The following is a 108,758-nucleotide window of genomic DNA, read 5'->3' as shown; positions in this document are numbered from 1 at the left end:
GTGCAGTGCGGCGCGGGGCGCCGCGGGGTCGGGGTGGGGGTCGGTCGGGGTCAGGGCCAGGGTGAGGGGTGCCAGGAGGGCGAGGGGGAGGAGGCGGTGAGGGGGTCTCATGTCCTCTGGATAGGCCGAGGGGTGGCGGGGGGCGATTGGGGTGGGCCGTTTGGCCTGCCCCGGTCCCGCCCTTTCACCGTTTCTTCCGGGGCTGCGCCCCGGGACCCCCTTGTCGCGGCTGCGCCGCTCGTCCTCAAACGCCGGACGGGCTGAATAGCCCGTCCGGCGTTTGAGGACAACCGCGCGGAGCGCGGTTTCAGGGGGCGCGGGGCCCTCCCCACAAGAAACGGTGAAAGGGCGGGACCGGGGCAACCCCACCCCCCACCCCACGTTGCGTACACCCGTACACACCGTTGTGTACCCTCGTACACATGGTGTACCTGACCCTCGCGGGCGCGATCGCCTCCGAGATCGCCGCCACGACCTGCATGAAGTTCAGCGACGGCTTCAGCAGGCTCTGGCCCTCGCTCGGAACGGCGGTCGGCTACCTCGTCGCCTTCCTCCTCCTCGCGCGGACTCTCAAGGCCATGGACGTCGGCACGGCCTACGCCATCTGGTCCGGCGCGGGCACGGCGGTCGTCGCCGCGATCGGCATGCTCTTCCTGGGCGAGGCGGTCAACGCGGCGCGGATCGGGGGGATCCTGCTGGTGGTCGCGGGTGTCGTCGTCCTCAATCTCGGCGGGGCCTCCCACTGATGCCCCGCCGCTACGATCCCGACCGCCGCGACCGCATCGTCGAGGCCGCCGTCCGTGTCGTCGCCGCCCGCGGCCTCGGCGCGCTCAGCCACCGGGCGGTCGCCGCCGAGGCGGACGTGCCGCTGGGCTCGACGACGTACCACTTCGCCACCCTCGACGACCTGCTCGTCGAGGCGGTGCGCCGGACCACCCGGGAGTGGCTGGACGGCCTCGCCGCCTGGGAACGCGGCCTGCCCGCGGACGCGCCCCTCGCGGACGCCGTCGCAGACCTCGTCGCGGAGTCGCTGGCCGGGGACCGTGCGCGCCTGGAGCTGGAGTACGAGCTCTACGCCGCCGCCCTACGCCGTCCGGCCGTCCGTCCGGTCGCCGCCGAGTGCGTCGAGGAGATGGCCGCGGTCCTTGGCCGCCGTACGCCCGACGCCGCCGCGGCCCGCGCGCTCGCCGCGCTGCTCGACGGGGTGCTGCTCCAGTGCCTGGTGAGCGGGCGGCCCTTCGCGCGGGCGGAGGTACGGGAAGCGGTGGCGCGGCTGGTGGGGTGAGCCCCGGCTTCTCCGGGCCACCGGGGTGCGGGAGTCCGGTTCGCCTTGAGCGGGCCCCTCCGGTTAGGTTTTCGGACATGACCGATGCTGCTGTCCCCCTCACCACCGGTGCCGCCGCCGCCGGCCTCGCCACGATCGCCGCCGACGGCACCGTCCTCGACACCTGGTTCCCCGCCCCCGCGCTGGCCGACGCCCCCGGCCCGGCCGGCACCGAGCAGCTGACCGCCGAGCGTGCCGCCGAGCTGCTGGGCGAGGCCGCCCTGAAGGCCGTCGGCCCGGACCCCCGCCGCGGCGTCACCGTCGTCGCGGTCCGCACGGTCATCGCCTCGCTCGACGACAAGCCGCTCGACGCGCACGACGTCTACCTGCGGCTGCACCTGCTCTCGTCCCGGCTGATCCGGCCGCACGGCGCGAACCTGGACGGCATGTTCGGCCTGCTGGCCAACGTCGCCTGGACTTCGCTCGGCCCCGTCGCCGTCGACCGGATCGAGACCGTGCGCCTGAACGCCCGTGCCGAGGGCCTGCACCTCCAGGTGACCAGCATCGACAAGTTCCCGCGTATGACCGACTACGTCGTCCCGGCCGGCGTCCGCATCGGCGACGCCGACCGCGTCCGCCTCGGCGCCCACCTGGGCAAGGGCACGACCGTCATGCACGAGGGCTTCGTCAACTTCAACGCCGGGACGCTGGGTACCTCCATGGTGGAGGGGCGCATCAGCGCGGGTGTCGTGGTCGGTGACGGCAGCGACATCGGGGGCGGCGCGTCGACGATGGGGACGCTGTCCGGTGGCGGCAAGCAGATCATTTCCGTGGGGGCGAACTGTCTGCTCGGCGCGGAGTCGGGTATCGGGATCGCGCTCGGGGACGAGTGCGTCGTCGAGGCCGGGCTGTATGTGACCGCCGGTACTCGGGTCACTCTGCCGGACGGGGAGATCGTGAAGGCGCTGGAGCTTTCGGGTGCGAGCAACATTCTGTTCCGGCGGAACTCGACCACTGGGGCCGTGGAGGCTCGTCCGTACAAGAGCACGTGGGGCGGGCTGAACGAGGCGCTGCACAGCCACAACTAGGCGCCTGCGGCGGGCTGGTGCCCCGGTCCCTCCCCTTCGCCGATTCCTGGGGCTGCGCCCCAGACCCCGCTTATCGCGGCTTCGCCGCTCGTCCTCAAACTCCCCCAGAGGGGGCACCCCCAACGGGCTGAAATCAGCCCGTCCGGCGTTTGAGGACAATGGGGGTCTGGGGCGCAGCCCCAGGAAACGGAGAAAGGGCGGGACCGGGGCACCCTCAGCGCGTCAGCGCCCCCACCGCCTCCCCGTGCACCTCCAGCAACCGCTCCCCCCACTCCTCCGAAGCCGCCTGCAGCGGCGCCCGAACCGGCCCGCCCGGCAGCTCCAGTGCACCGAGCAGGGCCTTCGCCGTCACCGTGCCGGGCAGCCCGCCCGCCATCATCGCCTCGACGAGCGGCAGAGCGGCCGCGTGCAGCCGCCTCGCCTCCTCCACGGAACCGGAATCGAACGCGTCCAGGGAAGCCGCCAGCAGCGGCCCCGCGACGTTCGCCACCGTGCTGACGTACCCGACCGCCCCCACCGAGCGCAGCGGCAGGTTGAGTTCCTCGCTGCCCGAGTAGTACGCGAGCCCGGTGGCGGCGATGACCTTGGCGCTGCCGAGGAGGTCGTAGGCGCAGTCCTTGACGCCCTCGACGCGTGGGTGTTCGGCCAGCCGCAGCATCGTGTCCACCTCGATGCGGGTGCCCGTGCGGCCGGGGATGTCGTAGAGCATGACGGGGACGCCGACCGCGTCGGCCACCGTCCGGAAGTGTTCCTCGACGGCGTCCTGCGGGGGCCGGCTGTAGTACGGGGTGACGACGAGCACGGCGTCGGCGCCGGCCGCCTCCGCCGCGCGGGCGAGGGTGACGGTGTGGCGGGTGTCGTTGGTGCCGACGCCCGCCGTGATCCGGGCGCGGCCGGCGACCGCCTCGGTGACGGCCCGGACGAGGGCGGTCTTCTCCTCGTCGGTGGTGGTCGGCGATTCGCCGGTGGTGCCGCTGAGGACCAGTCCGTCGCAGCGGCCCGCGCCGACGAGGTGGTCGGCCAGGCGCTGGGCGCCGTCGAGGTCGAGTCGGCCGTCGGAGGTGAAGGGGGTCACCATCGCACAGACCGTACGGCCGAAGGGGCTGGTGGGCGGCATCGCGTCACACTCCGGAATCGGGGAACTCGCCCCGATTCTGGGCCCCTTCGACCATACGGTCCATGGACAGTTGCTATCGCTACGTTTCAGCAGCCCTTAAAGAAGGGGGCTAGCCTCGCGGCGTCCAGCGCAGCACCTGCGGGTCGTGGTCGCTCGCCTGGTCGGCGAACTCGGCGTTGATGTGGACGATGTCGTAGTCCGTCCGGGCGGTGCGCGGAGTCTTCCCGCTCATCGCCGGGCTGGTCAGGATGTGGTCCAGCACCTGGGAGTTGCCCTGGTAGACATAGCCGTACCGTTCCTTCGCGGGCAGCAGGCCCACCTGGTCGGTCAGCACCTTGCCGGAGGTGAGGGCGCGGAGCGCGGGGGAGAACTGGTAGTCGTTGAGGTCGCCCGCGACGATCACGTTGGCCTTGCGGTCCGCGGCGAGGATCCGCTTGACGAAGGCGTTGACGACCGCGGCCTGCTTGCCGCGCTGCACCTCGGAGGTGCGGGCGGGCGGCTGGAAGCGGCTGTCGACGCCCTGGTCGCCGCCCTTGGAGTTGAAGTGGTTGGCGATCACGAAGACCCGCTCGCCGCGGAAGGTGAACTGGCCGGCCAGCGGCTTGCGGCTGTTCTCCCACGCGGCGTTCGCCGGGTCGACGCGGCCGGGGGAGGCGGTGAGGGCGGCCCGGCCGTGGTCGCGGACGACGTCCACTGGGTTCGTGGAGCCGCCGCCCGCGATGTCCGTGAAGCTCACCCGGGCGGGGTTGAAGAGGAAGGCGGTGCGTATGTTGCCGCCGGGCTGGCCGCCGTCCTTGCCGTCCACGGGGTCGATCTGCCGCCACTCGTACCGCGGGCCGCCCGCCTTCGCGACGGCGTCGGTGAGCTTCTTCAGCGTCGCGCTCGCGTCGACGGTCCCGTCGTTGGTGGTGCCGTTGTCGTCCTGGACCTCCTCCAGGGCGACGATGTCGGGCGCGGCGAGGTTGGTCACCAGGGCGGAGGCGAGCCGGTCGAACTTCTCCTGCGGGTTCTTGGGGGAGAGGTTCTCGACGTTGTACGTGGCGACGGCGAGTTCGCCGTCCCGCTGCCGGCGCGTGGTCTCGCGCTTCAGCCCCCGGTCGGCGAGCGTGCCGAGCTCGGTGGCCTGGAGGGTGTAGCCGCCGTAGTTGTCGTAGTCCAGCGGGCCGGCGGTGGTGCCGGTCAGCTCGTCACCCACGTTCGCGACCGGGAACGGGCGCTGCGCGAACGGGATCAGCGAGGAGATCTTCACCCGGGCCGCGTTGGGGTCGGCGTACGAGCCGTAGAGGACGCCGCCGCGCGCGGTGCGGTGGTGGCGGGGGTCGGCGGTGACCCAGAGGTCCTTGTGGCTGCTGGTGGCGCCGGTGACCGGCGCGTTCTTGACCGAGACCCGCATGCCCTCCAGCGACTCGAAGCGGTCGAGCGCGTAGCGGTCCGGGTCCAGCCGCAGCTTCTCGATCGATCCGCCGCTGCCGTCGGGCGGCGTCGGCGCGTAACGGGCGGGCAGCGTACGGGCGTTGAGCTCGACGGCGGCGGGCAGGGCGTTGCCCGAGGAGGTGACGGTCCAGGTCGCCTTGGTGAGCTGGGTGACCGACTGCAGCCCGGCGGCCTCGCCGCCCGGGTAGTACTCGGCGACCGTGGCCGAGACCAGCACCGCGTCGCCGACCGCGACGGACGGGGTCGTCGCACCCGTGAAGACGAAAACGGCCTCGCTGGTGGCCGCGTCCCGGTCCGGGTGCGGGTCCTGGAACCAGAAGCCGCGGGCGGACCCGAAGGCACGGACCGCCGTGACCACGCCCGGCACCTCGGTCACCTGCTTCCCGGCCAGCGGGGAGACGCGCGTGGTGCCCTGGATGTCGTGGATCCGGGTCCCGCCCGTGGCGCCCGTCGCGCCCGCGGTGGGGGCGATGAGCAGGCCGGCCGCGAGGGCGGCGGTGACGAGAGTGCCGGTGGTGACGTACGCGCGGCTGATGCGACCGCTACGGCCGTTACGCCGGGTGTGGCTGGTGCGGTGCCGACTGCTGGGCACGAGAAGCCTCCGGAGGCTTGTGTGAGGGTGGGAGGAGGAGCCGATGGCCGCGGACGGAAGCGAATGTTCCGCTCGCCCCCCGCCGCACCGACTTCTACGCGCGTCAATTTCGGGCGTGAGCACGTCAGTTGTCAAGGTCATGTGGGTGTACGCACACCGGCGGGCAGGTGAACCGGGCGGCGGGCCCGGAAAGCCGTCTACGCTGGGGCGGTACGTGCGCCGTCGGTGATCCCCGCGCGCTCGCCGCCGCGGGCGGATGGCCGAGGCCATGCTGTTCCCGGTCATGGTCTCCGGTCATGACCTCCGTCACGCCCGCACCCCGGCACGCCCCCGTGCCGTCACCCCGAGGAGATGACCCCCCTGATGCCCGCAGACCGCCCGACCATGCCGCCGGTGCGGCTCCTCCCCGACGCGGAGCTCGCGCGCGACGCGCTCTCCGCGCCGCTGTTCGCCCGCGCCGCCCGACTGGCCCGCTGGGCCGGCGAGGGCATCCCGGTCGGCGCGGGCGGCGAACTGCTCGCGGACCAGCTGCGCACCGCCACCGGGCTGCTCGGGCTCGACGGCGACGAGGACGGTCCGGCGTACACGGCCGAGGCGTGGCAGCTCGCGCTGGACACGGGGCTGGTCGAGTTCAGTGAGCACGAGGAGGCGGACGGGGCGGAGGCCGAGCCGTCGTCCGACGAGCCCAGCGGCACCGCCGTCGCCGGCGAGGAACTGGCCACGCTCACCTCCGGCAGCCCGCAGGACATCCTCGACCTGTGGCTCGGCGGCCTGGAGACCGTCCTGGCCGACGCGGCGGCCCCGGACCTCGGCGACATCGTCGACCAGCTCGCCGACGACGGCGACCTCGACCTCGACGCCGTCGACTGGAACCCCGAGGAGGAGGCCGACTTCCTCGACGGCGTCCTCGGCAACCTCTACCTGCTGACCGCGCTGGACTCCGACGACGACGCCCGGCGGCCCGTCCCGCTCCCCGCGCTCGCCGCCTCCCTGATCGTCCCGGACGACATGGACGAGCCCACCGACGCCGTCCTCGAAGAGGTCTCCGACGCGATGATGCGCCTGGACGACCAGTTCCGGCTGCTCGCCCCGACCGGCCTCATCGCGTACCAGCCCGTCGACGAGGCGCTGATCGAGGAGGTCGACGGGGAGGGCCACATCCGCGAGTCCGTCGACGGCGTCACCTCCGACGCGCCCGAGGAGGAGGACGTCACCCGGTACGGCATGGTCGCCCTCACCCCGCTCGGCGTCTTCGCCGTCCGCACCCGGATGCTGGAGGCGGGCGTCGACGCCCCCGTCGTCGGCGACCTGGCCGAAAAGGACGCCGCCGCGCTCCTCGCCGCCCTCCCGCACCACCCCCGGCCGGCCGCCCGCGCCGAGACCGAACTCTGGCTCGCCCGCCGCGACCCGCTGACCGCCGCCCGCGAACTCCTCGCCGCCGCCCGCGGCGACGACGAGGACGCCCCGCTGCGCCGGCTCGCCTGCCAGCAGGCCCTGACCCTGGTGCCCCTCGACGCCGAGCCCGCGTTCCGCGAGGTGCTCGACGACCCGAGGCTCGGCGGCCTCGCCCGCGTCTGGCTCGCCGAACGCGGCGCCAAGGACATTCCCGAGCCCGGCGAGGCGATGGTCTTCTGGCTCACCATCGACACGATCGCCGCGCAGCTCGCCTCGGAGGGGGACTCCGAGGAACTGCGGGAGCTGGTGATCGGGCTGGTGGGGCAGCACGGGGGGTTCTTCGACTCGGCCTGGCGGGTCGAGCACCCCGCCACGGCGGATGTGCTGGAGGCGATGGGGCGGCTGCATCCGGAGAAGCGGGTCGCCAAGGCGGCGCGGAAGGCGGCGTTCAAGGCGCGGTCGCGGGGCTAGCGGGCGCCTGCCCGGCGGGGCGCCTGCGGCGGGCCGTGCCCCGGTCCCACCCCTTCGCCGATTCCTGGGGGCAAGCCCCCAGACCCCCTTTTCGCGGCTTCGCCGCTCGTCCTCAATCGCCGGACGGGCTGATTTCAGCCCGTCCGGGGGTGCGGGGGCACAGCCCCCGCAGGAAACGGTGAAAGGGCGGGACCGGGGCACCCCCCTCAAACCCCCCGCAGCGCCTCCGCGATCGAGTCCGCGACCGGCGTTGTCGGACGCCCAATCAGCCGGTGAAGGTCGCCGGAGACCGCGGCGAGCGCCCCACGGCTCGCCGCCTCCTCCCCGCCGACGATGGCGGTGACAACCGGCAGGGGCACGCCCGCCCCCAGCAGCACGGCCCGGTGCTCCGCGGGCGGGAGGTTCCGGTGTACCACCGGCCGTCCCGCCTGCCGCCCCACCTCCGCCGCGTACTCGTCGAGGCTCCAGGCCACGTCGCCGCTCAGCTCGTAAGCCCGCCCCACATGTCCCTCTTCGGTCAGAACGACCGCGGCCGCCGCCGCGAAGTCCGCGCGGGCGGCCGACGCGATCCGGCCGTCGCCCGTGTTCGAGAGGACCACGCCGTGCTCCAGAACGGGCGCCAGGGCCTCCGTGTAGTTCTCGGAGTACCAGCCGTTGCGCAGAAAGGTGTAGGGGACACCGGCGTCCTTGATGGCCCGTTCGGTGGCCGTGTGCTCGTCGGCGAGGGCGAAACCGGCGTCCGGGCCGCCGAGTATGCCGGTGTAGGCGAGCTGGGCGACGCCGGCCGCCGCGGCGGCCCGGACGACGGCCGTGTGCTGGGCCACCCGCTTCCCCATCTCGTTGCCGGAGATCAGCAGGACGCGGTCGCCGGCCCGGAAGGCCTCCTTCAGGTCTCCGGGGGCGTCGTAGTCGGCGGCGCGGACCGTGACGCCGCGCTCCGCGAGGTCCGCGGCCCTGGCGGGGTCCCGGACGGCGGCGACGATGTGGTCGGCCGGGACCCGGCCCAGCAGTTCGTCGATGACGAGCCGACCGAGGCGGCCGGTGGCAGCGGTGATGACGATGCTCATGCGTGCTCCTGAGGTGATGGGTTCCGACGCGGTGAGGCGCGACCTGACACTCACCCTAGGAGCTGTACTTACTCAGGGTGAGTACCCACTTTGAAGTAAGCTGCTGGCATGGACGTAAGGGAAGAAGGATGCCGGGAACGGCATCCGGGGCTCGCGGCCCCCGACGTCAACGCGGCGAACTGCCCCTCGCGGCAGCTCCTCGAACACATCACCAGTCGCTGGGGCATCCTGGCGCTCGCCGCCCTCCTGGACGGCAGCCACCGCTTCGGCGAACTGCGCCGCCGCATCGGCGGCGTCAGCGAGAAGATGCTCGCCCAGACCCTCCAGACCCTGGAACGCGACGGCTTCGTCCACCGGCACGCCCACCCCGTCATCCCGCCGCGCGTCGACTACACCCTGACCCCGCTCGGGGAGCGGGCGGCCCGGCAGGTGTGGTCGCTGGCCCGCTGGGTCGAGGGGCACGTCGGGGAGGTCGCGGCCGCGCAGGAGCGGTACGACGCGCGACGGGCGTGAGCCGGGTGAGCGCGGGTGCGGGCCGTCACCGTGCGCCATCCGCCGCACCACGTCGCGGGCGGGTGGCCGTTCGGAACGAGAGGGACCCCGTGTTCCTGTGCGATCCCGGTCGACATCCGGCCGCCGACGGACTTCCACGCCGCCGAACCGGCCGGGCTCGCCGAGGGGGTCCTGGGGAGACCGGGAAGTGGCCGGACTGCGACCTGTTCGCCTGCCCGTACCTGTGACCGCGGATGGCCCGCGGTCGAACGCCGCCGTGGTCAGGCGCCGAACGGGGCCGCGTACCGGATCCTGCCCGCCGGCAGCGGCCGGTCCGCGTCGAGGGCCAGCACCATCATCGCCTCGTCCGGCACCTCGAAGGCGGGCAGGATGCCGTGCGCGGAGGCCCGTTCGAAGCCGAAGCGCGGGTAGTAGTCCGGGTGTCCGAGCACCGTGACGGCGTGCTCGCCGCGCGCCCGCGCCGCGTCGAGGGCCGCCCGGACGGCCGCCGAACCGGCACCCGTCCGCTGGTGGGCGGGCAGTACGGCGACGGGGGCGAGGCAGAGCGCCGGCTCCTCCCCGATGTGACACCGCGTCAGCAGTGCGTGGGCGACGAGCTCGCCACCCGGCGCCTCGGCCACCAGCGACAGCCCGGGAATCCAGGCCGGATCGGCACGCAGCGCGTCGACCAGGTCCGCCTCCGCCGGGGTGGGGAACGCGGCGGCTTCGACGGCACGGACCGCGGCGATGTCGGCGGCGGTCTCGGGGCGGGTGGTCCAGGGAGCGGCGGGCGGGTTCACGGCGGTATCGGTCTTCCCTATGGAGGCGGAGGCGGAGGCGTAGGTGGTCAGAGGGGCTGGATCCGGCGGCGCAACAGGCAGAACCCGTTCCCTTCCGGGTCGGCCGGAACGTGCCGGCTCTCCCGGCCCGTCTGCCCGACGTCGGCGGGTCTGGCCCCGAGAGCGGGCAGCCGCTGCGACTCGGCTTCCTGGTCCCGGTCGGTGGGACTGACGTCGAGGTGCAGCCCGAGCTTCGCGGGCCGCGGATCCGTACTGGGGCTGATCACCGGAATCGGCTGCGGCCCCCCGCCCCCGACACCGGCCGGCCCGATCGCGATGCTCCCGTCGTCCTCCCGCTCGGTCTCGACGTAGCCGAGGACCTCACTCCGGAACCCGGCGAGCCGCTCGGCGTCGACGGCGTCGATGACCAGCTCACTGATGCGGGATGCCATGCCCACCAGTGTACGGAGCCCTCCGACGGGGAGTCTGGTGCCAGAGGGGGGCGGTGTCGGCCCGGACCGTGCGGGGCGGTGCTTTTACGGGGTATGCCGCCGGGCGCGCCCCTTGGGGAACCGCCCCTCGGGCGTGTCCCCTAGGGAATCGGGCGGTGGGGAATCATCCCTCGTGCCGACGACTCGTCATCTGTGACGGGAGAGGGTGGTGGGGACGCGCCGGGCGCCGGAAGGGGGCCTTTCACGCCGGGTGCGCTGTCCGTCGCCGCCTTCCGCGGCCTCGTCCGCCCGCACTTGGAGTCCGTACCCCATGTCCCGCCACCGCACCTCCCTCCTCGCTCTTTCCGGGGCCGCGCTGAGCGCCGCTCTGCTGGTGACGGGGTGTTCGATGACCGACGGTCCGACGAAGAAGGCGGAGCGTACGTACACCGTGCGGGGGAAGGTCACGGTGATCGACGCCCAGACGCTCGGCGGGGACATCAGTGTGCGTCCGCTCGCCGAGGGGGCGGACAAGGTGCAGGTGACCGAGCGGTACGAGTACAGCGGGCCGAAGCCGAGTCCCGAACACCGCCTGGACAACGGGCGGTTCGTGGTGGAGAAGGCGCACTGCGGCGGTTCCCACCGGTGTACGGTCCACCTCACCGTGCTCGCTCCGCCCTCCGTCGCCGTCGAGCTCAAGACGGCCGGCGGCGACATCACCGTCGCCGGGACGTCCGGCGGTGTCGACGCCGACACCAGCGGCGGGGACATCCACGTCAAGGACTCCGCGTCCCGGTCGGTCCGCGCGGTCACCCGGGGCGGGGACGTGACGGCCGCCTTCACGGCCGCGCCCGACGTGGTCGACGGCCGGACGCAGGGCGGCGACATCACCGTGCGGGTGCCGAAGGGGAGTTACACGGTGGACGCGACGACGTCGGGCGGCAACCGGAAGGTCACCGTTCCCTCGACCGCCGGCGCCCCGCACCGGATCAAGGTGCTCTCGCACGGCGGGAACGTCTCCGTCCTCTCGTAGGGGCCGCGCGCCCCTCGGTCGCCCGAGAGGCCGCCACCGTCAGGAATCCCACATCCCGGGACGGAAAGCGGTGACTTCTCGGTCAAGTCCGGTCAAGCCCGGCGCGTTCGAACGCGCCGGGCTCTTCGTTTCGCGGCCGAAAAGGCGTACTGGACAGCACCCCGGCCCGTCTGGCAGGCCCGCGCTCCCGGCGCGTTGAGCAGCCGGAGACCCCCGTCGGGCGGATCGGTCCTGCCAAACGAACGCCCGGTTGAGTAGCGCCTGTTCGGCCATTCGCCCGTTTCCTTACTGAACAACCAGTTCCGGTTGGTGTCGCGGCATATTGCCGTGTTGACTTCTTGAGTCGGCCGGTGACCGTGGGATACACAAGGGGCGTTTGCCGCCCGAGTGGCAAGAGAAAGGGAAGTGATGCCACAAAGCACCTTGCCGGAAACGCTGCCCGAGACCCATCGCGTGATCCGCAGCCGGACCGTCCTCCGGAACTACGCGCCGCAACCCATCGACGACGAGCTCATCGACGCGATGCTGGAGTGCATGCTCGCCGCACCCACCGCCTCCAACAAGCAGGCGTGGTCGTTCGTCGTGGTGCGCGAGCCCCGCAACGTCCGCCTCCTGCGCGCCTTTTCGCCCGGGATCATCGGTACCCCGGCGTTCGTCGTCGTCGCCTGCGTCGACCGGCGCCTGACCGCCGGCTTCACCGGCGAGGTCTCCCGCAAGATCTACGAGACCTCCAAGCTCTGCGTGGCCATGGCCGTGGAGAACCTGCTGCTCTCCGCGCACGCTCTCGGCTTCGGAGGCTGCCCGGTGAGCAGCTTCCGCGAGGAGATCCTGCGCGACCTCCTCCGCCTCCCGGAGGCGCTCGAACCCGTGCTGCTGGTGCCCGTCGGGCGCCCGGCGCACGAGCCCACGCCGTCCGACCGCCGCGACAAGAACGAGGTCATCAGCTATGAAGTCTGGGGGAACCGTGGCACCGCAGAACCGGTTGCATGAGGACATCGCGCTGCTCGCCGCCTACCTGCTGAGCAGCGGCCGGGGGCTCCTCAACGAGCCGGCCGACTACGGCGCGTTCCGCTGCGCCGACGCCGCCCGCCGCACCCTGGAGATCCTGGAGAACGCCGGCGGCAGCACACCCGGGCTCACGGAGGTGCGGCAGCGCCTGGACGACTACATGTTCGCGCCCATGGGCGGTGACACGGACATCGGCCGGGTGCTGGACGAACTCTGCTCGAAGATGGCCGAGACGCTGAAGGACGCCCCGGCGTCCTGACGTTCCGGCCTCCCCCCATTCGAGGCGGACACCCCCGAACCCCCCTCCGGAGGAGAACTGACATGTCGCCGCATGTGCTGACGGACGCTTCCCCGAGCGCTTCCCCGATCGCTCCCGCGATCGAGATGCACGGGGAGCCGCTCGGCGAGAACTGCCGGCGCATCCTGCCGCGCGGAGAGCACGCCCTCATCGGCGTGAGCGCCGGCAACAGCTATTTCAACCAGGACCGGCTCACGGCCCTGCTCGACTGGGCCGAGCGGTCCTTCGAGGACATCGATGTCGTGTACGTGGACACCGCGTTAGACGAGATGCTCCTCGCCGACGGCCGTACGCCCGAGAGCGCGGCCAAGTCCGTGAAGGCCACCGTCCGGGACGTCCGCAGGCGCATCAAGCGGGCCCGGGAACGGCTCGGCCCGCAGGGTGCCCGGATCCGCGTCCGCGCCCTGTCCGAGATCATGGAACTCCCCGGCTACCAAGCCGTCCGCTGGGAGACCGACCGCGCCTTCCGGGAGGACCCGGAGTTCGCCGCCACCTGCCGGGCACTGGTCCGGGACGTCGTCGAAGGCCGCTCCGGCACCGGCGCCGTCACCGAGGCGCACTTGCGGGCCGGCCTCGCCTACGTCCAGGCGGAGGCGCCGCTGTTCACCGACTGCCCGGCCATCTTCGGCGTCCCGACATCCGTGGTGCTCTACCACATGAAGACGCCCATATCCGAGTACCTCGCGGGATCCCCCGAGGGCTTCCGCGCCGCTCCCGGGCAGGGCTTCGCCATCGTCCGCCCCCGGGACTGGTCGCTCGCCCGGATCTGAGCCCGGCCGCCGGCGGAGCGAACGCCGCCCGGCCCGTCCGCCCGCCGCCGTCACCTCCCTTGACGGCGGCGGGCGGACCCGTTTCTCCTACGCGGACCCGTTCCTCTTACGCGGACGCCACCGTCACCGCTCCCGCGCCCGCCGGCCGGAACGTGCGGCGGACGACGGGGAACATCCGGCGCAGCCGGCCGCCGCCGTCGCGCCGGTGGGCGGTGGCCGAGCAGCCCGGCGGCGGCCAGCACGAAGGCGGCGGTGCGGATGCCCACGACGCGGGTGCCGGGCCGGATCGCGGCCGGCGCGGCGCGCAGCGCGCCCGGAAGCCGCCCGGAAGCCGCTCAGAAGCCGCCCAGGTCGGCGGAGATCCAGTGTTCCGGCCGCATGAAGACGAGGACGTGCCCGCCGAGCCGTGTCCGGTCGTACTCGACGAAGCCGTCGACCTTGTCGGCCGGGAGGTAGCGCGCGGCCATCTCCCGGGAGCGCTCGGGGCTGTCCTCCTCGATCCTGAGCACCGGGCCCTCGACGGACACGTAGCGGACCGTCGGATCCGTCCGCTGTGCCATCAGGCTGAACCGGCCCGCCGCCCGGATCGCCCGCGCCTTCCGGGAGTCGGGCCCGGTCCGCACCCACAGCTCGCCACCCGGCGTGTACTGGTACCAGATGGGGACGGTCAGCGGCGCGCGATCCGGCCGTTCGGCCACCGACAACGCACCGATGTGGGGCTCCGCCAGAAACAGTTCACGTTCCCGCATCGTCAGTGTCATACGTCCGACCCTAACGACGGCCGGCGGATCCGGCCTTTCGGGAGCAGATCCATCATCGCCGCGCACCGGCCCTTCCGTCACCGTCCCCGCGGCCGATCTCCGGGCGGATTCGTCCCCCTAGGGTGAGGGAAATCCCTTGCCGACCCGACCCTCGGGGGGGGGAGTGGAACGGTGACCGCCGCCATGACGGCCCTCGCCGCGGAGCTCGAAAGCATGGCCGCCGACGACCACCGGGCCGCCGCCCGCGCGCACGACGAGGACCCGGGCGGGCAGCCGGCCTGGCGGCGCCTGACCGCCCGGCACGGCGACCGGCTGAACGAGATCATGGACGCACACGGCCGGCCGGCCGCCGACCTGGTCGGCCCCGACGCGGCCCGGGCGGCCTGGCTGATCGCCCAGCAAGCGGACCGGCAGCTCGACGTCCAGCGGCGCGCCCTCCGCCTGCTGGAGCAGGCGGTCGCCGAGGGGCGTGCCGCACCCCGCGACTCGCCTTCCTCCGCGACCGCACCCTCGTCAACGAGGGCCGCGAGCAGATCTACGGCACCCAGATCGCCGGCGTACGGGACGGCGCGCCGGTTCCGTGGCCCTGCGAGGACCCCGAACGGGTGGACGAGCGCCGCGCGGAGGCCGGCATCGAGCCGTTCGCCGCGTACATCGCCCGGTTCCCGGCACCCTGAGCACGGGCCCTGAGCACGGGTGGTTCAGGCTCTCCGCGGGTGTATGGGCGGAGCGGGGAGGTGCCGGCGCGCGTCCCGGAGGCTGCTCGCGTCGACGTTCCACGGCAGTTTGCGCCCCCGGCGCACGGCAGGGGCTTTCCAGGGTCATCAGGCCGCGCACTCACGGAAATCACCCTCCCGCGATGACGAATGTCCTGCTGGGAAGGGGTGGTTCGGATCTGCCGGGGCCCGTGGGGCGCTCCCTAGGGTCGTCGGCATGACGCCATCAGTTCTCCCTCCCAGGACCCCGCGGCGGGCCGGGACCGCCGTCGACTTCGCTGCCGTGAAGAAGAGTTACGGCGACGTCCACGCCGTCCGGGGCCTCGACCTGGCCGTCGACCGCGGCGAGACGGTCGCCCTGCTCGGCCCCAACGGCGCCGGGAAGTCCACCACCATCGCCCTGCTGCTCGGGCTGCTGGCCCCCGACGACGGGCACATCGGCCTGCTGGGCCGCACACCGGAAGAGGCGGTGCGCGCCGGGCTGGTGGGTGCGATGCCGCAGGAAGGCGGGCTGATCCCGCGCGTCACCGTCAGGGAACTCCTCACGTTCGTCCGCGGCACCTACCCGTCCCCGATGCCGCTCGGTGAGGTCCTGGACGTCGCCCGGCTCACCGGGCTGGCCGACCGCCGCGTCGACAAACTGTCCGGCGGACAGGCCCAACGGGTGCGCTTCGCCCTGGCGTTGTGCGGCGATCCCGAACTGATCGTGCTGGACGAGCCGACCGCCGCCCTGGACGTCACCGCGCGCCGGGAACTGTGGCAGGCCATGGCCGCGTACGCCGCCCGCGGCAACACCCTCCTCTTCTCCACCCACTACCTGGAGGAGGCCGACGAGTACGCCCGGCGGATCGTCGTCATCTCCCGGGGCGCGGTCGTGGCCGACGGCAGCGGCGCCGAGCTGAAGCAGCGGGCCGGCGGCCGGCGGGTCAGCGTCGACCTCGACGGCCGGGAGCCGGGCGCCTTCGCGCGGGTGCCCGGCGTCACCGGCGTGGAGGTGCGCGGCGCGCGCGTCCACCTCGCCACCGACGACGCCGACCTGACCGTCACGGCCCTGGCCCAGGGCGGCGCCCTGCGTCACGTCGAGGTCACCGGCGGCGGCCTCGACGAGGCGTTCACCGCTCTGACCGGTGCCACCACCCGTTCCGAGAACGGTGACACCCACGTGGGGAGTGCTCGGTGATGCTGCTCGGCTATCTGCGCCTGGAACTGCGCCGCACCGTGCGCGACGGCGGTTTCCTGATCACCTCCCTCGCCGCTCCGGTGGTGATGTACCTGCTCTTCAGCCACATGGGCAGCGGTCACCCCACACACGCGGAGCAGGTGCGCACCCTGGCCGGGATGGCGGGGTTCGGTGCCCTCGGCGCGGTGATGACCACGTCCGGCGGCATCGCCGAGGACAAGAAGGCGGGCTGGCTGCGGCAGTTGCGGCTGACCCCGCTGCCCGCCGCCACGGTGGTCGTCGGGCGCGGGGTGAGCGCGATGTTCCTGGCGCTGCCCCCGGTGCTCGCGGTCGGTCTGCTGGCGGCGGTCGTCAACGGCGTCTCGCTGAGCGCCGGGGAGTGGGCGGGGCTGCTCGGTGTGCTGTGGCTGGGCATCGTGCCCGTCGCCATGCTGGCCCTGGGCTGCGGCTACCTGATCGAGGGCGCCAAGGCGCACTCCGTCGGACTGGCCTCCTACCTGCTGCTCGCCGTGGTCGGCGGCCTGCTGATCGACACCGGGGACCTGCCGCACTGGCTGTCCCGCGTCTCGGGCGCGACCCCCGTCAACCGCTACAAGGAGATCGCCTCCGACCTCGCCCTCGGCCACACCCCGACCCTGACGGCCCTGGCCGTCCTCCTCGCGTGGAGCGCCGGCCTCACGGCCTTCGCCGTCCTCGGTTACCGCAGGGGTGGCGCGACGGCCTGAGGCGGGGCCCCGGGCCGTCCGCGTCGGAGGCCAGAGCCGTCCGCGTCGGAGGTCCGGGGCGTTCTTGTCGGTGGCTCGGGCCGTCGGTGTCGGCGGCCCGGAGCCTTTCCGCCGACGACCCGGGCCGTCCGCGCCGACGGCCCGGGGTCTTCCCATCGGCGGCCGGGGGCGCTCCCGCCGATGGCCCGGAACGTTCCCGCCGGCGGCCCGGAGCGCTCCCGTCGCCCGGCTACGCGTGCGCGGCCAGGAAGGGCAGTACGACGTCCGCCATCTCGTCGGGTACCTCCTCGGCGAGGTCGTGCCCGGCGTCGAAGACGTGACCGGTGACGTCGTGGGCGAACAGCCGCATCTGGGACTCGTTGCGGTCACCGATGAAGGCCGAACCACCGAGGGCCAGCACCGGGATGTCCAGCTTGTTCCGGGCCGCCTGCCGGTTCTGCTCGGCGTCGACGAGCATCGCCCGGTAGATCGCCAGCATCGCGCGGATGCCGCCGGGCATGGAGTAGCAGCGTACGTACTCCTCGATCGCGTCGGGGGTGGCGGTGTCCGGGTGGCTGCGCTCGTTCTTGATCATGTAGGTGATCAGTTCGCGTTCGTGTCCCGCGATGAGCATCTCGGGCACGTCCGGCTGGAAGTAGAAGCCCAGGTGCCAGAAGTGCATGCCGGCCGAGACGTTCTCGTGCGTGAGCGCGGCGTGGTCCTCGAAGCCGAACCCGGGGAACAGGGCTTCGGCGAAGACCAGGGCGCGCGCGTGAGCGCGGTGCCGGGCGGCCAACTGGTAGCCGATCACGGCGCCCCAGTCCTCTCCGATCACGCTGTAGGTGCCGTGCCCGAGGCGGGCCATCAGCGCGGCGATGTCGTCGCTCATCGTCGCGGAGTCGTAGCCGTCCGCGGGACGGGCGGAGTCGCCGAGGCCGCGGAGGTCGGGCACGACGACGGTGTGGTGCGGCGTCAGTTTGGGGACGAGGTGCCGCCAGTGGTAGCCGGTCTTCGGTACGCCGTGCAGCAGCACGACCGCCGGGCCGGATCCGGCCGTCCGGTAGTGCAGGCTCGTCCCGTTGACGGCGGCACGGCCCGTTCGGACGGGAGCCTTGCGGTGGTCGAGGATCATTTTTCCGCCTTTCCGGTTGTCGGACCGGGGTGCCCGGCGTCGCCCGGCCGCGCCTGTGGGTCGTTCCGGTGACCCGCCGGGAGCATCCGAGGTCCTATCTGGATCGCCCGATACAGATTCGGGGCGTGAAAAAGTCAGTCGAGCGTGGTCAGCGCGACCTCCACGAGGGGTTCCAGGGCGCGGGCGTCCGGCGTGATCTTCGAGGAGACGAGAAGCCCGTTGAGGAACGTGACGAGGAAGGCGGCCAGGGTCTGCGCGTCGTGCCGCGGCGAGATCTCGCCGCGCTCCGCGGCCGCGCGCAGCAGGTCGGCGAGCGCGGTCTGGTTGGCGTCGAGCACGTCCCGCACGATGCGCCCGGTCGGCCGGTCCTCCGGCAGGCGCTCGGTGGCGGCGTTGACCAGCAGGCAGCCCCGGCCGCCGTGTCCGACGGCGATCCGGATCCGCTCGACCAGCAGCGCGCGGATCGCCGCGCGGGCGTCCGCGCCCTCTTGGAGGCCGCTCAGGGCCGCCGCCGCGAAGGTGGCCCGGTAGTGCTCCAGCGCGGCCCGGTACAGGCCGTCCTTGTCGCCGAACGCCGCGTACAGGGACCCCTGTCCGATCCCGAGGTGCCGGGTGAGGTCGCGCACCGAGGTCGCCTCGTACCCGCGCGTCCAGAACAGCTCCATCGCGCGGCTCACCACCGCCTCGGTGTCGAACTCCCGGGTTCTCGCCATGTGTTCATCGTAGCGTTTCTGGATCGATCGATCAAGAATGAAGTGGGAGCGCGGCAGGCGCGGCAGGCGCCGGCCGCACGTCCGAGTGTGGCGCTTTGTCCGTGGCCTCCTCCGCGCGCTTCCGCGTCGCCTCCCCCGGCCGCGTGGTGACGGCCACGTCGGCCTCCTCGACCGGCGCCGGGCGAGGAGGCCGACGAGAGCCGGGAGAACGGCCGGGAACGGGCGCGGCACACGCCGACCCGGTGCCTAGTTCAGCCCGGCCAGGAACTCGCTCAGCAGGCGGTTCGCCGTACCGGAAGCGAAGAGGCGGTCGAACTCCGCCCGGGCGACGCGGTGGCGGAACTCGCCTTGGTACGAGGCGTCGCCCGCGTTGTGGATCAGATCGGTCCACCACGTCGCGAACGCCTGGTAGTTCCACACATGGCGGAGGCACGTCGCTGAGTAGGCGTCGAGCAGGGACGTGTCACCGTCCTCGGTCTGGTGGCGGACGACGGCGTTCGCGAAGACCTCGGCGTCGTACAGGGCCAGGTTCATGCCCTTCGCGCTCAGGGGAGGGACGATGTGGGCGGCGTCGCCGAGCAGGTACAGCCGGCCGTGGCTCATCGGCTCGTGCACCACGCCGCGCAGCGGCACCAGTTGCGCGCTGCTGATCGGTCCCCGGGAGGCCATGGGTTCGCCGAAGCGGGTTTCGAGCTCGTCCCAGATCCGCTTCTCCGGCCAGTCCGGCAGCGTGCTGTCGGGCGGGCACTGGAGGTAGAACCGGCTCGCGTGCGGACCGCGGCCGAACTGCCCGGCGAACCCGCGCGGGTGCAGCGCCATCATGGTCTGGTGCCGGGCGGGAACCTCCGCGAGGACGGTCAGCCACGAGTAGCCGTACGCGTGGGCATGGCGGGTGAAAGTCCCGTCGGGTACGGCCGTCCTGCTCACGCCGCGGTCACCGTCGCACCCGGCCACGAACTCGCAGCGGATCGCTCTCGTCGAACCGGTGCCGTCCCGGTAGCGGACGAGGGGGGACGGCCCGTCGGCGATGTTCTCGAACGAGACGTCGGCGGCGCCGAAGCGGAGGTCTCCGCCGTCCGCGAGGAAGACGTCGATGAGGTTCCGGACGAGGACCTGCTGCGGGCAGAAGCGTCCGCCGCCGTCGTCATCGTCTTGTACGAGGGTGAGCGGGCGCGTCTCGCCGTCGATCCGGAAGTTCAGCACGGGTCGCAGGGGGACCCCGCCGATCACCCGGTCCGCGAGTCCCCACTCCCGGAACATGCGGGACGCCCTGGTGTCGAGGGCTCCGGCACGCTGCCTCCGCTCGACGTACGCGCGGTCGTGCTTCTCCAGGATGACGCAGTCGATTCCCTTGCGCAGCAGGAGGTTTCCGAGGGTGAGGCCGGCGACGCCCGCTCCCACGATCACCACGGTGGTCGTCTCGGTGTCCGTGTCGGTTGTCATGCCTCCATGCTCACGAGGCACGGCATCCGCGCGGAACCGGCATACGGACAAGGGATGCCGGAAACCCGCCGGTCACCCGTCCCGGCGCCGGAGCTCCATCCGGTAGCGCCCCGGCGTCTGGCCGACGATCGCCGTGAACGCCTCGATGAAACTGGTGGGGTTGGCCCAGCCCAGCCGGGTGGCCGTGTCGACGACCGCGTCCCCCTCGGCCAGTCCGACCAGCGCGTGCTGGACCCGCAGCAGGCTCCGCCACCGTTGGAAGCCCATCCCCAGCTCGGTCCTGAACAGCCGGCTCAGGGTCCGTTCGCTCGCCCCGACCGCCCGCCCGAGCTCCGCCAGGGTCGAAGGCGTCGCGGGATCGGCGTGGAGGAGGTCCGTGACCGCGCGGAGGCGGTCGTCGGCCGGCTCCGGAAGGTACAGGGCTTCATCGGGTACGTCGACGAGCTCGTCGACGACCACCTCCCGGAGCCGCGCCCGTGCCTCCGGCCGCAGTTCGCGGTCGCCGGTGAGGACCAGCAGAGCCTCGCGCAGCAGCGGCGACGTGGTGAAGACCATGGGCCGGTCCGGCAGCGAAGCGCACAGCGCGCCGGAGACATCCACCACCCGGACCTCCGTCCGTCCGTACGCACGGTGGCAGTGCTCGAAACCCGGTGGTGTCCACGTGACGCGGTTGGATGGAGTGACCCAGGTGCCGTGCTCCGTCGTGGTGGCGAGAACCCCCGTCGAGGGGTACAGCAACTGCCCGTCGGTGTGGCGGTGGGGTGCCACGCCGTCCCCGTGGGCCAGCAGTCCGCGCTTGTCCGGGGCCGGATCGGCGAGGTCGGACTTCCGGTGTACATGAGGCACGGTTCACGAGCCTACCGACCGGAGTTCCCGCCGCGGGGGCACGGTCAGCCGACGACCTTCTGGCCGTCGAAAATGCCGCCGACGCAGACTTTCAGGGTGGGCGAGATGACGCGGACCTCCCCGCCTCCGAGCATGCACTGGTTGGCCGTGACGGACGTGGGCGCGGCCACGGCCGTGCCCGCGAGTCCCGCCAGAGCGGCGGTGAGAAGAGCCGCGAGGACGGCGGCGGCGATACGGCGCATGTCGACTCCTTGTAGCCGGGGAGCGAAATGGACTCGGCTCCTGGATGGCCCGTGAGGCCGTTGTCCCTCTCTCACGCCTCTCCGTCCATAGCCGTTGACGGACCACCCTCGTGTGAGTGACCGCATTCGCTCGGTTGGGGGCTGCCGTCCGCACCCGTTCCGCATCGGCCCGGGGAGGTAAGCCCGTAGTCCAACGCGAGGTGACAGACGACCCGTCGGCGGGCTGATGCCGCCCGTCCGCCCTCGTGCCAGCATTCCGCGCATGGACACCACGCCGATCACACGCCGTACCGGGCCGACCCGCCGCCGCATGCTCGGCGCCGCCCTCGCCCTGGGCGCCGTCGCACCGCTGGGCCTTGCCCACACCGCCCCGGCCGCTCCCGCCTCCGCCGGCACGGTTCCCTCCCGCGGCACCGGTTCCCCCGCACGGCTCACCCTGCCCGCTCCCACCGGCCCCTTCCCGGTGGGCATGGTGCCGCTGCACCTGCGCGACGAGTCCAGACTCGACCCGAACGCCAGGCCCGGAAAGTTCCGCGAGCTGATGGCCACCGTCTGGTACCCGGCCCGGGCCGCGGACGCCGACGCGTACCCGCTCGCCCCCTGGATGACCGAGGGCGCCCTGAAGGCCTTCCTCGACGACGTCGGCTTCCCGCTCCCTCCCGCGCTCGCCCCGCTCACCGCCGGCCGGCAGAACGCGCCCGTCCACCGGACCGGCCGGCCGCTGCCCGTCGTCCTCTACTCCCACGGCGCGGGAAGCCACCGCGCCGACCACACCATCATGGTCCAGGAGTTGGCCAGTCACGGCTTCGCCGTCGTCACCGTCGACCATACCCACGACGGCACCACCGAGTTCCCGGACGGGACGGTCGTCACCCGGGACGCCGCCGCCCCGGGGCTGTACCCGAAGGACTACGCCGCCGACCTGCTCTTCCTGCTCGAACGCGTCGTCGACCTCGCCAACGGACGCAACCCCGACGCCGACGGCCGCGCCCTGCCCGCCGGTCTGCTCGGCGGCCTGGACGCGCGGAACGTCGGTGTCTCCGGCTGGTCCAAGGGCGGCACCGCCGCCGCCCTCGCCATGGTCGCCGACCGGCGCATCCGCGCCGGCCTCGCCATGGACGGCCCGATGGAGTCGAACCCCGCCCCCACCACCGACATCGACCGGCCCTTCATGATGATGACCGCGGCCTTCACCCGGGCCGCCAGCCCGTACGTCGAGACCTTCTGGCGCCACCTGCGCGGCCCGCGCCTCGACATCCAGGCCACCGGCGCCGTACACACCTCGTACGGCGACAACATGACGCTGGTCCCCCAGGCGGGCAGGCTGCTGGGCATGACCGAGCAGCGGATACAGGCCCAGGTCGGCACCCTCGACCCCGACCGCGGCGTCCTCATCCAACAGGCCTACCCGCGCGCCTTCTTCGACCGCCACCTGCGCGACCGGCACTGCGGCCACCTACTCGACGGACCGTCGAGGGCCTTCCCGGAGGTCGTGTTCCACCCGTAGGCCCGGCACGGCGGCGGGCCGCCACGCTCACGGGCGGCGGGCTGACCCACTGCGCACCGAACGGCCGTCGGCGCATGGGCGGCAGGCCCGGCGGCATTGTCAGTCCCCTTGGGTACGGTGGTGAACCTCCCGAACACGTCATGGAAGAGGTGGCCTTGAACAGCGCCAACGACCTGCGGCAGTGGGGCGTCCACGCCTACGACCAGTGGACTGCGATGTGGAACGGCGATCTGAGCCTCGCCGAAAAGATCATGGCTCCGGAGATCACCCTGCGCTATGCCCAAGCGGGCACGGAAGCCTTCGATGACATACGCACCCCTCAGCAGCTCGCCAACGTCATCGGACACTGGCGCCAGAGCCGCACCGAGCTCCGCTTCGCCGCCGAGGGAACGGCCGTTGTGGATCTCGAATTCGTCGACGGAGCACCTACCGGCCTGGTCGCCCGCCCCTACCTCGCGAGCTTCACGGCCGAGGACGGCCGGACCGTCGCCCGGAGGGGGACCGACACGCTCCGGGTCGGCGGCGGGCTGATAGCCGAGGTCTGGTCGGTCTCATCGGGCGCGGCCGGTCGGACCTTCTACCATTCGTAGCCTCCACCGAACTCGCGATCTGGACTCCAGACGCTACCTAGTGGGCCCGGCGGAGGTGGCGGCCCATCTCCGCCGTCAGTTCCACCGCCGTCTCCCGGTCGCCCGCCCGCCAGGCGCGGTAGTACAGCTCCTTGATCCGCCTGCACTCCGCACAGCCGCCTTCCGGCCGGTAGCCGGCCGCCCGGTCGTTCACCGCAGGCCGTCCCGGCGGCGGCTCCGCGCGTTCGCCGCCGCGATGCGCGGGCTCAGCGTCTCCGGCCGCGTCGCCTTGTACGCCCGCAGCGCGGCGGCCAGCGTCCGCGCTTCCTCCCCGCGCAGCGGGTCGAGGACGGACACGAACACCCGTCCGTTCAGGGGCGGTTCGGGCGCGACGCGCACGTCCAGCCCGTATGACGCGAGCGCGTCGCGCAGCTCGGCCGCCACGCGGGCGGCGGCCTCCCGGAGGGCGGGGAGGTCGGGGGTGGCGGGGCAGCGGTGGTCTCTGGGCATGGGGGAGCACTCCGTGGGGTGGGGTCGTTCCGATTCCGTTCTCAGCATCCCGGAGTGGCGCTACGCTCACCAGCTGTAACGTTTTCGGCTCGCATCGCGTAAACGGATGGCAACTGTGCCCGCACCGAAGGAACTTGATCCGTCGGCTTCCCTCGCGGCCCTGTACGGCTCGAAGCTGCGCAAACTGCGCCGTCGGGCACGATTGTCGCAGCGGCGGCTGGGGGCGAAGGTGCCCATTTCGCATAGTCGGATCGCCCAGTACGAACTGGGAAAAGAGGTTCCGAGCGACAAGGTCAACAGGCGACTGGACGAAATCCTGGGGGCGGACGGAGACCTCATTGACTTGCTGGAGCACGTCAGGAAGGCTCCTGTGCCCGACGTACCACTCAAGTTCTTCGACCTTGAGGCCAAGGCCATTGCCATGCACAAGTACTTGGCGCATCACATCCCAGGGCTGCTGCAAACGGCAACGTATGCTCGGGAGGTCATCGGCTGCGCCCAGCCGTGGCTATCCGAGAAGGAGGTCGAGGCGAAGGTCGCGAAGCGAGTCAGCCGACGGCACCTTCTCGCCAAGCCCGACCCGCCGCTCCTGTGGTCAGTGCTGGACGAGTCGGTGATCCGCCGACCGGTGGGCGGACCGGCCGCCATGCGTGACCAACTCCTCCACGTCCTGGAAGCAGTCAAGGCGCCCAACGTGGAGGTGCAGGTCTTGCCCTTCGCTGCGGGATGCCACCCGCTCATGGGTGGATCGCTGACCATGATGTCCTTCGCGTCCGAACCGGACCTGGCCTATTTCGAAGCCGATTTGTACGGTCAAGTAGTGAAGGACAGGGCCGCTGTGGCACAGCACTCTCATCGTTATGACCTCGTTCATGCGGCGGCGCTGCCTCCGGGGCCATCGATCTCCCTGATCGAGCAACTGGTGGAGGAGTACGACGCATGCGTGCACTAGGTAATGCCGAGTGGTGGAAGTCCACCCATAGCGGCGGGCAGGTCGACTGCATCGAGGCGTCGAGTGTGTCACCGGGTCTCGTCTCGATAAGAGACAGCAAGTACCCGTACGCCGCCCGGCTCCACTTTCCTACCCCCGCCTGGCGCGCCTTCACGGAAGCGCTCCGCCTCGAAACGCTCACGCGCTCCGAGGCGGAGGTACCGCTCACGCCCGTACGTGGATGAGCGTGGACGGCGACGTCTGGTCGCCCACCCGGAAGGTGAGGGTCACGTCCGCCGGGGCCGGCGTGTCGGGCAGGGCCTTGACCGCGACCCAGGCGGTGGAGGTCGAACCCTTGCCGTGGAGGGCGAGGTAGACGCCCTCGAAGGTGAGGGTCTGCCCGTCGTCCTGGAGGGTTCCGGTGTAGGACGTCGTGGCGAAGTGGGCGTCCATGACGGTCAGTTGGTAGCCGCCCTCCGGGACGAAGGACAGGCCGTGGCCTGACGGGAGGGTCACGCGGATCTTCTGCGGCGCGACGGCGCCGTCCGTCTCGGCGCGCACGGTGATGCCCGGGTAGCGGGTCTCGCCCGCGCGGGTCAGGGTGATCGGTGTGCCGCCGGGGGACAGGGAGAAGCGGGAGGCGGCGGCGCCGACCCTCAGGTCGATCTGGCCGCCGAGGTCCGTACCGCGCAGTTGCGCGGTGATCTGGATGGGGCCTTCCTGGGGGCCGGCCTGGAGCGTGCCGGCGGGGACGGTGAGCCGGCCGCCCGCGTCCGTCTTGGCGGAGTACGTCAGCGGGGCCTGGCCGCCGTAGGAGAAGTGGGAGCCGGTGGAATGGGGTTCCAGGCGGAGGGTGACGTCCTGGACGGAGAGGGGCTGGTTGGTCTCGTCGAGGAAGCGGACGCGGAAGGCGCCGAAGGGGGTGTCCTTCGGGGCGGAGAGGGGGTGGTCGGCGGAGCTCTCCGGGTCGGTGCCGGTGATGCGGTAGTCGTGGGCGGGCGCGGAGAGGCGCACGGCGACGCAGGCGAGCATGGTGCCCGTCCAGTAGCCGTCGGCGGTCTCGTCCGTGAAGGCGAGGTACGCGTCGGGGGACTGGGCGACGAAGGACTTCCGGTACTGCTTCCACTGCCGGCGCCAGCTGCCGCCGGGGATCGGGTCGTTGCGTGCCTGCGGGACGGCGATGTAGTCGCTGTCGAGCGACTTGCCGCCCTCGCGGAGCCTGCCGTCCGTGACGCTGTAGTGCATCGAGGTGTAGTGCGGCGGCTCGTTGTACCAGGGGGAACTGGCCCAGAAGGTGACGTCGTACTGGGCGCCGGGGACCAGGCCGGTGAGGTGCTGGCCGACGAAGCCGTGGCGGGAGTTGCCGCGGCCGACCAGGTCGACGGAGTTGCTGCCGTCGACCTCGCCGGCGGCGTCGCTCTGGGCGAAGGAGTACTCGTGGCTGTCGATGTCGATGTAGTCGCCGGGGTTGGCGCCGGGCTGGCCGTTGCTGTTGCCGCTGGCGCCGTAGTCCCAGGAGATGAGGCGGACGTTGTCGCCGCCGACGGCCACGGCCTGGCTGAAGCCGCATTCGTCGGCGTTGAAGCGCGGGCCGGCTTTGAAGCCGCCGTCATTGACCAGGTTGGGGTTCTGGCCTTGGGCGGGTGCGACGGGCGGGGCGGCGGCGTCGTCGTTCGGGGCAGGGGTGTTCGACGGCATGAGGGTCCTCCTTCGCTGGAGCGGGTGAACGGTGTCCGGCGCGCTGCTTCCGGCTATCTCGCGGAGAGCGGGAGGGGCGCGGGCGGCGCGCCCGCGACGTGGAAGGAGCGCCGGCGCCGGGCGTCGTACAGCGACTCGACCGCCTCGCACCAGAGGTCGAGGTCGGGGGTGGCGCTCAGTTCGTCGGAACGGGCCTTCGCGCGGCGGGAGGCGCGTTCCCATTGCGCCGGGTCCTTGAGCGAACTGAGGGCGTGCAGCCAGGCGTTGAGGTCGTCGCGGTAGGCGAAGATCCCCGCGTCGCCGAGGGATTCGACGAGGCCGGGCGTCGGATGGGCGATCACCGGAATGCCGGAGGCCATCGCCTCGACGGCGACACGCCCCCAGGATTCGTAGAGGCTCGGCATCAGGATGACACGGGAACGGCTGTAGACGTGTTCGCGCATGTCGTTCCCGGGAACGCCGTCGGCGACCTCGCAGTTGGGGAGGCGGGTCGGGGGCAGGATCTGCGTTCCGTAGGAACCCTTGACGCCGAGGAACCGCCAGTCGGGGGTCCAGGCGGCGATCTGCCAGAAGATGTCGCCGCCTTTGTCCGGGTTGAGGTTGACGAGGGTGACGTGGTCGCCGGGTTCGGTGCGGTAGTCCTCCGCGATGACCGGAGGGCGGACGACGACCGTGCGGCCGGGCAGGAATTCGGCGGGATAGCGGGCGTAGTGGATCTCGCCGTCCCGCCGGATCCACTCGCTGTTGTAGACGACGAGGTCGGCCCCGGCCGCGTTGTGGTAACTGGTGGCGAAATTGTCGTGGCAGATCACGACCACGGGTATCTGCCGGGCCCGGGCGAGTCCGGAGACGAGCGGCACGTTCTCGAAATGGGAGAGGAGGACGTCCGCGCTCTGCGCCTCGGTGGCGAAGTCGGAGCCTTCCTGGAAGGGGACGACCCGTACTCCGTCGATCTCGTAACTCTCCTCGATGGTTCCCGGGTGCGAGAGCCAGACCGTCACGCGGTGACCGCGTTCGGCCAGGGGCCGGAGCATCGAGTGCAGCATCCATTCGGATCCCGCGTTGTGGGCCGGGGGATATCCGTACACCCGGGCCGTTACGGACATACTGCGCGGTTTCTTGGGGAGGACGGGCCTGGGCGGGCGGGGGGCCGTCACCGGGTCCACGGGCTGGTGCTCCTTCCGTGCGTTCACGCTCGCGCTCGCGTTCACCAGGCCCGTACGTCCACGACGACGGGCGTGGAGCGGGCGGTGCGGACGCCGACGCAGAAGGCGAGGGCGGTGGGTTCCTTGGGTGCGGCGGGGGCGTCCGGTCGCGCGGAATCGGCCGGGGCCGTGGCGGGTTCCGCCGTCACCGCGACCCAGAGCGTCGATTCCGCCCCCTTTTCGGAGAGGAACAGGTCGACTCCGGGGAAGAGAACCGCCCGACCGTCCGATGCCGCATGGCCGGGGAAGAGGTGCTGTGTGCCGTGTCGGTCCTGCACGGTGAGCCCGTGGTTCGGGCCGCTCTCGGCGTGGAAGCGCAGCCGCCTTTCCCGGGGGAGGGCGACGTAGACGTCCTGCGGGGAGACCGTGCCGTCGTCGTCCGCGCGGACCCGCACGCCCGGATAGCCGACCGGGTGGTCGTGGTCGAGCGTGATGTCCGGCGGACCGCCGGGGAACACCGAGAAGGGGATGTCGTCGGCGATCCGGACGGGGGTGGACGGGGATGTCGCGTCGCCCAGGCAGAAGACGAGCGCGGTGTTTCCCGGGCGCGCGCCGCCACCCGCCCTGACCGCGACCCATGCCGTGGACACCGATCCCTTTCCGGACAGCGCCGGGCCGACCCCCTGGAAGGTGAGGGAGCGGCCGTCCGGTGAGGGATTCCCGGGGTAGGCGGTCGTTTTCCCGTGGGCGTCCCGCACGGTCAGCAGGCAGTTGGCGCCGCCTTCCGCGTGGAATTCCAGGCCCTTTCCCCGGGGGAGGGCCACGTAGGCGCCGAGAGGCGGGACCGGCTCGTCGCCGGTCGCCGTTATCCGTATTCCCGGATAGCCGGTCTCGCCGGCGGTCGTCGTCACCACGTCGGGCGGGCCGCCCGGGGCGAGGGTGAACGGCGCGGTGGCGGGCGGGGATTGCGTGGTGATGGAGGGGGCGGACACGTTTTCGGGCGCGGATTCCGGCACGTCTTCGGGCACGGTTTCGGGCACGGCGTTTCCCTTCTCCTCTTCGTGTACGACGCGGCTCTTTCCGTGCGCACGCTGGGGCGTCCATGACGGCGAACGGCGGCATGCCACGACGGCACCCCGGACGCGCCCCGGACGGCGGGGAGTTCGCCCGGAAGGGTCCGGGTGCCGTGCTCGTGCCGCGCCGCGCCGCCCGCTGCGGACGGCGTAGCGCGTCGCGGCGTGCGGGATCCCGAGGGAAAGGCGCCGTGAACGCCGGCGTGCGATGCGGCGTCGCCCTCCCCCCGGGTCCAGGCCCTCGTCTGCGATGCCCTGGGGCCGCCGCGACGCGCGCGGGGCATGGCCGCCCTGCTGCGGCGTGCGGAGGGACACGGGACACGGGTTGACGGGGGCCTTCGCCGTGTCGAACCAGGCTGACGCGGGTCGGACTTCGATGAAAGGGGCGGAGAGCGTATAAAAAAGTGCCCCTGCCATATTTGCCCATCTCCGCCCCTGCGCTCACCGGCCTCAGCCGCCCTTCTCGCTCCACCGGTTCCCACCTGCCTCCCCACACGGACCCCATGGAGCACCCTCGTTCCACTGTTGGCCAGGACATCAGGGCGGGGAGCGGCGCAGGATGGCCGGGACCCGAGGGGTTCGAACAGGCCAGGCGGTACGGGTGGTTCCGCGGTCGGTGGCCGGTCGGTGGGTCGGCCGGCCGGTGGGTCGGCCGGTCGGGTGGGCCGGCGGTCGGGCGATGGCGCGTCGGCCTTCGGCCGCGCGGTATCGGACACAGGCCCGATCGCTTTGTGCCATCCGCCGGCAACCCGGCTCCGGTTGTGCGCGAGCGCGGCTACACAAGAAGCCCGGGGTGGTGACGGCCGGCGGGTGGGGGAGGTCGAGGCGGTTGGTGACGATCGACGTGGCGGTGCTGCTCGCCGTCATCGTGGTGCTGAGGCTGGGCCGGCGTACGCAGTCCCGAAGCCGCGACGACGAGAAGCTGACCGTCGTCATCGTGCCGGCGCTGGGCGTTCTGATCGCACCCACGTCGGCGGGCCGGGCGATCCACGACATCCTGGGGCAGCTCGCGAACGGCATCACGCAGGCCGGCCGGTGAGTCCCCGGGCGCGCAAGCGGCGGGCCGGGACGTCCGGGTGGTCGTCGGCGTCCGGGCGGTTGTCGGCGTCCCGGCGGCCGACGGCGTCCCCGCGGTCGTCGGGGCGGCGGCGCGGGCGGCGGCCGGGCAGACGGCGGCAGCGAGCCGGCGACCGGGCGGCCGGTCTCCTCGTGGCCGCGGTCCTGGCCGTCGCGCTGGTGGCGGCCGTCGTCGACTGGCTGCTGGACCACTGGTGGGTCATGGTCGTCGTCGCGGTGTTCGCGGCGTGCGCGGGTGCCGTCGGGGTCCACCTCAAGCGGCAGCGGGCGCGGTGGGAGGCCGTCCGCGCGCGGGGGCTGCGGTACGCGCTGCCCCAGTTGGACACCCTGCACCATGCCCGGTTCGAGGAGGCCGTGCGGGACCTGATGCTCCGGGACGGCTGTCGGGACGCGTCGCGGGTCGGGGGCGGTGGTGACCTGGGAGCCGATGTGAAGGCCACCGACCCTTACGGGCGGCGGTGGGTGGTGCAGTGCAAGCACCGGCGCGACGGGGCGGCCGGTTCCGCGGTGGGCACGCCCGACCTCCAGGTCCTCAACGGGACGGCCCGTCCCGTGCACGGCGCCGACGTCGCGGTGATCGTGACGAACGGGCGGGTCACCGCACCGGCCGTGGCCTTCGCCCGGCAGCAGCGGCTGCACGTGGTCGACCGCCCTACGCTCGGGGTGTGGGCGTCCGGTTCACGCCCCTTGTGGGAGTTGCTCACGGCGCTCCCGCCGTCCCGGGAGCGGACGGTCCGCTCCTGAGCCGTCCCGAGTCCTTCCGCGACCGGGCGTGCTCCCCGGCCTGGGCACGGGAATCCCGGTCCTCGTCCCTGACGTTGTAAGGGAACGTGACCCGCACACGTATCCCTCTCTCCGTCCTCGACCGCTCCCGTACCCGGCGGGGCCGGCCGCCCGGGGAGGCGCTGCGGGACACCGTCCGGTTCGCGCGGGAGGCGGAGGCGCTCGGATACCGGCGGTTCTGGGTCTCCGAGCACCACAGTGTGCCCGGGGTGGCCGGATCCGCTCCCACCGTGCTCGCGAGCGCCGTCGCCGCCGCCACGTCGCGGATCCGCGTCGGCACCGGCGGGGTGATGCTGCCCAACCACCGGCCGATGCTCGTCGCCGAGCAGTTCGGGGTGCTGGAGTCACTGTTTCCCGGGCGGATCGACCTGGGGGTCGGGCGGTCCGTGGGCTTCACGGACGGAATCCGGCGGGCGCTCGGGGTCGGGAAGGAGGCGGTGGGGGAGTTCGAGGAGCGGCTCGGGGAACTGGTCGGGTGGTTCGACGGTGGGGTCGCGGCGTATCCGCAGGTGCACGCGCGGCCGGCCGAGGGGCTGCGGGTGCCGCTGTTCGTCCTGGCCAACGACGCGGGCGCGGACATCGCGGCCCGCGCGGGCGCCGCCCTGGTGATCGGCGGGCTGCGTGGGGAAGACCGGCTCGTCGAGGCCGTCGAGCGGTACCGCAAGGCGTTCCGGCCGTCGGCCGGGCGCGCCGAACCGTACGTCGTGCTCGCCGGCGACATCGCCGTCGCCGCGACGGAGGAGGACGCCCGCCGGCTGCTCGTCCCGGAGGCCTGGGCCCTCGCGTACTCCCGCACGCACGGCGTCTTCCCGCCTCTGGAGCCGGCCGGGGAGATCGAGGGCCGGGCGATGAGCGACCGCGAGCGCGGGCACTTCGAGACGGCGCTGCGCGGACCGGTGTACGGGACGGAGGAGCAGGTCGCCCGCCGGCTGTCCACGCTGGTGGAGCGGACGGGCGCGGATGAGGTACTGGTCACGACCAGCGGTGACGACCGTGTGGCGCTGCTCGACTCGTACCGGCGGCTGGCGGCGATGGCGGGACCGGCGGACGACACCTGATCGGGTCGGTCCGGGTCGGTCCCGGTTCTCCGCCGCCGCCTCAGCCGAATCTCACGCCGTGCGGAGCGGCGCCGCCGAAGCTCGCCGAGGTGTTCGGCGGCATCGTGAGGCCCGACCCCTCACAACTCTGCTCGGCGAACAGCGTCGCCGTGGCGTTGGTGTGGTTGGCGGCGCTCCTGGCGCCGGAGACCAGCAGGAAGCACTCGCCGTTCGCGGGGTCGTGCAGCGTGAAGTCGTCCCCGTTCACGTTGACATAGGTGAAGTCCCCGGTGGCCGCCTGGGCGCCGGTGGACAGGCCGCAGAACAGCGCGGCGGCGGTACCGAGGGCGATGGCCGCCCGGACGACGTTTCCTCGTGGCCGCACGAGCCGCATGACGGGTCCCCCGGGTGTCCGCCGGGGCGTGCGCCGCCCCTGGTCGCCACCAGCGTCGTGCGGTCCGGCCCCTCCCTGAAGGGGCGGGGGCCGTTGTCACCCGAACGGATTACCGTAGGGGGGTGGCTGGGAACGCGGGGAGCCGTCCTCGCCTCCGGTTCTTCTGCCTCAAGGCCCTTGATCTCAAGCGGGCTTGAGGTGTGAGCATGATCCGCATGAACACGGAAAACGCCGACATCACGGCGGTACACCAGGTAGTGGCCGAGGTCGAGCGGGCGCAGCGCGCCAAGGACGTCGACGGGTTCCTCGCGCTGTTCCACCCCGAGGCGCTCTGGACGACCGCCCACGGCAAGGTCCTCGTCGGCCTCGACGCCATCGCCGAGTTCACGCGCGCCGTGCTGCCCGCGGCGAGCTGGGACTGGGACGTCACCTACGAGCCCACGCACGTACGGTTCCTGCGGCCCGACGTGGCGGCGGTCAAGGTGCGGCAGGTCTACCGGTCGGCCGAGGGCGGGTCCGAGGGGGTCCCGGTGTACGTCATGACCAAGGGGGACGACGGGCGCTGGCTGCTGCACGTCTGCCAGAACACGCAGGTGCACGCGGGGGAGTAGCCGGGCGCCCCCACCACGGCGGAGGGCGCCCGGACGTTCGTCAGAGCGCCTGCGCCGCCGGGTTGACCAGGTCGCGGACCGTCTTCGACTTCACGTACTCGCCGATGGCCGTCATCTCCCACTCGCCCGAGTGCTGGCGGATGAACTTGCACATCAGGACGCCCGTCTTGGGCTCCGAGCCGGTGAGGTCGAAGCGGACGAGTTCCTCGCCGGTCTGTCCGTCGAGCAGGCGGCAGTACGCCTTGGCGACGTTGGTGAACTTCTGGCCGCTGTAGGAGCTGACGGTGAAGACCAGGCCGGTGACCTCCGGGGGCAGGCCACCGAGGTGGACGGTGATGCTCTCGTCGTCGCCCGAGCCGTCGCCCGTCAGGTTGTCGCCGGAGTGCTGGACCGCGCCGTCCAGGATCATCAGCTTGCCGAAGTAGCAGGCGTCGATCATGTTCCGCTGGGGGCCGTACGCGATGACGGAGGCGTCCAGGTCGATGGCCCGGCCGCCGTACGCGGGCTCCCAGCCGAGGCCCATCCGGACCGACTGCGTCAGCGGGCGGCCGCCCTTGACGAGGGAGACCGTCTGGTTCTTCCGGAGGCTCACCCGGCCCTTGTCCAGGTTGACCTTGCCCGCGCCCGGGACGGGGGCCGGGGGCGCCGGCGGGACCGGGGGAGCGGGCGGGACGGGAGCACCGAACGCGCCTGCCGGAGGCTGCGGGGCGGGGGGTACGGGCGGGGCCGGCGGGGCGACGGGAGAGGCCGGCGGGGCGGCAGGGGCCTGGGGCGGCTCCTCCACGCTCACGCCGAAGTCCGTGGCGATGCCCGCCAGACCGTTCGCGTACCCCTGGCCCACCGCCCGTACCTTCCAGGCGTCGTTGCGCCGGTAGACCTCGACGACGACCAGCGCCGTCTCGGTGCCGAGCCTCGGCGGGGTGAAGGTGGCCAGCGGGGCGCCGGAGGCGGCGTCCCGGACGGTCGCGGTCGGTTCGGTGCCGGCGAAGGTGGTGCCGGGGGCGTCCAGGCTCGCGGTGACGACGATCTTCTCGATGCCGGCGGGCACGGCGGCCGTGTCGACGGTGATCGAGTCGGGCGCGCCGGCGGCTCCGGCGCGGTGGGTCACGCCGGGGCCCGTGGGCTGGTTGTAGAAGACGAAGTCGTCGTCGGAGCGCACCTTGCCGTCGGCGGTGAGCAGCAGGCCCGAGACGTCGAGCCGCACGGGCGCGGCGACGTCCACCGTCACACGGGTGACGGAGAGCGGAATGTTCGAGCCGGGGGTCATAGCGGTCATGATCCGTTCAACGCGTGATCGGGCTTTGCGGTTCCATGACCCGGCGGAATCCGCGATCCGGCGGAATCCGCGGCCCGATGTGAGGTGGTGCCCCGGGCCCGCCCTTTCACGCACCGTTTCCCGGGGCCGCACCCCAGACCCCGAACCGCGCACCGCGCCGTTCTCACCGCGGTGACACGAACCCCGTCTCGTACGCCCTCACCACCGCCTGCGTCCGGTCCCGGACGCCGAGTTTCGCCAGGACCCCGGCCACGTACGTCTTCACCGTCGCCGCGCCCAGGAACAGCCGTTCGGCGATCTCCGCGTTGGAGAGGCCCTCGGCCATCAGGCGGAGGACCTCCGCCTCGCGCTCGGAGAGGCGGGCGCGGAGGCGGTCGGCCTCGGCGCGGGTGGTGCGTTCGGTGGCGTGGGCGGCGGCCAGGGCGCGGACCGCGGCCGGGAAGAGGAGGGAGTCGCTGCGGGCCACCAGGCGTACGGCGTCGACGAGTTCGTCGGCACCGGCCCGCTTGAGGAGGAAGCCGGACGCGCCGGCGCGCAGGGCGTCGTACACGTAGCTGTCGTTCTCGAAGGTCGTGACGACGATGACGCGCGGCGGGTCGTCCATGGTCGCCAGGATGCGTTCGGTGGCCCGGATGCCGTCCGCCTCGGGCATGCGGACGTCCATCAGCACGATGTCGGGGCGCAGGGCACGGGTGACGGACAGGGCCTCGACGCCCGTCGTGGCCTCGCCGACGACCTCCATGCCCGGTTCGGCGTTCAGGATGACGCACAGGGCGGTGCGGACCATGCGCTCGTCGTCGGCGACGACGATGCGCAGGGTGTCGGCGTCGATGCCGGTGTCCGTGGCGGCCGCGGTCATCGGGGGCCGCCGTTCAGGGGCAGGCGGACGGACAGGCGCCATACGCCGTCCCGCGCGCCCGCGGCGCAGGTGCCGCGCAGCAGCCGGGCGCGTTCGGCGATGCCGGTCAGTCCGCGGCCGCCGCCGCCGCGGGTACGGGCGGGGACGCGCCCGACGGGGTTCTCCACGGTGACCTCCAGGGTCTCGGTGTCGGTGGTGACGCTCAGCCGCACGGGCACCGGGCCCGCGTGGCGCAGGGCGTTGGTGAGGCCCTCCTGGACGATCCGGTACGCCTCGCGGGAGACGACGGGCGGCAGCGAGCCGAGCCCCTCGGACGCGGTCAGGTCGATCTCGCCGCCGGCCGCGCGGGTGCGTTCCACGAGCGCGTCCAGGCCGGCCAGGGTCGGCGCGGGCGCGGCGGCGGCCGGGCCGTCCTCGCGCAGCAGGCCGAGGACGGTGTCGAGTTCGCCGACGGCCTCGCGCGTGGTCTCCTCGATCGAGGTGAGCGCGCGGCGGGCGAAGTCGGGGTCGCGGTCGAGGACCCTGCGGGCGGCACTGGCCTGCAGCAGGACCGCGCTCAGCGCGTGTCCGACGGAGTCGTGCAGTTCGCGGGCGAGCCGGTTGCGGAGGGCGAGTTCGTGGGCCCGGTGTTCGGCCGCCGCCAGCCGGTCCGCCGCCGTCGGGCCGAGGAGGACGGGCGCGCAGCGCGCCAGCAGGGCGCCGGCCGCCCGGGAGGTGAGCGCGAGCAGCGCCATCAGCCCCAGCCCGGAGAGCGGCGCCAGCAGGGGCAGCATCGGACCGCCGAAGACGCGGAACCAGGGCAGGCGGCCGGGAGCGTCCGGGTCCAGCAGCGGCATCACGAACAGGGCGACGGCCGCGGGCGGGGCGGCCAGGGACATGCCGCTGACGACGCCGCCCAGTGCGAGGTGCAGGGTGAAGTAGAGGGCGGGGCGCGTGCGTTCGGACCAGGTGCGGGCCGGGCCGGTGGCGAGGTCGGCCTCGTCGACGCCGCACAGGGCGCGCGCGATCGCGCTCTCCAGCGGGCGGACCAGCGGGAAGAGGAGCGCCGAGAGGGCGGCGAGCGGCAGCGCCGTGGCGAAGGTCGTGAACTGGAGGAGGGGGGAGAGGAGGACGTTGGCGCCCTTGCCGCCTCGGACGAGCGACAGCAGCACGTTCGCCAGGAGGAAGTACGGCATCACCAGGGCGCCGCCGATCAGCAGGTGCACCCAGCGCAGGCGTGCGCGCCGGCCCAGGAGGTCGCGGATCGGCTGGTTGCGGGGCGGCGGGCTGTCGGTGAGGGTGCTTGGTTCGGGCGAGTCTGGTTCAGGCGCGCTTCGCTCGGTCGCGCTTGGATCAGGCGCGCTTCGTTCGGGCGCGCTTGGCTCGGGGGCGCGCGGTTCCGGGCGCGAGCCGGTCGTCACGGCGCGGTGCGGGCGTACGAGCGCGCGTGCGCGGGCGGCCGTGCGCCGGTCGGCGGTCTGTCGATCACGGGCACAGCGTAGGCGACGGGCATACGCCTCGCGGGAGCGAGTTCGCTCCCGCCGTTCCCCGTCATTCCCCGCCGCCTCCCCGCCGCCCCACTCGGTGTCAGAACGGCTACAGCACCGGACCGATGAGGAGCAGGGACTGGACGGAGCGGTACGGCATGGTCCACTTTCGACACCACACGTGACCGCCCGAACACCGAGGAGTGCATGTGAACGATCTCGAATCCGCCCCGCGGGGCGGCTCCGGCGCACTGGACTCGATATTGCGCATCGCCCTCGGCTTCCAGGCGTCGAAGGTGCTGTTCACCGCCGTCCGCTTCGGCGTCTTCACCGAACTGGCCGAAGCCCCGCTCACCGCCGCCGAACTGCGCGCCCGGCTCGGCCTGCACCCGCGCGCCGCCCGCGACTTCTTCGACGCGCTGGTGGCCCTCGGCCTGCTCGACCGTGGCCCCGGCCCCGACGGGCGGTACGCCAACACCCCCGACACGGCGCGCTACCTGGACCGCGGCAGCCCCGCCTATGTGGGCTGCGCCCTGGAGATGTACGACAACCGGCTCTACGGTTTCTGGGGCAGCCTCGCCGACGGGCTGCGCACCGGCGAGCCGCAGAACGAGATCAAGGACGGCGGCGAGCTGTTCGGCACCCTCTACAAGGACCCCGAGCGGCTGGCCTGCTTCCAGCAGGCGATGACCGGGCTCACCATGCGCTCGGCGGACGCCCTCGCCGAGGCCGTGGACTGGTCCGCCCACCGCACCGTCGCCGACATCGGATGCGCCGAGGGCGCCATGCTCAGCCACCTCCTCCACCGCCACCCGCACCTGCGCGGCACCGGGCTCGACCTGGAGGCCGTCCGCGGCAACTTCGAGCGCCACCGCGAGCGTTGCGGCCCCGCCGACCGGCTGTCGTTCACAGCCGGGGACTTCTTCGCCGACCCGCTGCCCCGCGCCGACGTCCTCCTCTTCGGCCACATCCTGCACGACTGGGACCTGGCCGCGAAGCGGACGCTGCTGCGCAAGGCGTACGAGGCGCTGCCCGAGGGCGGCCTCGTGGTCATCCACGAGAGCTTCATCGACGACGACCGGCGGGAGAACCTGGCCGGGCTGCTCGGCAGCCTCAACATGCTCATCGAGACCCCGGGCGGCTTCGACTGCACCGCCGCCGACTGCCGGGGCTGGCTGGCGGAGGCCGGGTTCCGGGAGACGTGGACGCGGCACCTGGCGGGTGCGGAGACGATGGTCGCCGGCCGCAAGTGACCGCCTTCACGACGGCAAGGGCCGCGGTAGCAGTGTCCGTGGTGACGTGGGCGACACTTGCGGTGGCGGATCCGGGCGGGAGACTGGCGGGGATCGATCGCCACCCGCGGACCGGACACCTCCGTTCCCCCGGTGGCGCGGGGACGCCTGCCGGACGGGAGAGGACATGACGCACGACAGCACGGTGCTGCACATCAAGGGACGGGTGCTCACCGGCCCGGGCCCCGACGGCGGGGTGCGCGACGAGATGTGGGTGACCGGCGGCCGGATCACCTTCGAACGCCCGGTGGGCGCGCGGGACGTCACGACCGTCGCGGGCTGGGCGCTGCCCGGCCTGGTGGACGCCCACTGCCACGTCGGCCTGGACGCGCACGGCGCGGTCGACGCCGCGACCGCCGAGAAGCAGGCGCTGACCGAACGGGAGGCCGGCGCCCTGCTGTTGCGCGACGCCGGCTCGCCGTCCGACACCCGCTGGGTCGACGACCGGGACGACCTCCCGCGCATCATCCGCGCCGGCCGCCACATCGCCCGTACCCGCCGCTACATCCGCAACTACGCCCACGAGATCGAGCCCGAGGACCTGGTGGCGTACGTGGCGCGGGAGGCGCGGCGCGGCGACGGGTGGGTCAAGCTGGTGGGTGACTGGATCGACCGGGAGACCGGCGACCTGGCCGCCTGCTGGCCGCGCGGCGAGGTCGAGGCGGCCATCGCCGAGGCGCACCGGCTGGGTGCCCGGGTGACGGCGCACTGCTTCGCCGAGGAGTCGCTGGCGCCGCTGGTGGAGGCCGGGATCGACTGCATCGAGCACGCGACCGGGCTGACCGAGGAGACGATCCCGCTGTTCGCCGAGCGCGGCGTCGCGATCGTCCCGACGCTCGTCAACATCGCCACGTTCCCGCGGCTCGCGGACGGCGGGGAGAAGAAGTTCCCGCGCTGGGCGGACCACATGCGGCGGCTGCACGAGCGGCGCTACCGGACGGTGGGCGCCGCGTACGACGCGGGCATCCCCGTCTACGTGGGGACGGACGCGGGCGGCTCGCTCGCCCACGGCCTGGTGGCCCAGGAGGTCGGCGAGCTGGTCAAGGCCGGCCTCCCGGCCTCCGCCGCGCTCGCCGCGGCGACCTGGGGAGCGCGCGCGTGGCTGGGGCGCCCGGGACTGGAGGAGGGCGCGCCGGCGGACGTGGTGGTGTACGAGGCGGACCCCAGGGAGGACGTCCGGGTGCTGGCGGCGCCGCGGCGGGTGATCCTGCGGGGGCGGGTGGTGGGCTGATGAGCCTGCGGTAGGGGTTTCTCCTGTTGCGCATGCTTCGAACTGGCAGTCGGAAACCACCCGTTGGGATGAACTCCCTCAAGAACGCTCGCCGTTCACCCGTCCGGGAACGACCATGACGTGGTCGATGCCGACGGCGCGTGATGTCCCCCATTGGCGCGCGTCGGCTCCTTTCTCTCGTGGGGAGTTCCACACCCGTGTCCAGCACCACCAGATCTTCCTTCGGCATGCCCGTTTCCCGGACTTCCCGGCGGGCGGGCGTGCGGTCCGCGGCTCTCCTGGCCGCGTTCTCAGCGGTCGCGGCCGGTGCCGTATCCGCCCACGCCGCCCCTGCCGCCCCCGCCACCGGTGACCACCGCACGGGCACGGCGGACGCCGTGATCCTCCGCGCCGGGCTCGACGTCTCGCTGCTCGACAAGACCGTCCGGGTGCCCGTCAACGCGTCGCTCAACGACGTCCACGCCCCCGGGAACGCGGCGCGGACCGCGCTCTCCGTCCGGGTGGGCGGCGCGGAACAGGGCCGGCCGGTGGAACTGCTGCGCGCCGACGCGGCCACCGCCCGCGCCACGGCCGACGAGCGCGCGGCGACCGGCCGTGCCGAACTCCTGCACGCCAAGGTGCACGTGCCCGGCCTGCCGCTGCTCTCCCTCGTCGAGGTGCGGCAGGTCACGGCGGAGGCGGTCTGCCGGGCCGGGCAGCGGCCCTCGGCCGCGTCCAATCTGCTGGGCCCGGTGACCGTGCTCGGGAAGAAGGTCACGCTGAGCACTGGCGGCACGACCGACGTCGACGTGCCGGGCGTCGGCCGGGTCCGCCTCGACCTGTCGAAGACCGCCACCACCTCGCGCACCGGGGCCGCCACCGCCCTCCAACTGAACGTGGACGTCAACCCGTTGAAGCTCGGCGTCGCCGAGGTGCACGGCCGCGTCACCCTCGTCCGGGCCGCCTGCGAGACCCCGGCCGGCGCCGGCGAGCCGGCTAAGGAGCCCCCGGCCCCCGCGAAGCAGCCCCCCGGCAAGGAGGCCACCCGCACCTCCGGTACCGACGTCAAGCCGCAGACCGTCGCCGACAAACACGACCTCGCCGAGACCGGCGGCTCCTCCGCCACCCCCTGGATCGCCGGAGCGGCCGGCCTGCTCGTCGTCGGAGGCGGCGCCGCCCTGATCACCGCCCGCCGCCGGGCGGCGGCGCGGGCCAGGGGGTGACGCGGGGCGGGGGGCGTCCTGCTCAGCCCCCCGCCAGTGCCTTGCCCAGGGCCTCCGCGAAGCGGTCCGTCGTGGTGCGGTCGCGGACCGCGAGGCGGAGGTAGTCGGGGCCCAGGCCGGGGAACGTGTCGCCGCGGCGGACGGCGAAGCCCAGGCCGCGCAGGCGGCTGCGGACCGCCGTGGCGTCCGGGAGGCGGATCAGGACGAACGGGCCGGCCGCCGGGGAACACACCGTCACCGAGGGGAACATCGAGAGGCGGTACTCCAGGTGCGCCCGGTCCGAGGCGATGCGGTGGGCCGCGTGGGCGGCCTCCGCGAGGGCCGGGGCCGCGCTGCACGCCTCGGCCGCCACCAGGGCCGGGGAGGACACCGGCCAGAGCGGCTGGGCGCGTTCGAGGCGGGCGATCGTGCCCGGCGACGCGAGGACGTAGCCGACCCGCAGGCCGGCCAGGCCCCACGTCTTGGTGAGGCTGCGCAGGACGACCAGGCCCGGCAGGTCCGTACGGGACGCCAGGGACTCGCCCTCGCCCGGCACCGCGTCCATGAACGCCTCGTCCACCACCAGCGTGCGCCCCGGGCGGGCGAGCCGGGCCAGGGCCGTCGCCGGGTGCAGGACGGAGGTGGGGTTGGTCGGGTTGCCGACGACGACCAGGTCGGCGTCGGACGGGACCGCCCGCGGGTCCAGCCGGAAACCGTCCGCCGCGTCCAGCACCACCCGTTCCACGCTGTGCCCCGCGTCCCGCAGGGCCGCCTCCGGCTCGGTGAACTGCGGGTGCACCACCACCGGGCGCCGGGCCGGGAGCGCCCGGGCGATCAGCACGAACGCCTCCGCCGCGCCGGCCGTCAGCAGCACCCGCTCCTCCGGCAGTCCGTGCCGGGCCGCGACCGCCCGGCGGGCCGCCCGGCCGTCCGGGTAGGCGGCGAGGGTGTCGACGGAGGCGGCGATGCGCTCGCGCAGCCAGTGCGGCGGCGTACCCGCCCGGACGTTGACCGCCAGGTCCGTCAACTCGTCGCCCATGCCGCGCACTTCGGCGTCCCCGTGATGGCGCAGGTCGGGCTCGGGGGATATGTGCATGGGCGGGGATACCTTCTCGCTGTGCGGTGTTCCGGCGGCGCTCCGGCGAATGTCCCGGTGGTGTTCCGGTGGGGGAGACGTTACCGGGTTCCGGGAACGCGGATTCCTCGTGGGCCCTCCCCCTCCGCACGCGGTCCGGCCGTCGTGTCGCCGCCCCTTCGTGCCGCTTCGGCCATAGGATCGCCCTGCTTCGACGTGAATGTCAGATTATGTGGATGTCTGTCCAGTGTGGAGGGTGATGGTGGTGAACGGTTCCGCTGCGGCGGCCGACGGGACGGCCGGGCCCGTCGTCCGGGTGCCGGTCAACCTCCGGGTCAACGGCGCCGAACGGCGGATCGAGGTGGACACCCGCACCTCACTGCTGGACGCCCTCCGCGACGCCCTGGCCCTGACCGGCACGAAGAAGGGCTGCGACCAGGGCCAGTGCGGTGCCTGCACGGTGCATCTCGACGGCAAACGGGTGCTCTCCTGCCTCACCCTCGCCGCGAGCGCCGACGGGCGCGAGGTCCGGACGATCGAAGGGCTGGAGCGGGACGGCGTACCGCACCCGATGCAGGAGGCGTTCGCCCGCCACGACGCCCTCCAGTGCGGCTACTGCACCCCCGGCCAGATCATGTCGGCCGTCGCCCTGATCGAGGAGGGCCGGGCCGGCTCGGACGACGACGTCCGCGAGTTCATGAGCGGCAACCTCTGCCGCTGCGGCGCCTACCCGCACATCGTCGCCGCGATCCGCGACGTGGCCACCGGGGGCCGGCGTGCGTAGCTTCGCGTACGTCCGCGCCGGGACCGTCGAGGAAGCGGTCGCCGAGGTCGCCGCCGATCCCGGGGCCGCCTACCTCGCCGGCGGGACGACCCAGGTGGACCTGATGCGGGACGAGGTATTCCGGCCCGCCCGGCTGGTGGACATCACCCGGCTGCCGCTGCGGGGCATCCGGCGCGACGGCGAGATGCTGATCGCCGGCGCGCTGACCACCATGGAGGAGCTCGCCGCCCACGAGGACGTGACCGCCCGGCTGCCGCTGGTGCGCGAGGCGCTGCTGCGCGGCGCCTCCCCGCAGCTCCGGCACATGGCCACCCTCGGCGGCAACCTCCTCCAGCGCACCCGCTGCCGCTACTACCGCGACCCGAGCACGGCCTGCAACAAGCGCGAGCCGGGCGCCGGCTGCGCCGCGCTCGACGGCCACCACCGCACCCACGCGGTCCTCGGCACCAGCCCGCACTGCATCGCCACCCACCCCTCCGACCTCGCCGTCGCCCTGCTCGCCCTGGACGCCTCGGTGCGCGTCCACGGGCCGGACGGCGAACGCGCGGTGCGGCTGGCCGAGTTCTACCGGGTCCCCGGTACCACCCCGCACCTCGAGAACGCCCTCGCGCACGGCGAGCTGATCACTCACCTGGAGATCCCGCTGCTGCCGCCGGAGGCCCGCTCGGGCTATCTGAAGGTCCGCGACCGGGCCAGCTACGAGTTCGCGCTCGCCTCCGTCGCCGCCGCCCTGGTCCTCGACGACGGACGGATCCGCTCCGCCCGGCTCGCCCTCGGCGGCGTCGGCACCGTCCCCTGGCGCGTGCCCCGGGCGGAGGAACTGCTGCGCGGCGCCCGGCCGGACGACGACGTGCTGCGCGCGGCGGCGGACGCCGCGCTGGACGGCGCGGAGGGGCGGCCGGACAACGGTTTCAAGGTCGAGCTGGGACGGCGGGCGGTCGTCCGGATGCTGGGCGCTCTGGCGCGGGGCGAGGAGCCTGGCGGGGCGGCGGGGGACGGGCACCCCGGCCCGGCGGCGGGAGACGGGCGTCCCGGCGAGGCGGGGCCGCCGCCCCGCGGGCGGGAGGCCGGGGCGTGACCGGGAGGCCGGGGCGTGACCGGGAGGACGGGGGCGTGCTCGGGAGGACGGGTGCGTGCTCGGGAGGGCCGGCCCGCGACGGGAGCAACCGCGGTCCGAAGGACCGAACCACGGCCCGGGGGACCGGGCCCTGGCCGGGGGGGGCGAGTCGGGACCGGAGGGAACGAACCGCGGCCCGAAGGACCGAACCACGGCCCGGGGGTCGGGGCCCTGGCCGGGGGCGAGTCGGGGCCGGAGGGAACGAACCGCGGCCCGGGGGAACGAGCCGTGACCGGAAGGACCCAGCCGTGACCGAGAGGGCTGACCCATGACACCGACCCAGCTCGGCGAGGGCATCGACCGCGTCGACGCCCGCGTGAAGACCGGCGGCCGGGCCGAGTACGCCACCGACGCCGCGTACCCCGGCCTCGTCCACGCCGTCCTCGTCCAGAGCAAGATCGCCGCCGGCCGGATCGCCGCCCTCGACACGGCGGCGGCAGAGGCCGCGCCCGGGGTGCTCGCGGTGATCGGTCACGAGAACGCGCCCGTCCTGCACGAGGCGCCCGACCGGGCCTCGTCGCTGCCGCCGCCCCCACTGCGGGACGACCGGATCCGGTACCACGGCCAGACCGTCGCGGTGGTGGTGGCCGACACCTTCGAGCAGGCCACCGAGGCGGCCCGGCTGGTCCGCGTCACGTACGCGGCGGACCCGCCCGTCGCCGACCTCGACCACCCCGACGCCGAGCACGACCACGACCCGTTCGGGACGGACGGCGGGACCGGCGACGTCGACAAGGCCCTGGAGGCCGCGCCCGTCCGCGTCGAGCGCACGTACCGCACGGCGGCGAACACCAACAACCCCATGGGCCCGTTCGCCACCGTCGCGTGCTGGGAGGGCGACCACCTCACCGTCCACGACTGCACCCAGGGCCCCTCCCGCACCCGGGCCGACCTCGCGGCGGCGCTCGGCGTGCCACCGGAGGCCGTCCGCGTGCTGGCCCCCTACCTCGGCGGCGGCTTCGGCGCGGGGCTGCGGACCTGGGGGCACACCGTGCTCGCCGCCGTCGCGGCGCGGCAGGTGGGGCGGCCGGTGAAGCTGGTGCTGACGCGCAAGCAGATGTTCACTTCCGTGGGGCACCGGCCCGACACCCGGCAGACCGTGCGGATCGGCGCCACCCGGGACGGCCGGATCACCGCGATCGACCACCGGGCGTGGCAGTCCCTCTCGATGACGGACATCAACTACGAGCCCGTCTCCCACACCTCCCAGTCCTCCTACGCCAGTCCCAACATCACCACCCGTGACGTCCAAGTCCGCCTCAACGTCCCCGCGCCCGGCTCCATGCGCGCCCCCGGCGACGCCCAGGGCAACTACGCGCTGGAGTGCGCGCTGGACGAACTCGCGCACGAACTGGGCATGGACCCGCTTGAGCTCCGGCTGCGCAACTACGCCGACGAGCACCCCGTCACCGGGCAGCAGTGGTCGTGCAACGACCTGCGCGCCTGCTACGAGACCGGAGCCGAGACGTTCGGCTGGGCGCGCCGCGACCCCGAGCCGCGCTCCATGCGCCGGGGCCGGACGCTGGTCGGCTACGGCATGGCCGGCACGTCGTTCTTCTTCTACCAGGCAGACTGCGCCGCCCGCGTCACCGTCAGGGCGGACGGCGGAGCGGTGGTGGAGAGCGCGGGCATGGACCTCGGCACCGGTACGTACACCGTGATGACCCAACTCGCGGCGGAACTGCTGGGGTTGCCGGTGGAAGGGGTACGCATGGTGATGGGCGACAGTTCCCTCCCCGCGGCGCCCTCCGCCGGCGGTTCCGGCCTCACCGGCGCCATGGGCACCGCCATCCACACCGCCTCCCGGCACCTGCTCCAGTCCTTCCTCGACCTCGTCCGCGACGACGCCTCGCCGCTGCGCGGCGTCGCGCTGGACGGCGTCCGTGCGGAGGGCGGGCGCATCGTGCGCACCGACGACGGCCGGGGCGAGGCGTACACGGCGATCCTCGCCCGCCACGGGCGCGACGCCCTGTCCGCCGAGGGCTCGGCCGAATCGCCGGGCCAGGACGGCGCGGTGGTGCCCACGGGGCCGTACGCCGCCAAGTTCGCGGAGGTCCATGTCGATCAGGACCTCGGCGTCATCCGGGTCGCCCGCCTGGTGACCGCCGCGCACTGCGGGCGCATCCTCAACGAGAAGACCGCCCGCAGCCAGCTCGTCGGCGGCACGGTCGGCGGCATCGGCATGGCCCTGCTGGAGGAGACCGTCACCGAACCGCACACCGGGCGCATCGCCAATCCCACGCTCGGCGACTACCTCGTCGCCGTGAACGCCGATATTCCGCGCCTCGACGTCCGCTTCGTCGGGCGGCCCGACCCTACGACTCCCAACGGCACCAAGGGGTGTGGGGAACTCGGCATTCCGGGGACGCCGGCCGCTATCGCGAATGCGGTGTTTCATGCGACGGGGGTGCGGGTTCGGCGGTTGCCGATCAGGATCGAGGATGTGCTGTGAGGTGCCCCGGTCCCGCCCTTTCACCGTTTCCTGGGGGCTGCGCCCCCAGCCCCCCTTTTCCGCGGCTTCGCCGCTCGTCCTCAAACGCCGGACGGGCTGAAATCAGCCCGTCCGGCGTTTGAGGACAACCGCGCGGAGCGCGGTTTCGGGGGCGCAGCCCCCGCAAGAAACGGTGAAAGGGCGGGACCGGGGCACCTCACCCCGCCACCGCACACGTCACCCGCCCCCACACAACCTTGGGCACAAGCAGAACAGCCCCCTCACCCGCCGCCAGCAAGGCAGCCGCCTCGGCGACGGACGGCGTACCCACCGCCGCGCCGGCCACCGCGGACGGATGCGGAACGGCGACCCCGGCGAGCTCGGCCGCGTCGTACGGCCGCAGCGGCACGCCGAGCGCGGCGGCCGCTCCCGCGATCCCCGGTTCCGCCGCCCGGGCGGCGAGCGTCGCCAGGGCGGCGGGCCGGGCGCCGGCCGGCAGGCAGCGGGCGATGAGGGCCAGCACCTCGTCGGCCGGCACGCCCGGCCGGGCGCCCAGCCCCACGCACACCGGTTCAGACGCCCGCACGCGCCGCCGCCACCAGCCGCTCCGCCGTCCCGGGCGCCCCGGCCCAGTGCACGTGCAGGTACGACGCGTGGACACCACCCGCCGCGTACCCCTCGACGCGCCGCTCGGGGGCCGTGAAGCCCCAGGCGGGCGCCGGGCCCGCGCCCGGTTCGACGACCGTGCGGTGGAACTCGTGGCCGCGCACCCGGGTCCCCGCCGCCGCCAGGGGGTTGTCCGCGAGGGCGACGGCCTCGCGGTAGCCCAGGGTGAGCCGGGGCGACATCCGGGCCTCGGCGGGCAGGACCCCGCACATGGGCCGGCCGTCCAGGGAACGGGACAGGTACAGCAGGCCCGCGCACTCCGCCGCCACCGGCGCGCCCGTCGCCGCGAGGGCCGAAACCGCCGCGCGCAGCGGCTCGTTGGCTGACAGCTCGGGCGCGTACATCTCCGGGAAGCCACCGCCGATCATCAGGCCGGCCGTGCCCGCCGGCAGCTTCTCGTCGCGCAGCGGGTCGAACGGGACGACGTCCGCGCCGGCCGCCGTCAGCAGTTCCGTGTGCTCCGCGTACGAGAACGTGAACGCCGGGCCGCCGGCGACCGCGATCACCGGGCGGGGACCCGCCGCCGAAGCGGCCTCCGGCGACCACGCCGGCCCCGGCACCGGCGGCGCGCTCCGCGCCAGCGCCAGCAGCGCGTCCAGGTCGCACCCCTCCCGTACCCGCGCCGCCTGCGCGGCCACCGCGTCCAGCGCCTCCGCGCGCCGTTCGGCCACCGGGACGAGACCCAGGTGCCGGCTGGGCGTGTCGACGTCGGCGGCCCGGCGCAGCGCGCCCAGGACCGGGACGCCGGCGCCGCCCAACGCCTCACGGAGCAGGGCCTCGTGGCGGTCGGAGCCGACCTTGTTGAGGATGACGCCCGCGACCCGCACCTCCGGGTCCCAGGAGGCGAAGCCGTGGACGAGCGCCGCCACCGAGCGCGACTGCGACGACGCGTCCACGACCAGCACCACCGGCGCCCGCAGCAGCTTCGCCACGTGCGCCGTCGACGCCAGCTCGCCCCGGCCGCTGGCGCCGTCGAACAGGCCCATCACGCCCTCGATGACGGCGAGCTGGGCCCCCGCCGCGCCGTGCAGGAACAGCGGGGCGATCCGCTCCGGGCCGCACAGGAACGCGTCGAGGTTGCGGCCCGGGCGGCCGGTCGCCAGCGCGTGGTAGCCCGGGTCGATGTAGTCCGGACCGACCTTGTGCGGCGACACGGCCAGTCCCGCGTCGACGAACGCCCGCATCAGGCCGGTGGCGACCGTCGTCTTGCCGGTGCCGGACGCGGGGGCCGCGATGACCAGTCGTGGAACGGAGTGTGCGGAGGTCACCACTCGATGCCCCGCTGGCCCTTCTGGCCGGTGTCCATGGGGTGCTTGACCTTCGACATGTCGGTGACCAGGTCCGCGAAGTCCACCAGCTCCTGCGGCGCGTTACGGCCGGTGATCACCACGTGCTGCGTCCCGGGGCGGTCCTTGAGGACCGAGACCACCTCGGCCGTGTCGATCCACCCCCAGTGCAGCGGGTACGCGAACTCGTCCAGCACGTACAGTTTGTAGCGCTCGTCGGCCAGGTCGCGCTTGACCTGCTCCCAGCCCTCGCGCGCCTTCTCCTCGTTGCTCAGCTCCCCGTCCTTGGGGTCGCGCTGGATCCAGCTCCACCCCTCGCCCATCTTGTGCCAGTCGACGGACCCGCCCTCGCCGGACGCGCCGAGCACGCGCAGCGCGTTCTCCTCGCCGACCTTCCACTTCGCCGACTTCACGAACTGGAACACCCCGATCGGCCAGCCCTGGTTCCAGGCGCGCAGCGCGAGCCCGAACGCGGCCGTCGACTTGCCCTTGCCGATGCCGGTGTGGACGAAGACGAGCGGCCGGTTGCGGCGCTGGCGCGTGGTGAGACCGTCGTCCGGAACGACGGTCGGCTGTCCCTTGGGCATTACGCGGCTCCCCTGGTCGTGGCGGTGGTGGTGCGGACGGTACGGACGAGTGCGGTGACGGTGTCCGCCCGGAGTTCGTCGAGCGTGACGACCGGTGCCTGCAAAGACTGCCCCAACTCGGCCGCCAGGCCCAGACGGACCGGCCCGGCCTCGCAGTCGACGACGACGGACGCGATGCCCTCGGCCGCCAGCAGGTCCGCCGCGCGGCCTGCCCTGACCAGCGGCTCCGGGCCGCCCGTCGCCCGGCCGTCGGTCACCACGACCAGCAGCGGACGCCGCGACGGATCGCGCAGCCGCTCCACCCGCAGCACCTCGCGCGCCCGCAGCAGCCCGTCGGCCAGCGGCGTCCGGCCGCCCGTCGGCAGCTTCTCCAGCCGGGCCGCGCCCGCGTCCACCGACGAGGTGGGCGGCAGCGCCACGTCAGCGCCGGAACCCCGGAAGGTGATCATCCCGATCTTGTCGCGGCGCTGGTAGGCGTCCAGGAGGAGGGAGAGGACGGCGCCCTTGACCGCGCTCATGCGCTTGCGGGCCGCCATCGAGCCCGAGGCGTCGACGACGAAGAGGACCAGATTGCCCTCGCGCCCCTCGCGCACCGCCTCGCGCAGGTCGTCCCGGCGGACGACCAGGCCGCGTCCCGCCCGGCCGCGCGCGTGCTGGTGCGGGGCGGCGGCCTGGAGCGTCGCGGCCAGGTGCAGCCGGGTCAGCGTGCCGCGCGGGCGGCGGGCGCCGGTCGTCCGGCCGTGCGCGGTGCGGGCCCGCGAGCGGCGGCCGGCCGCGCCTTCGCCGAGGCCGGGGACGTCGAACTTGCGGGTGCGGAAGGGTTCGGTGGCGGCGACGGGGGTGGCTTCAGGCGCGGCTCCGGGGGCCGAACCCTCCTGCGCGGACGGGGAGTCGGCGGCGGGCTGCTCGCGCTGGGGCGGCAGGTCGGCGGCGGGGTCGGTTCCGGCGTCGGTCCCGGCGTCGGTGGTCTCCTGAGGCGGCACACCGTCGCCCGGGCCGTCGTCCTCCGGTCCGCCGTCGCCGCCGGGGCCGTCGTCGTCCGGGCCCTGCGGGTCGTCGCCCTCGGGCTCGTCCTCTTCCTCGAACTGCCGGAGGATCTCGTCGAGTTTGTCCTCGTCGAGGCCGGGCGCGTCGAAGGGGTTGCGGCGCCGGCGGTGGGGGAGGGCGAGCAGGGCGGCCTGGCGGACGTCCTCGGTGACGACGTCCGTACGCCCGGCCCAGGCGGCGAGCGCGGACGCGGTGCGGGCCGTCACGATGTCGGCGCGCATGCCGTCCACCTCGAAGCCGGCGCACACGGCGGCGATCCGGCGCAGGGCGCCGTCCCCGAGCCGCACGCTCGGCAGCAGGGCGCGCGCGGCGGCGATGCGCTCCCGCAACGCGTCCTCCTCCGCCGCCCACTTGGCGGCGAACGCGGCCGGATCCTCGTCGAACGCGAGCCGCCGGCGGACGACCTCGACGCGCTCGTCGGTCTCGCGGGAGGCGGCGACCTCGACGGTCAGGCCGAAGCGGTCGAGGAGCTGGGGGCGGAGCTCGCCCTCCTCGGGGTTCATGGTGCCGACGAGGAGGAAGCGGCTGGCGTGGCGGACGGAGACGCCTTCGCGTTCGATGTGGGCGGCGCCCGTCGCGGCCGCGTCGAGCAGCGAGTCGACGAGGTGGTCGCCCAGGAGGTTGACCTCGTCGACGTACAGCACGCCCCGGTGCGCGGCGGCCAGCAGTCCGGGCTCGAACGCCTTGACGCCGTCGGAGAGGGCGCGCTCGATGTCGAGCGACCCGACGAGACGGTCCTCCGAGGCGCCCACGGGCAGTTCGACCATGCGGGCGGGGCGGACGAACCGGGTCCCGTCCTCGTGCGGACCGTCAGGGCACGAGGCGTCCGGGGCGGCCGGGTCGCAGCCGAATCGGCAGTCGGTGTAGGTCTCGACCTCGGGGAGGAGGGTGGAGAGGGCGCGGACCGTCGTGGTCTTGGCCGTGCCCTTCTCCCCGCGCACGAGCACGCCGCCGACGGCCGGTGAGACCGCGTTGAGGAGCAGTGCCAGCCGCAGGCTGTCCATGCCGACGACGGCGGCGAAGGGGTACGGAGTGCTCATGCGGTGATCGCTCCTTCGGAGGGTGTCGCTGGACGGGGCGAGGGGAGAAGGGGGCCCCGGTCCGGCCCCTTCACCGTTTCTTCGGGGGCCGCGTCCCCGGTTTTCGGCGCCGCCGGCGCTCCCGGCGGGATGAACGGCAGGCCCGCCGGGACGCCGCCCTCGATCAGGCGCAACAGCGCCTCCGTGTCGGCGTGCTCCTCGATGAGGTCGCCCAGGCGGTCGAGCTGTTCCTCGCGGAGGGCGGCGAACGACGTGTCGGGCGCGGGGACGAAACGGCGGCCCGCTTGCCCGGCCACCCGGCGGAGGAACGCGCGGCGGAAGCCGTCGCTCTCCAGGGAGCCGTGCCAGTGGGTGCCCCAGACCGCGCCGACGCGGCAGCCGTCGAGGAACTCCTCGTCGCCGCCGGTCACTTCGGCGACACCGTGGTGGATCTCGTACCCCTCGACGCGCTCGCCGAGCGCCTTGCCCACCGGGCGGGCCAGGGTCTTCTCCGGCGCGAAGCGGACCCGGACCGGGAGCAGCCCGAGACCGTCCACGACACCGGCCCGGGACTCCACCTCGTCCTCGATCCGTTCGCCGAGCAGCTGGAAGCCGCCGCAGATGCCGAGGACCGGGCGGCCCTCGGCGGCGCGCCGGGCCAGCGCGCCGGCGAGGCCGCGTTCGCGGAGCCAGGCGAGGGCGCGGACGGTGCCGCGGGTGCCGGGGACGACGACCAGGTCCGCGTCGGCCAGTTCCTCCGGGCGGTCCACGAACCGGACGACGACGCCGGGTTCGGCGGCCAGCGCGTCCACGTCCGTGAAGTTGGACATCAGCGGGACCGCGCAGACGGCGACCCGCAGGACGTCCTCGCCGTACGGCGGCGCGACGACCGACTCGCGGACCGCGCCGCGCAGCGACACCCGCAGGCCGTCCTCCTCGTCGATGCCGAGGCCGTGCGCGAACGGCAGCACGCCGAACGTCCGGCGGCCGGTGAGGCCGCGCAGCATCTCCAGGCCCGGCTCCAGGAGCGAGACGTCGCCGCGGAACTTGTTGACGACGTAGCCGGCTATGAGCTCCTGGTCCTCGGGGGAGAGGAGCGCGGTCGTGCCGAAGAACGACGCGAAGACGCCCCCGCGGTCGATGTCGCCGACCACCACGACGGGCAGCCGGGCCGCCCGGGCGATGCCCATGTTGACGATGTCCGTGCGGCGCAGGTTGATCTCGGCGGGGCTGCCGGCGCCCTCGCAGATCACCGCGTCGTGGGTGCGGCGCAGCTCCGCCAGGCAGTCGGTGACCGTGCCGAACAGCTGCTCCTGGCGGCCGGAGTGGTAGCCGCGGGCGCTCAGTTCGCCGACCGGCTTGCCCATCAGCACGACCTGGCTGCTGCGGTCGCCGCCGGGCTTGAGGAGCACCGGGTTCATCAGCGCGGTCGGCTCGACGCGGGCCGCCGCGGCCTGCATGGCCTGGGCGCGGCCGATCTCGGCGCCCTCGCGGGTGACGAACGAGTTCAGCGACATGTTCTGCGCCTTGAAGGGCGCCACCTTGACGCCCCGGCGGACCAGCCAGCGGCAGATGCCCGCCGTGACCACGCTCTTGCCCGCGTCGGAGGTCGTCCCCGCGACCAGCAGGCCCCCAGCCGGCTCAGACACCGTTCCTCCTCGTCATGGATCCCGCTCCCAATCTGCCCACCCGGCGCGCCCGGGAGACCGCCCAGCGGCCGCCGACCGCGACGCCGAGCGCCAGCAGCGACACCCGCCGCGACAGCCGCACGGCCCGTTCGATGTCGGCCGCCGCCACCGGGCGGAGCTCCGCGCCGAGGACGGGACGGTGTTCGACGCGGCCCGCGTAGGCGAGGGTGCCGCCGAGGCGGACGCCGAGGGCGCCGGCGAACGCGGCCTCCACCGGGCCGGCGTTGGGGCTCGGATGCCGGGCGGCGTCGCGGCGGACCACGCGCAGGGCGCGGCGCGGGTCCGGGCCGGCGGCGACCGCGAGGGCCGCGGTGAGCCGGGCGCCGGGCCAGCCGACGACGTCGTCGAGCCGCGCGGAGGCCCAGCCGAAGCGCCGGTAGCGCGGCGACTTGTGGCCCACCATGGCGTCCAGCGTGTTGACGGCGCGGAAGCCGACCAGGCCCGGCACCCCGGCGAACGCGCCCCAGACGAGGGCGCCGACGACCGCGTCGGAGGTGTTCTCGGCGACGGACTCGACGACGGCGCGGGCGATCTGCTGCGCGTCGAGGGACTGCGGGTCGCGCCCGCACAGGTGCGGCAGCCGCTCCCGGGCGACGTCCAGGTCGCCGGCGGCGAGCGCGCCGCCGATGGCCCGGGCCTCCCGGCCGAGCGACGTGCCGCCGAGAACGGCCCAGGTGGCGGCGGCGGTCAGCGCGATGTCGGCCTGGTTCACCCGGCGTGCGGCGCGGGCCAGCAGGGTGGCGGCGGCCACGGCGCCGCCCGCGCAGACGGCCGTGTGCAGGGCGCCGCGGCCGCGGTGATCGGCCCACAGGCGGCGTTCGACGGCGTGCGCGGCCCGGCCGAAGGCGGCCACGGGGTGGCCCCGGCGGGGATCGGCGGCCACGAGGTCGGCGAGGAAGCCGAGCGCGGCACCGCACGCGAAACCGACGGGACGTGACGTACCCGTACGCATCGGCTCAGACCGCCGTCGCGCCTCGGGAGGGTCGGGTCGGGAGGGCGTCGGGTGATCGGCGGCGGCCGCGCATGTCTTTGTGTGTCCTCACTCAGGGTCCGCGCCCTGGTTCGACGTGACCGGTGACCCAGAGTCTCCTGGCTCCCGGACGGACGCTTTGCCGCTGCGCGGGCGTCGTTCGGTGACAGTGGCGGGACCGCGCCGGATTCGCACCGGCTTCCTCTGTTGTCGCCGTTTGGCCTCGGCAGTCCACCACGGCCCGCGAGCGGGCGTCAACTCGCGGTGGGTGGCCCCTGACCCGCCCTTTCTACCGCTGGGAGGTGCCCCCAGTTTCTTCCGGGGCTCCGCCCCGGACCCCGGGTCCTCAAACGCCGGACGGGCTGACTGATCAGCCCGTCCGGCGGTTGAGGACGACCGCGCGGAGCGCGGTTTCGGGGGTGCGGGGGCCTGCCCCCGCAAGAAACTGGGGGCACCTCCCAGCGGTAGCTGGGGGAGAAAGGGCGGGGGCGGGGCACCCTCACGCGACGATCAGGTATATCCCGTACCCGACAGCCGCCGCGCACAGCGCGAACGCCGCGTAAGCGCCGGTCCGCATCCCCGCGGACGCGGACTTCCCGTCCCGCGACGGCGACGTCCCCACGATCCCGAGGGTGAAGGCTCCCACCAGCCCCACGGTCATCACGAGACTGACGCCGAAGACCTGACCCAGAGCTGCCCAGTCGATGTGCATGGCGGATTCCTCAGCTGGTCGCGGCCACGGCGGGCGCCGGGACGGGCTCGGGGGTGATGGTCGGGGCGGCGGCCACCGGACCCGCCGGCGGCGGGGCGACGGCCTGGAGGGCGGCGGTGACGACGCCGATCGGCTCGGCGGCGGCCGGAGAAGGCGAGGCGGCCGCGTCGTCCGGCGTCACCGGCTTGCGCCGCGACACCATCCAGATCGCCCCGCTGACCGCCAGACCGAGCACGGCCACCGCGGCCACGCCCCAGTTCCCCTGGTCGGCGAGGAGCGCCGCACCCGCCGCGACCACACCGGCCGCCGGCAGCGTGAGGCACCAGGCGACGACCATGCGGCCGGCGGTCGACCAGCGGACGACGCCGCCCTTGCGGCCCAGGCCGGCGCCCATGATCGAGCCGGAGCAGACCTGCGTGGTGGAGAGCGCGAAGCCGATGTGCGAGGAGGCGAGGATGACGGTCGCGGCACCGGTCTGGGCGGCGAAGCCCTGCGCCGGGCGGATGTCGGTGAGGCCCTTGCCGAGCGTCTGGATGATGCGCCAGCCGCCGAGGTAGGTGCCGAGCGCGATGGCCAGGCCCGCCGAGACGACGACCCACAGCGGCGGGTCGGAGTGCGGGGCGACGACGCCGCCGGTGACCAGCGCGAGCGTGATCACGCCCATGGTCTTCTGCGCGTCGTTGGTGCCGTGCGCCAGCGAGACGAGGGCGGCGGAGGCGATCTGGCCGGCGCGGTAGCCCTTGGCGGTGTCGGCCTCGTCGCGGTCGCGCGCCAGGCGGTAGGTGAGCTTGGTCGCGGCCCAGGCGGAGACGCCGGCCACGATCGGGGCGGCCACCGCCGGGATGAGGACCTTCATGACGACCTTGTCGCCGTTGACCGCGTCGAAGCCGACGGAGGCGACGGTCGCGCCGATCAGGCCGCCGAAGAGGGCGTGCGAGGAGCTGGAGGGCAGACCGGCCAGCCAGGTCAGCAGGTTCCAGACGATGGCGCCGACCAGGCCGGCGAAGATCACCTCTGGGCGGATTCCGGCGGCCTCGTCGATGATGCCTCCGGAGATCGTCTTGGCGACCTCCACGGAGAGGAACGCGCCGACGAGGTTGAGCACCGCCGACATCGCCACCGCTGCCTTGGGCTTGAGTGCCCCGGTGGAAATGGTGGTGGCCATCGCGTTGGCCGTGTCGTGGAAGCCGTTCGTAAAGTCGAACACCAAGGCCGTGACGATCACGATCCCGATGAGAAGCGTGATGTGTTCCATTCACCCAGGCAATCAGTCCGGTGGTCAGTACGCCGCGACCGTAGGGACTGTGGGTGAACGGAAGGTGAACTGGGGCGGGATCCATGGTGACGCGAACCGGAGGGGGCCATCGATGACGGACCGGACGGATGACGGGACGATCTCCCGGATCAGGGCGGAAGTGCTGGCCACGGCCCGGAGGACGGTCGCGGACGGCCTGGTCGTGGGCACCTCGGGGAACGTGTCCGCCCGGGTCGGCGACGTGGTCCTCGTCACGCCCAGCGGGGTGCCGTACGACCGGCTCCGGCCGGAGGACGTCGTCGCCGTCGGCCTCGACGGCCGCCTGCTCGCGCCCGGCGGCCTCGCGCCCACCAGCGAGCTCCCCCTCCACCTCGCCGTCTACCGGGCCACCGACGCGACGGCCATCGTCCATACGCACGCCGCCCACGCCACCGCCGTCTCCACCCTGGTGACGGAGCTGCCGCCGGTCCACTACATGACCGCGGCCCTCGGCGGACCCGTACGGGTCGCCCCTTACGCCCTCTACGGCAGCGACGAGCTCGCCCGCCACACGCTCACCGCCCTGCACGGCCGCACCGGCTGCCTCCTGCGCAACCACGGCACCCTCGCCCACGGGACGAGCCTGGACCAGGCGTACGACCGCACCGCCCAGCTGGAGTGGATGTGCCGCGTATGGCTCGCGGCCTCCGCGGTGCCGGGGCGGACCCCGACGCTGCTCGACGCCGGGCAGCTCGCGGAGGCGGGGGAGAAGCTGCGGGGGTACGGACAGGGACAGGGCGACTGAACTCCGCGATCACCCGCCCGCCCGTCCACGCCGACTGGCCTCGTCGCACCCCCGTGCGGACACTGGAAGGATGCATCTGGTCCGGACGACGGCGATGACAGCGGCGACCATGATCGGTGCCGGGGCGGCCGCCCTGGCCGTGGGGCGTTACGCGGGTGACGGCCTGCTGAGAAGCGGCCCGGACCGGCCCCTGCCGGGTGAGCCCCGGCTCACCGTACGGGACGTCGGCGACGCCACCGTCACCCTGGACCGCACCCCCGCCTCCTGCCGCCCCGGCACCTACGGGCTCACCGGCCGGGGGGTGCGTGCCGTCGTCGGGCCGCCGGTCGCCGACGTCTCGCACGCGCACGACCGCGTCGTCCGCCGGCTCGAACGGATCACCCAAGGGGACCTCCGGCCCGGCCTCGGGGTCCGGCTCACCCCGCAGGTCCACCAGGGCGATCCGCGCGAAGCACTCGGTTTCGCTCCCGGAGACCTCGAAGACGCCGAGCTCGCCGGCGAGACCGGCCCCCTGCCCGCCTGGTTCCTGCCCGGCGCCCGCGACACCCACGTCGTCACCGCGCACGGGCTCGGTGCCACCCGCGAACACCCCGCGGCCCTGCTGCCGTTCTGGCACCGGTCGCGGCTCCCCGCGCTCGTCCCCGCCCACCGGGGCGACCCCGGAGCCCCCCGGCCCGCCGACGGTCTCGACCGGCTCGGCGCCGCCGAGTGGCGCGACGTCGTCACCGCCGTCGAGGAGGCCGTCCGGCGCGGGGCCCGGCACGTGGTGCTGCACGGCTGGTCCACCGGTGCCACCGCGGCCCTCCTCGCCGCCGCCGACCCGAAGGTCCGGCCGCACATCGGCGGGCTCGTCCTGGACTCGCCGGTGCTCGACTGGGACGCCGCGCTGCACGCCCTCGCCGCGCGCCGGCTCCCCGCCGCCCTGCGCCCGCTCGCGGTGCACGCCGCCCGCGTCCGGGCCGGACTGGACCAGGGCAGGCTCCGGGCCGCCGCCGACCCCGCCCGGCTGACCGTGCCCGTCCTCCTCCTGCACAGCCCGGACGACGCCTTCGCGCCCTGGACGCGCTCCCGGGACCTGGCCGCGCACCGTCCGGATCTGGTCACTTTGCGCACCGTCCGCGACGCCGGCCACGCGGCCCTGTGGAACGCGGACCGGAAGGGTTACGAGGAGTCCCTGAGGCGGTTCCTGACGCCCCTTGTGTAGGCGGTCACCGGTCGCCACCAGGGGGCATGGGTGACTGCATGGTTGATTCCGATTGGGTTTTCGGAGCGTGAACGGCAAGACTGCACCTGTGACGTCCCGTACTCCGCGCGACTCCCGGCTCAGACTCGTACCCCGGCAGCCGATCGCCGCCGCCCGCAAGGCGGTGGCCGACCGAGGCTCCCGTCCGGCACCCCGGCCGCCCGCCGGCATCCCGGGCCGTCCGGAACTCGCCCGGCAGGCGAGAGCCGGACTGACCGGCGCCGTCCGCCTGGCCCGCTGGGCGGCGGCCGAGTACGCCCGGGGGGCCGGACCCGGCCCCGACCACGACGCGGCGACCGCCGAAGCCGGCGTCCTCGGGACGGCGACCGCCGAGCGGGCCGCCGCCGCCCTGGACCTGACGCCCCGCCAGGTGCAGGCCGACTGGGACCGGGCCCGGCTCGCCGGACTGCTCGAACTGCACGGCGGCAGCGCCCGCGCCGGATGGCGGCTGACCGCCTGGGACCGTGACGACAGCGCCGTGCTGCGCGGCTGGGTCGCCCTGTTCGACGCCTGGTCGCTCGCCCACCCCGAGCCGGCCGGCACCGACCCGACCGTGGCCGCCGAGGTCGTCGAGGCGGCCCCGCAACTGCTGTCCGTCATGCACCTGTCGGCCGGGCCCGTGTCCGTCGCCATGCTGCTCGACCTGCTCCGGCAGCGCGTCGCGGAGATCCGCGCCGAGCGCTGCGAGATCCCGTACGACGGCCCCGAACCCGTCCCGGCCCGGGCGTCCGTCCCCGCCCCCCGCGCCGGGGGCTGCGAGGACGCCGGACCGCTGACCGACCTGCTCGCCTGGGCGCTCGACGGGCTCGCGTCGGTCGGCGCGCTCGTGGTGCGCGGTGGGACCGGGCCGGAGGCCGAGGCCGTGCTCACCCCGCTCGGCAACTGGGCCGTGTGGGTCAAGCTCGAACAGATCTGCGTCGCCGCCCAGAGCCCCGCCGGCAACATCGAACTCTCCGCCGAGGCCATGCTCCGCGGCTGCGCCGACCTCAGCCCCGGCCCGGCCCGCGCCGAGTACCGCGCCTGGCTCGCCGCCCGGCCGGTGCGCAGCGCCGTCGCCGAACTCCTGGAGGCGGCCCGGGGCGACGACGCCCTGGTCCGCGGCCTCGCCTTCGAGGCCCTGCGAGCCGTCGGCGCCCCCGCGGAACCCGCCGTGCGGGCCGTCGTCGACGAGACCATGCTGCGCCCCTACGCCCTGCTGTGGCTCGCCGAGCAGGAGGGGCACGACGCGGAGGAGGCCGCCGAGGTCCTCACCCGGGAGGAGGCCACCTGGCTGTGGGTGGACACGGCGGCGGCCGTCGCCGACCACGGCGAGAGCCGGCTGCTGGTGCGGCATCTGGAGTCCGCGGTGCAGGGGACTGTGCCGGCGCTGTTGGCGGAGGTACGGGCGGTGGGGCACCCCCGCACCGTCCAGGTGCTGGTGGCTCTGGCCGCCGCCCACCCGGATCCGGCTCTGGCGAAGGCGGTTCGCCGGGCGGCGTTCCAGGTGCATCGCGGGGGGTGAGGGCGCCTGCGGCGGGCTGGTGCCCCGGTCCCGCCCCTTCGCCGTTTCCTGGGGGCTGCGCCCCCAGACCCCCGCTTTCGCGGCTTCGCCGCTCGTCCTCAATCGCCGGACGGGCTGGATAGTGCGCCCGGGCGCCGCACTCAGCCCGTCCGGCGATTGAGGACAACCGCGCGGAGCGCGGTTTCAGGGGGGCCGGGGCCCTCCCCGGGAAACGGTGAAAGGGCGGGCCAGGGGCAACCCCCCCCCGGCGTCAGCCGGCAACCTCCGGCCCCGACGGCGCATACGTCCCGAACGTCCAGAGGTTCCCCTCCAGATCCCGCGCCAGATAATCCCGCGCCCCGTACACCTGATCCGCCGGCGGAGCCAGAATCTCGGCCCCTTGCCGCCGAGCCCGCTCGCAGTGCGCGTCCACGTCCTCGACCACGACGTAGACCCCGGCGGGCCCCGCGTCGGCCATGGCGTCGGCGAAGGGCCCGCCCCGCCCGGCGGAGCCGATCATCACCATGCCGTTGCCGTGGACGAGCTCCGCGTGCAGCACGGTCCCGTCCTCGCTCTCGTAGAGGGCGGACCGGACGAAGCCGAAGGCGGTGGTGAGCTGGGCGAGGGCCGCCTTGGCGTCCCGGTAGAGGAGGGCCGGGGTGACGGTGGGGCGGATGGTGTGGGTGAGGTCCGACATGGCGCTGACTCCTCGCTTGTGCGGGACACCGGCTACCGGAGCGGCTACCGGAACGTGTCGCAGGCGGCCACGTTCCCCGTCCGGTACCCGGTGGTGAACCACTGCTGCCGCTGCTCCGCCGAACCGTGCGTCCAGCTCTCCGGAGTGACCCGGCCCTGGAACTTCTCCTGGATGCGGTCGTCGCCGACCGCCGCCGCGGCCGAGAGGCCGTCCTGGACGTCCGTCTGCGTCAGCGGCTTGAGCAGCGGCTTCCCGGTCGACCGCTCGGGCGTGGTGGCCGCGTGGTGGGCCCAGACGCCGGCGTAGCAGTCGGCCTGGAGCTCGACCTTGACCGCGTTGCTGCCGGCGCCGGTCCGGCGGTCCTGGGAGCGGGCGAGCGTGCCGGTGAGGTTCTGGATGTGGTGCCCGTACTCGTGGGCGACGACGTACGCCTCGGCGAACGGCCCGCCGCGGGCGCCGAACTTGCTCGTGAGCTCCTTGAAGAAGTCAAGGTCCAGGTAGACCTTGTGGTCGCCGGGGCAGTAGAACGGGCCGACGGCCGAGGTCGCGGCCCCGCAGGCGGTGTTCGTCCGCCCGGTGAACAGCTTCGTCTGCGCCTGGCTGTAGGCGGTGGAGCGGCGGGCGAACTCCTGGCTCCAGAACGACTGGGCGCTGTTGACGACGCCGACGATCCGGCAGTCCTCACGGGTGTTGGCGTCCCGCCCCTTGTGGCACTCCTGCTTCACTTGTGCGTCCGTGCTCGCGGACGACGAGGTGCCCGGCTCGCCCGAGGACAGGCCCAGCTCCTGCGGGCCGATGCCGAAGAACAGGCCGGCGAGCAGGGCGAGCACCCCCACGACCCCGCCGCCGACGGTCAGCCCGCCGCCGGGGATCCGGCTGCCCCGCTCGTCCTGCACCTGCGAGGTGTCGAGATCCGCGTCGTCGTCGAACTGCATGCACGACCGCCTCTCCACCCGGGGACCATCACCCCGAGTATCCGGTAATCACCCGCTATGCGCCCTTCTGGGAGCCTGTGAGAGCCCGCCGACCCCCGCAGGAGGGGCTGCCCGGAGTGTGACGGACGAAACGGTGGGGACCGGGGCGGCGGCGCCGCGGAGACGGGCGGGCGCCCGCTACCGGCGCGCGGGCCGTGCGACCAGCGCGACGCCGCGCTCCACGCGCCCCGGACCGTCCGCTTCCGGCCCCGGCCCGCCCCCGTCGCCCACCGCCCGCCCGGGAAACCCGCTTGCCCGCCCCCGTTAGAATCTTCCCCATGGCTTCTCTCCTCGTGCATTAGACGGCGCAGCCGCCCGCGCGGCAGTGTTCGCCCCCTCCCCGGCCCGCGCGGCACCGGGAGGTGTCCCCCTCGACCGCCGTCCCACCCGCCCAGGAGTAGTCCCGTGATCACCGCCTCCGGCATCGAGCTGCGCGCCGGCGCACGCGTCCTCATCGAGTCCGCCAGCTTCCGTATCGCCAAGGGCGACCGCATCGGCCTGGTGGGCCGCAACGGCGCGGGCAAGACCACCCTCACCAAGTGCCTGGCCGGCGAGGGCATCCCCGCGGCGGGCACCATCAGCCGCTCCGGCGAGGTCGGCTACCTCCCGCAGGACCCGCGCACCGGCGACCTCGACGACCTGGCCCGCGACCGCATCCTCTCCGCGCGCGGCCTGGACAGCGTCCTCCGCAAGATGCGCGAGAACGAGGACCGCATGGCCAACGGCAAGGGCGCGACCCGCGAGAAGGCCATGAAGAAGTACGAGCGGCTGGAGACGGAGTTCCTGACCAAGGGCGGGTACGCCGCCGAGGCCGAGGCCGCGACCATCGCCGCCAGCCTCGGCCTGCCGGACCGCATCCTCGGCCAGCCGCTGCACACCCTCTCCGGCGGTCAGCGCCGCCGCGTCGAGCTGGCCCGGATCCTCTTCTCGGACGCCGACACCCTGCTCCTCGACGAGCCGACCAACCACCTCGACGCCGACTCCATCGCCTGGCTGCGCGACTACCTCAAGACCTACCGCGGCGGCTTCGTGGTGATCTCCCACGACGTCGACCTCGTCGAGACGGTCGTCAACAAGGTGTTCTACCTGGACGCCAACCGCTCCCAGATCGACGTCTACAACATGGGCTGGAAGCTCTACCAGCAGCAGCGTGAGGCCGACGAGAAGCGCCGCAAGCGCGAGCGGCAGAACGCCGAGAAGAAGGCCGCCGCCCTCAACTCGCAGGCCGACAAGATGCGCGCCAAGGCCACCAAGACCGTCGCCGCGCAGAACATGGCCCGCCGCGCCGAGAAGCTGCTCGCCGGCCTGGAGGCCGAGCGGGTCTCCGACAAGGTCGCCAAGCTGCGCTTCCCCGACCCGTCGCCGTGCGGCAAGACGCCGCTGATGGCGGAGGGCCTGTCCAAGTCCTACGGCTCGCTGGAGATCTTCACCGACGTCGACCTGGCCATCGACCGCGGCTCCCGCGTCGTCATCCTCGGCCTCAACGGCGCCGGCAAGACCACGCTGCTGCGCCTGCTGGCGGGCACCGAGAAGCCCGACACCGGCCAGGTCACCCCGGGCCACGGCCTCAAGCTCGGCTACTACGCCCAGGAGCACGAGACGCTGGACCCGGACCGCACGGTCCTGGAGAACATGCGCTCCTCCGCGCCCGACCTCGACCTGGTCGAGGTCCGCAAGGTGCTCGGCTCGTTCCTGTTCTCCGGTGACGACGTCGACAAGCCCGCCGGCGTCCTCTCCGGCGGCGAGAAGACCCGGCTGGCCCTGGCCACCCTGGTCGTCTCCTCCGCCAACGTCCTCCTCCTGGACGAGCCCACCAACAACCTCGACCCCGCCAGCCGCGAGGAGATCCTGGGCGCGCTGCGCACCTACAAGGGCGCGGTGGTCCTGGTGACGCACGACGAGGGCGCCGTCGACGCACTCGAACCGGAGCGCATCATCCTGCTGCCGGACGGCGTCGAGGACCTGTGGGGTCCGGACTACGCGGATCTGGTGGCCCTGGCCTGATCCGGCCGCCCCTCGTCGGTTCCGGTCCGCGGGTCCGGCCGCCCTCACCCGGGCCCGCCGGCCCGCCCGAGCCGTCCCGGCCGGCGGCCGATCGCCGCCGGCGATCACCGTCGATCGGTGCCGTACCGATCATTCGGCCGATGCGTGATCCTTCATCTGAGTGAGGGCGGCTCATCCCCCGGTGTGGTGGAACGCTCCGGCGCACGCACCGGAAGCGGCACCGGGTGCCTTTCGCCCCCGTGCTCCCCGGCCCCGCCCTGACCTGCCGCTTTCTTCCGCCACCCGGACGGGTGTACGGGCCGGGGGAGCCGGAATCGCCTGTTCCGCCCGGCTTCGGCGGCCCGGATCGCGGAAACCTTCTGTCATCGACCTTGCCGAATGGGTGGCCAGGATCCCGGCAAGGGGTGATCATGAGAGACAAGAGGCGCATCTCCCATGAGGAGGCACGGGTGGCCGAGACTCTGAAGAAGGGCAGCCGGGTGACCGGCGCCGCGCGCGAAAAGCTCGCGGCAGACCTGAAGAAGAAGTACGACTCCGGTGCGAGCATCAGGGCGCTGGCCGAAGAGACCGGCCGCTCCTACGGCTTTGTCCACCGGATGCTCAGCGAATCCGGCGTGATCCTGCGGGGTCGCGGCGGTGCGACGCGCGGCAAGAAGGCCGCCTCGGTCTGACACCGCGCACCTGTCGGGCATCGAAAGCATGGGCAGTGCCACCCGGTCGGCCGTTCGACCGGCCGGGTGGTTACTGTGCAGTCACTTACTGCCGACTGCATGCCGATACCGGAGGCTCCCATGACCGCCCCGCAGGCCCTGCTCGACCAGGATGGCGTCCGGCTCACCGTGGACGACGCGGTGGCCACCGTCACCCTGACCAATCCCGACAAGCGCAACGCCCAGTCGCCCGCCCTGTGGCGGGCCCTCACCGAGGCCGGGCGGCTGCTGCCGGGCAGTGTGCGGGTCGTGGTGCTCCGGGGCGAGGGCAAGTCCTTCTCCGCGGGCCTCGACCGGCAGGCCTTCACCCCCGAGGGCTTCGACGGCGAGCCGTCGTTCCTCGACCTGGCACGCGGCACGGACGCCGACCTGGACGCGGAGATCTCCCGCTACCAGGAGGCGTTCACCTGGTGGCGCCGGAACGACATCGTCTCCATAGCCGCCGTCCAGGGCCACGCCATCGGCGCGGGCTTCCAGCTGGCCCTCGCCTGCGACCTGCGCGTCTGCGCGGAGGACGCCCAGTTCGCCATGCGCGAGACCAGCCTCGGCCTGGTGCCCGACCTGGCCGGCACCCGGCCGCTCGTCGCGCTGGTCGGTTACGCCCGCGCGCTGGAGATCTGCGCGACGGGCCGCTTCGTCCACGCCGACGAGGCCGAGCACATCGGCCTGGCCAACCTCGTCGTCCCGGGCGCACAGCTCGACGGGGCGGTGGCCGACCTCGCCGCGGCCCTGCTGGCGGCCCCGCGCGACGCGGTCGTCGAGACCAAGGCCCTGCTCCGCGACGCGGCCGGCCGCACCTACGACGACCAGCGCACCGCCGAACGCGCCGCCCAGGGGCGGCGGCTGAGGGACCTGGCGGGGCTGGGGGAGTAGCGGGGGAGTGGCACCGGCCGTGCGGTGACGGCGAGGGCGGCGGGGCCGGGTGCCGGCGTGGCGGGGCCGCCGGCGATGGCGCGCGGCGGCCGGGGCTCGCCGCCGTGCGGTGGGCGCTCCGCCCCTCGCTTCCCGCCTCTCGCCCCTCGTGTCCCGCTCGTCCGGCCCGCCCCGACGACGGCCGTCCGCGCGCCCTGTTCCGTCGGCCGGGCGCGGCGGTTCCGGTCGGACGGGACGTACGCGCGCGTCGGCCGGCACGGTCAGCCGCGTATCCGTACGCCGTACCGCTTTCTCAGGAACCACAGCTCCCACAGGGCCACGGCCGTCACGGAGACCGGGCCGCCGAGGAACGCGGCGACGCGTATCGCCGTCGGCCCGTTCGGCAGCCCGTCGCCCAGCGAGAGCAGGGCCAGCGCCCACACCAGGACCACCGTGAGGACGGCGGGCAGGGCGGCGTGCACATCGGCCGTGTTGAACGCGTACCGGGCGGCCGAGCCGGAGGCGAAGGCGAGGAACAGGATCAGCCACAGCGCCAACGGCCCCGTGACCAGCGCCAGCAGACCGGACGCCGGGCCCAGCGCCCCGGTGCCGTTGAGGTAGGAGACCCCGACCACGCAGCCGACCAGGGCGAGGACCGCGCCCACGTACCAGCCGACCGCCTTCAGCGGGTACCGCAGCCGGGACCGCAGCAGCGGGCGGTGGCGCCGCGGGGCGTACCAGATGAAGCAGGCGATGACGACCGGGCCGAGCACGATGAGCACCGCCGGGGCCAGGAACAGCTTGCTCACCCCGTCGTTGAACACCGCCGACCAGCCGCCGTCGACCCCGTAGACCGAGATCAGGCCGAACGTCGCCAGCGCGCCGAGCAGCGCGCGCACCGACTGCACCCGGGTGACCAGCGGATCCTCGACCCGGCCCGGCCCGGGGGCGGCGAAGACGGCCCGCGCTCTGCGGCGGGCGGAACCGAACACACCCCCGATGCAGCCGCTACGGGCCCCGGTGCGGCGCCGGCGGGGCGGCCGCGGCGGCGATGGCGTGGGCGGCACGTGAGGTGGTGGCCAGGGCGGTCTCGGACGGCGTGGACCCGTGTACGTCATGGCGCGCTTCGTCCCCCTCGAAGTCGACGGGCGGGATTCTAGGGGGTGCCCCCGCGCCCCGGCCCGCCCGGTGACCCCGGCCGTACGGCCTTCGGATCCACCGCCCGCCGGTGCGCCCGGCGGCCCTCGGCGCCCGCGTCCGTCGGGTCGACGGCCGTGACGACGACGGCGACCGGCGCGGGGCCCAGCGCGCCGCGCACCGCGCGCGCCACGTCGGCCGCCCGGTGTCCGCCGGCGATGGCGATCTGCACCCGGGCGGCGGGGGCGCGGCCCCCGCCGAGCACGGCGTGTTCGCGGGCCACGCCGGGGACGGCGAGGGCGGCGGCCCGTACGGGGTCGGCGGGCCCGGGGCCGGGGGGCGGGGTGTCTCCCTGCGGTTCGGGTGCCCCTTCCCCTTCCGGCGGCAGGTCGTGAAGAACGTCCGTCACCCTCAGGTCGATCGCCGCCCACTCCAGCCCCAGCCGTTCCTCGGACACCGCCCACAGCGCGGCGCGCAGCCGGTCGGCCGTCTCGTACAGCGGCTCGTGCGGGACGCCGTGCGCGAACTCGTGGGGGACGGCGCCGGGCACGAGCGCCGTCGTCAGGTCCGCGGCGCAGCGCAGCGGGCCCGGCGGGAGGGCGCCGGGCGGAGCGGGGAACCCGGATGGCGGTACGGCACCGGGCGCGCCTCCGGCCGTCGTGACACGGAGGGTGCCGAGCCGGGCGCCCGCCACTCCGCGCGCCGCCCGGCGCAGCACGCCGGCCACCGCCTCCTCGGTGATCCAGGCGCCGTCGGCCGGGTCCCCCAGGGGCAGCAGCGCGCCGAGTCCGAGCTGCCGGCGGACGGCGCGGGCGAGCGCGTCGGACCCGTCACCGTCCCGCCCGTCCTGCCCGTCCTGCCGGTCCCAGCCGTCCGGCCGGTCCGGCCCGGTCTGCGTGTCCACGGTCATCCCTGTCGTCCCGCCGCCGTCGTCCCGCCGCTGCCATCCGTCCCCGGAGGGCACCAGACTGCCGCATTCCGCGCCGCCCGGCGCGCCGGACGGCGCGGAACGCCGGGTGGCGACGGGAAGTGCGCCCGGGATGCCGCACACGCCGCGAAACTCCCCCCGGCAAGGCCTATGGTGTCAACAGGACCAGTGACGTTTTCCTCTCCCTTTCCCGTCCCCGGGAACACTCCTTCGGAAGCGAGGCGAACGACCATGACCGACATCGCGGAAGGCCGCGAGGGCGGCGCCAAGGAGTTCGTGGCCCCCGCCGACCGGGGCCGTACCACCATCGCCGACGGCGTCGTCGAGAAGATCGCCGGAATGGCCGCCCGCGACGTGGTCGGCGTGCACGCGATGGGCGGCGGGCTGGCCAGGACGTTCGGCGCGGTCCGCGACCGGGTCCCCGGCGGCGGCAAGTCCGTCACGCGCGGGGTGAAGGCCGAGGTCGGCGAGGTGCAGACCGCGCTCGACCTGGAGATCGTCGTCGACTACGGCGTCGCCATCGCCGATGTGGCCCGCGCCGTGCGGGAGAACGTGATCTCCGCGGTCGAGCGGATGACCGGCCTGGAGGTCGTCGAGGTGAACATCGCCGTGAGCGATGTGAAGCTGCCGGACGAGGAAGAGGAGGAGCCGGCGGCGCCCAGGATCCAGTGAGGCACAGCGGCCGGTCCCCGGGCCGGCCCGCCCGTCCGACTCGTTGAGGAGCGCACGATGAGCATGGCCGTGGTCGGCTTGATCGTCGGCATGGCACTGGGATTCGCCGGGTACTTCGGCGGTTTCGGCGCTTTCCTGCTGGTGGCGGCGCTGGGCGCCGTCGGGTTCGTCGTGGGCCGGTTCCTGGAGGGAGACCTGGAGCCCGGCGACTTCTTCCGGCCGCGCGACCGCGACCGCGAACACGACGGCCGGCGGAGGTAGGCGGTGCCGGGAGGGCGGGCCGTGGAACCGGCCGCACGCGGGGCGACCCGGATCGCCGACCGCGTCGTCGCGAAGATCGCGTCACAGGCCGCACGGGAGGCGCTCGCCGGGGAGCCGGGCGGGCCCGGCGGGGGTACGGGGGCGGGCGGGAGCGCGGACGCCCGACACACGCCCCCGTTCGCTTCCGTGACCGTCCACGAGGAGACGGCACGGGTCCGCGTCTCGGTCGAGCTCGGGTATCCGGCGGACATCGGGGCGCACTGCCGCGCGGTCCGGCGGCGGATCGCCGAGCGGGTACGGACGCTGGCGGGCATGGAGGTGCCGGAGGTCGTGGTCACGGTGGAGCGGCTGCACTCGCCGCACATGGAGCGCGGCGCGGTGGAGCGGGTCCGATGAGCGACCCCACGCCGCCTTCCGCGCCGGACCCGGTGGGACCGCCCGAGCCTCCCGAGCCCCCTGAGGGGACGGAGCGGCTGGACGTCGGCCGCGCCGGCCGCTTCTGGTCTGCCCGCCGGCTGCCCGCCGCCCTGATCGCCCTCGCCGTCCTGGCCCTGGCGGGGCTCTTCCTCTATGACGTGGCCGCCGTCCGCGCGGGTCACCCGGCGATGGGCTGGCGCCGCCGGCTCGCCCGCGAACTCGCCCACCGGCCCCTCGACGACGGCTGGATCGTGACCGGCGCCGTGCTCGCCGTGCTGGCCGGGATCTGGCTGCTCGTCCTGGCGGTCACGCCCGGGCGGCGGGCCGTGCTGCCGATGCGCCGCGAGACCCCCGACCTCCGCGCGGGGCTCGACCGCAGGGCGGCGGCGCTGGTGCTCAGGGACCGGGTGATGGAGGTGCCGGGCGTGCAGTCCGTCCGCGTCGAGGTCGGCCGGATCGCCGTCCGGGCCCGCGCCCAGGCGCACTTCCGGGACCTGGACGAGGTCCGTAACGACGTGGACGGCGTACTGGCCGACGGGTTGCGGGAGTTGGGCCTCGCCCGGCGTCCCGTTCTCTCGGTCCGGGTACGGCGTCCGGCGAGGCGGTGAGCGTACGGTGCTGAGGACCGTCAACCGGGTGCTGCTGGGCCTGACCGGGATCCTGCTCGTGGCCCTCGGCGCCGCCGTGCTCGTCGGCGCCCTGGACCTGCCCGTGCACTGGGACTTCTCGCTGCCGTCCGCCTGGCCCTTCACCGGCCCGGACGACGTGCTGCTCACCGACGCCGACCGGCGCCGGTGGCGCGGGCGCGACTGGTGGTGGGCCGTGGTGGTCGGCGTCCTCGCCGTCCTGGTGCTGCTGGCCCTGTGGTGGCTGCTCGCCCAGCTGCGCCGGCGCCGGCTGCGCGAGATCGTCGTCGACTGCGGCGACGGCGAGGTGGCCCGGCTGCGCGGCCGGGCGCTGGAGGAGGCGCTGACGGCGGAGGCGGGCGCGCTCGACGGCGTCGACCACGCCCACGTCGTCCTCACCCGCCGCCACGGCGGGCCGGAGGCCCGGATCACCCTCACCCTGGCCCCCCACGCGGCCCCGGCGACGGCCCTGCGCCGTCTGGACACGGAGGCCCTGCACCACGCCCGCATGTCCACGGGCCTGCCCCGGCTGCGGGCGAAGGTCCGCCTGCGCGCGGTACGGCACCGGGCGGAGCGGGTGGGCTAGCGCCCGGGGGCAGTGCGGCGGTCGCCTGCCTGCCGCCGCCGCCCTGCCGGCCAGGGCGCCCACTCGCCCGGCCCGGCCGCGGCCCTTCCGGCCGCCGGGCGGGTGCCAGTGCCGTGTCCCGCCGCCGGGTCAGAAGCCGTGCCGTGCCCCGCCGTCGATCGGGATCATGACGCCCGTGAGGTAGGAGGCGGCGGGGGACAGGACGAAGGCCGCGACCGTGCCGAACTCCTCCGGGGTGCCGTAGCGGCGGAGCGGGATCGCCTCCGCGCGGGCGGCCCTGGTCGCATCGGGGTCGTCGGTGAGGCCGTCGAGCTCGCGCACCCGGTCGGTGTCGATGCGGCCGGGCAGCAGGCCGACGACGCGGATGCCGCGCGGGCCGAGCTCCGTCGCGAGGGACTTGGCGAAGCCGGCCAGGCCCGGCCGGAGGCCGTTGGAGACGGTGAGGCCGGTGATGGGCTCGTGGACGGAGGAGGAGAGGACGAAGCCGATCACCCCGCCCTCGGACAGTTCGGCGGCGGCGGTCCGGGCGAGCCGTACGGCGCCGAGGAAGACGGACTCGAAGGCCGCCCGCCACTGGTCGTCGTCGTTGTCGGCGAACCGGCCCGCCGGCGGGCCGCCGACGCTGACGAGGATGCCGTCGAAGCGGCCGAAGCACTCGCGCGCGGTGGCGATCAGCCGCCCGGCCGCGGCCGGGTCCGCGTTGTCGGCGGCCATCCCGACCGCGCCGGCGCCGAGTTCCGCGGCGGCGGCCTCCGCCGTCGCCGCGTCCCGGCCGGAGAGCACCACGCGGGCTCCGTCGGCCACCAGCCGGCGGGCGGTGGCGAGGCCCAGCCCGCGGGTCGCGCCGGTGAGTACGTACACCCGGTCCCTGAGTCCAAGATCCATGCGGCCAGTGTGCCGGGCGGGGGACGGGTTGTCAGGGGGAGGCGGGGGTCAGTCCGAGGCGGGAGGGGCCGCCGAGGTGGCGCCGGCGCCGGCCTTGGGCTGGGGGTCGGGCCGGGGTTCGGGTTCCGCGGGGTCCGGCTTCGCGGAGCCCGGCTTCGCGGGGTCCGGCTTCGCGGGGTCCCCTGGGCCCGCCGCGTCCTTCGCCGCGGCCGCGGCCGCCGCCGCCTGGTCGCGGCGCTCCCGCCGGACCAGGATGACCCAGCCGACCGGCACGAACGCCGAGAACAGCCACCACTGCACGGTGTACGCCATGTGGTTGCCGATGCTGCTGTGATCGGGGTCGTCGATCGTCTGCGGCTGACCGTCGGGGGCGGGGGAGATGAGCTCCAGGTAGCCGCCCAGCATGGGGCGGTGCAACTGCTGGCCCTGCCGCTGACTGTTGATGATCATGATCATCCGGGGCGGCAGCCCCTTGGTGTCGCGGATGCCGCTGCCCGGGTCCTCGTCCGCCCGCAGGCGGCCGACCAGGTCGATCGTGCCGGACGGCGGCGCGGGCACCTGGGGGAACGCGCGCTGGCCGGCGTCGGCCGGCACCCAGCCGCGGTTGACCAGGATCGCCTTGCCGTCCTCCAGCACGAAGGGCGTGATGACCATATATCCGGACTTGCCGGAGTTGTCGGTGCGGAGCCGCGCCACCACCTCGCCCTTGACGTCGTACCGCCCCCGGGCGGTGCCCCGGCGCCAGACATTGTCGCCGGGGACCTCGCGCCCGGGTGCGGTGAGCTCCGTGACGGGCACGGGCGGGCGGGTGAGGCTGCGTTCGATGCGGTTGTTGCGCGCCACCCGTTGCTCATGGCGATGGAGCTGCCAGAAGCCCAATTCGATCATCACCGGGATGAGGACGAGCCCCACGAGCGTGAGGATCACCCACTGCCGGGTCAGCAGGAAGCGGTACACCTATGTGACGGTACCTGGTGGCTCCGCCCATCCGGTCACGGGGTGCCGGGCCGCCGCGCGCCGGAGGCCGCGTCCGCCGGGACGACGTGCGAGAGCAGCTGGACGAAGGCGGCCTCGTCCACCACGGGCGTCCCGAACTGGCGCGCCTTGACCGACTTGGAGGTGGGGGCGTCCGGATCGTTGGTGACCAGCAGGCTGGTGAGCCGGGACAGGCTCGTCGCCACGTGCAGCCCGGCCTCCGTCGCGCGGTCCTCCAGCAGCTCGCGGTCGATGGAGGTGTCGCCGGAGAACGCCACCCGCATGCCCTGGATGAGCTGTTTGCCCGGTTCGTACCGCCCCGGGTTGGGGTGCGGGCAGGCGGGCCGCCGCCGGCTGGGCCGCCAGCTCGCCGGCCCCCCGCCGTGCCGCCGGTCCGGCTGGTAGCCGACCGTCGCCGAGCGGACGGCCGCGGGCCCGTCCGACCACTCCGTCAGCGGCTGGCAGGCCAGCAGCGGCAGCCGCAGCCCCGCCTCGGCCGCCAGGTGCAGACTCGGCCGGAACGCCTCGGCCAGCACCCGCGCGTCGTCGAGCGCGTGGTGCGCCTGCCGCTGGACCACCCCGTAGTGCGCGGCCAGCGACTCCAGCTTGTGGTTGGGCAGCGGCAGCCGCAGCTCCTTGGAGAGCGCGATCGTGCACAGCCGCTGGCGCACCGGCGCCTCGGCCCGGGCCCGGGCGTACTCCCGGGCGATCATGGACCAGTCGAAGGCCGCGTTGTGTGCGACCAGCACCCGCCCCTCCAGCCGTCGCGCGAACTCCTCCGCGACGTCCTCGAACAGCGGCGCGCTCGCGAGGACTTCGGAGGTGAGCCCGTGGATCCAGACCGGACCGGGATCGCGCCGCGGATTCACCAGCGTGTACCAGGTGTCCTCCACCCGGCCTCTGGCGTCCAGTTGGTACACGGCGGCCGACACTATGCGGTCGTCCCGGGCGAGACCGGTGGTCTCCACGTCGACGACCGCGTATCCGTCGGGATACGCGGCCGGCCACGAGGCGGGCGATGCGGCTGCGGTGCGGTCTTCGAGCATGGTCCCAGAGCTTACGGGCCCCCACTGACAACGGATCCCGGCCCCCGGGCCGGCCACCCCGCGGCCGTACCCCGCTTCCCGGCCGCGCACCCGCTCCCGCCTCTCCGAACCCCCGGTAACGCGCGATCGGTACCCGACGGTAACAACCCCTAGCGGCAGGCCCGTAGGGGTGCTTATGGTGCCGTCATGCCGCACCTTCCGGATGTCGTGTTGTGGTCGGTCCCCGCCTTCGCCGTGCTCACCGCGATCGAAGTGGTGAGCTACCGGATCCATCCGGACGAGGAGGCCGAGGGGTACGAGACCAAGGACGCGGCGACCAGCATCGGCATGGGCGTGGGCAGCGTCGTCTTCGACGCGCTCTGGAAGATCCCGATCGTGGCGATCTACAGCGCGATCTACGCGCTCACGCCGCTGCGCGTCCCCATCCTCTGGTGGACGCTGCCTCTGATGCTGCTCGCCCAGGACTTCTTCTACTACTGGTCGCACCGCGGGCACCACGTCGTCAGAATCCTGTGGGCGTGCCACGTGGTGCACCACTCCAGCCGCAAGTTCAACCTCACCACCGCGCTCCGCCAGCCGTGGACGACCTGGACGGTCTGGCCGTTCTACGTCCCGATGGTCGCCGCCGGCGTGCACCCGGCGGCGGTCGCGTTCTGCTCCGGGGTCAACCTCGTCTACCAGTTCTGGGTGCACACCGAGCGGATCGGCAGGCTGCCCCGGCCGTTCGAGTACGTCCTCAACACCCCGTCCCACCACCGCGTCCACCACGCCTCGCAAGGCGGCTACCTGGACCGCAACTTCGGCGGGATCCTGATCGTCTGGGACCGCCTCTTCGGCTCCTTCGTCGCCGAGGCCGAACGGCCGGTCTACGGGCTGACGAAGAACATCAGTACCTACAACCCGCTCCGGGTCGCCACCCACGAGTACGCCGCCATCGCCCGCGACCTCCGCGCGGCCCGGAGCTGGCGGGAACGGGCCGGGCGGATCTTCCGCGGCCCGGGCTGGCAGCCGCGCCCGCCGGCGGCGCCGAGGCTCCGTACCCCAGCCGAGAAGGCCGCGGCACCGGAGAGCGTCGGATGAGGGCCTTTCGCCGGAGTTCCCGGTCTTCGCGCAGGCCGCCGCTCGCCTTCGCCGCCGCCGCGGGCGTCCACCTGGGCGCGCTCGCCGGCGGCGCCGAGCCCGTCGCCCGCGCCACCAAACCGGTGCTGATGCCGCTGCTCGCCGAGTACGTCCTCCGCCGCGGCGGACCCCGGACGCTGGCCCTCGCCCTGCTCTTCGGCTGCGCCGGCGACACCCTGCTCCAGGCCACCGGGGAACTCCCGTTCCTGCTGGGCATGGGCGCCTTCGCGGCCGGACACGCCTGCTATCTCGCCCTGTTCGCCCGGCACGGAGACCGGCATGGGGACCGGAACGGAGGCCGGCAAGGAGACCGGGGCGCGGGCCGCCGGCTCGCGGCCGGCTACGCCGCCGTCTGGGCCGGCACGACGGCCCTGCTGTGGCCGGGCCTGCCCGCCGGACTCCGGCCGCCCGTCGCGTTCTACGGTCTGCTGCTGACGGCGACGGCGTTCGGCGCCGTCCGGACCGGACGCCGGGCGGCGGCGGGCGGCGCGCTCTTCCTGCTCTCGGACGGCCTCATCGCGAGCGGCCTCGCCGGGCGGCCGCAGCCGCCCGCACCCCAGTTCTGGATCATGCTGACCTACCTGGGCGCCCAGTTCCTGCTGGCGGAGGGCGTCCTGAAGGCCGCCGCCGACAGCACCGAGGGGGCCCGGCGCCGGCCGGACCCCCTCCGCGTACCAGACGTCGTGCGTCAGTTCTTCACGGCCGCCAGGGCGTCGACGATGCCGTAGCCGTAGTGGCTGTTGATGTTCTTGGTGCCGACGCAGGGAGCGTCCGCGGGGGCGTTGACCGGGCAGCCCGGGTTCTTCGCCTGGGCCTTGAGGATCCACTGGATCTCGGCCGCGTTGGACTTCGGGTGCGTCGCCTTCAGCAGCGCCGCCACACCGGCCACGTGCGGACCGGCCATCGAGGTGCCCTGCAGCCAGGCGTAGTCGCCACCCGGCATGGTGGACAGGATGCGGCCGTCCTTGGCGGGGGCGTCCGGCACCTGGCGGACGTCGCCGCCGGGGGCCGCGACGTCGATGACGCCCTGGCCGTAGTTGGAGTAGTACGACTTCAGCGAGTTGACGCCGGTCGCGGAGACGGTGATGACACCGGGCAGCTGGGCCGGGACGTCCAGGCAGGTGGACGGGTCGATGTCACGCGAACCGGGCTTGGTGTCGTTGGGGCTCGACTTGTCCGTGATCTTCTTCGCGGCCAGGTCGAAGTTGGAGTTGCCCGCGGAGGCCACGTTGACGACGCCCTTGCGGTCGGCGTACGCGGTGGCGCGGCCGACCGCGTCGGCTATCGCCTTCTGGTCCGCGTCGTTCGCGCAGTTGAACATCCACGGGTCGACGTAGTAGCTGTTGTTCGTCACCGCTATGCCGTGGTCGGCGGCGAAGACGAAGGCGCAGACCACGCTCTCCGCGTAGAAGAAGCTGCCGCCCTTGGTGCTCACCTTGATGGCGGCGACCTTGGTGTTCGGGGCGACGCCCGTGACGCCTATCCCGTTGCGGGCCGCGGCTATGGTGCCGGCGACGTGCGTGCCGTGGTAGTCCGTCTTGGGGTCGTACGGACGCCAGGCACCCGCGCTGGTGTCGGCCTTGCCGGTGACGCAGCTGGCCGACTGGGCGCGGGAGAAGTTCGGGGCCAGGTCGGGGTGGGTGTCGTCGACGCCCGTGTCGATGACGCCGACGGTGACCTTGCGGCTGCCCGGGTTGATCTTCGCGGCCTTGTCCGCCTTGATGGCGGCCATGTCCCACTGGAGGCTCTCCAGCGGCTCCTTGCCCGGCTTGGCGGTCTTCGCCGCGGCCAGCGCGTTGGCCTTCGACAGCTTCAGCTTCTCGGGCTTGCCGACGTCCGTGGTGGCCGCCGGGGTGATGGGGGCGGTCCGGGTGGCTCCGGCCGACTCGACGCCGGGCACCGTGCGCAGCGTCTTGGCGAAGTCGGGGTTCTTGGAGTGGACGACGATGACGCCGATCTTGTCGTACGACTCCACGATGCTGCCGCCGTTGCTGCCGACGGCCTTCTTCACCTGGTCGAGCGTGGCCCGCGCGGTTCCGGTGTTCACCACGTACGACAGCAGCGGCCCGTCCGCCCGCACCTTGGCCTGCGGGGCCTTCGCGGCCGGCGCGGCGGCCGAGGCGGTGCCCGGCAGGAAGCCGATCGAGGCGGTGAGGGCCAGGCCGACGGGGAACGCGAGGGCGGCGTGCCGGCGTCTGGGGCGCAGATGAGCCATGGGAACTCCACATCATCCGGGGAGCCGTCGGGCACCAGGCGTGCCGGACGGGTACATGACGAGTGAAGCTAGCGCCGATCATGGGCGATGAGCAATGAATTCCCCAAGAAAAAACCGGCGCATGCCCGCCACAAGCCTGGGGAACAGGACAGTCCGTCCGCTCTGCCCCGGGCGGGGACACTTCGCCGGCCGCCCGCCGGCCACGCCGCCGGACGGTCGTGGGGGCGGGAAGGGCTCAGCCGCCGCAGGCGCGTAGGGACGGGAAGGGCCCGGCTGCCGAAGGGGCGTGGGGGCGGGAAGAGCCCGGCCACCGCAAGGGCGCGGGGGCGGAAGCGCCCACCCGCCGCGAGGGCGTACGGGCGCGCGCCGCTCAGCCGCCGCCCCCGCGCAGGGCGTCGATGCTCAGCAGCGGCAGCGGCACCCGCGGCCCGTACCAGCGACAGCGACCCGCGGTCGGGAGGGCGGCGGGCCGGGGAGCGGGGACGGCCGCTATGGGGGACGTCAACCTGATGACTCCGAACGGTCGTCGACCGGGGGACTGCGGCTGAGGCGGCGACTCGGTGCTCACTCCAGGTCAACGAGGCGGCGTGCGGCGGGTATTGCGCCGACCGGCCGCGCTGCGCCATGCATCGTCCTCCCCCTGTCGCATACTGCGGTGTCCCTCTACGATGCGTGATCCGAATCACAGTCCCTCGTGCATCGGACACCACTCACACCCCCCAACCCCACCGTCAGGAGAGGCCGTGGACTCAGAAGAGGTCGCGGAGACCCCACCCACCACAGCACACCCGGAGGGCGCGCCCGCCCGCCCCGGGATCCCCGGTCAGCCTGACCGCTTCACCGCCGTCCAGGGCAGCGCCGAGTTCGGCGAACTGCGCCGTGCGCACCGGTCCTTCGCCTTCCCGCTGACCGTCGCCTTCATCGGCTGGTACCTGCTCTACGTCCTGCTGTCCAACTACGCCGGCGGCTTCATGGGCACCACCGTGGCCGGGCACGTCAACGTCGCCCTCGTCCTCGGACTCGCCCAGTTCCTCACCACCTTCCTCATCGCCTGGTGGTACGCGCGGCACGCCGCGGCCCGTATCGACCCCAAGGCGGAAGCCCTCAAGGCCCGTATGGAGGCCGCCGAATGACCGGCGCACCGACCGCCGTCCCGACCGCCACCGAGGTGCTCGCCGCCACCGGCGGCGCCGGGGAGCACCGCACTCTGATCATCACTCTGTTCTCGGTCTTCGTCGCCATCACCCTGGGCATCACCGTCTGGGCCGGCCGGCAGACCAAGGGCACCGACGACTTCTACGCCGGCGGCCGCTCCTTCACCGGCTTCCAGAACGGCCTCGCCATCTCCGGCGACTACATGTCCGCCGCCTCGTTCCTCGGCATCGCCGGCGCCATCGCCCTCTTCGGCTACGACGGGTTCCTGTACTCCATCGGCTTCCTCGTCGCCTGGCTGGTCGCCCTGCTGCTCGTCGCCGAGCCGCTGCGCAACTCCGGCCGCTTCACCATGGCCGACGTCCTCGCCCACCGGCTGAACCAGCGGCCGGTGCGCACCGCCGCCGGCACCTCCACCATCGTCGTCTCGATCTTCTACCTGCTGGCCCAGATGGTCGGCGCGGGCGCCCTCGTGGCCCTGCTGCTGGGCGCGAGCGGCGAGGGGTCGCGGCGCTGGATCATCGCCCTGGTCGGGCTGGTGATGGTGCTGTACGTGACGATCGGCGGGATGAAGGGCACCACCTGGGTGCAGATCGTCAAGGCGGTCCTGCTCATCGCGGGTACCCTGCTGATCACCATCCTCGTGCTCAACAAGTTCCACTGGAACCTCTCCGAGCTGCTCGGCGCCGCGGCCGACAAGAGCGGCAAGGGCAAGGCGTTCCTGGAGCCCGGACTCCAGTACGGCAAGGACGGCACGTCCAAGCTCAACTTCGTCTCGCTGGGCATCGCGCTCGTCCTGGGCACGGCCGGCCTGCCGCACATCCTGATCCGCTTCTACACCGTGCCCACCGCCAAGGCGGCCCGGAAATCGGTGAACTGGGCCATCGGCATCATCGGCGCGTTCTACCTGATGACCATCGCGCTGGGCTTCGGCGCCGCCGCCCTGGTCGGTTCCAAGGCGATCGTCGCCTCGAACGAGTCCGGCAACACCGCCGCGCCGCTGCTCGCCGAGGAGGTCGGCGGAGGCGCCGGCTCCACCGGCGGCGCCATCCTGCTCGCGGTGATCTCGGCCGTCGCCTTCGCCACCATCCTCGCGGTGGTCGCGGGACTCACCCTCGCCTCCTCCGCCTCGTTCGCCCACGACCTGTGGGCCAATGTGATCCGCAAGGGACGCACCGACGAGAAGGAGGAGCTGCTCACCGCCAAGATCGCGGCCGTGGTGATCGGCGGGATCTCCATCGCGCTGGGCATCTTCGCCCACCGGCTGAACGCCGCCGCCCTGGTCGCCCTCGCCTTCGCCGTCGCCGCCTCGGCCAACCTGCCGACGATCCTCTACAGCCTGTTCTGGAAGCGCTTCACCACCCAGGGCGCCCTGTGGTCGATCTACGGCGGACTCGTCAGCTCCGTCACCCTGGTGATCTTCTCGCCGGTCGTCTCCGGCAACGAGAAGGCCCTCTTCCCCGGCATGAGCTTCGACTGGTTCCCGCTCGGCAACCCCGGCCTGGTCTCCATCCCGCTCGGCTTCCTGCTCGGCTGGCTGGGCTCGCTGCTCTCCCGCGAGGCCGCCGACCCCAAGAAGTACGCCGAACTGGAGGTCCGCTCGCTCACCGGCTACGGCGCGCACTGACCCGTACGCCCCCCGAGCACCGGCGGTCCCGTGAACTGTCGGTGCTCAGGGGGCATCGCGTACGCTGCGATCAGCGTGAATCATCGGCCATCAGCGGGAGGGGCAGCGCCGTGCTCGTCGACACCTACGGCCGCGTCGCCACCGACCTGCGGGTCTCCCTGACCGACCGGTGCAACCTGCGCTGCACCTACTGCATGCCCGAGGAGGGCCTGAGCTGGCTCGCCAAGCCCGAGCTGCTCACCGACGACGAGACCGTCCGCCTGGTGCGGATCGCTGTCACCCTCCTCGGCGTCACCGAAGTCCGCTTCACCGGCGGCGAACCGCTGCTCCGGCCCGGCCTGGTGGACATCGTCGGGCGGTGCGCCGCCCTCCGCGCCGACGGGACCCGCCCCCGGCTGTCGCTCACCACCAACGGCATCGGCCTCGCCCGTACCGCCGACGCCCTCAAGGCCGCCGGCCTGGACCGGGTGAACGTCTCCCTCGACACCCTGCGCCCCGACGTCTTCGCCGCGCTCACCCGGCGCAGGCGCCACCAGGACGTCCTCGACGGCCTCGCCGCGGCCCGCGCCGCCGGCCTCGAACCCGTCAAGGTCAACACCGTGCTGATGCCCGGGCTCAACGAGGACGAGGCGCCCGACCTGCTCACCTGGGCCGTCGAGAACGGCTACGAACTGCGCTTCATCGAGCAGATGCCGCTGGACGCCCAGCACGGCTGGCGCCGCGAGCGGATGATCACCGCGGGGGACATCCTGACGAGCCTGCGCACCCGCTTCGCCCTCACCCCCGAGCCCGGCCCCGAGCGCGGCTCCGCGCCCGCCGAGCGCTGGCTGGTCGACGGCGGCCCGGCCCGGGTCGGCGTCATCGGCTCCGTCACCCGCCCGTTCTGCGCGGCCTGCGACCGCACCCGGCTCACCGCCGACGGACAGGTGCGCACCTGCCTGTTCGCCACCGAGGAGACGGACCTGCGGGGCGCCCTGCGCGCGGGGGCCGGCGACGAGGAGATCGCCGAGCTGTGGCGGCGGGCGATGCGCGGCAAGAAGGCGGGCTCGGGCCTCGACGACCCGGCGTTCCTCCAGCCGCGCCGCCCGATGTCCGCGATCGGCGGCTGACCGCCGCCGTCGGCAGGGGGCTCAGCGCTCCCGCGCCTCCCACTCCTCGAACCGCACCACGTCCTTGAGGAAGCCGCGCAGTCCCAGGAAGTCCGACAGGTGCGCGCGGTGCTCATCGCAGGCCAGCCAGGTCTTGCGGCGCTCGGGGGTGTGCAGCTTGGGATTGTTCCACGCCAGCACCCACACCGCGGGGGCGCGGCAGCCCTTGGCGGAGCAGATCGGGGCGGCCTCAGGGGAGTTCGGGGCGGTCTCGGGGAAGTTCACACGTCAACTCTACGTAACCGCGTCACCCGGGTCCCCCGACGCCTCGTTCCGCCGACATGCGGACACGACGACGCCGGGCAGCCACGGGGGAAGCCGCCCGGCGTCGATCATTCGCTCCGACGGGGGATGCGGAGCGCCTACGAAGTATGTCACGGAGAGCCCCCTGAAGGGCACCGAAAGACATGATTGATTTGAGCTTTTCCTGAGCTTGCCCTTATCGGGCACGAACGCCAAGCCTCAGCCCTGGCCGCCCTGTTGACCCAGGCGACCGCTCTCATCAGCGGACTCTTGGGCTCCATCGGGGCCGTGCGGCAGGGCGGGCCGCGTGGGCGCGGGGATGAACGTCCCGGGCAGCGAAGGGGCGTTCTCCCGGCCCGCGTTGGCGATGACGACCGCGACGTACGGCAGCAGAGCGCCGAGCACCAGCGTGCCGATCGCCACGTAACGCTCCACGTTCCAGAGCACCACGGTGAGGATCACGGAAATCGTGCGGATCCCCATCGAGATCACATAGCGGCGCTGCCGGCCGCGTACGTCCTCGGCCAGTCCCTGGCGGGCCCCGGTGATCCGGAAGGTCTCCGTCTGGCCGCGCTTCCGCATCACATCCACCACCCGATTCGCCTCACTGCCTCCGGTTCGGTCCGTTCCTCGCACCGGTGTGTACTCAACGTTACGCCGCGGCCCCCGCCGCGACGAGGCCGGGGCACCTCCGTTTTCGCCGCCGGGACGGCGCTCGACGTGCACGGGGCGGCGTGCGGAAGGGTTCGACGTGCGCCGGACGGGTGGCGGGCCGACACTGGCGTGAGCACGCTCCGCAGCGTCGCACGAGGAGGCGGCATGAACTGGTTGTGGGCCATCATCGTCGGTCTGATCCTGGGCCTGATCGCCAAGGCGATCCTGCCGGGCAAGCAAGCGATTCCCATCTGGCTGACGATCATCTGCGGCATGGTCGGCGCCGTACTCGGCAACTGGGCCGCCAGCGCGCTGGGAGTCCGCCACACCCACGGCATCGACTGGATCCGGCACCTGCTCCAGCTGGTCGGCGCCGTCATCGTCGTCGCCATCGGGGACCGGCTCTGGGCCGGGACGCGGGGCAGGAGGGGAGCGCGGGTCTAGCCCGGCGGCACGCAGCCGCCCCCGGGAACGCGTACGGGCGGACCGGAGACCCGGCCCGCCCGTACGCGCGAGGGACGCCTCGCGGGGGATGCCTCTCGCGAGACGTCCCCCGCGAGAGACGTCTCGCTGATCGACGACTACAGCCCGCGGAGCTCCGCGATCCGCCGGCCCGTCTTGAGGTAGACGGCGCCCGCCGCCGGAAGACCGGCGCCCGACAGCAGCTCGGGCACCACCTCGGCCAGCGGACGGATCGCGTCCGCCTCGGCCAGCACGATCGCCTGCTGCCCGCCGTCGGTCTCCACGACCAGCCGCAGGCCGTTCTGCTTGGCGACCCGGCGCGCGGCCGAGGCGCTCGGCTGGAAGCCCAGCACCTTGCTGAGGACGGCCGTGACCGGCTCGGCGCCGTGCTCGGCCACCTCGACCACCGGCAGGTCGCCGACGTCGGTGAAGGTCTTCTTCGAGAACTGGGCGACGAACCCGGCCCGGGCGGCCATCGCGGCCTCGACCCCGTAGAGCGCGGCCACGACCTCACCGGCGAGGACCTTCTTCAGGTCCATCGGGTGCAGCGAACGCTCCCCGACCCGGCCGAGCGCGAGCGCGATCTCCGCGTCCGTCCACTCGGTCCACGCCTTCAGGTACGGCTCCATCAGCCGGTCCGGAACCGACATGATCTTGCCGAAGACATCGTCGGCGGTGGCGGTCAGGCCCACGTAGTTGCCCTTGGACTTGGACATCTTCGCGCCGGTGCCGTCGGTGCCCTCGATCAGCGGCATGGTCACCACGAGCTGCGGACGCTGCCCGCGCAGCTCCATCAGCTTGCGGCCCATCTGCAGGTTGAGCAGCTGGTCGGCGCCGCCGAGCTCGACGTCGCAGTCCAGCGCCACCGAGTCCAGGCCCTGCGCGATCGGGTACATCAGCTCCGACATGGTCAGACCCGAACCCGCGGCGAGGCGGTTGCGGAAGTCCTCGCGCTGCAGCAGCTGCGAGACCGGCACCTGGTTGAGCAGGCCCAGCAGCTCGGGGAAGGTGAACGGCGCCAGCCACTCGCTGTTCTGCCGGAAGCTGACCTTCTCGAAGTCGAAGAAGGGCCGCACCTGCTCGCGGTAGCCCGCGAGGTTCTTCTCGATGTCCTCGTCGGTCAGCGGCGGGCGCTCGGCCGTCCGGCCCGTCGGGTCGCCGATCTTGGCGGTGAAGTCGCCGATCAGCAGCGTGACCTCGTGGCCCATCCGCTGGAAGCGGTTGAGGACGATCATCGGCACGGTGTGGCCGAGGTGCACGTCGGCCGCCGTCGGGTCGATGCCCAGCTTGATGTGCAGGCTCTCGCCGGCGGCCCGGCGCTCGTCGATCCGCTCGGCCAGCTTGTCGGTACCGGGCAGCACCTCCACCGCGCGGCCGGCGATCAGCTCCGCCTGCTCCCGCGCCGAGAGGTCCGACAGGTCCAGATAACGCCGCGCCTTGGTCTCGGTGAGCAGCTGCTCCACGGTCGAGTCGAGGGAGAGGTCCTGTGCGAGGAGCTCACTGGCGCGGGCGACGGATTCGCCGAGGCGTGTCATGGCGTTCCTGAGATCTGTAGCGGACGGTGGGCCCCGGCGCCCGGAGGGCACAGGGGGCGGAGCGGGTCGGTCGTGCGCCAGTCTATTCGGCCGTGTGCGCGGCGCCCCCGCCCGTACCGCCCCCGACGCCCCGGCTCTCACACCCCCTTGCTGACGGAACTCATGTGGAAGTCGGGCACCCGCAGCGCCGGCATCGCCGCGCGCGGGCAGACCTTCGCCAGGTCGCGCGGCACCGTGCGCTCGGTGCGGCCCGCCTCCACCGCCCGGGACAGCAGGTCCACCGGCGACTCGTTGAACCGGAAGTTGTTCACCTCGCCGACGACCTCGCCGTCCCGCACCAGCAGGACGCCGTCCCGGGTCAGCCCGGTGACCAGCAGCGTCGCCGGGTCCACCTCGCGGATGTACCAGAGCGAGGTGAGCAGCAGCTCGGGACCGTCGTGCCCGCTCGCGGCGACCATCTCCTCCAGCGACCGGGTGCCGCCCGCCTCCAGGATCAGGTTGTCCGTGTACGGGGCGACGGGCAGGCCCGTCAGCGCGGCGGCGTGCCGGCCGGCGGTCAGCCGCTCCAGCACCCCGTCGCGGATCCAGTCCGTCGCCGCCAGCGGCAGCCCGCTGTCGAAGACCGACAACCGGGTGTCCGAGCCGTCCGTCAGCACGAACGGCGCGCACTCCAGGCCGGGGGCGTACGGATCGCTGCGCAGGGTCAGCGGCAGGCCGGACAGCTTCTCGCCCACCCGCGTCCGGCCGCCCGGCCCGCTGTCACCCGGCCCGTCACCGCCCGGCCGCGCGAACACCGTCCGCCCCTCCGCCGCGTCCCGCGCGTCCGCCCGCAGCTGCTGGTAGCACACCAGGTCCGCCACGGCCGCCGGCGGCAGCAGCGTCGGATACCGCCCGGCGGGCAGCTCGCTCCGGCCCCGGGCCGCCCAGGCCAGCCGCCGGGCCAGCTCCCCGTCCAGCACGCGCGGATCGACGTCGGCGAACCCCTCCGTGGCCCGCGACAGCCACGCCGACCCGGGACCGCGCACGTCCTTCGCGTTGAGCTCCACCCGGCCCATGGGCTGGTCGTGCCGCAGCCGGAGCCCGGTCGAGCTGCCCAGGTAGGAGGTGACCGTCTGGTGCCGGGCGTAGCCGTACAGCTCGCGGCCCTCGGCCCGGGCCCGGGCGAAGGACTCGCCGAGCGCCGGGGCGAACGCGTCGAAGACGGCGGCGGACGTCTCGCCCGGCGGCTCCGCGAACGCGGGGGAGTGCGGGACGTCCGCCACCAGCGGCCACGCGTCGTCGGCGGGCCCCGCCCCGCGCGCGGCCTCCTCGGCGGCCCGCACCAGCGGCTCCACGTCGTCGGCCGTCACCGCCGAGCCCGACACCACCCCGGCGGCCGTCCCCTGCCCGCCGCCCATCGTCGCGATCACGGTCACGGCGCGCCCGCGCGCGGTGCCATTGGTGGTCAGCGCGTTGCGCGCCCAGCGCAGATCGGCCGACGAGCGCTCCGCGACGACCACCGCGCAACCGTCCGCGCGGGACAGCGCGGGGGCCCGCTCCACGATCTCCTGCGGCCTGTTCCGACGTGCTGTCACGTGTGGGCTCCCCTCGTCGCCGTCCCGGTTCCGTACGCTTCCCCGCCGCGCCTCAACGGCCCGCCTCCCGCACCGTGTTGAGCACGTTCACCCCGCGGAACAACGCCGACGGGCAGCCGTGCGACACCGCCGCGATCTGCCCCGGCTGCGCCTTGCCGCAGTTGAACGCCCCGCCCAGGACATAGGTGTCCGGACCGCCCACCGCGGTCATCGAGCCCCAGAAGTCCGTGGTGGTCGCCTGGTACGCCACGTCCCGCAGCTGGCCCGCGAGCCGTCCGCGCTCGATCCGGAAGAAGCGCTGGCCGGTGAACTGGAAGTTGTACCGCTGCTGGTCGATCGACCAGGACCGGTTGCCGACGACGTAGATCCCCCGGTCCACGCCCGCGATCAGCTCCTCGGTCGACGGGCCGTCCGGCGCGGGCCGCAGCGAGACGTTGGCCATCCGCTGCACCGGCATGTGCGACGGCGAGTCCGCGTACGAGCAGCCGTTGGACCGGCCGAGACCGTGCAGCCGGGCGATCCGGCGGTCGAGCTGCCAGCCCACCAGGATCCCGTCCCTGACGATGTCCCACTCCTGGGCGGCCACCCCCTCGTCGTCGTAGCCGACGGTCGCCAGCCCGTGCTCGGCCGTCCGGTCGCCGGTGACGTTCATCAGCGGCGAGCCGTAGACGAGCTTCCCGAGCCGGTCCGGGGTGGCGAACGAGGTGCCCGCGTACGCCGCCTCGTAACCGAGCGCGCGGTCCAGCTCGGTGGCGTGCCCGACGGACTCGTGGATGGTCAGCCACAAGTTCGACGGGTCGATGACCAGGTCGTACGCGCCCGGCCGCACGCTCGGCGCGCGCACCTTCGCCGCCAGCAGCTCCGGCAGCTCGGCCAGCTCCGCGTCCCAGTCCCAGCCGGTGCCCGTCAGGTACTCCCAGCCGCGGGCCGTCGGCGGGGCCAGGGTGCGCATGGACTCCACGCCGCCCGCCGGGTCCACGGCCACCGCCGTGAACTGCGGGTGCACCCGGACGCGCTGCTGGGTGGTGACCGTACCCGCCGTGTCCGCGTAGAACTTGTTCTCGTGGATGGCCACCAGCGACGCGTCGGCGTGCGTCACCCCGTCGGCGGCCAGCAGCCGCGCGCTGAAGTCGGCCAGCAGGGCGGTCCGCTCGGCGGGCGGTACGCCGAACGGGTCCCGCTCGTACGGCGACACCCAGGTCCGCTCCGCGTGCACCGGCTCGTCCGCCAGCTCCACGCGGTCGCCCGAGCCGGCCGCGGCCGTCACCTTGCCGGCCAGCCGGGCCATGGCCACGGCCTGGCCGGCCACCCGGGCGGCGGCGTCCATCGTCAGCTCCGTCCCGGCGGCGAAACCCCAGGCGCCGCCGTGCACCACGCGTACCGCGTACCCCAGGTCCGTGATGTCCGCGGACCCCGCGAGCCGGGCGTCGCGCAGCCGCCAGGAGGCGTTGCGGACCCGTTCCAGGCGGAAGTCGGCGTGGTCGGCGCCCAGCGCACGGGCGCGGGCGAGGGCGGCGTCGGCGAGCGGGCGCAGGGGCAGTGCGAGGAATGACGCGTCGATGGCGTGCGGCACGGAACCTCCCGGGGTCGTCGCCGTGCATCATGCCCATCCCCGGGCCGCCTTCCGCAGGAGATTCTGTAGAGATCCAACAGGGACCGGCCACACCGCCTGTCAGTGCCCGATTGTCGCCCCGGCGACCTCTACCGATACGTTCGTGTAGTCCAGCTCCGTCCCTGTGCGGATTCGTCAACGGAAGGGTGATCCTTTGAGCCGCTCGGTTCTCGTCACCGGAGGAAACCGGGGCATCGGCCTCGCCATCGCGCGCGCGTTCGCCGACGCGGGCGACAAGGTCGCCGTCACCTACCGCTCGGGCGAGCCGCCCGCGGCGCTCTTGGACCAGGGGTGCCTGGCGGTGAAGTGCGACATCACGGACCCGGAGCAGGTCGAGCAGGCGTTCAAGGAGATCGAGGAGAAGCAGGGCGCGGTCGAGGTGCTGGTGGCCAACGCCGGCGTCACCCGCGACCAGCTGCTGCTCCGCATGTCCGAGGAGGACTTCACCTCGGTGGTGGAGACCAACCTCACCGGGACGTTCCGCGTCGTCAAGCGCGCCTCCCGGCCCATGCTCCGCGCCCGCAAGGGCCGCGTGGTGCTGATCTCCTCCGTGGTGGGCCTGCTGGGCTCGGCCGGCCAGGCGAACTACGCGGCGTCCAAGGCCGGCCTCATCGGCTTCGCCCGCTCCGTCGCCCGTGAGCTGGGCTCCCGGAACATCACCGTCAACGTCGTCGCCCCCGGTTTCGTGGACACCGACATGACGCGCGTGCTCAGCGACGAGCAGCGCGCGGGGATCGTGGCCAACGTTCCGCTGGGCCGCTACGCGCAGCCCGAGGAGATCGCCGCCTCGGTCCGCTTCCTCGCCTCCGAAGAGGCCGCATACATCACCGGAGCCGTCATTCCTGTCGACGGCGGATTGGGCATGGGTCACTGAACGCCATGAGTGGAATCCTCGCAGGCAAGCGCATCCTGGTCACGGGTGTCCTCACCGAGCAGTCGATCGCCTTCCAGGCCGCCAAGGTGGCCCAGAACGAGGGCGCCGAGGTCGTCCTGACCGGCTTCGGCCGACTCTCCCTGGTCGAGCGCATCGCCAAGCGGCTCCCGAAGCCGGCGCCGGTGATCGAGCTGGACGTCAGCAACCAGGAGCACCTGGACGGCCTGGCCGCCAAGGTGCGCGAGCACATCGGCGACGACGTGCCCCTCGACGGCATCGTGCACTCGATCGCCTTCGGCCCCCAGGGCGCCTTCAACTTCCTCGAGGCCACCTGGGAGGACGTCTCCACGGCCGTCCAGGTCTCGGCGTACTCCTACAAGTCGCTGGCCATGGCCCTGCTGCCGCTGATGCGCGAGGGCTCCTCCATCGTCGGCCTCACCTTCGACGCGCAGATCGCCTGGCCGAAGTACGACTGGATGGGCGTGGCCAAGGCCGCCCTGGAGGGCACCAACCGCTACCTCGCCCGTGACCTGGGCCCCAAGGGCATCCGCTGCAACCTGGTCTCGGCCGGCCCCATCAAGTCCATGGCCGCCAAGTCCATCCCGGGCTTCGAGGAGCTCGCGGACGTCTGGAACCACCGCGCCCCCATCGGCTGGGACCTGGCCGACCCGGAGCCGGCCGGCCGCGGCGTCGTCGGCATGCTGTCGGACTTCTTCCCGCGCACGACGGGCGAGATCGTGCACGTCGACGGTGGCGTGCACATGATGGGCGCCTGACGCTTCGGGCGTAGCTCCAGGCGTGTCGAGGGCCGCGGTCCGGGAAACCGGACCGCGGCCCTTTGTCAGTCCGTCCGGCGTTTGAGGACTGGGGGTACCCCCTCTGGGGGAGCGCGCAGCGTACTGCGGGGGTGCGGGGGCTCGCCCCAGCAAGAAATGGTGAATGGGGTGCCTCCTCTGGGGGAGGGACCGGGGCGCCTCACCCGGGGCGCAGCCCCGAGTCGAGAACCAAGCCGTCCACCCCCACACTGAGAGAACCGGACCACCGTGCGGGAGGAGGTACGGCAGTGATATGCACAGCGATACGCACCGCGGCAAAAGCCGCACCCCTGCTCCTGGTAGCGACGACCCTGGCCGCCCCGGCCGCCGCCGCCCCGCGCCAACAACAAGCCGAGTGCCACACCCGCATCCGCAACTCCCACGCCACGGCGGACTGCTACAACGGCAACGCCACCCCCGACCGCGTCCAGCTCCACCTCCGCTGCGCCCACTGGTGGGACCCGGCCATGGACACGGCCCCCGCGACCGTCGACCCCACCCGCCACGTCACCCTCTCGCAGCGCTGCTGGCTGCGCATACGCGAGGCATGGGTGAGTCACACCCCGGGCTGACCGCCGTGCGCGTCACCCTCCGCGTCCTCCCGCGCCACATACGGATGCTCACTCGCCTCCGCCGCCGCGGCACCCGCGTCCCCGGCCCGAATCGCCTCGACCAGCCTCCCGTGATCGGTCAGCGCCCGGGACCGCGGCTCGGCACCGACGTCCGCGCGCAGGAACTCCCGTACGACGAAGCCGAGGTCGGCGTAGAGCGCGGCCAGCACCTCGTTGTGCGCGGCGGCGACGACGGCGGTATGGAACGTGGCGTCGGCCTCGACGAACTCCTCCAGGTCCCCCGACCGCCACGCCTCCGCCCGCCGCTCCAGCAGAAGCTCCAGCTGGCTCAGGTCCGCGTCGGTCCGCCGCGACGCGGCCAGCGCGGCGGCCTTGGTCTCCAGGGCGCTGCGCAGCTCGGCGACGTGCCGTGGGTCGGCCCGGGCGAAGCGCCGGCCCATCACCCCGGCGAGTTCGCTGGTGGCGACGACGTACGTGCCGGAGCCCTGCCGGATCGCGAGCAGCCCGTTGTGCGCGAGGGCGCGCACGGCTTCCCGGACGGTGTTGCGGGCGACGCCGAGCCGTCCGACGAGCTCCGGCTCGGTGGGGATACGGGAGCCGACCGGCCACTCACCGGAAGTGATCTGGGCCCGCAGTTGTGTGATGACCTGATCGACCAGGGGAGTCTTGTGGGGCGAGGTCAGCGGCATGGCATTCCATTCATCCCATGATTCTATGATTGGCTGTATGACAGGTGCAGCAGCAGGCAAGGAGCCCACGACGGCCACGGCCTCCCACGGGACCCCCCACTCCGACGGGACGGCCCACCGCATCGTGACAGGGACCGCGCGGCCGGCCGCCTCGCCCTGGCCGCGGCGGTTCCTCGCCCTCGGCCTGGTGCTGGCGGCCTTCAACCTCCGGCCGGCCGTCACCAGCCTCGGCTCCCTCATGGAGGAGGTGCGGGACGGGCTCGGCATGAACGGCACCGTCGCCGGACTGCTCACCTCCATCCCCTCCCTCTGCTTCGCCGTCCTCGGCCCCGCCGCCCCCCGGCTGGCCCGCCGCTGGGGCCCGGCGACCGTCGTCTGCGCCGGCCTCGCGGCCATCGCCACCGGACTGGCACTCCGCCCGTTCGTGGCCGGCGTCGGGGGATTCCTGCTGCTCAGCGCGCTGGCGCTGGCCGGTATCGCGGTGGGCAACGTGCTGATGCCGGTCGTGGTCAAACGCTGGTTCCCGGACCGCGTCGGCCCGATGACCGGCCTGTACTCGATGGCCCTCACCGGCGGGGCGGCCGTCACCGTGGCCAGTACCGTGCCGCTGGCGGACGCGATGGGCGGCGGCTGGCGGCCGGGCCTCGCCGTGTGGGCGCTGCTCGCCCTCGCCGCGGCGCTGCCCTGGGCGGTCATCGCCCGCCGGCCGGGCGAACGGCCGGAACGCGCCGCGAAGGAGGCGCCGGCCACCGAAACCGCGCCGGAGGGCGCGGAACGCGCCCGTACGACCACCCCGAACACCGCTCCCCACAGCGCGCACGCCCCCCGGAGCGCCGACGTCACCGACGCGCGCGCCCCGCGCATCACCAGCAGCCCCACCGCCTGGGCCCTGGCGGTCTTCTTCGGCCTCCAGGCCACCGGCGCGTACATCACCATGGGCTGGATGCCCCAGATCTTCCGCGACGCGGGTGTCTCGGCCTCGACCGCCGGACTGCTGGCGGCGGTGACGATGCTGATGGGCGTCCCGTTCTCCTTCCTGCTGCCGCGTCTCGCGGCCCGGATGCGGAACCAAGGCCCCCTGGTCGTGGCGCTGGTCGCCTGCGGTCTGGCGGGGTACACCGGGCTGTGGCTCGCCCCGGTGGGCGGCTCCTGGGTCTGGGCGGTGCTGCTCGGCATCGCCAACAGCTCCTTCCCGCTGGCCCTGACGATGATCGGGATGCGCGCGCGGACCGGAGCCGGCGTCGTCCGGCTGTCCGCCTTCGCCCAGAGCGTCGGATACCTGATCTCCATTCCCGGGCCGCTGCTGGTGGGCCGGCTCTACCAGCAGACCGGCGGCTGGGGACTGCCGATCGCCCTGCTGGCCGCGCTGATGGTCCCGCAGGCCGTCGCCGGGGTGCTGGCCGGCCGCAACCGGAGCGTCGAGGACGAGTTCCGGCTCCGCTGATCCTGGCTCCGCTGATCCGACGCCGGCGAACCGACGCCCGCGCCGCCGCCCGGCGGTGGCGCGCCACGCCCGACCCCGGTGCCCGGCCGGGGGCGGCGGCTGCGACACTGGTGCCATGCCCGTCCTCGAACCCAACCCCCAGAACGGCCAGAAGACGCTTCTGGTCATCCTCGGCGCGATGCTCGGCATCACCGTCGTCATCGGCATCATCGCGACGATCGCCGCCGGCTGATCACTGATTGATCATCGGTTGGCCATCGTCTGATCGACGCCCGACCGTCGGCCGGCTCCGGCCGGCCGACGCACCTTCTCCTCTCCTCCGCCCCACCCCGGGGGTGGGGTTAACCCCCGTCCCCTAGGGGGTCTGCCTCCGGGAAAAGTGGGTGGCTTCCCGGATGGGAACTCAGGGGTCCCGCTCCGTAGATTCGAAGTGCACCGCGACGCGGCGGTGCACCGAGGCATCCACGGAGGAGACCATGCCCGCCGGCAGGCACACCCGCACCCGAGGCACCGCGCAGACCCGCCTGCCGTGGTGGGCCGTGGTCCTGCCCGCCCTGGCCTTCGTCGCTCTCTTCGCCCTGCCGGCCCTCCCCGTTCCGCAGGCGTCCGCGGCCCCGGCGGCGGAGGGCGAACGGACGGCGTCACAGAGCCCCGTCGCGCACGTCGTGCGCGTCGTCCGGCACACCCTGGACGGCTGGATATCGTGAAGCGTTACCCCGAGGAGGGCAAGCCTCCCAACACCCCGCGCCTCACGGCTGGTTTCATGCGAAGCTGGACGGCATGAGCGCCGACATGACCCGCAGGATCGTCCTCTTCCGCCACGCCAAGGCCGAATGGTCCGACGTCGACGACCACGAGCGACCGCTCGCCGACCGCGGGCGCAAGGACGCTCCCGTCGCGGGCCGCTGGCTCGCCGGCTCGGGTGTCGTCCCCGACCTGGCCCTGTGCTCGACAGCGGCCCGCACCCGCGAGACCTGGAAGCTCGCCGTCTCCGAGCTGCCCCAGCGCCCCCGGACGGTGTACGAGGACCGGCTCTACGAGGCATCGCTCGGTGAGCTGATCGCCCTGCTCAACGAGGTGTCCGACGAGGTGGGCGACCTCGTCGTCGTGGGGCACAACCCGGGGATGCACGCCCTGGCGGACGCCCTGTCGGGCGAGGCCGACGGGGACCTGCTGGCCCGGTTGAACCGCTCGGGATACCCCACTTCGGCCATCGCGGTGATCAGCTTCACCGGTTCGTGGAAGAGCGTCGAACACGGGGTCGGCCGACTGGTCGCCTTCTGGGCGCCGCACGCCTGACGAGCAGCCGGGCCGGTCGCGGACGGCGTGGCCCGGTCCAGGACGGCCCGCCCCGCCCCGGGGCGGCGGCCGGTGATCCGGCGGGGCGGTGACCGGCGGCCCGGTGCTCGCGCGCCCATGGATGCCGACGAGCGTGGGCATCCGGCGGGGCACCGGCGCGGTGGGGGAACGGCGGGGGAGCGGACCGGGTGGCGCCCAGGCGTCACCCGCGCCGGTGTCACTCGTGCGTGTTCGCCGCCTCGACCTCTTCACGGGTGACGCCCAGCAGATACAGCACCGTGTCCAGGAACGGCACGTTCACCGCCGTGTGCGCCGCCTCCCGGACCACCGGCTTGGCGTTGAACGCCACGCCCAGGCCGGCCGCGTTGAGCATGTCGAGGTCGTTGGCGCCGTCACCGATCGCCACCGTCTGGGAGAGCGGCACCCCGGCCTCGGCGGCGAACCGGCGCAGCAGCCGCGCCTTGCCGGCCCGGTCCACGATCTCCCCGGTGACCCGGCCGGTCAGCCTGCCGTCCACGATCTCCAGGGTGTTGGCCGAGGCGAAGTCCAGCCCCAGCCGCTCCCGCAGGTCGTCGGTGACCTGGGTGAACCCCCCGGACACCACGCCCACCTGGAAGCCCAGCCGCTTCAGGGTGCGGATCAGGGTCCGGGCGCCGGGCGTCAGCCGCACCTCCGCGCGCACCTTGTCCACCACCGACTCGGGCAGCCCCTCCAGCAGCGCCACCCGCGCGTGCAACGATTGTTCGAAGTCCAGCTCGCCGCGCATCGCCCGGGCGGTCACCTCGGCCACCTCGGCCTCACAGCCCGCGTGGGCCGCGAACAACTCGATGACCTCGTCCTGGATCAGCGTCGAGTCGACGTCCATCACCACCAGGCGCTGCGCCCGGCGCTGCAACCCGGCGGCCACAACGGCCACGTCCACCCCGAGCTTCGCCGCCTCTATCGCCAGCGCCGTGCGCAGCGCCTCCGTGCCGGCGCCGGAGACCGCGAACTCCACCGCCGTCACGGGGTACTTGGCGAGGCGGAAGATACGGTCGATGTTGCCGCCGGTGCCCGTGATGCGGGCCGCGATGGCGGCCGTGGACTCCGCGGTGAGCGGGTGCCCCAGCACCGTGACATGGGAACGGCCCGTGCCGCGCGGCCTGTTGTCGCCCCGGCCGGAGATGATCTCCGTCTGGAGGTGCATGGACTCGGCCCAGCTGTGCACCGTCGACCGCAGGCCGCCCTCGGCCGCGGCGCCTCCGGCGGGCGCGGTGACCAGCGCGCAGAGGGTGATCCGGCCCCGGGTGACGACCTGTTCGATGTCGACGACGTCGACCGCGTAGGCGGCGAGCGTGTCGAAGAGGCCGGCGGTGATGCCCGGCCGGTCCTTCCCGAAGATCTTGACGAGGAGGGTGGGCACGTCGTCACCGGCGGCGGGGGTGACGGGCGGGGGCAACGGTGCGCTCATGGTCCTTCTACCGTATCCGGTGCCCGTGAGGCGGTCGCAGGGGGAGGCGGACAGCGGGACGACTGTTCACCGGACCGCTACCCGCGCGGCGGCCGGCCGTCCGGTCCCGGCCACCCCCGGGGTGCGGGCGGCGGAGGCGGCGGTGGCGGGGGCGGGCTCCCGTACGGACGGCGGGAACGCTCCTGCGGCGGCCCGGGCCGGGGATCGCGCCGCGCACCGGAGGAGGGGCCGGCCGCGGGGCCGGGCGAGGTGGTGGCCGAGGGGTCGACCCGGGGGCCCGGGGGAGTGTCCGGGCGAGGCCCGGGTCCTGGGCGCAGATAGGGGTTGGTGTCGTCCCGTGCCGGACGGTAGCCGGGCGACGGCCGGTGCGGCCCGGGCTCGTCCTCCCCGCCCCCACCGGCCGAACCGCCCGCGCCTCCGCCGGCTGCTCCACCGGCCGAGCGCCCCGCGCCTTCGCCCGCCGCCCCACCGGCCGGGTGCCCATACCCTGAGCTGCCGTGCCCCGGGCCGCCGTATCCCGCGCCCGGCTGCCCCGCCGATCCCGGTACCGCCCCTCCAGGCCCCCACCCGTCCCCTTCTTCTCGTCCGCCTCGTCGTTCTCGTCCTTCTCGTCCTTCCCGCGCGTACGCCACGGCCCCCCGTCCCGCCGCCCCCGTGGCGCACGCGAGCAGCCCGCCCACCGTCCCGGCCGCCAGACCCCACGCCGCCCCGAGGGCCACCGCGAGGAGCCCGTTCCCCCGCAGGTCGAGCCCGGCGCCGACCGCGTCGACGCCCAGCACCGACAGCCCGGCGTCCGCCTTCACCCGCGTCCCGAGGACGAGCAGCGGCAGCGCCGCGGCCGTCACCACGCCCAGCGCGAGGCCGCACCGCCCCGCGTACGCCACCGCGCTCCGCGCCCCCCGGGGCGTACGGACCGCCGTGAGCACCCCGGCCAGCAGCAGGGCCACCGCGCACGCGACCGTCAGCAGCCACACCCGTCCGTCGTACTCCGCCAGCCGGCCCACCGTGACCGGCCGGTCGGTGCCCCCGGCCAGCAGGTCGTCGAGCGGGGAGGGGAGCACCTCCGTCAGCGTTCCCGCGGCCCGGCCGTGCCAGGGGACGAAGAGGCCGAGCGGCAGCCCGAGCCACACCCCGTTCGGCGCCCCGAGCAGCGCGCCGCCGGCCACCCGCCGGGGATGGTCGTCGCCGGCCGCGGCGACCAGCGCCGCGGCCCACCCGGCGGCGACGGCCAGGACGAGGACGCCGCACAGCGCCGAGGCCGCCGGCCGTACCGTCCGGTGGAGGGTGCCGGCACCGCGCGGCAGCGGGGCCCGGCGCGCGGCGAGCACGGCGATCAGCAGCACGGCCGCCACCCAGAACGCGCCGCCCAGCAGCGAGGGCCCGGTCCGTACCGAGAAGCCGACATCCGCCTTGGCCCGGGCGAGGTCGGCCAGCCCCTGGGCGAGCCCCCCGCCGATGTCCCCGATGTCGCCGACACCGGGAATCTCCAGTTTCGGAAGTTTCGGGCCGCTCCGCGCCGCGTCGCCGAGGCCGAGTCCTTTGCCCTGGAAGGTGAAGGTGGACGAGCCGGCCCAGGCCAGGCCTCCGAGCAGCAGCAGGAACACCGAGGCCACCACCCCGGCGCGCAAGGCGAGTTCACGGCCGCCGACCACCGGCCCCGCCGCCCGCAGCGACCGGGCGAACGACCAGCCGAGCACCAGCGCCCCCACCAGGCTCACGCCCAACGGCGTCAGCTCGATGGCGGTGTGCGCGGCGGCACCCCGGATCCCGAACGCCTCCAGCGACCCCGACGGCTCGACGGTCCCGCCGACCGCGAGGACGGTCACCGCGGCCGTCATCGGCCCCAGCTCCCCGGCCGCGTCCGCGCCGAGGAGGTGCAGCCCCAGTGCCGCCACCCCCGCCATGGCGAGGAACGCCCAGCCCACCCCCGCCACCGCGAAGATGATCATGTGGACGCCCCGCGCCGGGCGCCGTCCGCTGGTGATGGTCATCACGGCCCCCCGCTCCGCCCCCGCCCCGGCCCCCGGCCCCGGGGGTGAGTGACTCCCGCGCGGCCGTGGGTGATTACCACTCTCCGGTGGTGTTTCCGGCCCGTCAACGGCGCTCGGAAAGCGGGGGGCGCCAATCCCCGACTTTCGATCGGGGGACTGCGCCTGAAATAGTTCCTCCCGATGTTCGCCATCCCTAGACTCCCTGTGCAGGGGGTACATCGGGGGACAAGTAGTGGGGCATGGAGTGCCTGAACTCGTACTGGAATTGAATGGACAGACCTGGACGCTCGATCCGTCCCGGTCCTACACCCTCGGACGCGATCCGCAGGGCGACATGGTGCTGGAGGACGCCAGGGTCTCGTGGCGCCACGCCATCGTCCGCTGGGACGGCCGCAGTTGGGTGCTCGAGGACCAGGGCAGCACCAACGGCACCTACGCGCAGGGGCAGCGGGTCCACCAGGTGGAGATCGGCCCCGGCTCGGTCGTCCACCTGGGCAACGCGACCGACGGTCCGCGGCTGAGCGCCGCCGGTTCCGCCGGTGCCGCCGCGCCGCCCGCCGGCGACCTGTACAGCGCGCAGACCGCGCTGGCGGCCCAGCCCGGCCACGCGGCGCCGCAGCAGCAGGCCCCCGGCATGTGGCAGCAGCCCCCGCACGGCGGACCGCAGCAGTACCAGCAGCACCCGCAGTACCAGCAGCCCCACGGTGGCTGGCAGCAGCCGCAGGCCGCCGCCCAGGCGCCCTGGCAGCAGGCGCAGCAAGGGCAGCACCCGCAGCAGGCCCAGCAAGCTCCGCACGCCCAGCAGCCGCAGCAGGCGCAGCCGCACATCCCGCACCAGGCGTCCTCGCCGGAGCAGGGCCGGCCGCCCCAGGGCGCGGGGTCCGGCGCCCCGCCCGTCTACGGCGACCGCAGCCCGACCACGTTCCACCAGCTGGCCCAGGGCCGGGTGATGCGCATCGGTCGTGCCCTGGAGAACGAGCTGGTCGTCGCCGACCTCCAGGTCTCCCGGTACCACGCCGAGTTCCGGGCCACCCCCGACGGCCGCTTCGAGATCGTCGACCTGGGCAGCCACAACGGCACCTACGTCAACGGCCAGCCGGTCCGCCAGCAGGTCCTCGGTCCCCAGGACATCGTCGGCGTCGGCCACTCCACCTTCCGGCTCGTCGGCGACCGACTGGAGGAGTTCGTCGACACCGGCGACGTCTCCTTCTCGGCCCGCCATCTGACGGTCACCGTGGACGGCGGCAAGCAGATCCTCAAGGACGTCTCCTTCGGCGTCCCCGAGAAGTCGCTGATCGCCGTCATCGGCCCGTCCGGGTCCGGCAAGTCCACCCTGCTCAAGGCGCTGACCGGCTACCGGCCCGCCAACCAGGGCGACGTCCTCTACGACAACCGGAACCTGTACAAGCAGTTCGCCGAGCTCCGGCAGCGCATCGGTCTGGTCCCGCAGGACGACATCCTGCACAAGGAGCTCACCGTCCGGAAGGCGCTCCGCTACGCCGCCAAGCTCCGCTTCCCCGGCGACACCGCGCCCGCCGAGCGCGAGGCCCGCATCGACGAGGTGCTCCGCGAGCTCAAGCTCGACGTCCACAAGGACAAGAAGGTCACCTCCCTCTCCGGCGGCCAGCGCAAGCGCGTCTCCGTCGCGCTGGAGCTCCTCACCAAGCCGTCGCTGATCTTCCTGGACGAGCCCACCTCGGGCCTCGACCCGGGCATGGACCGCGACGTGATGCAGCTGCTGCGCGGCCTCGCCGACGACGGCCGTACGGTCCTGGTCGTCACCCACTCCGTCGCCGAGCTGGCCCTCTGCGACAAGCTGCTGGTCATGGCACCCGGCGGCTCCGTCGCCTACTTCGGCCCGCCGGAGGAGGCGCTCAACTTCTTCGGCTACGAGACCTGGGCGGACGTCTTCTCGGCGTTCGAGAACTACCGCGACTACGACTGGGCGGGCCGCTGGAAGGGCTCACAGCACTACCAGATGTACGCCGCGGACATCGACGCCGTCGCCCCGCAGTCGGTGCACGTCCAGCCGCAGATGGTCCGGCCGCACAAGGCCCAGAGCTGGGGCTCCCAGCTCTGGACGCTGATGCGCCGCTACGTCTCGGTCATCGCCTCCGACCGCGGGTTCATGGGCCTGATGCTCATCCTGCCCGCCGTCCTCGGTGGCGTGAGCTGTGTGATCCCGTCCGACTTCGGGCTCTCGGCGCCCCCCAAGGGCCACAACCAGGACGCCGGCACGATCATGCTGATCCTCGCGGTCGGCATGTGCTTCTCCGGGGCCGCCAACTCCGTCCGTGAGCTCATCAAGGAACGGGTGATCTACGAACGGGAACGGGCGGTCGGCCTCTCCCGGTCCGCCTACCTGATGTCCAAGGTCATCGTGCTGGGCGCGATCACCGCGCTGCAGGGTGTGATCATCTGCGCCATCGGCTTCTCCGTCCGGAAGCTGCCCGCCGAGGGCCTGATCCTCAAGGCGCTCCCGGCGGCCGAGCTCTGCCTGGTCATCATCGCGCTGGGCTTCACGTCCATGATGATCGGCCTGGTGATCTCCTCCCTGGTGAAGACCGCGGAGAAGACCATGCCGCTGCTGGTGATGTTCGCGATCGTCCAGGTCGTCTTCACCGGCATCATGTTCAAGGTCTACGACGCCCCGGGCGTCGAGCAGGTCGCCTGGCTGATGCCCTCCCGCTGGGCCATCGGCGCCGCAGGCGCCACCCTGGACCTCTCCCACCTCATGGCGCCCTTCGACAAGAACAACCCGAACAACCTCGACCCGCTCTGGGCGCACACGGTCAGTCAGTGGGGCATCGACCTGTTCGTCCTCCTCGCGCTCGGCGCCGCCTGCGGCTTCGCGGTCGCCCGGCTGCTGCGCCGGCACGAGCCCGAGGTCATGCGGAAGTAACGCGAAGACGGCCTGGGAAAAGGCCGGGAGAAAACAGGAAAGGCCGTCGCGAATTGTGACGGCAAAAAGGGCGGTGGCATCCGGAATCCCGGATGTCACCGCCCTTCTGTCTATGGCGTCAGCGACCGGCTCAGTAGGCCGAGTTGACGTTGTCCATGGAGCCGTAGACCGCGGCCGCGTACTTGCAGGCGGCGGTGATGTTGGCGACCGGGTCGTAGATGTCCCAGGAGGTGCCGTCGACGTGGTACGCCTTGAAGGTCGGGTCGATCACCTGGAGCAGACCCTTGGAGGGGATGCCCGCGGCAGCGTTCGAGTCCCAGTTGTTGATGGCCTGCGGGTTGCCCGTCGACTCCCGCATGATGTTGCGGTAGATGCCGTCGTAGGTGCCCGGGATGCCCTTGGCCTTCATGATGTCCAGGGCCTCGCGGATCCAGCCGTCGAGGTTGTTCGCGTAGGCCTTCGGGGCCGGAGCGGCGGCCTTGGCCGGCGCGGCGGGCGCGGCCTTGACCGGCTGGCGCGCGGCGGACCGGCTCGCGGCCTCCTTCTCGGCGCGCTCCTTCTCCGCCTTGGCCTTCGCCTCGGCGGCGGCCTTCTTCTTGGCCTCCGCCTCCGCGCGGGCCTGGCCCGCGGCGGTGTCGGACTGCTTCACCAGCTCGTCGCGCTGGGCGTCGGCGCCGAACGCCTTGGCGTTCCACGCGACGGGCTTCACGCCGATCGCGGCCTGCTGCTCACCCTCGGTGGAGCCGCTCGGGACGACGGCGAGCGCCACCGCCGCCACGCCGGCCGCGGCGATGCCCGCGGCGGAGAACTTGTGAACCTTGGTGAGACGGCTATAGCCGGAGACGGTGGAGCGCATGACTGTGCTGAACCTCTTCCAATCGCGTGAATCGCAGTGGCCCGGATCGGCGCGGATGAAGCGCCGTTTCTCGATCTACGGCGCCCTGCGACGGGGCAATTGTTAGCGGCCGCAAAATGCGCTGGCAAAGGTGTGACGTACTATCCGACTTCGTTGTCGGTGCTATCGGCACGGGTCGCCGGAAAGGGTCCCGCGCCCGCTCAGCCCCCCTTTTACGGCGGTTTTACGTCTCCACTACCGGTTGTCGTAGGTGATGTGCGTCCTATGCGCGGCGTCACACCGAGCAGCGCTCCCTCACACGCGGTGTGACCGTATCCGCACGGTGTGTACGAGGTTTTCAGGCGCCCGTCCGGCGGGGTTCCCGGCCGATCGGTCAGACCTCCACCAGCACCTGGTCCAGGCTCTTCCGCACGAGGTCTGGCACCTGGCAGTCGTCCGCCGGATACCCCACGGGGATCACCGCGAACGCCTTCTCGTTCACCGGCCGCCCCAGCACCTCCCCCAGGAACCGCATCGGACTCGGGGTGTGCACCAGCGCCGCCAGCCCCGACAGGTGCAGCGCCGACAGCAGCATCCCGACCGCGATGCCCACCGACTCGTCCACGTAGTAGTGCTTGCGCCGCTCCCCGTCCGGCCCCAGCCAGTACCTCTGCTGGAAGACCACGACCAGCGCCGGCGCGTCCGTCAGGTGCGGCTTCACCTCGTCCGTGCCCAGCGGCCGCAGCGCCGCCAGCCACTCCTCGCCGAGCCGCCCGGCGTACGAGACGCGCTCCTCCTCCTCGGCCGCCGCCCGGATCCGCGCCCGTACCTCCGGATCCTTGACCAGGACGAACGTCCACGGCTGCTGGTGTGCCCCGGACGGCGCCGTGGCCGCGCACGCGATGGCGTCCCGGACCACGCGCTCCGGCACCGGATCGGCCGAGAACCGGCGCACGGTCCTGCGGTCCGCCATTCGCTCCCGTAGCTCCGCGGCGCGCGCGAGCGACTCCTCGGCGGGCATCCGCGCGGGCCGGTAGGGGACCGGCCGGTAGGGCTCGCCATGGGTGGGTGTCCACTGCACAGAGGTCGACATGGACCGAGTCTGGCGGGGACAGGGCCCTCCGGCCTAGGCCCCGGGGCCCACCCGTCGGCCACCGGCGGCCCGATCCCCCGGCGGATCACCGCCGGTTACGGTGGGCCGCATGAGCCAAGGCCCCCGCTCCGGCCTGCCCGCCGTGAGCACCGCGATCCTCGCGATGAGCAGACACCTGGAAGTCCGCGACGTCCTCAAGACCATCGTCGTCTCCGCCCGCGAGCTGCTCGGTGCCCGGTACGCCGCCCTCGGGGTGCCGGACGACCACGGCGGCTTCGCCCAGTTCGTCGTCGACGGCATCAGCGAGGAGGAGTGGAAGGCCATCGGTCCGCTGCCCCGGCAGCACGGCATCCTCGCCGCGATGCTCCAGGAGAAGACCCCGCAGCGGCTGCCCGACGTCCGCGAGGACCCGCGCTTCGGCGGCTGGCCCGACGCCCACCCCGACATGTCCGACTTCATCGGCATGCCGATCGCCGACGGCGACGAGAACCTCGGCGTCCTCTTCCTCGCCAACAAGGCCGACAAGGCCGATGAGGAGGGGACGCGGAAGTGCCCCCCGGGCGGCTGCGCCTTCACCGAAGAGGACGAGGAGCTCCTCTCCGTCCTCGCCCAGCACGCCGCCATCGCCCTGACCAACGCCCGGCTCTACGAGCGCAGCCGCGAGCTGACCATCGCCGGCGAGCGCGCCCGCCTCGCCCACGAACTGCACGACGCGGTGGCGCAGAAGCTGTTCTCCCTGCGTCTCACCGCCCAGGCCGCCACCGCCCTGGTGGACCGCGACCCGGTCCGCGCCAAGGACGAGCTCCAGCAGGTCGCCCGACTTGCCGCCGAGGCCACCGACGAGCTGCGCGCCGCCGTCGTCGAGCTGCGCCCGGCCGGGCTGGACGAGGACGGGCTCGTCGCCACCCTGCGCACCCAGGTCAAGGTGCTCGACCGGGCGCACGCCGCGCACGTCTCCTTCGCCTCCCACGGGATGCGGGCCCTGCCGGCCGCCCAGGAGGAGGCGCTGCTGCGGGTCGCCCAGGAGGCGCTGCACAACGCGCTGCGCCACTCCGGGGCCGAGCACGTCGACGTCACCCTCGCCCGCCGCGGGCAGGGCGCCGTGCTGCGGGTGGCCGACGACGGAAGCGGATTCGACCCCTCCGCCGTCCGGCGGGCCGGCCGGCACCTCGGTCTGGTCTCCATGCGCGACCGGGCCAACGGGGTCGGCGGCAGGCTGAACGTGGACTCGGAGCCCGGCGAGGGCACCGCGATCGAGATGGAGGTGCCCGGTGGCTGAAGAGACCAGGCAGGGGAAACAGGGGACCGCGAGCGGCCGGACGATCCGGGTGCTGCTGGTCGACGACCACCAGGTGGTCCGCAAGGGGCTGCGCACCTTCCTGGAGATCCAGGACGACATCGAGGTCGTCGGGGAGGCCGGTGACGGCGCCGAGGGCGTGGCGCGTGCCGAGGAGCTGAACCCGGACGTGATCCTCATGGACGTGAAGATGCCCGGCACGGACGGCATCGAGGCGCTGCGCAGGCTGCGCGCCCTGGAGAGCCCGGCCCGGGTGCTGGTCGTCACCAGCTTCACCGAGCAGCGCACGGTGATCCCGGCCCTGAAGGCCGGTGCGGCCGGCTACGTGTACAAGGACGTCGACCCCGACGCGCTCGCCGGCGCCATCCGGTCCGTGCACGCCGGGCACGTCCTCCTCCAGTCGGAGGTGGCGGGAGCGCTGCTGGCGCAGGACGACACGGGCGGCACCCAGGGCCGGGGCAACGCGCTGACCGAGCGGGAGCGTGAGGTCCTCGCCCTGATCGCCGACGGCCGGTCCAACCGGGAGATCGCGCGGGCGCTGGTGCTGTCGGAGAAGACGGTCAAGACGCACGTCTCCAACATCCTGATGAAGCTCGACCTCGCCGACCGCACCCAGGCGGCCCTGTGGGCGGTCCGGCACGGCATCGGCGACTGACGGTCCTGTCCTGACCGACCGGCCCGTCCCGGGAGCTGCGCCGTCCACCGGAACGTCTCATTCCGGCCATCGATTCATGCGGTCGTGTGATTGTCGGGAGACCCCAGAAACCCGGTCGGCGGTGGGCCGTTCTCCATGACGTAGCCACGGCGGCTGGCCGTGGCAGCGTTCCAGGAAGGTCAGACGAAGAGTGAAGAACATGAAGAAGGCCGCTGCCGTCACGATCGCGGTCGGCGGTCTCGCCCTCGCCGGTGCCGGCGTCGCGTCGGCCCACGGGGGATCCCCGGCCGCCGCGGCCATCGCGAAGAACAACCCCGGCGTGCTCTCCGGCAACGTCGTCCAGGTGCCGGTCACGATTCCGGTGAACCTCTGCAACGACACCGTCAGCGTGCTGGGCTCGATGAACCCCACCCACGGCAACGTCTGCGTCAACGAGTAGCCAACGGGTGACGGACGGCGCCGTTCCCGGCGCTTCCGGACGGCCGGTCCCGCCGCGGCGGGACCGGCCGCGAAGGGTGATCAATCGTCCGAATGAGGGCAAACTCCACGATCGGCGTGCCGTCGGCGGGGTGGTGACGTTCATCAGGGCGCGACTCCGTCACCGGGGCCGCGAGGTCACCAGCAAAGGAAGCCACCCATGAACAGTGCCAAAAAGGCCGCCCTCGTTCTGGCCGCGGCAGGCGTATCCGTCGGCGCTTCTGTCGGCACCGCAGCCGCGCACGACGGCGACGGCGCCACCGCCCACGGCATCGCCAAGGGCTCACCCGGCGTCATCTCGGGCAACGTCATCCAGATCCCCCTGGACGTCCCGATCAACGCCTGCGGCAACACGATCGACATCCTGCTCGGGCTCCTGAACCCGACGTTCGGGAACGTCTGCGTCGTCAAGTGACGCTCCGGAAGGCCCCGCGAACCGTACGGCTCGCGGGGCCTCCCCCTGTCCGGGCTACGGCCGGTCCCCTCCGGGCCGCGGCCGGTCCCGTCCCGGCTACGGCCGGTCGCGCTCCCGCCGCTCCACCGGCGCGTTGTACGCCGCCACCAGGGCCCGCCGCGCCGTCCGCTCCACCGGCCGCAGCGCCGCCGCCCGGGCCGCGATCCCCGACGCGCTCATCGCGCCGCCGTGCTCATGGCTCCCGGCGTCGCCCGTCCCGTGCGCCAGGGCGACCAGCGCGGCCACCCGCTGCGCGAGCTCCAGCACCCGGGCCGCGCGCTGCGGATACCCGGGAGCCAGGATCGCGCGGTCCCGTTCGGCCCGCGCCCGGTAGGCCTCCAGCGCGGCCCGGGCCACCGGGCCCGATCCCGCCACGTCGAGCCGTGTCAGCACCTCGGTCGCCTCGCGCAGCGCCTCGGCCAGCTCCCGCTCCGCCTCGCCCAGCGACGGCACGTCGGCGGGCGGCGCGTCCCGTACCGGCGAACAGCGCCAGACGACCTCCACGTGCAGATCGGCGGCGTCCGGCCCGGACCCCGCCGCCCGCACCTCGGGCACCAGCCCCACCCCGGCCTCCGGGGCCAGGACGGCCTCCTCCGCCTCCAGGGCCAGCGCGTTGAACTCCGGCGGCCCGCTCAGCCCCAGCGGATGCCCCGGCACCGGCAGCGCCAGCCGCAGCCCCGTGGCCCCCAGCGCGCGCAGCCGGCCCAGCGCGAGCGTCAGCCCCACCGGGCCGGACTCGCCCGGCAGACCGGTCACCCGGTGGATCGCGTCACTCCCCGTGATGTGGTGCGCAGCGTCATCAGGTGCGGCATAACCGGCAAGAAGGGCATTTCCCCAGGCGGTGAACCGCCCCGATCGATGTTCGTCGAGCATGGGCCCCAGCCTAGGGACCGGCGATGACGGCCGGTGGCGTAGGTTTTCCCTGGGGGCTGCGCCGACAGGCGCCAGCGACGACGAACTGCAATGGGAGACAACGCGCTCATGAGCGATGTGCTGGAACTGGTGGACGTATCCGTGGTCCGCGAGGGCCGGGCTCTGGTGGACCAGGTCTCCTGGTCGGTCAAGGAGGGGGAGCGCTGGGTCATCCTCGGCCCCAACGGCGCGGGCAAGACCACCCTCCTGAATGTCGCCTCCAGCTACCTGTTCCCGACCAAGGGCACCGCCCGCATCCTCGGCGAGAAGCTCGGCGCCGTGGACGTCTTCGAACTGCGCCCGCGCATCGGCATCGCCGGCATCGGCCTGGCCGACAAGCTGCCGCGCAGCCAGACCGTCCTGCAGACGGTGCTCACCGCCGCCTACGGCATGACGGCCACCTGGCACGAGGACTACGAGTCCGTCGACGAGCAGCGCGCCCGCGCCTTCCTCGACGTGCTCGGCATGACCGAGTACCTGGACCGCAAGTTCGGCACCCTCTCCGAGGGCGAGCGCAAGCGCACCCTCATCGCCCGCGCGATGATGATCGACCCCGAGCTGCTGATGCTGGACGAGCCCGCCGCGGGCCTCGACCTCGGCGGCCGCGAGGACCTGGTGCGCCGCCTCGGCCGGCTCGCCCGCGACCCGCTCGCGCCCTCCATGATCATGGTCACCCACCACGTCGAGGAGATCGCCCCCGGCTTCACCCACGTCCTGATGCTCCGTCAGGGCAAGGTGCTCGCCGCCGGCCCCATCGAGCTCGAACTCACCTCGCGCAACCTGTCGAAGTGCTTCGGCCTCCCGCTGGTCGTCGAGAGCCGCGGCGACCGCTGGACCGCCCACGGCCTGCCGCTCTCCTGACCGCCGCCGGCGCGCCGGTCCCCCTCCCGGGGGACCGAGGAGCCCTGTCGGTGACCCCGTCCGCGCGCCTACCATGACCATGTGAACACATGGGCGTGGTGGCTCGTGGCCGCCGTCGGTCTGGGTATCCCCCTGGTCGTCACCGCGATGCCGGAGTTCGGCATGCTGGCGATCGGGGCCGTCGCCGCCTCCGTCACCGACGCCCTGGGGGGCGGCACGGTGCTGCAGTTCATCGTCTTCGCCGTCGTCTCCGTCGCCCTGATCGCCGTGGTCCGGCCGATCGCCAACCGGCAGCGCACCGGCCGCCCCGCCCACGCCTCCGGCGTGGAAGCCCTGAAAGGGCGCCAGGCCGTCGTCCTGGAACGGGTGGACGGCCGGGGCGGACGCATCAAGCTGGCGGGCGAGATCTGGTCGGCCCGCTCCCTCGACGGCGAGCGGACCTTCGAGGTGGGCGAGCAGGTGGACGTCGTCGACATCGACGGCGCGACGGCGGTGGTCATGTGAGACGGCCGTCCGGTGGGCCCGGTGAAGCCGCCGCGCCGGCAACGGCCGTACGGGCAACGGCCGTACGGGCAGCGGCCGTACGGCGGCCGGCGGCCGTCCGCGGTGGAGGGGGAGCGGCGATGTGATCGATCCCGGTCCGGCGCCTGCGCCGCACCGCCGGTTCTGACAGACTCCCCCAACACGCGGATCCCGTCCGAGCGACGGCCGGCCGACCCACGAGAAAGGCACGAGGAGCCACGACATGGCGATCATCATCGTCCTGATCATCCTGGTGGTGCTCGTCTTCATCGCCCTCATGAAGACGGTGCAGGTGATCCCACAGGCCAGCGCCGCCATCGTCGAGCGCTTCGGCCGCTACACCCGCACGCTCAACGCCGGCCTCAACATCGTCGTCCCGTTCATCGACTCGATCCGGAACCGCATCGACCTCCGCGAACAGGTCGTGCCGTTCCCGCCGCAGCCGGTCATCACCCAGGACAACCTCGTCGTCAACATCGACACCGTCATCTACTACCAGGTGACCGACGCGCGCGCCGCGACCTACGAGGTGTCCAGCTTCATCCAGGCCATCGAGCAGCTCACCGTCACCACCCTCCGCAACATCATCGGCGGCATGGACCTGGAACGGACCCTCACCTCCCGTGAGGAGATCAACGCGGCGCTGCGCGGCGTCCTCGACGAGGCGACCGGCAAGTGGGGCATCCGCGTCAACCGCGTCGAGCTCAAGGCGATCGAACCGCCCACCTCCATCCAGGACTCGATGGAGAAGCAGATGCGCGCCGACCGGGACAAGCGCGCCGCCATCCTCACCGCCGAGGGCATCCGCCAGTCCCAGATCCTCACCGCCGAGGGCGAGAAGCAGTCCGCGATCCTCCGCGCCGAGGGCGAGGCCAAGGCCGCCGCGCTCCGCGCCGAGGGCGAGGCCCAGGCCATCCGCACGGTCTTCGAGTCCATCCACGCCGGCGACCCCGACGAGAAGCTGCTCTCCTACCAGTACCTCCAGATGCTCCCGAAGATCGCCGAAGGCGACGCCAACAAGCTCTGGATCGTGCCCAGCGAGATCGGCGACGCCCTCAAGGGCCTCAGCGGCGCCGTCGGCAACTTCGGCCCCATGGGCGGCGGCGGTGGCGGCAAGTCCGCCGGCACCAAGGAGAGCCCGCGCCGCGAACAGCCCCCGATCGACTGACGCGACGCGCGCCCCGCTTCCCGCACGGAACGGCCTCCCGCGATCATCGCTTTACCGGCCGTTCTCGTGCATGATCGGTGCGGCCCCCCGACCTCTGACGGCGGGGAGGCGTCTTACCGATCCTAAGGAGATGGCCTTGTCCATCTGGGAAGCACTCGCGGTCTTCGCGGCCGGCATAGGGGCCGGCACCATCAACGCCGTCGTCGGCTCCGGAACCCTGTTCACCTTCCCGGTGCTCCTCGCCACCGGGCTGCCGCCGGTCACCGCCAACGTCTCCAACACCCTCGGCCTCGTCACCGGCAACATCAGCGGCGCCGTCGGCTACCGCCGCGAACTCCGCGACCAGCGCGGCCGCATCGTCCGCTTCGGCCTCGTCGCCCTCGCCGGCGGCCTCACCGGAGCGGCCCTGCTGCTCACCCTGCCGTCCAAGGCCTTCGGCGCGATCGTCCCGGCCCTCATCGCCCTGGCGCTGGTCCTCGTCGTCCTCCAGCCCCGCCTCGCCCGCGCCCTCGCCCGCCGCCGCGAACGCACCGGCACCCGGCCGCACGCCGATGGCGGCGTGGCCCTCCTCCTCGGCCTGCTCCTCGCCAGCGCCTACGGCGGCTACTTCGGCGCGGCCCAGGGCGTCCTCTACCTCTCCCTGATGGGCCTGCTCCTCGACGACGACCTCCAGCGCGTCAACGCGCTCAAGAACGTCCTCGGCGTCGTCGTCAACGGCGTCGCCGCCCTCTTCTTCCTCTTCGTCGCCCACATCGACTGGACGGCCGTCCTGCTGATCGCCGCCGGCTCCACCCTGGGTGGCCAACTGGGCGCCCGCGTCGCCCGCCGCCTGCGGCCGCAGATGCTGCGCGGCGTCATCGTGGTGGTGGGCGTCGTCGCCATCGCGCAGCTGCTGCTGCGGAAGTAGGAGGGGCGGCGACGCCGAGGGGGCCTCGCCGCGCGGCAAGGCCCCCTCGGCACCTACGCGGCGGGAACCGCCAGCCACTCCGGCAGCCGCTCCCCGTCGTACGCCCCCACCGACAGCAACAGCGCGTCGGACGGCGTGGGTTCGAAGGGACGCCGCAGCAACCGCATCCCCGCCTGCTCCGGCGTCCGGTCCGCCTTGCGGTGGTTGTCCTCGGCACAGGCGGCGACGGTGTTCAGCCAGGTGTCCCCACCGCCCCGGGACCGCGGCAGCACATGGTCCACGGTCGTGGCCCGCCGGCCGCAGTACGCGCACCGGTGCCGGTCACGTACCAGCACCCCCCGACGGGACCACGGCGCACGTCTTCGGAACGGCACCCGTACGTAACGGCGCAACCTGATCACTTGGGGCGCCGGCAGCTCCACCGCGGACGAATGGAGGCGCGGGCCGGGGCGGGCCAGTTCCACAACGGCCTTGTCCTGCAGGACGAGCACCACCGCGCGCCGCAGCGACACCGTCGCCAGCGGCTCGAAGCTCGCGTTCAGGACCAGCGTCTCCCGCATTCCGTTCCACCTCCCGGCCGTCACCCCGCCCCGGTGGCGGAGATGGCTCAACTGTGCCGGGACGGCCGGAACGCGACAACGCAATTTCCGCAGCTGGCAAGGGAGTTGAGGCGAAAGGGAGAAGGGGGGCAGGCGGGGACGCTCCGGGCCCTTCCCCCGTGTCGAGACCGGGCCCGGAGCGTACGGCAGCGGACGCGGCCGCTCCGGGCCCACGCCCGGAACTCCGGCAGACGGCCGGCGCGGAACGCGCTCACACCCTCCCCGCCACTGCGGTGCCCACTGCCCGACGGCCGCATGCGAAGCCGTCGGCCCCCACCACTGTGCGGGCCGCGACGGCCACCGCGCAACGGAATTTCCGGCCGCCGGGGCAGCGGGGCCGCCGCCGAAACGACGGCGCGGATCAGCCGTTCGCCGGCGTCTCGTGCTCACCGATCAGCTGCGCCCGGGCCAGCGTGTGGAAGCGCAGGTTGAAGCCGACGGCGGCGGGGGAGGTGTCCGCGTCGGGACCCAGCTTCTCCTGGTCCACGGCGTACACGGTGAAGACGTAGCGGTGCGGACCGTCCCCGGGCGGCGGCGCGGCACCGCCGAAGTCACGCGTTCCGTAGTCGTTCCGGGCGTGCACGGCACCCGCGGGCAGCCCCTTCATCTCACCGCCGCCCGCACCGGCGGGCAGCTCGGTGACGTCCGCCGGGATGTCGAACAGCACCCAGTGCCAGAAGCCGCTGCCCGTCGGCGCGTCAGGATCGAAGCACGTGACGGCGAAGCTCTTGGTCCCCTCCGGGTACCCCTCCCACCGCAGGTGCGGCGAGCGGTTGGCGCCGCCGAACGTCTGCGCCTCGGCGAGCCGGGCCCCCGGCCGGACGTCGTCGCTCACCACGGTGAACGAGGGCACGGGCGGCAGGAAATCGTGGGGGAGCGGCGGACGGCCCTGCTCAGGGGACGCGGACGACACGTCTGACACGGTGACACCTCCGGAAACGCGCGGATACGTGAAATCGCCAGCCTAACGAGGCGGGGACGGTCCGGGCTGCGACCATAAGGCGCGTGCTTCGACGTGTGTTCCGACATGTGGCCCGTCCCATGTCACGACGATGCGGACGACGACCGTCCGGCCGTGCCCTGCGCACCCTGACGGCCCTCCTCGCCGCCCTGCCCCTGTTCCTCCTCCCCGCCTGCTCCTCCGGCAGTCACGGCAAAACCGGAAAGGCGACCACATCGCCCCACGGCTCCGCCGGCGACGGCACCCGGGGCGCCGGCCCGACGCCCGCCTGGGCCAAGGGCATGAAGACCGTCACCCCGGACAGGCTTCCCCCCGAGGCCCGGCGCACCCTGGAACTCATCGCGAAGGGAGGCCCCTTCCCGTACCCCAAGGACGGCACGGTCTTCGGCAACTACGAGAACCGGCTGCCCAAGCAGCAGCGCGGGTACTACCACGAGTACACCGTCCCGACCCCGGACGCCCGCAACCGCGGCGCCCGCCGCATCGTCACCGGCAGCCACTCCGAGCGCTACTACACCGGCGATCACTACAAGACATTCGAAGCGGTGGTGCAACCATGACGACCGGCACGACCGGCGAACTCCCCGCCCCCGGCGTTCCCGGCCTCCTCGACGGCACGCTCCCCCCGGGCACCTACCGGCTCCCCGTCACCGAGTCCCCCTCCCACGCGGCGAAGCTCGCCGCCGAGGCCGGCTGGCACGCCGCCCGCCTCGGCCTCCGGGACGTCGACGGCAAGGCGGCCTTCCTCGACCGCTGCGCCGCCGACCTGGGCTTCCCCGGCTGGTTCGGCCACAACTGGGACGCCCTCGCCGACTGCCTCACGGACCTTTCCTGGTGGCGCAAGGACGGCGACCCCCGAGGTTTCCTGCTCCTGGCGGAGGACTGGGACGCCTTCCGGAAGGCGTCCCCGGACACGGCGGCGACGGCATCGACGATCCTCGGCGACGCGGTCGCGTTCTGGCGCGACCGGGAGACCCCGATGGCGGTCTTGCTGGCATGACCGCCGGGGCCGGGGGGAGGGGGCCCGTCATCCCGCCCGACCTGGCCGGACGGCACCGCTCCAACCAGCACACACCCGTCCGGTCCAGTACCCTCGGCCCGCATGTCCTCCTCCGACCACCGCACCCCGCTCGCCCGCGCCTTCTTCGACCGCCCCGTACTGGAGGTCGCACCCGATCTGCTCGGGCGCACCCTCGTCCGTACCAGCCCCGACGGGCCGATCGAGCTCCGCATCACCGAGGTGGAGGCGTACGCGGGGGAGGTGGACCCCGGCTCGCACGCCTTCCGGGGACGGACGGAGCGCAACGCGTCCATGTTCGGCCCGCCGGGCCACGCGTACGTGTACTTCATCTACGGCATGTGGTTCAGCCTCAACCTGGTCTGCGGCCCCGAGGGCACGGCCAGCGGTGTCCTGCTCCGCGCCGGTGAGGTCCTCACCGGCCACGACCTGGCCCGCGCCCGCCGCCCGAAGTCGCGCAACGACCGCGACCTCGCCCAGGGCCCGGCCCGCCTCGCCACCGCCCTCGACGTCGACCGCACCCTGAACGGCACCGACATCTGCGCCGGCCCCGCGGCCCCCCTCTCCGTCCTCCAGGGCACCCCCGCCCTCACCGACCGGATCCGCAACGGCCCCCGGACGGGCGTCGGCGGCGAGGGCGCCCTCCACCCCTGGCGCTTCTGGATCGACGGCGACCCGACCGTCAGCCCCTACCGGGCCCACGTCCCCCGCAACCGCGGCAAGAACCGCGTGACCAGCGACGTCTGACGACCAGGGAGCCGGTGCTTGACTCCGGCCGCCCGAGCACCTAACGTAGCCCGAGCCGCTGGAGACGGGGGCAGCGCCGTGGGCGTCTGCACCGGTGGGCGGCACAACCACTACTGACGAGGGATCCCCGAAGGGGTCCGGTTTCTGTTGCGCTTTTGCGTACCGATTCCGGCTTCACGGCTCGATTTGAGAGCCGGAGGGAAATTCCGCTAAAGTAGTGGACACCCCGCCAACAGGGGATCGGATTTCGAATCCGGGCCGGAAACGGAACGGAAAAGGATCTGGTAAGGTTGGAAACACCGAAGGGAAGCGCCCGGAGGAAAGCCTGAGAGAGTCTCTCGGGTG

The 108,758-nt window shown here is 73.4% G+C and carries 113 protein-coding genes, 1 pseudogene and 1 riboswitch (1 of these 115 running past the window's edge); of the genes and pseudogenes, 62 read left to right on the top strand and 52 right to left on the bottom strand.

Annotation, left to right across the window (positions count from 1 at the left end):
- Positions 1-111, bottom strand: the start of a protein-coding gene (locus ACH4PU_RS20830) for a S8 family peptidase (protein WP_398273847.1). Its footprint begins 1,080 nt before the window's first position; 111 of the gene's 1,191 nt are visible here — the first part of the coding sequence; it begins with the start codon at positions 109-111; its stop codon lies beyond the left edge, outside the window.
- Positions 112-422: 311 nt separating this feature from the next.
- Between ACH4PU_RS20830 and ACH4PU_RS20825 the strand changes: the two genes are divergently transcribed.
- From ACH4PU_RS20825 to dapD, 3 genes are all read left to right on the top strand, one after another.
- Positions 423-746 carry a DMT family transporter gene (locus ACH4PU_RS20825; protein WP_398273844.1) on the top strand — a complete coding sequence of 108 codons (324 nt, stop codon included), beginning with the start codon at positions 423-425 and terminating at the stop codon, positions 744-746.
- Positions 746-1,285, top strand: coding sequence for a TetR/AcrR family transcriptional regulator (locus tag ACH4PU_RS20820; protein ID WP_398273841.1), 540 nt, complete (start codon positions 746-748; stop codon positions 1,283-1,285). Before ACH4PU_RS20825 ends, ACH4PU_RS20820 begins: the two co-directional genes overlap by 1 nt.
- A gap of 77 nt (positions 1,286-1,362) precedes the next feature.
- The gene (gene dapD, locus ACH4PU_RS20815; protein ID WP_398273838.1) at positions 1,363-2,352 is read left to right on the top strand and encodes a 2,3,4,5-tetrahydropyridine-2,6-dicarboxylate N-succinyltransferase; all 990 of its coding nucleotides are present in this window, start codon (positions 1,363-1,365) and stop codon (positions 2,350-2,352) included.
- 214 nt (positions 2,353-2,566) lie between these two features.
- On the opposite strand, the gene dapA is transcribed toward dapD, so the two are convergent.
- Together dapA and ACH4PU_RS20805 are read right to left on the bottom strand one after the other, a co-directional pair.
- A complete protein-coding gene (gene dapA / locus ACH4PU_RS20810) occupies positions 2,567-3,469 on the bottom strand; it encodes a 4-hydroxy-tetrahydrodipicolinate synthase (protein ID WP_398273835.1) in 903 nt (300 codons plus the stop codon).
- Positions 3,470-3,578: 109 nt separating this feature from the next.
- Positions 3,579-5,438 carry an endonuclease/exonuclease/phosphatase family protein gene (locus tag ACH4PU_RS20805; RefSeq protein ID WP_398274177.1) on the bottom strand — a complete coding sequence of 620 codons (1,860 nt, stop codon included), beginning with the start codon at positions 5,436-5,438 and terminating at the stop codon, positions 3,579-3,581.
- A gap of 420 nt (positions 5,439-5,858) precedes the next feature.
- Here ACH4PU_RS20805 and ACH4PU_RS20800 point away from each other — a divergent pair, with 420 nt between their 5' ends.
- Entirely contained in the window at positions 5,859-7,361 is a 1,503-nt protein-coding gene (locus tag ACH4PU_RS20800; RefSeq protein WP_398273832.1) for a hypothetical protein, read from the top strand.
- 206 nt (positions 7,362-7,567) lie between these two features.
- Here ACH4PU_RS20800 and ACH4PU_RS20795 read toward each other — a convergent pair whose 3' ends face one another.
- The gene (locus ACH4PU_RS20795) at positions 7,568-8,428 is read right to left on the bottom strand and encodes an NmrA family NAD(P)-binding protein (RefSeq protein ID WP_398273829.1); all 861 of its coding nucleotides are present in this window, start codon (positions 8,426-8,428) and stop codon (positions 7,568-7,570) included.
- A 108-nt stretch (positions 8,429-8,536) separates the two neighbouring features.
- On the opposite strand from ACH4PU_RS20795, the gene ACH4PU_RS20790 reads away from it, so the two are divergent.
- Complete coding sequence (locus ACH4PU_RS20790) at positions 8,537-8,941, top strand: winged helix-turn-helix transcriptional regulator (protein WP_398273826.1); 405 nt, start codon at positions 8,537-8,539, stop codon at positions 8,939-8,941.
- A gap of 260 nt (positions 8,942-9,201) precedes the next feature.
- Here the strand turns inward: ACH4PU_RS20790 and ACH4PU_RS20785 are convergent, their stop codons facing one another.
- The gene (locus tag ACH4PU_RS20785; protein WP_398273822.1) at positions 9,202-9,720 is read right to left on the bottom strand and encodes a GNAT family N-acetyltransferase; all 519 of its coding nucleotides are present in this window, start codon (positions 9,718-9,720) and stop codon (positions 9,202-9,204) included.
- Between the two features lie 47 nt (positions 9,721-9,767).
- Positions 9,768-10,151: a VOC family protein gene (locus ACH4PU_RS20780; RefSeq protein ID WP_398273819.1), complete on the bottom strand. Its 384-nt coding sequence runs from the start codon at positions 10,149-10,151 to the stop codon at positions 9,768-9,770.
- Positions 10,152-10,461: 310 nt separating this feature from the next.
- On the opposite strand from ACH4PU_RS20780, the gene ACH4PU_RS20775 reads away from it, so the two are divergent.
- The 4 genes from ACH4PU_RS20775 (at position 10,462) to ACH4PU_RS20760 (ending at position 13,239) form a co-directional block, all read left to right on the top strand.
- A complete protein-coding gene (locus tag ACH4PU_RS20775; protein WP_398273815.1) occupies positions 10,462-11,163 on the top strand; it encodes a DUF4097 family beta strand repeat-containing protein in 702 nt (233 codons plus the stop codon).
- A gap of 453 nt (positions 11,164-11,616) precedes the next feature.
- Positions 11,617-12,153 carry a nitroreductase family protein gene (locus ACH4PU_RS20770; protein WP_398273812.1) on the top strand — a complete coding sequence of 179 codons (537 nt, stop codon included), beginning with the start codon at positions 11,617-11,619 and terminating at the stop codon, positions 12,151-12,153.
- A complete protein-coding gene (locus ACH4PU_RS20765) occupies positions 12,128-12,430 on the top strand; it encodes a DUF6092 family protein (RefSeq protein WP_398273809.1) in 303 nt (100 codons plus the stop codon). Before ACH4PU_RS20770 ends, ACH4PU_RS20765 begins: the two co-directional genes overlap by 26 nt.
- Before the next feature lie 62 nt (positions 12,431-12,492).
- Positions 12,493-13,239, top strand: coding sequence for a tRNA-dependent cyclodipeptide synthase (locus tag ACH4PU_RS20760; protein WP_398273806.1), 747 nt, complete (start codon positions 12,493-12,495; stop codon positions 13,237-13,239).
- Positions 13,240-13,574: 335 nt separating this feature from the next.
- Here the strand turns inward: ACH4PU_RS20760 and ACH4PU_RS20755 are convergent, their stop codons facing one another.
- The gene (locus ACH4PU_RS20755) at positions 13,575-14,000 is read right to left on the bottom strand and encodes a pyridoxamine 5'-phosphate oxidase family protein (RefSeq protein ID WP_185943761.1); all 426 of its coding nucleotides are present in this window, start codon (positions 13,998-14,000) and stop codon (positions 13,575-13,577) included.
- Positions 14,001-14,183: 183 nt separating this feature from the next.
- On the opposite strand from ACH4PU_RS20755, the pseudogene ACH4PU_RS20750 reads away from it, so the two are divergent.
- The 3 genes and pseudogenes from ACH4PU_RS20750 to ACH4PU_RS20740 all read left to right on the top strand — a co-directional run bounded on the left by ACH4PU_RS20750 (position 14,184) and on the right by ACH4PU_RS20740 (position 16,621).
- Positions 14,184-14,677: pseudogene (locus tag ACH4PU_RS20750) on the top strand (DUF6624 domain-containing protein).
- 256 nt (positions 14,678-14,933) lie between these two features.
- Positions 14,934-15,896, top strand: a complete 963-nt coding sequence (locus ACH4PU_RS20745) for an ABC transporter ATP-binding protein (RefSeq protein WP_398273803.1) — start codon at positions 14,934-14,936, stop codon at positions 15,894-15,896.
- On the top strand, positions 15,896-16,621 hold the full coding sequence (locus ACH4PU_RS20740; protein WP_398273800.1) for an ABC transporter permease: 726 nt from the start codon (positions 15,896-15,898) through the stop codon (positions 16,619-16,621). The genes ACH4PU_RS20745 and ACH4PU_RS20740 overlap by 1 nt, the downstream gene beginning before the upstream one ends.
- Positions 16,622-16,850: 229 nt before the next feature.
- Here ACH4PU_RS20740 and ACH4PU_RS20735 read toward each other — a convergent pair whose 3' ends face one another.
- From ACH4PU_RS20735 to ACH4PU_RS20715, 5 genes are all read right to left on the bottom strand, one after another.
- Positions 16,851-17,732, bottom strand: a complete 882-nt coding sequence (locus tag ACH4PU_RS20735) for an alpha/beta fold hydrolase (RefSeq protein WP_398273797.1) — start codon at positions 17,730-17,732, stop codon at positions 16,851-16,853.
- Positions 17,733-17,866: 134 nt separating this feature from the next.
- A complete protein-coding gene (locus tag ACH4PU_RS20730; RefSeq protein ID WP_398273793.1) occupies positions 17,867-18,445 on the bottom strand; it encodes a TetR/AcrR family transcriptional regulator in 579 nt (192 codons plus the stop codon).
- A 246-nt stretch (positions 18,446-18,691) separates the two neighbouring features.
- Entirely contained in the window at positions 18,692-19,888 is a 1,197-nt protein-coding gene (locus tag ACH4PU_RS20725; protein WP_398273790.1) for a 4-hydroxybenzoate 3-monooxygenase, read from the bottom strand.
- A gap of 72 nt (positions 19,889-19,960) precedes the next feature.
- Positions 19,961-20,734 (bottom strand): AraC family transcriptional regulator, encoded by a 774-nt coding sequence (locus tag ACH4PU_RS20720; RefSeq protein WP_398273787.1) that lies wholly within the window; start codon positions 20,732-20,734, stop codon positions 19,961-19,963.
- Between the two features lie 44 nt (positions 20,735-20,778).
- Positions 20,779-20,976 carry a hypothetical protein gene (locus tag ACH4PU_RS20715; RefSeq protein ID WP_398273783.1) on the bottom strand — a complete coding sequence of 66 codons (198 nt, stop codon included), beginning with the start codon at positions 20,974-20,976 and terminating at the stop codon, positions 20,779-20,781.
- A gap of 262 nt (positions 20,977-21,238) precedes the next feature.
- Between ACH4PU_RS20715 and ACH4PU_RS20710 the strand changes: the two genes are divergently transcribed.
- Entirely contained in the window at positions 21,239-22,483 is a 1,245-nt protein-coding gene (locus ACH4PU_RS20710) for an alpha/beta hydrolase family protein (RefSeq protein ID WP_398273779.1), read from the top strand.
- A 155-nt stretch (positions 22,484-22,638) separates the two neighbouring features.
- A complete protein-coding gene (locus ACH4PU_RS20705; RefSeq protein ID WP_398273776.1) occupies positions 22,639-23,073 on the top strand; it encodes a hypothetical protein in 435 nt (144 codons plus the stop codon).
- A 37-nt stretch (positions 23,074-23,110) separates the two neighbouring features.
- Here the strand turns inward: ACH4PU_RS20705 and ACH4PU_RS20700 are convergent, their stop codons facing one another.
- Both ACH4PU_RS20700 and ACH4PU_RS20695 read right to left on the bottom strand, forming a co-directional pair.
- Positions 23,111-23,266, bottom strand: a complete 156-nt coding sequence (locus ACH4PU_RS20700) for a hypothetical protein (RefSeq protein WP_398273773.1) — start codon at positions 23,264-23,266, stop codon at positions 23,111-23,113.
- A complete protein-coding gene (locus tag ACH4PU_RS20695; RefSeq protein WP_398273770.1) occupies positions 23,263-23,562 on the bottom strand; it encodes a hypothetical protein in 300 nt (99 codons plus the stop codon). Before ACH4PU_RS20695 ends, ACH4PU_RS20700 begins: the two co-directional genes overlap by 4 nt.
- Positions 23,563-23,668: 106 nt before the next feature.
- Here ACH4PU_RS20695 and ACH4PU_RS20690 point away from each other — a divergent pair, with 106 nt between their 5' ends.
- Positions 23,669-24,514: a DUF5753 domain-containing protein gene (locus ACH4PU_RS20690; protein ID WP_398273767.1), complete on the top strand. Its 846-nt coding sequence runs from the start codon at positions 23,669-23,671 to the stop codon at positions 24,512-24,514.
- Positions 24,502-24,738, top strand: a complete 237-nt coding sequence (locus ACH4PU_RS20685; RefSeq protein WP_398273764.1) for a DUF397 domain-containing protein — start codon at positions 24,502-24,504, stop codon at positions 24,736-24,738. Before ACH4PU_RS20690 ends, ACH4PU_RS20685 begins: the two co-directional genes overlap by 13 nt.
- On the opposite strand, the gene ACH4PU_RS20680 is transcribed toward ACH4PU_RS20685, so the two are convergent.
- The 3 genes from ACH4PU_RS20680 to ACH4PU_RS20670 form a co-directional block, all read right to left on the bottom strand.
- The gene (locus ACH4PU_RS20680; protein WP_398273761.1) at positions 24,719-26,191 is read right to left on the bottom strand and encodes a hypothetical protein; all 1,473 of its coding nucleotides are present in this window, start codon (positions 26,189-26,191) and stop codon (positions 24,719-24,721) included. The genes ACH4PU_RS20685 and ACH4PU_RS20680 overlap by 20 nt on opposite strands.
- Before the next feature lie 53 nt (positions 26,192-26,244).
- The gene (locus tag ACH4PU_RS20675) at positions 26,245-27,297 is read right to left on the bottom strand and encodes a glycosyltransferase family 4 protein (RefSeq protein ID WP_398273758.1); all 1,053 of its coding nucleotides are present in this window, start codon (positions 27,295-27,297) and stop codon (positions 26,245-26,247) included.
- Positions 27,298-27,398: 101 nt separating this feature from the next.
- Positions 27,399-28,376 (bottom strand): hypothetical protein, encoded by a 978-nt coding sequence (locus tag ACH4PU_RS20670; protein ID WP_398273755.1) that lies wholly within the window; start codon positions 28,374-28,376, stop codon positions 27,399-27,401.
- Between the two features lie 862 nt (positions 28,377-29,238).
- Between ACH4PU_RS20670 and ACH4PU_RS20665 the strand changes: the two genes are divergently transcribed.
- The 3 genes from ACH4PU_RS20665 to ACH4PU_RS20655 all read left to right on the top strand — a co-directional run bounded on the left by ACH4PU_RS20665 (position 29,239) and on the right by ACH4PU_RS20655 (position 31,327).
- Entirely contained in the window at positions 29,239-29,448 is a 210-nt protein-coding gene (locus tag ACH4PU_RS20665) for a hypothetical protein (RefSeq protein WP_398273752.1), read from the top strand.
- Between the two features lie 170 nt (positions 29,449-29,618).
- Positions 29,619-30,230, top strand: a complete 612-nt coding sequence (locus tag ACH4PU_RS20660) for a restriction endonuclease (protein WP_398273749.1) — start codon at positions 29,619-29,621, stop codon at positions 30,228-30,230.
- A gap of 86 nt (positions 30,231-30,316) precedes the next feature.
- Positions 30,317-31,327 carry an MsnO8 family LLM class oxidoreductase gene (locus ACH4PU_RS20655; RefSeq protein WP_398273746.1) on the top strand — a complete coding sequence of 337 codons (1,011 nt, stop codon included), beginning with the start codon at positions 30,317-30,319 and terminating at the stop codon, positions 31,325-31,327.
- A 40-nt stretch (positions 31,328-31,367) separates the two neighbouring features.
- On the opposite strand, the gene ACH4PU_RS20650 is transcribed toward ACH4PU_RS20655, so the two are convergent.
- Complete coding sequence (locus ACH4PU_RS20650) at positions 31,368-31,700, bottom strand: hypothetical protein (protein WP_398273743.1); 333 nt, start codon at positions 31,698-31,700, stop codon at positions 31,368-31,370.
- A gap of 206 nt (positions 31,701-31,906) precedes the next feature.
- On the opposite strand from ACH4PU_RS20650, the gene ACH4PU_RS20645 reads away from it, so the two are divergent.
- A complete protein-coding gene (locus ACH4PU_RS20645) occupies positions 31,907-32,311 on the top strand; it encodes an SgcJ/EcaC family oxidoreductase (protein WP_398273740.1) in 405 nt (134 codons plus the stop codon).
- A gap of 40 nt (positions 32,312-32,351) precedes the next feature.
- On the opposite strand, the gene ACH4PU_RS20640 is transcribed toward ACH4PU_RS20645, so the two are convergent.
- From ACH4PU_RS20640 to ACH4PU_RS20630, 3 genes are all read right to left on the bottom strand, one after another.
- The gene (locus ACH4PU_RS20640) at positions 32,352-33,578 is read right to left on the bottom strand and encodes a TerD family protein (protein ID WP_398273737.1); all 1,227 of its coding nucleotides are present in this window, start codon (positions 33,576-33,578) and stop codon (positions 32,352-32,354) included.
- A 172-nt stretch (positions 33,579-33,750) separates the two neighbouring features.
- The gene (locus ACH4PU_RS20635; RefSeq protein ID WP_398273734.1) at positions 33,751-34,446 is read right to left on the bottom strand and encodes a response regulator; all 696 of its coding nucleotides are present in this window, start codon (positions 34,444-34,446) and stop codon (positions 33,751-33,753) included.
- Positions 34,443-35,651, bottom strand: a complete 1,209-nt coding sequence (locus tag ACH4PU_RS20630) for a sensor histidine kinase (RefSeq protein ID WP_398273731.1) — start codon at positions 35,649-35,651, stop codon at positions 34,443-34,445. Before ACH4PU_RS20630 ends, ACH4PU_RS20635 begins: the two co-directional genes overlap by 4 nt.
- A gap of 470 nt (positions 35,652-36,121) precedes the next feature.
- Between ACH4PU_RS20630 and ACH4PU_RS20625 the strand changes: the two genes are divergently transcribed.
- The 3 genes from ACH4PU_RS20625 (at position 36,122) to ACH4PU_RS20615 (ending at position 39,637) form a co-directional block, all read left to right on the top strand.
- Positions 36,122-37,165 carry a methyltransferase gene (locus ACH4PU_RS20625; RefSeq protein ID WP_398273728.1) on the top strand — a complete coding sequence of 348 codons (1,044 nt, stop codon included), beginning with the start codon at positions 36,122-36,124 and terminating at the stop codon, positions 37,163-37,165.
- 166 nt (positions 37,166-37,331) lie between these two features.
- On the top strand, positions 37,332-38,435 hold the full coding sequence (locus tag ACH4PU_RS20620; RefSeq protein ID WP_398273725.1) for an amidohydrolase family protein: 1,104 nt from the start codon (positions 37,332-37,334) through the stop codon (positions 38,433-38,435).
- A gap of 197 nt (positions 38,436-38,632) precedes the next feature.
- Complete coding sequence (locus ACH4PU_RS20615; protein WP_398273721.1) at positions 38,633-39,637, top strand: SCO1860 family LAETG-anchored protein; 1,005 nt, start codon at positions 38,633-38,635, stop codon at positions 39,635-39,637.
- Positions 39,638-39,659: 22 nt separating this feature from the next.
- On the opposite strand, the gene cobC is transcribed toward ACH4PU_RS20615, so the two are convergent.
- Positions 39,660-40,712: an Rv2231c family pyridoxal phosphate-dependent protein CobC gene (gene cobC / locus ACH4PU_RS20610; RefSeq protein WP_398273718.1), complete on the bottom strand. Its 1,053-nt coding sequence runs from the start codon at positions 40,710-40,712 to the stop codon at positions 39,660-39,662.
- A 238-nt stretch (positions 40,713-40,950) separates the two neighbouring features.
- On the opposite strand from cobC, the gene ACH4PU_RS20605 reads away from it, so the two are divergent.
- The 3 genes from ACH4PU_RS20605 (at position 40,951) to ACH4PU_RS20595 (ending at position 45,044) form a co-directional block, all read left to right on the top strand.
- Positions 40,951-41,475, top strand: coding sequence for a (2Fe-2S)-binding protein (locus tag ACH4PU_RS20605; protein WP_398273715.1), 525 nt, complete (start codon positions 40,951-40,953; stop codon positions 41,473-41,475).
- Positions 41,468-42,553 (top strand): FAD binding domain-containing protein, encoded by a 1,086-nt coding sequence (locus ACH4PU_RS20600; protein ID WP_398273712.1) that lies wholly within the window; start codon positions 41,468-41,470, stop codon positions 42,551-42,553. Before ACH4PU_RS20605 ends, ACH4PU_RS20600 begins: the two co-directional genes overlap by 8 nt.
- Before the next feature lie 307 nt (positions 42,554-42,860).
- On the top strand, positions 42,861-45,044 hold the full coding sequence (locus ACH4PU_RS20595) for a xanthine dehydrogenase family protein molybdopterin-binding subunit (protein ID WP_398273709.1): 2,184 nt from the start codon (positions 42,861-42,863) through the stop codon (positions 45,042-45,044).
- A gap of 196 nt (positions 45,045-45,240) precedes the next feature.
- On the opposite strand, the gene ACH4PU_RS20590 is transcribed toward ACH4PU_RS20595, so the two are convergent.
- The 8 genes from ACH4PU_RS20590 to ACH4PU_RS20555 form a co-directional block, all read right to left on the bottom strand.
- On the bottom strand, positions 45,241-45,609 hold the full coding sequence (locus ACH4PU_RS20590; RefSeq protein WP_398273706.1) for a cobalamin biosynthesis protein: 369 nt from the start codon (positions 45,607-45,609) through the stop codon (positions 45,241-45,243).
- Positions 45,596-46,960, bottom strand: coding sequence for a cobyrinate a,c-diamide synthase (locus ACH4PU_RS20585; RefSeq protein ID WP_398273703.1), 1,365 nt, complete (start codon positions 46,958-46,960; stop codon positions 45,596-45,598). Before ACH4PU_RS20585 ends, ACH4PU_RS20590 begins: the two co-directional genes overlap by 14 nt.
- Positions 46,954-47,562, bottom strand: a complete 609-nt coding sequence (gene cobO / locus ACH4PU_RS20580) for a cob(I)yrinic acid a,c-diamide adenosyltransferase (protein ID WP_398273699.1) — start codon at positions 47,560-47,562, stop codon at positions 46,954-46,956. The genes ACH4PU_RS20585 and cobO overlap by 7 nt, the downstream gene beginning before the upstream one ends.
- Complete coding sequence (locus ACH4PU_RS20575; RefSeq protein WP_398273696.1) at positions 47,562-49,649, bottom strand: putative cobaltochelatase; 2,088 nt, start codon at positions 49,647-49,649, stop codon at positions 47,562-47,564. Before ACH4PU_RS20575 ends, cobO begins: the two co-directional genes overlap by 1 nt.
- Complete coding sequence (locus ACH4PU_RS20570; RefSeq protein WP_398273693.1) at positions 49,646-51,277, bottom strand: cobyric acid synthase; 1,632 nt, start codon at positions 51,275-51,277, stop codon at positions 49,646-49,648. The genes ACH4PU_RS20575 and ACH4PU_RS20570 overlap by 4 nt, the downstream gene beginning before the upstream one ends.
- Entirely contained in the window at positions 51,270-52,268 is a 999-nt protein-coding gene (locus ACH4PU_RS20565) for a cobalamin biosynthesis protein (RefSeq protein WP_398273690.1), read from the bottom strand. The genes ACH4PU_RS20570 and ACH4PU_RS20565 overlap by 8 nt, the downstream gene beginning before the upstream one ends.
- Before the next feature lie 130 nt (positions 52,269-52,398).
- A riboswitch (cobalamin riboswitch) is annotated at positions 52,399-52,492 on the bottom strand.
- 293 nt (positions 52,493-52,785) lie between these two features.
- The gene (locus ACH4PU_RS20560; RefSeq protein ID WP_398273687.1) at positions 52,786-52,998 is read right to left on the bottom strand and encodes a hypothetical protein; all 213 of its coding nucleotides are present in this window, start codon (positions 52,996-52,998) and stop codon (positions 52,786-52,788) included.
- A 10-nt stretch (positions 52,999-53,008) separates the two neighbouring features.
- A complete protein-coding gene (locus ACH4PU_RS20555; RefSeq protein WP_398273684.1) occupies positions 53,009-54,253 on the bottom strand; it encodes an anion permease in 1,245 nt (414 codons plus the stop codon).
- 112 nt (positions 54,254-54,365) lie between these two features.
- On the opposite strand from ACH4PU_RS20555, the gene ACH4PU_RS20550 reads away from it, so the two are divergent.
- The 3 genes from ACH4PU_RS20550 (at position 54,366) to ACH4PU_RS20540 (ending at position 57,781) form a co-directional block, all read left to right on the top strand.
- Entirely contained in the window at positions 54,366-55,037 is a 672-nt protein-coding gene (locus ACH4PU_RS20550) for a class II aldolase/adducin family protein (protein ID WP_398273681.1), read from the top strand.
- Between the two features lie 70 nt (positions 55,038-55,107).
- Entirely contained in the window at positions 55,108-56,241 is a 1,134-nt protein-coding gene (locus ACH4PU_RS20545) for an alpha/beta hydrolase (protein ID WP_398273678.1), read from the top strand.
- Positions 56,242-56,329: 88 nt separating this feature from the next.
- The gene (locus tag ACH4PU_RS20540) at positions 56,330-57,781 is read left to right on the top strand and encodes a hypothetical protein (RefSeq protein WP_398273675.1); all 1,452 of its coding nucleotides are present in this window, start codon (positions 56,330-56,332) and stop codon (positions 57,779-57,781) included.
- A gap of 250 nt (positions 57,782-58,031) precedes the next feature.
- Here ACH4PU_RS20540 and ACH4PU_RS20535 read toward each other — a convergent pair whose 3' ends face one another.
- Entirely contained in the window at positions 58,032-58,457 is a 426-nt protein-coding gene (locus ACH4PU_RS20535) for a VOC family protein (protein WP_398273671.1), read from the bottom strand.
- 44 nt (positions 58,458-58,501) lie between these two features.
- The gene (locus ACH4PU_RS20530; RefSeq protein ID WP_398273669.1) at positions 58,502-59,392 is read right to left on the bottom strand and encodes a neutral zinc metallopeptidase; all 891 of its coding nucleotides are present in this window, start codon (positions 59,390-59,392) and stop codon (positions 58,502-58,504) included.
- 444 nt (positions 59,393-59,836) lie between these two features.
- On the opposite strand from ACH4PU_RS20530, the gene ACH4PU_RS20525 reads away from it, so the two are divergent.
- The 3 genes from ACH4PU_RS20525 to ACH4PU_RS20515 all read left to right on the top strand — a co-directional run bounded on the left by ACH4PU_RS20525 (position 59,837) and on the right by ACH4PU_RS20515 (position 63,018).
- Positions 59,837-61,435 (top strand): ABC-F family ATP-binding cassette domain-containing protein, encoded by a 1,599-nt coding sequence (locus tag ACH4PU_RS20525; RefSeq protein WP_185945825.1) that lies wholly within the window; start codon positions 59,837-59,839, stop codon positions 61,433-61,435.
- Between the two features lie 449 nt (positions 61,436-61,884).
- Positions 61,885-62,106, top strand: a complete 222-nt coding sequence (locus ACH4PU_RS20520; RefSeq protein ID WP_004955677.1) for a helix-turn-helix domain-containing protein — start codon at positions 61,885-61,887, stop codon at positions 62,104-62,106.
- A gap of 120 nt (positions 62,107-62,226) precedes the next feature.
- A complete protein-coding gene (locus ACH4PU_RS20515; protein WP_398273664.1) occupies positions 62,227-63,018 on the top strand; it encodes an enoyl-CoA hydratase/isomerase family protein in 792 nt (263 codons plus the stop codon).
- A 260-nt stretch (positions 63,019-63,278) separates the two neighbouring features.
- Here ACH4PU_RS20515 and ACH4PU_RS20510 read toward each other — a convergent pair whose 3' ends face one another.
- On the bottom strand, positions 63,279-63,989 hold the full coding sequence (locus ACH4PU_RS20510) for a hypothetical protein (protein WP_398273661.1): 711 nt from the start codon (positions 63,987-63,989) through the stop codon (positions 63,279-63,281).
- A gap of 164 nt (positions 63,990-64,153) precedes the next feature.
- Positions 64,154-65,038 (bottom strand): nucleopolyhedrovirus P10 family protein, encoded by an 885-nt coding sequence (locus tag ACH4PU_RS20505; RefSeq protein WP_398273658.1) that lies wholly within the window; start codon positions 65,036-65,038, stop codon positions 64,154-64,156.
- Between the two features lie 255 nt (positions 65,039-65,293).
- Here ACH4PU_RS20505 and ACH4PU_RS20500 point away from each other — a divergent pair, with 255 nt between their 5' ends.
- From ACH4PU_RS20500 to amaP, 5 genes are read left to right on the top strand one after another with little or no spacing between them, the layout of a single operon-like run.
- Positions 65,294-65,734: an Asp23/Gls24 family envelope stress response protein gene (locus ACH4PU_RS20500; protein ID WP_398273655.1), complete on the top strand. Its 441-nt coding sequence runs from the start codon at positions 65,294-65,296 to the stop codon at positions 65,732-65,734.
- 57 nt (positions 65,735-65,791) lie between these two features.
- Positions 65,792-65,995: a hypothetical protein gene (locus ACH4PU_RS20495; protein WP_171171412.1), complete on the top strand. Its 204-nt coding sequence runs from the start codon at positions 65,792-65,794 to the stop codon at positions 65,993-65,995.
- A gap of 21 nt (positions 65,996-66,016) precedes the next feature.
- Positions 66,017-66,391, top strand: a complete 375-nt coding sequence (locus ACH4PU_RS20490; RefSeq protein WP_398273651.1) for an Asp23/Gls24 family envelope stress response protein — start codon at positions 66,017-66,019, stop codon at positions 66,389-66,391.
- Complete coding sequence (locus ACH4PU_RS20485) at positions 66,388-67,020, top strand: DUF6286 domain-containing protein (RefSeq protein ID WP_398273648.1); 633 nt, start codon at positions 66,388-66,390, stop codon at positions 67,018-67,020. Before ACH4PU_RS20490 ends, ACH4PU_RS20485 begins: the two co-directional genes overlap by 4 nt.
- A 7-nt stretch (positions 67,021-67,027) precedes the next feature.
- Positions 67,028-67,624, top strand: a complete 597-nt coding sequence (gene amaP, locus ACH4PU_RS20480) for an alkaline shock response membrane anchor protein AmaP (RefSeq protein ID WP_398273645.1) — start codon at positions 67,028-67,030, stop codon at positions 67,622-67,624.
- Positions 67,625-67,753: 129 nt separating this feature from the next.
- Here the strand turns inward: amaP and ACH4PU_RS20475 are convergent, their stop codons facing one another.
- Genes ACH4PU_RS20475 through ACH4PU_RS20465 form a run of 3 tightly spaced genes read right to left on the bottom strand, consistent with a single transcriptional unit; the run spans position 67,754 to position 70,530 of the window.
- Positions 67,754-68,509 carry an SDR family oxidoreductase gene (locus ACH4PU_RS20475; RefSeq protein WP_398273642.1) on the bottom strand — a complete coding sequence of 252 codons (756 nt, stop codon included), beginning with the start codon at positions 68,507-68,509 and terminating at the stop codon, positions 67,754-67,756.
- 48 nt (positions 68,510-68,557) lie between these two features.
- On the bottom strand, positions 68,558-69,466 hold the full coding sequence (locus ACH4PU_RS20470) for an SURF1 family cytochrome oxidase biogenesis protein (RefSeq protein ID WP_398273639.1): 909 nt from the start codon (positions 69,464-69,466) through the stop codon (positions 68,558-68,560).
- 35 nt (positions 69,467-69,501) lie between these two features.
- The gene (locus ACH4PU_RS20465) at positions 69,502-70,530 is read right to left on the bottom strand and encodes a DEDDh family exonuclease (protein ID WP_398273636.1); all 1,029 of its coding nucleotides are present in this window, start codon (positions 70,528-70,530) and stop codon (positions 69,502-69,504) included.
- Between the two features lie 186 nt (positions 70,531-70,716).
- On the opposite strand from ACH4PU_RS20465, the gene ACH4PU_RS20460 reads away from it, so the two are divergent.
- The gene (locus ACH4PU_RS20460) at positions 70,717-71,610 is read left to right on the top strand and encodes a sterol desaturase family protein (RefSeq protein ID WP_398273633.1); all 894 of its coding nucleotides are present in this window, start codon (positions 70,717-70,719) and stop codon (positions 71,608-71,610) included.
- Positions 71,607-72,377 (top strand): lysoplasmalogenase, encoded by a 771-nt coding sequence (locus tag ACH4PU_RS20455; RefSeq protein WP_398273630.1) that lies wholly within the window; start codon positions 71,607-71,609, stop codon positions 72,375-72,377. The genes ACH4PU_RS20460 and ACH4PU_RS20455 overlap by 4 nt, the downstream gene beginning before the upstream one ends.
- On the opposite strand, the gene ACH4PU_RS20450 is transcribed toward ACH4PU_RS20455, so the two are convergent.
- Entirely contained in the window at positions 72,338-73,864 is a 1,527-nt protein-coding gene (locus tag ACH4PU_RS20450; protein WP_398273627.1) for a S8 family peptidase, read from the bottom strand. The genes ACH4PU_RS20455 and ACH4PU_RS20450 overlap by 40 nt on opposite strands.
- A 370-nt stretch (positions 73,865-74,234) precedes the next feature.
- The gene (locus ACH4PU_RS20445; protein ID WP_260630448.1) at positions 74,235-74,369 is read right to left on the bottom strand and encodes a hypothetical protein; all 135 of its coding nucleotides are present in this window, start codon (positions 74,367-74,369) and stop codon (positions 74,235-74,237) included.
- 238 nt (positions 74,370-74,607) lie between these two features.
- Here ACH4PU_RS20445 and ACH4PU_RS20440 point away from each other — a divergent pair, with 238 nt between their 5' ends.
- The 3 genes from ACH4PU_RS20440 to moaA all read left to right on the top strand — a co-directional run bounded on the left by ACH4PU_RS20440 (position 74,608) and on the right by moaA (position 77,752).
- Positions 74,608-74,997 carry a DUF485 domain-containing protein gene (locus ACH4PU_RS20440; RefSeq protein WP_398273623.1) on the top strand — a complete coding sequence of 130 codons (390 nt, stop codon included), beginning with the start codon at positions 74,608-74,610 and terminating at the stop codon, positions 74,995-74,997.
- Entirely contained in the window at positions 74,994-76,643 is a 1,650-nt protein-coding gene (locus ACH4PU_RS20435) for a cation acetate symporter (protein WP_398273620.1), read from the top strand. Before ACH4PU_RS20440 ends, ACH4PU_RS20435 begins: the two co-directional genes overlap by 4 nt.
- Before the next feature lie 110 nt (positions 76,644-76,753).
- The gene (gene moaA / locus ACH4PU_RS20430; protein WP_398273617.1) at positions 76,754-77,752 is read left to right on the top strand and encodes a GTP 3',8-cyclase MoaA; all 999 of its coding nucleotides are present in this window, start codon (positions 76,754-76,756) and stop codon (positions 77,750-77,752) included.
- Between the two features lie 21 nt (positions 77,753-77,773).
- On the opposite strand, the gene ACH4PU_RS20425 is transcribed toward moaA, so the two are convergent.
- Both ACH4PU_RS20425 and ACH4PU_RS20420 read right to left on the bottom strand, forming a co-directional pair.
- Positions 77,774-78,016: a hypothetical protein gene (locus ACH4PU_RS20425; RefSeq protein ID WP_398273614.1), complete on the bottom strand. Its 243-nt coding sequence runs from the start codon at positions 78,014-78,016 to the stop codon at positions 77,774-77,776.
- Between the two features lie 237 nt (positions 78,017-78,253).
- Positions 78,254-78,616 (bottom strand): DUF3099 domain-containing protein, encoded by a 363-nt coding sequence (locus ACH4PU_RS20420; RefSeq protein ID WP_398273611.1) that lies wholly within the window; start codon positions 78,614-78,616, stop codon positions 78,254-78,256.
- Between the two features lie 237 nt (positions 78,617-78,853).
- Between ACH4PU_RS20420 and ACH4PU_RS20415 the strand changes: the two genes are divergently transcribed.
- Complete coding sequence (locus tag ACH4PU_RS20415) at positions 78,854-79,132, top strand: GlsB/YeaQ/YmgE family stress response membrane protein (RefSeq protein ID WP_398273608.1); 279 nt, start codon at positions 78,854-78,856, stop codon at positions 79,130-79,132.
- Positions 79,133-79,269: 137 nt separating this feature from the next.
- Here ACH4PU_RS20415 and tyrS read toward each other — a convergent pair whose 3' ends face one another.
- The 3 genes from tyrS to ACH4PU_RS20400 form a co-directional block, all read right to left on the bottom strand.
- The gene (gene tyrS, locus ACH4PU_RS20410) at positions 79,270-80,685 is read right to left on the bottom strand and encodes a tyrosine--tRNA ligase (RefSeq protein ID WP_398273605.1); all 1,416 of its coding nucleotides are present in this window, start codon (positions 80,683-80,685) and stop codon (positions 79,270-79,272) included.
- A gap of 137 nt (positions 80,686-80,822) precedes the next feature.
- Positions 80,823-82,259, bottom strand: coding sequence for a metallopeptidase TldD-related protein (locus tag ACH4PU_RS20405; RefSeq protein ID WP_398273602.1), 1,437 nt, complete (start codon positions 82,257-82,259; stop codon positions 80,823-80,825).
- A gap of 52 nt (positions 82,260-82,311) precedes the next feature.
- Positions 82,312-83,832 carry a TldD/PmbA family protein gene (locus ACH4PU_RS20400; RefSeq protein WP_398273598.1) on the bottom strand — a complete coding sequence of 507 codons (1,521 nt, stop codon included), beginning with the start codon at positions 83,830-83,832 and terminating at the stop codon, positions 82,312-82,314.
- 193 nt (positions 83,833-84,025) lie between these two features.
- Between ACH4PU_RS20400 and fabG the strand changes: the two genes are divergently transcribed.
- From fabG to ACH4PU_RS20385, 3 genes are all read left to right on the top strand, one after another.
- The gene (fabG, locus tag ACH4PU_RS20395; protein WP_398273595.1) at positions 84,026-84,745 is read left to right on the top strand and encodes a 3-oxoacyl-[acyl-carrier-protein] reductase; all 720 of its coding nucleotides are present in this window, start codon (positions 84,026-84,028) and stop codon (positions 84,743-84,745) included.
- 5 nt (positions 84,746-84,750) lie between these two features.
- Entirely contained in the window at positions 84,751-85,521 is a 771-nt protein-coding gene (gene fabI, locus ACH4PU_RS20390; protein ID WP_398273592.1) for an enoyl-ACP reductase FabI, read from the top strand.
- Between the two features lie 287 nt (positions 85,522-85,808).
- On the top strand, positions 85,809-86,132 hold the full coding sequence (locus ACH4PU_RS20385; RefSeq protein ID WP_398273589.1) for a hypothetical protein: 324 nt from the start codon (positions 85,809-85,811) through the stop codon (positions 86,130-86,132).
- On the opposite strand, the gene ACH4PU_RS20380 is transcribed toward ACH4PU_RS20385, so the two are convergent.
- A complete protein-coding gene (locus ACH4PU_RS20380; protein ID WP_398273586.1) occupies positions 86,117-86,821 on the bottom strand; it encodes a FadR/GntR family transcriptional regulator in 705 nt (234 codons plus the stop codon). The genes ACH4PU_RS20385 and ACH4PU_RS20380 overlap by 16 nt on opposite strands.
- Positions 86,822-86,858: 37 nt before the next feature.
- On the opposite strand from ACH4PU_RS20380, the gene ACH4PU_RS20375 reads away from it, so the two are divergent.
- The 4 genes from ACH4PU_RS20375 (at position 86,859) to ACH4PU_RS20360 (ending at position 89,564) form a co-directional block, all read left to right on the top strand.
- Positions 86,859-88,265 (top strand): CynX/NimT family MFS transporter, encoded by a 1,407-nt coding sequence (locus ACH4PU_RS20375; RefSeq protein WP_398273583.1) that lies wholly within the window; start codon positions 86,859-86,861, stop codon positions 88,263-88,265.
- Positions 88,266-88,380: 115 nt separating this feature from the next.
- A complete protein-coding gene (locus tag ACH4PU_RS20370; protein ID WP_398273580.1) occupies positions 88,381-88,497 on the top strand; it encodes an SGM_5486 family transporter-associated protein in 117 nt (38 codons plus the stop codon).
- Positions 88,498-88,741: 244 nt separating this feature from the next.
- A complete protein-coding gene (locus ACH4PU_RS20365; protein ID WP_398273577.1) occupies positions 88,742-88,972 on the top strand; it encodes a hypothetical protein in 231 nt (76 codons plus the stop codon).
- Positions 88,973-89,045: 73 nt separating this feature from the next.
- Positions 89,046-89,564, top strand: a complete 519-nt coding sequence (locus tag ACH4PU_RS20360) for a SixA phosphatase family protein (protein ID WP_398273574.1) — start codon at positions 89,046-89,048, stop codon at positions 89,562-89,564.
- 217 nt (positions 89,565-89,781) lie between these two features.
- Here ACH4PU_RS20360 and serB read toward each other — a convergent pair whose 3' ends face one another.
- Positions 89,782-91,014 (bottom strand): phosphoserine phosphatase SerB, encoded by a 1,233-nt coding sequence (gene serB, locus ACH4PU_RS20355; protein WP_398273572.1) that lies wholly within the window; start codon positions 91,012-91,014, stop codon positions 89,782-89,784.
- A gap of 77 nt (positions 91,015-91,091) precedes the next feature.
- Positions 91,092-93,005 carry a streptophobe family protein gene (locus ACH4PU_RS20350; RefSeq protein WP_398273569.1) on the bottom strand — a complete coding sequence of 638 codons (1,914 nt, stop codon included), beginning with the start codon at positions 93,003-93,005 and terminating at the stop codon, positions 91,092-91,094.
- Positions 93,006-93,237: 232 nt separating this feature from the next.
- Here ACH4PU_RS20350 and ACH4PU_RS20345 point away from each other — a divergent pair, with 232 nt between their 5' ends.
- Positions 93,238-95,907 (top strand): FHA domain-containing protein, encoded by a 2,670-nt coding sequence (locus ACH4PU_RS20345; protein WP_398273566.1) that lies wholly within the window; start codon positions 93,238-93,240, stop codon positions 95,905-95,907.
- A 130-nt stretch (positions 95,908-96,037) separates the two neighbouring features.
- On the opposite strand, the gene ACH4PU_RS20340 is transcribed toward ACH4PU_RS20345, so the two are convergent.
- Positions 96,038-96,763 carry a transglycosylase SLT domain-containing protein gene (locus ACH4PU_RS20340; protein WP_398273563.1) on the bottom strand — a complete coding sequence of 242 codons (726 nt, stop codon included), beginning with the start codon at positions 96,761-96,763 and terminating at the stop codon, positions 96,038-96,040.
- Between the two features lie 373 nt (positions 96,764-97,136).
- Complete coding sequence (locus ACH4PU_RS20335) at positions 97,137-97,835, bottom strand: nitroreductase family protein (RefSeq protein WP_398273560.1); 699 nt, start codon at positions 97,833-97,835, stop codon at positions 97,137-97,139.
- Between the two features lie 109 nt (positions 97,836-97,944).
- Between ACH4PU_RS20335 and ACH4PU_RS20330 the strand changes: the two genes are divergently transcribed.
- The 4 genes from ACH4PU_RS20330 to ACH4PU_RS20315 all read left to right on the top strand — a co-directional run bounded on the left by ACH4PU_RS20330 (position 97,945) and on the right by ACH4PU_RS20315 (position 100,679).
- On the top strand, positions 97,945-99,114 hold the full coding sequence (locus tag ACH4PU_RS20330) for a GAF domain-containing sensor histidine kinase (protein WP_398273557.1): 1,170 nt from the start codon (positions 97,945-97,947) through the stop codon (positions 99,112-99,114).
- Positions 99,107-99,787, top strand: coding sequence for a response regulator (locus ACH4PU_RS20325; protein ID WP_398273554.1), 681 nt, complete (start codon positions 99,107-99,109; stop codon positions 99,785-99,787). Before ACH4PU_RS20330 ends, ACH4PU_RS20325 begins: the two co-directional genes overlap by 8 nt.
- Positions 99,788-99,986: 199 nt before the next feature.
- The gene (locus ACH4PU_RS20320; protein ID WP_398273551.1) at positions 99,987-100,226 is read left to right on the top strand and encodes a chaplin; all 240 of its coding nucleotides are present in this window, start codon (positions 99,987-99,989) and stop codon (positions 100,224-100,226) included.
- 198 nt (positions 100,227-100,424) lie between these two features.
- Positions 100,425-100,679, top strand: coding sequence for a chaplin (locus ACH4PU_RS20315; RefSeq protein WP_398273548.1), 255 nt, complete (start codon positions 100,425-100,427; stop codon positions 100,677-100,679).
- Between the two features lie 96 nt (positions 100,680-100,775).
- On the opposite strand, the gene ACH4PU_RS20310 is transcribed toward ACH4PU_RS20315, so the two are convergent.
- Positions 100,776-101,591 (bottom strand): hypothetical protein, encoded by an 816-nt coding sequence (locus tag ACH4PU_RS20310; protein ID WP_398273545.1) that lies wholly within the window; start codon positions 101,589-101,591, stop codon positions 100,776-100,778.
- A gap of 90 nt (positions 101,592-101,681) precedes the next feature.
- Here ACH4PU_RS20310 and ACH4PU_RS20305 point away from each other — a divergent pair, with 90 nt between their 5' ends.
- The 4 genes from ACH4PU_RS20305 to ACH4PU_RS20290 all read left to right on the top strand — a co-directional run bounded on the left by ACH4PU_RS20305 (position 101,682) and on the right by ACH4PU_RS20290 (position 105,088).
- A complete protein-coding gene (locus ACH4PU_RS20305; RefSeq protein ID WP_040892738.1) occupies positions 101,682-102,491 on the top strand; it encodes an ABC transporter ATP-binding protein in 810 nt (269 codons plus the stop codon).
- Positions 102,492-102,572: 81 nt separating this feature from the next.
- Positions 102,573-102,995, top strand: coding sequence for an NfeD family protein (locus tag ACH4PU_RS20300; RefSeq protein WP_398273541.1), 423 nt, complete (start codon positions 102,573-102,575; stop codon positions 102,993-102,995).
- Between the two features lie 241 nt (positions 102,996-103,236).
- Complete coding sequence (locus ACH4PU_RS20295; RefSeq protein ID WP_185945790.1) at positions 103,237-104,181, top strand: SPFH domain-containing protein; 945 nt, start codon at positions 103,237-103,239, stop codon at positions 104,179-104,181.
- A 130-nt stretch (positions 104,182-104,311) separates the two neighbouring features.
- A complete protein-coding gene (locus tag ACH4PU_RS20290; protein WP_398273537.1) occupies positions 104,312-105,088 on the top strand; it encodes a sulfite exporter TauE/SafE family protein in 777 nt (258 codons plus the stop codon).
- Positions 105,089-105,141: 53 nt separating this feature from the next.
- On the opposite strand, the gene ACH4PU_RS20285 is transcribed toward ACH4PU_RS20290, so the two are convergent.
- Together ACH4PU_RS20285 and ACH4PU_RS20280 are read right to left on the bottom strand one after the other, a co-directional pair.
- Positions 105,142-105,648: an HNH endonuclease gene (locus ACH4PU_RS20285; protein WP_398273534.1), complete on the bottom strand. Its 507-nt coding sequence runs from the start codon at positions 105,646-105,648 to the stop codon at positions 105,142-105,144.
- 400 nt (positions 105,649-106,048) lie between these two features.
- Entirely contained in the window at positions 106,049-106,609 is a 561-nt protein-coding gene (locus ACH4PU_RS20280; RefSeq protein WP_398273531.1) for a YbhB/YbcL family Raf kinase inhibitor-like protein, read from the bottom strand.
- 119 nt (positions 106,610-106,728) lie between these two features.
- On the opposite strand from ACH4PU_RS20280, the gene ACH4PU_RS20275 reads away from it, so the two are divergent.
- The 3 genes from ACH4PU_RS20275 (at position 106,729) to ACH4PU_RS20265 (ending at position 108,413) form a co-directional block, all read left to right on the top strand.
- The gene (locus tag ACH4PU_RS20275) at positions 106,729-107,208 is read left to right on the top strand and encodes a ribonuclease domain-containing protein (RefSeq protein WP_398273528.1); all 480 of its coding nucleotides are present in this window, start codon (positions 106,729-106,731) and stop codon (positions 107,206-107,208) included.
- Entirely contained in the window at positions 107,205-107,648 is a 444-nt protein-coding gene (locus ACH4PU_RS20270) for a barstar family protein (protein WP_398273526.1), read from the top strand. The genes ACH4PU_RS20275 and ACH4PU_RS20270 overlap by 4 nt, the downstream gene beginning before the upstream one ends.
- A 102-nt stretch (positions 107,649-107,750) precedes the next feature.
- The gene (locus tag ACH4PU_RS20265; RefSeq protein WP_398273524.1) at positions 107,751-108,413 is read left to right on the top strand and encodes a DNA-3-methyladenine glycosylase; all 663 of its coding nucleotides are present in this window, start codon (positions 107,751-107,753) and stop codon (positions 108,411-108,413) included.
- The last annotated feature ends 345 nt before the right edge of the window (positions 108,414-108,758 follow it).

The organism is Streptomyces sp. NPDC021100 (assembly GCF_044333095.1).
GTDB lineage: Bacteria > Actinomycetota > Actinomycetes > Streptomycetales > Streptomycetaceae > Streptomyces.
This window is presented reverse-complemented; position numbering and strand designations above follow the sequence as displayed.

What these genes read in the sequence shown, in the direction of transcription:
- ACH4PU_RS20825 (WP_398273844.1), top strand. Translation starts at nt 423, where the DNA reads ATGGTGTACCTGACCCTCGCGGGCGCGATCGCCTCCGAGATCGCCGCC.
- ACH4PU_RS20820 (WP_398273841.1), top strand. Translation starts at nt 746, where the DNA reads ATGCCCCGCCGCTACGATCCCGACCGCCGCGACCGCATCGTCGAGGCC.
- dapD (WP_398273838.1), top strand. Translation starts at nt 1,363, where the DNA reads ATGACCGATGCTGCTGTCCCCCTCACCACCGGTGCCGCCGCCGCCGGC.
- dapA (WP_398273835.1), bottom strand. Translation starts at nt 3,469, where the DNA reads ATGCCGCCCACCAGCCCCTTCGGCCGTACGGTCTGTGCGATGGTGACC.
- ACH4PU_RS20800 (WP_398273832.1), top strand. Translation starts at nt 5,859, where the DNA reads ATGCCCGCAGACCGCCCGACCATGCCGCCGGTGCGGCTCCTCCCCGAC.
- ACH4PU_RS20795 (WP_398273829.1), bottom strand. Translation starts at nt 8,428, where the DNA reads ATGAGCATCGTCATCACCGCTGCCACCGGCCGCCTCGGTCGGCTCGTC.
- ACH4PU_RS20790 (WP_398273826.1), top strand. Translation starts at nt 8,537, where the DNA reads ATGGACGTAAGGGAAGAAGGATGCCGGGAACGGCATCCGGGGCTCGCG.
- ACH4PU_RS20780 (WP_398273819.1), bottom strand. Translation starts at nt 10,151, where the DNA reads ATGGCATCCCGCATCAGTGAGCTGGTCATCGACGCCGTCGACGCCGAG.
- ACH4PU_RS20775 (WP_398273815.1), top strand. Translation starts at nt 10,462, where the DNA reads ATGTCCCGCCACCGCACCTCCCTCCTCGCTCTTTCCGGGGCCGCGCTG.
- ACH4PU_RS20760 (WP_398273806.1), top strand. Translation starts at nt 12,493, where the DNA reads ATGTCGCCGCATGTGCTGACGGACGCTTCCCCGAGCGCTTCCCCGATC.
- ACH4PU_RS20755 (WP_185943761.1), bottom strand. Translation starts at nt 14,000, where the DNA reads ATGACACTGACGATGCGGGAACGTGAACTGTTTCTGGCGGAGCCCCAC.
- ACH4PU_RS20745 (WP_398273803.1), top strand. Translation starts at nt 14,934, where the DNA reads ATGACGCCATCAGTTCTCCCTCCCAGGACCCCGCGGCGGGCCGGGACC.
- ACH4PU_RS20740 (WP_398273800.1), top strand. Translation starts at nt 15,896, where the DNA reads ATGCTGCTCGGCTATCTGCGCCTGGAACTGCGCCGCACCGTGCGCGAC.
- ACH4PU_RS20735 (WP_398273797.1), bottom strand. Translation starts at nt 17,732, where the DNA reads ATGATCCTCGACCACCGCAAGGCTCCCGTCCGAACGGGCCGTGCCGCC.
- ACH4PU_RS20730 (WP_398273793.1), bottom strand. Translation starts at nt 18,445, where the DNA reads ATGGCGAGAACCCGGGAGTTCGACACCGAGGCGGTGGTGAGCCGCGCG.
- ACH4PU_RS20725 (WP_398273790.1), bottom strand. Translation starts at nt 19,888, where the DNA reads ATGACAACCGACACGGACACCGAGACGACCACCGTGGTGATCGTGGGA.
- ACH4PU_RS20715 (WP_398273783.1), bottom strand. Translation starts at nt 20,976, where the DNA reads ATGCGCCGTATCGCCGCCGCCGTCCTCGCGGCTCTTCTCACCGCCGCT.
- ACH4PU_RS20710 (WP_398273779.1), top strand. Translation starts at nt 21,239, where the DNA reads ATGGACACCACGCCGATCACACGCCGTACCGGGCCGACCCGCCGCCGC.
- ACH4PU_RS20695 (WP_398273770.1), bottom strand. Translation starts at nt 23,562, where the DNA reads ATGCCCAGAGACCACCGCTGCCCCGCCACCCCCGACCTCCCCGCCCTC.
- ACH4PU_RS20690 (WP_398273767.1), top strand. Translation starts at nt 23,669, where the DNA reads ATGGCAACTGTGCCCGCACCGAAGGAACTTGATCCGTCGGCTTCCCTC.
- ACH4PU_RS20685 (WP_398273764.1), top strand. Translation starts at nt 24,502, where the DNA reads ATGCGTGCACTAGGTAATGCCGAGTGGTGGAAGTCCACCCATAGCGGC.
- ACH4PU_RS20680 (WP_398273761.1), bottom strand. Translation starts at nt 26,191, where the DNA reads ATGCCGTCGAACACCCCTGCCCCGAACGACGACGCCGCCGCCCCGCCC.
- ACH4PU_RS20675 (WP_398273758.1), bottom strand. Translation starts at nt 27,297, where the DNA reads ATGTCCGTAACGGCCCGGGTGTACGGATATCCCCCGGCCCACAACGCG.
- ACH4PU_RS20650 (WP_398273743.1), bottom strand. Translation starts at nt 31,700, where the DNA reads ATGCGGCTCGTGCGGCCACGAGGAAACGTCGTCCGGGCGGCCATCGCC.
- ACH4PU_RS20645 (WP_398273740.1), top strand. Translation starts at nt 31,907, where the DNA reads ATGATCCGCATGAACACGGAAAACGCCGACATCACGGCGGTACACCAG.
- ACH4PU_RS20640 (WP_398273737.1), bottom strand. Translation starts at nt 33,578, where the DNA reads ATGACCCCCGGCTCGAACATTCCGCTCTCCGTCACCCGTGTGACGGTG.
- ACH4PU_RS20635 (WP_398273734.1), bottom strand. Translation starts at nt 34,446, where the DNA reads ATGACCGCGGCCGCCACGGACACCGGCATCGACGCCGACACCCTGCGC.
- ACH4PU_RS20620 (WP_398273725.1), top strand. Translation starts at nt 37,332, where the DNA reads ATGACGCACGACAGCACGGTGCTGCACATCAAGGGACGGGTGCTCACC.
- cobC (WP_398273718.1), bottom strand. Translation starts at nt 40,712, where the DNA reads ATGCACATATCCCCCGAGCCCGACCTGCGCCATCACGGGGACGCCGAA.
- ACH4PU_RS20605 (WP_398273715.1), top strand. Translation starts at nt 40,951, where the DNA reads ATGGTGGTGAACGGTTCCGCTGCGGCGGCCGACGGGACGGCCGGGCCC.
- ACH4PU_RS20595 (WP_398273709.1), top strand. Translation starts at nt 42,861, where the DNA reads ATGACACCGACCCAGCTCGGCGAGGGCATCGACCGCGTCGACGCCCGC.
- cobO (WP_398273699.1), bottom strand. Translation starts at nt 47,562, where the DNA reads ATGCCCAAGGGACAGCCGACCGTCGTTCCGGACGACGGTCTCACCACG.
- ACH4PU_RS20575 (WP_398273696.1), bottom strand. Translation starts at nt 49,649, where the DNA reads ATGAGCACTCCGTACCCCTTCGCCGCCGTCGTCGGCATGGACAGCCTG.
- ACH4PU_RS20565 (WP_398273690.1), bottom strand. Translation starts at nt 52,268, where the DNA reads ATGCGTACGGGTACGTCACGTCCCGTCGGTTTCGCGTGCGGTGCCGCG.
- ACH4PU_RS20560 (WP_398273687.1), bottom strand. Translation starts at nt 52,998, where the DNA reads ATGCACATCGACTGGGCAGCTCTGGGTCAGGTCTTCGGCGTCAGTCTC.
- ACH4PU_RS20555 (WP_398273684.1), bottom strand. Translation starts at nt 54,253, where the DNA reads ATGGAACACATCACGCTTCTCATCGGGATCGTGATCGTCACGGCCTTG.
- ACH4PU_RS20550 (WP_398273681.1), top strand. Translation starts at nt 54,366, where the DNA reads ATGACGGACCGGACGGATGACGGGACGATCTCCCGGATCAGGGCGGAA.
- ACH4PU_RS20545 (WP_398273678.1), top strand. Translation starts at nt 55,108, where the DNA reads ATGCATCTGGTCCGGACGACGGCGATGACAGCGGCGACCATGATCGGT.
- ACH4PU_RS20535 (WP_398273671.1), bottom strand. Translation starts at nt 58,457, where the DNA reads ATGTCGGACCTCACCCACACCATCCGCCCCACCGTCACCCCGGCCCTC.
- ACH4PU_RS20530 (WP_398273669.1), bottom strand. Translation starts at nt 59,392, where the DNA reads ATGCAGTTCGACGACGACGCGGATCTCGACACCTCGCAGGTGCAGGAC.
- ACH4PU_RS20515 (WP_398273664.1), top strand. Translation starts at nt 62,227, where the DNA reads ATGACCGCCCCGCAGGCCCTGCTCGACCAGGATGGCGTCCGGCTCACC.
- ACH4PU_RS20500 (WP_398273655.1), top strand. Translation starts at nt 65,294, where the DNA reads ATGACCGACATCGCGGAAGGCCGCGAGGGCGGCGCCAAGGAGTTCGTG.
- ACH4PU_RS20495 (WP_171171412.1), top strand. Translation starts at nt 65,792, where the DNA reads ATGAGCATGGCCGTGGTCGGCTTGATCGTCGGCATGGCACTGGGATTC.
- ACH4PU_RS20485 (WP_398273648.1), top strand. Translation starts at nt 66,388, where the DNA reads ATGAGCGACCCCACGCCGCCTTCCGCGCCGGACCCGGTGGGACCGCCC.
- ACH4PU_RS20475 (WP_398273642.1), bottom strand. Translation starts at nt 68,509, where the DNA reads ATGGATCTTGGACTCAGGGACCGGGTGTACGTACTCACCGGCGCGACC.
- ACH4PU_RS20465 (WP_398273636.1), bottom strand. Translation starts at nt 70,530, where the DNA reads ATGCTCGAAGACCGCACCGCAGCCGCATCGCCCGCCTCGTGGCCGGCC.
- ACH4PU_RS20460 (WP_398273633.1), top strand. Translation starts at nt 70,717, where the DNA reads ATGCCGCACCTTCCGGATGTCGTGTTGTGGTCGGTCCCCGCCTTCGCC.
- ACH4PU_RS20455 (WP_398273630.1), top strand. Translation starts at nt 71,607, where the DNA reads ATGAGGGCCTTTCGCCGGAGTTCCCGGTCTTCGCGCAGGCCGCCGCTC.
- ACH4PU_RS20450 (WP_398273627.1), bottom strand. Translation starts at nt 73,864, where the DNA reads ATGGCTCATCTGCGCCCCAGACGCCGGCACGCCGCCCTCGCGTTCCCC.
- ACH4PU_RS20435 (WP_398273620.1), top strand. Translation starts at nt 74,994, where the DNA reads ATGACCGGCGCACCGACCGCCGTCCCGACCGCCACCGAGGTGCTCGCC.
- ACH4PU_RS20420 (WP_398273611.1), bottom strand. Translation starts at nt 78,616, where the DNA reads ATGCGGAAGCGCGGCCAGACGGAGACCTTCCGGATCACCGGGGCCCGC.
- ACH4PU_RS20415 (WP_398273608.1), top strand. Translation starts at nt 78,854, where the DNA reads ATGAACTGGTTGTGGGCCATCATCGTCGGTCTGATCCTGGGCCTGATC.
- tyrS (WP_398273605.1), bottom strand. Translation starts at nt 80,685, where the DNA reads ATGACACGCCTCGGCGAATCCGTCGCCCGCGCCAGTGAGCTCCTCGCA.
- fabI (WP_398273592.1), top strand. Translation starts at nt 84,751, where the DNA reads ATGAGTGGAATCCTCGCAGGCAAGCGCATCCTGGTCACGGGTGTCCTC.
- ACH4PU_RS20380 (WP_398273586.1), bottom strand. Translation starts at nt 86,821, where the DNA reads ATGCCGCTGACCTCGCCCCACAAGACTCCCCTGGTCGATCAGGTCATC.
- ACH4PU_RS20375 (WP_398273583.1), top strand. Translation starts at nt 86,859, where the DNA reads ATGACAGGTGCAGCAGCAGGCAAGGAGCCCACGACGGCCACGGCCTCC.
- ACH4PU_RS20370 (WP_398273580.1), top strand. Translation starts at nt 88,381, where the DNA reads ATGCCCGTCCTCGAACCCAACCCCCAGAACGGCCAGAAGACGCTTCTG.
- ACH4PU_RS20365 (WP_398273577.1), top strand. Translation starts at nt 88,742, where the DNA reads ATGCCCGCCGGCAGGCACACCCGCACCCGAGGCACCGCGCAGACCCGC.
- ACH4PU_RS20360 (WP_398273574.1), top strand. Translation starts at nt 89,046, where the DNA reads ATGAGCGCCGACATGACCCGCAGGATCGTCCTCTTCCGCCACGCCAAG.
- serB (WP_398273572.1), bottom strand. Translation starts at nt 91,014, where the DNA reads ATGAGCGCACCGTTGCCCCCGCCCGTCACCCCCGCCGCCGGTGACGAC.
- ACH4PU_RS20350 (WP_398273569.1), bottom strand. Translation starts at nt 93,005, where the DNA reads ATGACCATCACCAGCGGACGGCGCCCGGCGCGGGGCGTCCACATGATC.
- ACH4PU_RS20340 (WP_398273563.1), bottom strand. Translation starts at nt 96,763, where the DNA reads ATGCGCTCCACCGTCTCCGGCTATAGCCGTCTCACCAAGGTTCACAAG.
- ACH4PU_RS20335 (WP_398273560.1), bottom strand. Translation starts at nt 97,835, where the DNA reads ATGTCGACCTCTGTGCAGTGGACACCCACCCATGGCGAGCCCTACCGG.
- ACH4PU_RS20330 (WP_398273557.1), top strand. Translation starts at nt 97,945, where the DNA reads ATGAGCCAAGGCCCCCGCTCCGGCCTGCCCGCCGTGAGCACCGCGATC.
- ACH4PU_RS20320 (WP_398273551.1), top strand. Translation starts at nt 99,987, where the DNA reads ATGAAGAAGGCCGCTGCCGTCACGATCGCGGTCGGCGGTCTCGCCCTC.
- ACH4PU_RS20315 (WP_398273548.1), top strand. Translation starts at nt 100,425, where the DNA reads ATGAACAGTGCCAAAAAGGCCGCCCTCGTTCTGGCCGCGGCAGGCGTA.
- ACH4PU_RS20310 (WP_398273545.1), bottom strand. Translation starts at nt 101,591, where the DNA reads ATGCTCGACGAACATCGATCGGGGCGGTTCACCGCCTGGGGAAATGCC.
- ACH4PU_RS20305 (WP_040892738.1), top strand. Translation starts at nt 101,682, where the DNA reads ATGGGAGACAACGCGCTCATGAGCGATGTGCTGGAACTGGTGGACGTA.
- ACH4PU_RS20295 (WP_185945790.1), top strand. Translation starts at nt 103,237, where the DNA reads ATGGCGATCATCATCGTCCTGATCATCCTGGTGGTGCTCGTCTTCATC.
- ACH4PU_RS20290 (WP_398273537.1), top strand. Translation starts at nt 104,312, where the DNA reads ATGGCCTTGTCCATCTGGGAAGCACTCGCGGTCTTCGCGGCCGGCATA.
- ACH4PU_RS20285 (WP_398273534.1), bottom strand. Translation starts at nt 105,648, where the DNA reads ATGCGGGAGACGCTGGTCCTGAACGCGAGCTTCGAGCCGCTGGCGACG.
- ACH4PU_RS20275 (WP_398273528.1), top strand. Translation starts at nt 106,729, where the DNA reads ATGTCACGACGATGCGGACGACGACCGTCCGGCCGTGCCCTGCGCACC.
- ACH4PU_RS20270 (WP_398273526.1), top strand. Translation starts at nt 107,205, where the DNA reads ATGACGACCGGCACGACCGGCGAACTCCCCGCCCCCGGCGTTCCCGGC.
- ACH4PU_RS20265 (WP_398273524.1), top strand. Translation starts at nt 107,751, where the DNA reads ATGTCCTCCTCCGACCACCGCACCCCGCTCGCCCGCGCCTTCTTCGAC.